This window comes from Vibrio bathopelagicus (genome assembly GCF_014879975.1).
Lineage (GTDB): Bacteria > Pseudomonadota > Gammaproteobacteria > Enterobacterales > Vibrionaceae > Vibrio > Vibrio bathopelagicus.
Genome location: NZ_CP062501.1, coordinates 57,672 through 173,014, shown reverse-complemented (window position 1 = coordinate 173,014; position 115,343 = coordinate 57,672). Strand labels below are relative to the sequence as shown.

104 protein-coding genes (2 of these 104 cut by a window edge) are annotated in these 115,343 nt (G+C 44.8%); 61 read left to right on the top strand and 43 right to left on the bottom strand.

What is annotated here, in order from left to right:
* The 3 genes from IHV80_RS17235 to IHV80_RS17225 all read left to right on the top strand — a co-directional run.
* Nucleotides 1–317, top strand: the final stretch of a protein-coding gene (locus IHV80_RS17235) for a PEGA domain-containing protein (protein ID WP_102434498.1). 787 nt of this gene lie to the left of the window's left edge; 317 of the gene's 1,104 nt are visible here — the last part of the coding sequence; its start codon lies off the left edge, out of view; the stop codon is at nt 315–317.
* Between the two features lie 216 nt (nt 318–533).
* Entirely contained in the window at nt 534–2,363 is a 1,830-nt protein-coding gene (locus IHV80_RS17230; protein WP_192891591.1) for a formylglycine-generating enzyme family protein, read from the top strand.
* Between the two features lie 376 nt (nt 2,364–2,739).
* Complete coding sequence (locus IHV80_RS17225; RefSeq protein ID WP_404818364.1) at nt 2,740–3,522, top strand: helix-turn-helix transcriptional regulator; 783 nt, start codon at nt 2,740–2,742, stop codon at nt 3,520–3,522.
* A gap of 152 nt (nt 3,523–3,674) precedes the next feature.
* Here IHV80_RS17225 and pdxH read toward each other — a convergent pair whose 3' ends face one another.
* Entirely contained in the window at nt 3,675–4,310 is a 636-nt protein-coding gene (gene pdxH, locus IHV80_RS17220; RefSeq protein WP_004732548.1) for a pyridoxamine 5'-phosphate oxidase, read from the bottom strand.
* Between the two features lie 166 nt (nt 4,311–4,476).
* On the opposite strand from pdxH, the gene IHV80_RS17215 reads away from it, so the two are divergent.
* The 6 genes from IHV80_RS17215 (at nt 4,477) to IHV80_RS17190 (ending at nt 14,019) form a co-directional block, all read left to right on the top strand.
* On the top strand, nt 4,477–6,378 hold the full coding sequence (locus IHV80_RS17215; RefSeq protein WP_192891589.1) for a sensor histidine kinase: 1,902 nt from the start codon (nt 4,477–4,479) through the stop codon (nt 6,376–6,378).
* A 65-nt stretch (nt 6,379–6,443) separates the two neighbouring features.
* The gene (locus IHV80_RS17210) at nt 6,444–7,739 is read left to right on the top strand and encodes a sigma-54-dependent transcriptional regulator (protein WP_192892160.1); all 1,296 of its coding nucleotides are present in this window, start codon (nt 6,444–6,446) and stop codon (nt 7,737–7,739) included.
* Nucleotides 7,740–7,851: 112 nt separating this feature from the next.
* On the top strand, nt 7,852–9,243 hold the full coding sequence (locus IHV80_RS17205; RefSeq protein ID WP_192891588.1) for an HlyD family type I secretion periplasmic adaptor subunit: 1,392 nt from the start codon (nt 7,852–7,854) through the stop codon (nt 9,241–9,243).
* A gap of 59 nt (nt 9,244–9,302) precedes the next feature.
* Nucleotides 9,303–9,971, top strand: coding sequence for a transglutaminase-like cysteine peptidase (locus tag IHV80_RS17200; RefSeq protein WP_192891587.1), 669 nt, complete (start codon nt 9,303–9,305; stop codon nt 9,969–9,971).
* A 5-nt stretch (nt 9,972–9,976) separates the two neighbouring features.
* Nucleotides 9,977–11,887: a bifunctional diguanylate cyclase/phosphodiesterase gene (locus IHV80_RS17195; protein WP_192891586.1), complete on the top strand. Its 1,911-nt coding sequence runs from the start codon at nt 9,977–9,979 to the stop codon at nt 11,885–11,887.
* A 17-nt stretch (nt 11,888–11,904) separates the two neighbouring features.
* A complete protein-coding gene (locus IHV80_RS17190; protein WP_192891585.1) occupies nt 11,905–14,019 on the top strand; it encodes a type I secretion system permease/ATPase in 2,115 nt (704 codons plus the stop codon).
* A gap of 190 nt (nt 14,020–14,209) precedes the next feature.
* Here the strand turns inward: IHV80_RS17190 and IHV80_RS17185 are convergent, their stop codons facing one another.
* From IHV80_RS17185 to IHV80_RS17170, 4 genes are all read right to left on the bottom strand, one after another.
* Entirely contained in the window at nt 14,210–15,880 is a 1,671-nt protein-coding gene (locus IHV80_RS17185; RefSeq protein WP_192891584.1) for a DUF342 domain-containing protein, read from the bottom strand.
* Between the two features lie 614 nt (nt 15,881–16,494).
* Nucleotides 16,495–18,705 (bottom strand): GNAT family N-acetyltransferase, encoded by a 2,211-nt coding sequence (locus IHV80_RS17180; protein WP_192891583.1) that lies wholly within the window; start codon nt 18,703–18,705, stop codon nt 16,495–16,497.
* A 92-nt stretch (nt 18,706–18,797) separates the two neighbouring features.
* A complete protein-coding gene (locus IHV80_RS17175) occupies nt 18,798–19,772 on the bottom strand; it encodes a ParB/RepB/Spo0J family partition protein (protein ID WP_192891582.1) in 975 nt (324 codons plus the stop codon).
* A gap of 5 nt (nt 19,773–19,777) precedes the next feature.
* Nucleotides 19,778–20,995, bottom strand: a complete 1,218-nt coding sequence (locus tag IHV80_RS17170) for a ParA family protein (RefSeq protein WP_004732566.1) — start codon at nt 20,993–20,995, stop codon at nt 19,778–19,780.
* A 1,249-nt stretch (nt 20,996–22,244) separates the two neighbouring features.
* On the opposite strand from IHV80_RS17170, the gene IHV80_RS17165 reads away from it, so the two are divergent.
* A complete protein-coding gene (locus IHV80_RS17165; protein WP_192891581.1) occupies nt 22,245–24,224 on the top strand; it encodes a replication initiator protein RctB domain-containing protein in 1,980 nt (659 codons plus the stop codon).
* A gap of 418 nt (nt 24,225–24,642) precedes the next feature.
* On the top strand, nt 24,643–26,199 hold the full coding sequence (locus IHV80_RS17160; RefSeq protein ID WP_192891580.1) for an alpha/beta fold hydrolase: 1,557 nt from the start codon (nt 24,643–24,645) through the stop codon (nt 26,197–26,199).
* A 69-nt stretch (nt 26,200–26,268) separates the two neighbouring features.
* On the opposite strand, the gene IHV80_RS17155 is transcribed toward IHV80_RS17160, so the two are convergent.
* Genes IHV80_RS17155 through IHV80_RS17145 form a run of 3 tightly spaced genes read right to left on the bottom strand, consistent with a single transcriptional unit; the run spans nt 26,269 to nt 28,507 of the window.
* Complete coding sequence (locus tag IHV80_RS17155) at nt 26,269–26,745, bottom strand: transcriptional regulator (protein ID WP_192891579.1); 477 nt, start codon at nt 26,743–26,745, stop codon at nt 26,269–26,271.
* A complete protein-coding gene (locus IHV80_RS17150; protein WP_192891578.1) occupies nt 26,742–27,674 on the bottom strand; it encodes an ATP-binding cassette domain-containing protein in 933 nt (310 codons plus the stop codon). Before IHV80_RS17150 ends, IHV80_RS17155 begins: the two co-directional genes overlap by 4 nt.
* Nucleotides 27,675–27,682: 8 nt before the next feature.
* Nucleotides 27,683–28,507, bottom strand: coding sequence for an ABC transporter ATP-binding protein (locus IHV80_RS17145; protein ID WP_192891577.1), 825 nt, complete (start codon nt 28,505–28,507; stop codon nt 27,683–27,685).
* 362 nt (nt 28,508–28,869) lie between these two features.
* Between IHV80_RS17145 and IHV80_RS17140 the strand changes: the two genes are divergently transcribed.
* Together IHV80_RS17140 and IHV80_RS17135 are read left to right on the top strand one after the other, a co-directional pair.
* The gene (locus IHV80_RS17140; protein WP_017111270.1) at nt 28,870–29,064 is read left to right on the top strand and encodes a hypothetical protein; all 195 of its coding nucleotides are present in this window, start codon (nt 28,870–28,872) and stop codon (nt 29,062–29,064) included.
* A gap of 188 nt (nt 29,065–29,252) precedes the next feature.
* Complete coding sequence (locus IHV80_RS17135; RefSeq protein WP_192891576.1) at nt 29,253–29,789, top strand: NADAR family protein; 537 nt, start codon at nt 29,253–29,255, stop codon at nt 29,787–29,789.
* Nucleotides 29,790–29,984: 195 nt separating this feature from the next.
* On the opposite strand, the gene IHV80_RS17130 is transcribed toward IHV80_RS17135, so the two are convergent.
* Nucleotides 29,985–30,743, bottom strand: a complete 759-nt coding sequence (locus tag IHV80_RS17130) for a substrate-binding periplasmic protein (RefSeq protein WP_192891575.1) — start codon at nt 30,741–30,743, stop codon at nt 29,985–29,987.
* Nucleotides 30,744–30,831: 88 nt separating this feature from the next.
* Between IHV80_RS17130 and IHV80_RS17125 the strand changes: the two genes are divergently transcribed.
* The gene (locus IHV80_RS17125) at nt 30,832–33,240 is read left to right on the top strand and encodes a response regulator (RefSeq protein WP_192891574.1); all 2,409 of its coding nucleotides are present in this window, start codon (nt 30,832–30,834) and stop codon (nt 33,238–33,240) included.
* Between the two features lie 102 nt (nt 33,241–33,342).
* Here IHV80_RS17125 and IHV80_RS17120 read toward each other — a convergent pair whose 3' ends face one another.
* Nucleotides 33,343–34,071, bottom strand: a complete 729-nt coding sequence (locus IHV80_RS17120) for a UTRA domain-containing protein (protein WP_192891573.1) — start codon at nt 34,069–34,071, stop codon at nt 33,343–33,345.
* A 211-nt stretch (nt 34,072–34,282) separates the two neighbouring features.
* On the opposite strand from IHV80_RS17120, the gene IHV80_RS17115 reads away from it, so the two are divergent.
* From IHV80_RS17115 to maiA, 10 genes are all read left to right on the top strand, one after another.
* Nucleotides 34,283–35,365 (top strand): ABC transporter substrate-binding protein, encoded by a 1,083-nt coding sequence (locus IHV80_RS17115; protein ID WP_192891572.1) that lies wholly within the window; start codon nt 34,283–34,285, stop codon nt 35,363–35,365.
* Between the two features lie 61 nt (nt 35,366–35,426).
* On the top strand, nt 35,427–36,305 hold the full coding sequence (locus tag IHV80_RS17110; RefSeq protein ID WP_192891571.1) for an alkaline phosphatase family protein: 879 nt from the start codon (nt 35,427–35,429) through the stop codon (nt 36,303–36,305).
* Nucleotides 36,302–37,195, top strand: a complete 894-nt coding sequence (locus IHV80_RS17105; protein WP_192891570.1) for an ABC transporter permease — start codon at nt 36,302–36,304, stop codon at nt 37,193–37,195. The genes IHV80_RS17110 and IHV80_RS17105 overlap by 4 nt, the downstream gene beginning before the upstream one ends.
* Nucleotides 37,195–37,980: an ABC transporter permease gene (locus tag IHV80_RS17100; RefSeq protein ID WP_004732591.1), complete on the top strand. Its 786-nt coding sequence runs from the start codon at nt 37,195–37,197 to the stop codon at nt 37,978–37,980. The genes IHV80_RS17105 and IHV80_RS17100 overlap by 1 nt, the downstream gene beginning before the upstream one ends.
* Entirely contained in the window at nt 37,980–38,999 is a 1,020-nt protein-coding gene (locus IHV80_RS17095) for an ABC transporter ATP-binding protein (protein WP_192891569.1), read from the top strand. The genes IHV80_RS17100 and IHV80_RS17095 overlap by 1 nt, the downstream gene beginning before the upstream one ends.
* 1 nt (nt 39,000) lies before the next feature.
* Nucleotides 39,001–39,660, top strand: a complete 660-nt coding sequence (locus tag IHV80_RS17090; RefSeq protein WP_192891568.1) for an HAD family hydrolase — start codon at nt 39,001–39,003, stop codon at nt 39,658–39,660.
* Between the two features lie 367 nt (nt 39,661–40,027).
* A complete protein-coding gene (gene hppD / locus IHV80_RS17085) occupies nt 40,028–41,101 on the top strand; it encodes a 4-hydroxyphenylpyruvate dioxygenase (RefSeq protein WP_192891567.1) in 1,074 nt (357 codons plus the stop codon).
* Nucleotides 41,094–42,224, top strand: coding sequence for a homogentisate 1,2-dioxygenase (locus tag IHV80_RS17080; RefSeq protein WP_192891566.1), 1,131 nt, complete (start codon nt 41,094–41,096; stop codon nt 42,222–42,224). The genes hppD and IHV80_RS17080 overlap by 8 nt, the downstream gene beginning before the upstream one ends.
* A gap of 9 nt (nt 42,225–42,233) precedes the next feature.
* On the top strand, nt 42,234–43,271 hold the full coding sequence (locus IHV80_RS17075) for a fumarylacetoacetate hydrolase family protein (protein WP_192891565.1): 1,038 nt from the start codon (nt 42,234–42,236) through the stop codon (nt 43,269–43,271).
* A gap of 54 nt (nt 43,272–43,325) precedes the next feature.
* Complete coding sequence (maiA, locus tag IHV80_RS17070) at nt 43,326–44,015, top strand: maleylacetoacetate isomerase (protein ID WP_192891564.1); 690 nt, start codon at nt 43,326–43,328, stop codon at nt 44,013–44,015.
* Between the two features lie 315 nt (nt 44,016–44,330).
* Here maiA and IHV80_RS17065 read toward each other — a convergent pair whose 3' ends face one another.
* Together IHV80_RS17065 and IHV80_RS17060 are read right to left on the bottom strand one after the other, a co-directional pair.
* The gene (locus IHV80_RS17065) at nt 44,331–45,260 is read right to left on the bottom strand and encodes a carbamate kinase (RefSeq protein WP_192891563.1); all 930 of its coding nucleotides are present in this window, start codon (nt 45,258–45,260) and stop codon (nt 44,331–44,333) included.
* 606 nt (nt 45,261–45,866) lie between these two features.
* A complete protein-coding gene (locus tag IHV80_RS17060; protein ID WP_192891562.1) occupies nt 45,867–47,867 on the bottom strand; it encodes an acetoacetate--CoA ligase in 2,001 nt (666 codons plus the stop codon).
* A 199-nt stretch (nt 47,868–48,066) separates the two neighbouring features.
* Here IHV80_RS17060 and phhA point away from each other — a divergent pair, with 199 nt between their 5' ends.
* From phhA to IHV80_RS17040, 4 genes are all read left to right on the top strand, one after another.
* Nucleotides 48,067–48,861 (top strand): phenylalanine 4-monooxygenase, encoded by a 795-nt coding sequence (phhA, locus tag IHV80_RS17055; protein WP_102482044.1) that lies wholly within the window; start codon nt 48,067–48,069, stop codon nt 48,859–48,861.
* On the top strand, nt 48,851–49,189 hold the full coding sequence (locus IHV80_RS17050; protein WP_192891561.1) for a 4a-hydroxytetrahydrobiopterin dehydratase: 339 nt from the start codon (nt 48,851–48,853) through the stop codon (nt 49,187–49,189). The genes phhA and IHV80_RS17050 overlap by 11 nt, the downstream gene beginning before the upstream one ends.
* Nucleotides 49,190–49,437: 248 nt before the next feature.
* On the top strand, nt 49,438–49,647 hold the full coding sequence (locus IHV80_RS17045) for a DUF3283 family protein (RefSeq protein ID WP_004732615.1): 210 nt from the start codon (nt 49,438–49,440) through the stop codon (nt 49,645–49,647).
* Nucleotides 49,648–49,743: 96 nt separating this feature from the next.
* Nucleotides 49,744–50,460: a YebC/PmpR family DNA-binding transcriptional regulator gene (locus IHV80_RS17040; RefSeq protein ID WP_004732617.1), complete on the top strand. Its 717-nt coding sequence runs from the start codon at nt 49,744–49,746 to the stop codon at nt 50,458–50,460.
* 126 nt (nt 50,461–50,586) lie between these two features.
* On the opposite strand, the gene IHV80_RS17035 is transcribed toward IHV80_RS17040, so the two are convergent.
* A complete protein-coding gene (locus IHV80_RS17035; RefSeq protein WP_192891560.1) occupies nt 50,587–50,844 on the bottom strand; it encodes a DUF2798 domain-containing protein in 258 nt (85 codons plus the stop codon).
* A gap of 83 nt (nt 50,845–50,927) precedes the next feature.
* On the opposite strand from IHV80_RS17035, the gene IHV80_RS17030 reads away from it, so the two are divergent.
* The 5 genes from IHV80_RS17030 (at nt 50,928) to sodC (ending at nt 55,688) form a co-directional block, all read left to right on the top strand.
* Entirely contained in the window at nt 50,928–51,830 is a 903-nt protein-coding gene (locus IHV80_RS17030; RefSeq protein WP_192891559.1) for a LysR family transcriptional regulator, read from the top strand.
* 12 nt (nt 51,831–51,842) lie between these two features.
* Nucleotides 51,843–52,718 (top strand): NAD(P)-dependent oxidoreductase, encoded by an 876-nt coding sequence (locus IHV80_RS17025; protein ID WP_192891558.1) that lies wholly within the window; start codon nt 51,843–51,845, stop codon nt 52,716–52,718.
* A 321-nt stretch (nt 52,719–53,039) separates the two neighbouring features.
* Nucleotides 53,040–54,560, top strand: a complete 1,521-nt coding sequence (locus IHV80_RS17020; RefSeq protein ID WP_192891557.1) for a catalase — start codon at nt 53,040–53,042, stop codon at nt 54,558–54,560.
* Between the two features lie 113 nt (nt 54,561–54,673).
* Nucleotides 54,674–55,135 (top strand): ankyrin repeat domain-containing protein, encoded by a 462-nt coding sequence (locus IHV80_RS17015; protein ID WP_192891556.1) that lies wholly within the window; start codon nt 54,674–54,676, stop codon nt 55,133–55,135.
* 40 nt (nt 55,136–55,175) lie between these two features.
* Nucleotides 55,176–55,688, top strand: a complete 513-nt coding sequence (sodC, locus tag IHV80_RS17010) for a superoxide dismutase family protein (RefSeq protein WP_192891555.1) — start codon at nt 55,176–55,178, stop codon at nt 55,686–55,688.
* Here the strand turns inward: sodC and IHV80_RS17005 are convergent.
* Nucleotides 55,681–55,884 carry a hypothetical protein gene (locus IHV80_RS17005; protein ID WP_192891554.1) on the bottom strand — a complete coding sequence of 68 codons (204 nt, stop codon included), beginning with the start codon at nt 55,882–55,884 and terminating at the stop codon, nt 55,681–55,683. The genes sodC and IHV80_RS17005 overlap by 8 nt on opposite strands.
* Before the next feature lie 135 nt (nt 55,885–56,019).
* Between IHV80_RS17005 and IHV80_RS17000 the strand changes: the two genes are divergently transcribed.
* The 13 genes from IHV80_RS17000 (at nt 56,020) to rlmJ (ending at nt 71,972) form a co-directional block, all read left to right on the top strand.
* Nucleotides 56,020–57,183, top strand: a complete 1,164-nt coding sequence (locus tag IHV80_RS17000) for a hypothetical protein (protein ID WP_192891553.1) — start codon at nt 56,020–56,022, stop codon at nt 57,181–57,183.
* 310 nt (nt 57,184–57,493) lie between these two features.
* Entirely contained in the window at nt 57,494–58,168 is a 675-nt protein-coding gene (locus IHV80_RS16995) for a hypothetical protein (RefSeq protein WP_192891552.1), read from the top strand.
* 45 nt (nt 58,169–58,213) lie between these two features.
* A complete protein-coding gene (locus IHV80_RS16990) occupies nt 58,214–58,912 on the top strand; it encodes an ABC transporter ATP-binding protein (protein WP_192891551.1) in 699 nt (232 codons plus the stop codon).
* Nucleotides 58,900–60,189 carry an ABC transporter permease gene (locus IHV80_RS16985; RefSeq protein WP_192891550.1) on the top strand — a complete coding sequence of 430 codons (1,290 nt, stop codon included), beginning with the start codon at nt 58,900–58,902 and terminating at the stop codon, nt 60,187–60,189. The genes IHV80_RS16990 and IHV80_RS16985 overlap by 13 nt, the downstream gene beginning before the upstream one ends.
* Nucleotides 60,182–60,958, top strand: coding sequence for an outer membrane lipoprotein-sorting protein (locus IHV80_RS16980; protein ID WP_192891549.1), 777 nt, complete (start codon nt 60,182–60,184; stop codon nt 60,956–60,958). Before IHV80_RS16985 ends, IHV80_RS16980 begins: the two co-directional genes overlap by 8 nt.
* A gap of 9 nt (nt 60,959–60,967) precedes the next feature.
* Entirely contained in the window at nt 60,968–62,260 is a 1,293-nt protein-coding gene (locus IHV80_RS16975; protein ID WP_192891548.1) for a hypothetical protein, read from the top strand.
* Nucleotides 62,260–63,294 (top strand): sensor histidine kinase, encoded by a 1,035-nt coding sequence (locus IHV80_RS16970; protein WP_192891547.1) that lies wholly within the window; start codon nt 62,260–62,262, stop codon nt 63,292–63,294. Before IHV80_RS16975 ends, IHV80_RS16970 begins: the two co-directional genes overlap by 1 nt.
* A gap of 71 nt (nt 63,295–63,365) precedes the next feature.
* A complete protein-coding gene (locus tag IHV80_RS16965; protein ID WP_192891546.1) occupies nt 63,366–64,196 on the top strand; it encodes a LytR/AlgR family response regulator transcription factor in 831 nt (276 codons plus the stop codon).
* Between the two features lie 191 nt (nt 64,197–64,387).
* Nucleotides 64,388–67,156 carry a M16 family metallopeptidase gene (locus IHV80_RS16960; protein WP_192891545.1) on the top strand — a complete coding sequence of 923 codons (2,769 nt, stop codon included), beginning with the start codon at nt 64,388–64,390 and terminating at the stop codon, nt 67,154–67,156.
* Nucleotides 67,157–67,409: 253 nt separating this feature from the next.
* A complete protein-coding gene (locus IHV80_RS16955; protein WP_192892159.1) occupies nt 67,410–67,874 on the top strand; it encodes a hypothetical protein in 465 nt (154 codons plus the stop codon).
* Between the two features lie 271 nt (nt 67,875–68,145).
* Nucleotides 68,146–69,945 (top strand): protein translocase subunit SecD, encoded by a 1,800-nt coding sequence (secD, locus tag IHV80_RS16950; RefSeq protein WP_192891544.1) that lies wholly within the window; start codon nt 68,146–68,148, stop codon nt 69,943–69,945.
* 2 nt (nt 69,946–69,947) lie between these two features.
* Nucleotides 69,948–70,901, top strand: coding sequence for a protein translocase subunit SecF (gene secF / locus IHV80_RS16945; RefSeq protein ID WP_192891543.1), 954 nt, complete (start codon nt 69,948–69,950; stop codon nt 70,899–70,901).
* A gap of 204 nt (nt 70,902–71,105) precedes the next feature.
* Nucleotides 71,106–71,972, top strand: a complete 867-nt coding sequence (rlmJ, locus tag IHV80_RS16940; protein ID WP_086714622.1) for a 23S rRNA (adenine(2030)-N(6))-methyltransferase RlmJ — start codon at nt 71,106–71,108, stop codon at nt 71,970–71,972.
* A 270-nt stretch (nt 71,973–72,242) separates the two neighbouring features.
* On the opposite strand, the gene IHV80_RS16935 is transcribed toward rlmJ, so the two are convergent.
* From IHV80_RS16935 to IHV80_RS16920, 4 genes are all read right to left on the bottom strand, one after another.
* Entirely contained in the window at nt 72,243–73,064 is an 822-nt protein-coding gene (locus tag IHV80_RS16935; protein ID WP_192891542.1) for an HNH endonuclease, read from the bottom strand.
* A gap of 209 nt (nt 73,065–73,273) precedes the next feature.
* Nucleotides 73,274–74,362: an alkene reductase gene (locus IHV80_RS16930; RefSeq protein WP_192891541.1), complete on the bottom strand. Its 1,089-nt coding sequence runs from the start codon at nt 74,360–74,362 to the stop codon at nt 73,274–73,276.
* A gap of 59 nt (nt 74,363–74,421) precedes the next feature.
* Nucleotides 74,422–75,645, bottom strand: a complete 1,224-nt coding sequence (locus tag IHV80_RS16925) for an MFS transporter (protein ID WP_192891540.1) — start codon at nt 75,643–75,645, stop codon at nt 74,422–74,424.
* 84 nt (nt 75,646–75,729) lie between these two features.
* A complete protein-coding gene (locus IHV80_RS16920; RefSeq protein WP_192891539.1) occupies nt 75,730–76,413 on the bottom strand; it encodes an SDR family oxidoreductase in 684 nt (227 codons plus the stop codon).
* Between the two features lie 125 nt (nt 76,414–76,538).
* On the opposite strand from IHV80_RS16920, the gene IHV80_RS16915 reads away from it, so the two are divergent.
* From IHV80_RS16915 to IHV80_RS16905, 3 genes are all read left to right on the top strand, one after another.
* Nucleotides 76,539–77,462 carry a LysR family transcriptional regulator gene (locus IHV80_RS16915; protein ID WP_192891538.1) on the top strand — a complete coding sequence of 308 codons (924 nt, stop codon included), beginning with the start codon at nt 76,539–76,541 and terminating at the stop codon, nt 77,460–77,462.
* A 292-nt stretch (nt 77,463–77,754) separates the two neighbouring features.
* Nucleotides 77,755–78,429, top strand: coding sequence for a response regulator transcription factor (locus tag IHV80_RS16910; RefSeq protein WP_192891537.1), 675 nt, complete (start codon nt 77,755–77,757; stop codon nt 78,427–78,429).
* Nucleotides 78,413–79,705 carry a sensor histidine kinase gene (locus IHV80_RS16905; RefSeq protein WP_192891536.1) on the top strand — a complete coding sequence of 431 codons (1,293 nt, stop codon included), beginning with the start codon at nt 78,413–78,415 and terminating at the stop codon, nt 79,703–79,705. The genes IHV80_RS16910 and IHV80_RS16905 overlap by 17 nt, the downstream gene beginning before the upstream one ends.
* Nucleotides 79,706–79,878: 173 nt before the next feature.
* Here the strand turns inward: IHV80_RS16905 and nagE are convergent, their stop codons facing one another.
* Nucleotides 79,879–81,357 carry an N-acetylglucosamine-specific PTS transporter subunit IIBC gene (gene nagE / locus IHV80_RS16900; protein WP_192891535.1) on the bottom strand — a complete coding sequence of 493 codons (1,479 nt, stop codon included), beginning with the start codon at nt 81,355–81,357 and terminating at the stop codon, nt 79,879–79,881.
* Nucleotides 81,358–81,648: 291 nt separating this feature from the next.
* Between nagE and IHV80_RS16895 the strand changes: the two genes are divergently transcribed.
* The 4 genes from IHV80_RS16895 to IHV80_RS16880 all read left to right on the top strand — a co-directional run bounded on the left by IHV80_RS16895 (nt 81,649) and on the right by IHV80_RS16880 (nt 84,402).
* The gene (locus tag IHV80_RS16895) at nt 81,649–82,041 is read left to right on the top strand and encodes a GFA family protein (protein ID WP_192891534.1); all 393 of its coding nucleotides are present in this window, start codon (nt 81,649–81,651) and stop codon (nt 82,039–82,041) included.
* A gap of 28 nt (nt 82,042–82,069) precedes the next feature.
* Entirely contained in the window at nt 82,070–82,531 is a 462-nt protein-coding gene (locus IHV80_RS16890) for an OsmC family protein (RefSeq protein ID WP_192891533.1), read from the top strand.
* Between the two features lie 127 nt (nt 82,532–82,658).
* A complete protein-coding gene (locus IHV80_RS16885) occupies nt 82,659–83,891 on the top strand; it encodes a MalY/PatB family protein (protein ID WP_192891532.1) in 1,233 nt (410 codons plus the stop codon).
* Nucleotides 83,892–84,057: 166 nt separating this feature from the next.
* On the top strand, nt 84,058–84,402 hold the full coding sequence (locus IHV80_RS16880; protein WP_192891531.1) for a ribosome recycling factor family protein: 345 nt from the start codon (nt 84,058–84,060) through the stop codon (nt 84,400–84,402).
* Between the two features lie 230 nt (nt 84,403–84,632).
* Here IHV80_RS16880 and IHV80_RS16875 read toward each other — a convergent pair whose 3' ends face one another.
* The 16 genes from IHV80_RS16875 to IHV80_RS16800 form a co-directional block, all read right to left on the bottom strand.
* Nucleotides 84,633–84,872, bottom strand: a complete 240-nt coding sequence (locus IHV80_RS16875; protein WP_017106751.1) for an RNA recognition motif domain-containing protein — start codon at nt 84,870–84,872, stop codon at nt 84,633–84,635.
* Nucleotides 84,873–84,984: 112 nt separating this feature from the next.
* Nucleotides 84,985–85,659: an SDR family NAD(P)-dependent oxidoreductase gene (locus tag IHV80_RS16870; protein ID WP_192891530.1), complete on the bottom strand. Its 675-nt coding sequence runs from the start codon at nt 85,657–85,659 to the stop codon at nt 84,985–84,987.
* Nucleotides 85,660–85,913: 254 nt separating this feature from the next.
* Nucleotides 85,914–86,177: a hypothetical protein gene (locus IHV80_RS16865; protein ID WP_004732701.1), complete on the bottom strand. Its 264-nt coding sequence runs from the start codon at nt 86,175–86,177 to the stop codon at nt 85,914–85,916.
* A 279-nt stretch (nt 86,178–86,456) separates the two neighbouring features.
* On the bottom strand, nt 86,457–86,999 hold the full coding sequence (locus IHV80_RS16860; RefSeq protein WP_192891529.1) for a DUF3833 domain-containing protein: 543 nt from the start codon (nt 86,997–86,999) through the stop codon (nt 86,457–86,459).
* A complete protein-coding gene (locus IHV80_RS16855) occupies nt 86,996–87,571 on the bottom strand; it encodes a chalcone isomerase family protein (RefSeq protein WP_192891528.1) in 576 nt (191 codons plus the stop codon). The genes IHV80_RS16860 and IHV80_RS16855 overlap by 4 nt, the downstream gene beginning before the upstream one ends.
* Before the next feature lie 3 nt (nt 87,572–87,574).
* Entirely contained in the window at nt 87,575–88,099 is a 525-nt protein-coding gene (locus IHV80_RS16850; protein WP_192891527.1) for a DUF2878 domain-containing protein, read from the bottom strand.
* Complete coding sequence (locus IHV80_RS16845; RefSeq protein ID WP_192891526.1) at nt 88,077–89,354, bottom strand: SAM-dependent methyltransferase; 1,278 nt, start codon at nt 89,352–89,354, stop codon at nt 88,077–88,079. The genes IHV80_RS16850 and IHV80_RS16845 overlap by 23 nt, the downstream gene beginning before the upstream one ends.
* Before the next feature lie 118 nt (nt 89,355–89,472).
* Nucleotides 89,473–90,279: a DUF1365 domain-containing protein gene (locus IHV80_RS16840; protein ID WP_192891525.1), complete on the bottom strand. Its 807-nt coding sequence runs from the start codon at nt 90,277–90,279 to the stop codon at nt 89,473–89,475.
* Nucleotides 90,276–91,547, bottom strand: coding sequence for an NAD(P)/FAD-dependent oxidoreductase (locus tag IHV80_RS16835; RefSeq protein ID WP_192891524.1), 1,272 nt, complete (start codon nt 91,545–91,547; stop codon nt 90,276–90,278). Before IHV80_RS16835 ends, IHV80_RS16840 begins: the two co-directional genes overlap by 4 nt.
* Before the next feature lie 2 nt (nt 91,548–91,549).
* On the bottom strand, nt 91,550–92,281 hold the full coding sequence (locus IHV80_RS16830) for an SDR family NAD(P)-dependent oxidoreductase (RefSeq protein WP_192891523.1): 732 nt from the start codon (nt 92,279–92,281) through the stop codon (nt 91,550–91,552).
* Complete coding sequence (locus tag IHV80_RS16825; protein ID WP_192891522.1) at nt 92,281–92,712, bottom strand: nuclear transport factor 2 family protein; 432 nt, start codon at nt 92,710–92,712, stop codon at nt 92,281–92,283. The genes IHV80_RS16830 and IHV80_RS16825 overlap by 1 nt, the downstream gene beginning before the upstream one ends.
* Nucleotides 92,713–92,726: 14 nt before the next feature.
* Nucleotides 92,727–94,172 (bottom strand): deoxyribodipyrimidine photo-lyase, encoded by a 1,446-nt coding sequence (gene phrB, locus IHV80_RS16820; RefSeq protein ID WP_192891521.1) that lies wholly within the window; start codon nt 94,170–94,172, stop codon nt 92,727–92,729.
* On the bottom strand, nt 94,169–95,116 hold the full coding sequence (locus tag IHV80_RS16815; RefSeq protein ID WP_192891520.1) for a YbgA family protein: 948 nt from the start codon (nt 95,114–95,116) through the stop codon (nt 94,169–94,171). The genes phrB and IHV80_RS16815 overlap by 4 nt, the downstream gene beginning before the upstream one ends.
* A gap of 144 nt (nt 95,117–95,260) precedes the next feature.
* A complete protein-coding gene (locus tag IHV80_RS16810; RefSeq protein WP_192891519.1) occupies nt 95,261–95,950 on the bottom strand; it encodes a ChrR family anti-sigma-E factor in 690 nt (229 codons plus the stop codon).
* Complete coding sequence (locus IHV80_RS16805; protein WP_192891518.1) at nt 95,943–96,590, bottom strand: sigma-70 family RNA polymerase sigma factor; 648 nt, start codon at nt 96,588–96,590, stop codon at nt 95,943–95,945. The genes IHV80_RS16810 and IHV80_RS16805 overlap by 8 nt, the downstream gene beginning before the upstream one ends.
* A 110-nt stretch (nt 96,591–96,700) precedes the next feature.
* Nucleotides 96,701–97,315, bottom strand: coding sequence for an LON peptidase substrate-binding domain-containing protein (locus IHV80_RS16800; protein WP_192891517.1), 615 nt, complete (start codon nt 97,313–97,315; stop codon nt 96,701–96,703).
* A 252-nt stretch (nt 97,316–97,567) separates the two neighbouring features.
* On the opposite strand from IHV80_RS16800, the gene IHV80_RS16795 reads away from it, so the two are divergent.
* Nucleotides 97,568–97,954: a tautomerase family protein gene (locus tag IHV80_RS16795; protein WP_192891516.1), complete on the top strand. Its 387-nt coding sequence runs from the start codon at nt 97,568–97,570 to the stop codon at nt 97,952–97,954.
* 114 nt (nt 97,955–98,068) lie between these two features.
* Here the strand turns inward: IHV80_RS16795 and IHV80_RS16790 are convergent, their stop codons facing one another.
* Nucleotides 98,069–98,866 (bottom strand): DUF4344 domain-containing metallopeptidase, encoded by a 798-nt coding sequence (locus IHV80_RS16790; RefSeq protein WP_192891515.1) that lies wholly within the window; start codon nt 98,864–98,866, stop codon nt 98,069–98,071.
* A gap of 327 nt (nt 98,867–99,193) precedes the next feature.
* Here IHV80_RS16790 and IHV80_RS16785 point away from each other — a divergent pair, with 327 nt between their 5' ends.
* On the top strand, nt 99,194–99,550 hold the full coding sequence (locus tag IHV80_RS16785; protein ID WP_010432454.1) for a YibL family ribosome-associated protein: 357 nt from the start codon (nt 99,194–99,196) through the stop codon (nt 99,548–99,550).
* Between the two features lie 316 nt (nt 99,551–99,866).
* Complete coding sequence (gene gltS / locus IHV80_RS16780) at nt 99,867–101,093, top strand: sodium/glutamate symporter (protein ID WP_192891514.1); 1,227 nt, start codon at nt 99,867–99,869, stop codon at nt 101,091–101,093.
* 171 nt (nt 101,094–101,264) lie between these two features.
* Here the strand turns inward: gltS and norW are convergent, their stop codons facing one another.
* The 4 genes from norW to IHV80_RS16760 form a co-directional block, all read right to left on the bottom strand.
* Nucleotides 101,265–102,434 (bottom strand): NADH:flavorubredoxin reductase NorW, encoded by a 1,170-nt coding sequence (gene norW / locus IHV80_RS16775; RefSeq protein WP_192891513.1) that lies wholly within the window; start codon nt 102,432–102,434, stop codon nt 101,265–101,267.
* 1 nt (nt 102,435) lies between these two features.
* The gene (norV, locus tag IHV80_RS16770; protein ID WP_192891512.1) at nt 102,436–103,941 is read right to left on the bottom strand and encodes an anaerobic nitric oxide reductase flavorubredoxin; all 1,506 of its coding nucleotides are present in this window, start codon (nt 103,939–103,941) and stop codon (nt 102,436–102,438) included.
* A gap of 294 nt (nt 103,942–104,235) precedes the next feature.
* Nucleotides 104,236–104,892, bottom strand: coding sequence for an NAD(P)H-dependent oxidoreductase (locus IHV80_RS16765; RefSeq protein WP_192891511.1), 657 nt, complete (start codon nt 104,890–104,892; stop codon nt 104,236–104,238).
* 324 nt (nt 104,893–105,216) lie between these two features.
* Nucleotides 105,217–106,083: a glycerol kinase gene (locus IHV80_RS16760; protein WP_192891510.1), complete on the bottom strand. Its 867-nt coding sequence runs from the start codon at nt 106,081–106,083 to the stop codon at nt 105,217–105,219.
* Nucleotides 106,084–106,659: 576 nt separating this feature from the next.
* Here IHV80_RS16760 and IHV80_RS16755 point away from each other — a divergent pair.
* From IHV80_RS16755 to IHV80_RS16745, 3 genes are all read left to right on the top strand, one after another.
* Nucleotides 106,660–108,552, top strand: a complete 1,893-nt coding sequence (locus IHV80_RS16755; protein WP_192891509.1) for a PTS mannitol transporter subunit IICBA — start codon at nt 106,660–106,662, stop codon at nt 108,550–108,552.
* Nucleotides 108,553–108,733: 181 nt separating this feature from the next.
* Complete coding sequence (locus tag IHV80_RS16750; protein WP_192891508.1) at nt 108,734–109,882, top strand: mannitol-1-phosphate 5-dehydrogenase; 1,149 nt, start codon at nt 108,734–108,736, stop codon at nt 109,880–109,882.
* Between the two features lie 50 nt (nt 109,883–109,932).
* Nucleotides 109,933–110,469 carry an MltR family transcriptional regulator gene (locus tag IHV80_RS16745; protein ID WP_192891507.1) on the top strand — a complete coding sequence of 179 codons (537 nt, stop codon included), beginning with the start codon at nt 109,933–109,935 and terminating at the stop codon, nt 110,467–110,469.
* A gap of 297 nt (nt 110,470–110,766) precedes the next feature.
* Here the strand turns inward: IHV80_RS16745 and nagB are convergent, their stop codons facing one another.
* Together nagB and IHV80_RS16735 are read right to left on the bottom strand one after the other, a co-directional pair.
* Entirely contained in the window at nt 110,767–111,567 is an 801-nt protein-coding gene (gene nagB / locus IHV80_RS16740; RefSeq protein ID WP_017111336.1) for a glucosamine-6-phosphate deaminase, read from the bottom strand.
* 603 nt (nt 111,568–112,170) lie between these two features.
* On the bottom strand, nt 112,171–112,524 hold the full coding sequence (locus IHV80_RS16735; RefSeq protein ID WP_192891506.1) for a DUF413 domain-containing protein: 354 nt from the start codon (nt 112,522–112,524) through the stop codon (nt 112,171–112,173).
* Nucleotides 112,525–112,678: 154 nt separating this feature from the next.
* Between IHV80_RS16735 and IHV80_RS16730 the strand changes: the two genes are divergently transcribed.
* Nucleotides 112,679–113,569, top strand: coding sequence for a LysR family transcriptional regulator (locus IHV80_RS16730; protein WP_192891505.1), 891 nt, complete (start codon nt 112,679–112,681; stop codon nt 113,567–113,569).
* A 218-nt stretch (nt 113,570–113,787) separates the two neighbouring features.
* Here IHV80_RS16730 and IHV80_RS16725 read toward each other — a convergent pair whose 3' ends face one another.
* The gene (locus IHV80_RS16725; RefSeq protein WP_065111752.1) at nt 113,788–113,991 is read right to left on the bottom strand and encodes a hypothetical protein; all 204 of its coding nucleotides are present in this window, start codon (nt 113,989–113,991) and stop codon (nt 113,788–113,790) included.
* Between the two features lie 234 nt (nt 113,992–114,225).
* Between IHV80_RS16725 and IHV80_RS16720 the strand changes: the two genes are divergently transcribed.
* A protein-coding gene (locus IHV80_RS16720; protein WP_192891504.1) for an AlkA N-terminal domain-containing protein crosses the window boundary here: on the top strand, nt 114,226–115,343 show its 5' portion. The gene runs 349 nt beyond the window's last position; only the first 1,118 of its 1,467 coding nucleotides appear in the window; its start codon is at nt 114,226–114,228; its stop codon lies beyond the right edge, outside the window.

Sequence of the window (115,343 nt, the reverse complement as noted above, 5' to 3'; positions counted from 1 at the left end):
AAGCGAAACCAGAAGCCATTGCCGCTTGTAACCTATTGAATGTGTCTACGCGCTACTGTCTAACAGGCAGCCAAGCCGCTGTCGTTAAGAAAAATGACAAGCAGTGGGCTAACGTGACGGTACGTTCTGATCAGTACAATGATTCAGTCACCATTAACGGCATCAAGTATGGCAGCACACCAATTGAGGTTGCACTACCAAGCGGACGTCACCAAGTAACCATTTCAAAACAGGGTTACGAATCTTACAACCGCTCTGTAACCATCAATGGCAGCGATACCATCTGGGTTAAGCTTCTTCCTAGTAAGCAAAGCTAAGTCGGGTATTAAATCTGCTATAAACAGCTAAGCCCGTTGAGATTGAAATAGCCGTGCCTGTTTCACAAAGCTGAATGAATACTCGCCATTTTGTTGATAGTTATAAACTGTATGATCGTTATAAACTGATGGTCGTTATAAACAATAGCTTCAGACGAAATGGCGTTTTCGTTTAGAATATTTGACTAACCTAAATTACGATTGAAGTAGCCCATCATGCGCCAAGGTTTTCCAGCTCTACTATTTGCACTTGCTCCCTGCTTAATGACACCCGCTGTTTTCGCTGAAGCAACACCACCAGCGATCACGTCATCTGTCACCGACATTGAAAGCGCGCTTTTCGAAAAGCATGCCGACTTAACGGCTATCGAGAAAAAGCTCGCAGACAAACAAAATCAAGTCGATAACCATGCACAGCAATCTGCGCGTGTAGCAAAGCTGACCGCTAAAGCAGAACAAGACCTAGCAAAAGCGAAAGTGAACCTAGAGCAAGATTATGCTCGTATGATTGATGAACCTGACTTTGATATTTCACTTGCTCAAAACGCTTTCCAAGGGGCTTGGAAAACCGTAAAAGAGAACAAGCTTGCGATGTCTGACTCTGAACAGAAACAGCAAGGCTTGGTGATGGAACTCGAGGCTATTCAAGCAGAGAAAGCGGCAGCAGAAGCTTCAATCGCACACCTCAATCAAGACAAGCTAAGAGCAAGAGCCGAGCGACTAAGAAACGAGCTCACTCAGACGGAAGAACAGACGGTCAGCTTTACCAATCGTTGTAGCAGCGACATGACACTAGCGCAGTGTTCAGACCAAACCGTGACCTTGGCACTTCAAAAAGCCGTAAAACAATTCCAACATAGCCTCGTAGACAACGCGACTGAATCAAAAGCCGTGAAAGAGCACCTAGCGTCAGCTTCGTTGAATATTCACGTCCTGCAACACAAAGTGAAATCCTCTGGCTTCTCTGAAGATAACCGTTACCGAGCAGTAATTGCAGCGAACCTAGAAACTCGCCCAGACAAAAATACACCTTGTCGCCTGTTGGGTATTCAGTCATCAAACTGTTTCACACAAAGCGAGCAACAAGCCAACGACCAGCAAAAAGAAGTCGCTTGGGTTAACTTGGTGGTTCGTTCAAACCAATACAACGACAAGGTTTCTATCAACGGCGTGAAATATGGCAGCACACCCGTTGAGGTAATGTTACCTACTGGTCAGCACATGATCACCATCGAGAAAGAAGGCTACCTTTCTTTCCATCAAGAATTGAAAATCGCTCGCGACCACAACCTCAGAGCGGTGTTGCGAGCGAAACAAAACTCATTGAATGTTGGCACCAAGTTCGCTGATCCAATAAAAGCCAACGCTCAAAGCCCAGAAATGATTGTGGTAGGTTCAGGTCGTTACTTGTTAGGTGAAAACAACGCACAACAAGTCACCATTAAGAAGCCTTTCGCTCTTGCAGCGACACCAATACGAGTACGAGATTTTAAAGCGTTTGCAGAAAGCACAGGCTACGAGACAGACGCAGAGTTAATGAATACCTGCGACACCTTTACAAATGCAGAAATAACCTCAGTATCGGACAAGCATTGGCAAAACCCAGGCTTTAAACAACAAGACGACTCTCCCGTTGTTTGTGTTAGCCAGAATGATGCCAAAGCTTATACGCGTTGGTTGTCTAAAAACACCGGCTTCACTTATCGTCTACCAACACCACAAGAGTGGGAAGCGGCGGCAAGAGCAGGCCAAGATACTAACTTCTGGTGGGGCAACGAATTCAAGTCTGGCAAAGCGAATACAGGCTGGGCTGGCACACCTTGGTCAAACGTCAGCACTTCACCAGTTAAGTCGTTCTTACCAACGCCAACGGGCTTCTACGATATGGTTGGCAACGTATGGGAATGGACAGTCTCTCAGAAAGGTTTAGCAAAAGGCGGAGCGTGGAGCTTCTCACCTGAAGAAGCTAAGGTCTTTAATGAACTGTATGTCGCGCCTTCAACCGCAGCCAATTACCTAGGATTCCGAGTAGTACGAGAGCTATAAGCGCTCGATTACTTGCTCAAGATTTTGAAATATTTACTCTAGGTTCTCAATTCTCACATTGAGCGGCGTTTATAGGGGAATTCCCCCCTTATGCATAAGCACTCCTAGGAGTAGATTCATCGATAGAGTAGTAAGTCACTCTGGGTATCTAACTGATGCCTCAGGTTAATTTGCACGACCCTCGCGAATTGATCTGAAAATCTTCTACATGTCGACAAGGCATATCTTGTCTTTAGCCAGCCCTTCTTCAGGCTGGCTTTTTTTTGCCTATTTATCCCCCTTTCCGTTCAGCTATCCCCCTCAAGGCAGACACTTAATCAACGATCCGTTTAATGGCTGTTCAGCCTCTTCGACGTGCTCGTCATTCAGCCCCGAATTGGCATTGCAGCTCAATAAGAAACTGATATCATCATTGTGTCGCAGCTTACGAGATAAAACTTTGCCAGAACCTCTCAACTCCATACATCGCTCTTTATTTGAACAACTTCCAGGCTGCTGGGGCTGTAAAGATACTGAGTCCGTTTTCGTATACGCGAATCTCGCTTACAACCAATTGATTGGGTTGATGCCGGGAGAAAGTTGTACTGGCTTAACCGATTTCGATATGCCGAGCCAAACAACCGAATGTGCGCAGGATTTTAGAGCTCAAGATAAACATGTGATGGACACGCGCTGCACGCTCAAGATCCTCGATATTCATCCTTATCCAGACGGGCGTTGGCACGCACATATCTTTACCAAGACCCCTTGGCTTGATGACAATGACAATGTCCAAGGCACTATCTTCTATGGTCAAGAGCTCACTGATACCGCCATTTTAGAGGTTGGCCATTGGGTGTGTCAGGCGACGTGTGAGAAAGGAAATCAGGCATCGATAGCAGGCTCAAAACCGCGAGTGTCTAAGCTGCAAAAGAAGCTGACTGCACGAGAATCAGAAGTGTTGTTCTTATTGCTGTTCGGTAAGAAACCCCAATACATCGCACTGACGTTAAATATCTCAATCAAGACCGTCGAAGGCCATGTCGCGAGATTGAAGCAGAAGTTCGATGCTCGCAGTAAAAGCCAATTGATTGAATTTGCATTGGATTCAGGGCTAGGTTCGGTGATTCCAGAGACTCTGCTCAAAAAACAGATCTCAGTTGTTCTACACAGTGATTAGCCATTAGTAGATGGTTCATGGTTCATTAACTAAATGGCCGATTCGTTATTGGCAAGACCAAAATACAGACAAAAAAATACCGTTGATTTAATGAGTCTAAGCTCCAAATCAACGGTATTTTTATATCTGTTAGCCGATTAATGTTAAGAAGACTAAGGCGCTAGGCGATCGATATCCCAGCTATTGTCCTGGCGTGAAAACAAAAAGCGGTCATGCAGACGGTGTTCACCACCTTGCCAGAACTCAATGCTATCAACACGTACTCGGAAGCCACCCCAGAAAGAAGGCACAGGGATCTCTCCCTTCGCGAACTTCTGTTTAAGCTCTAAATACTTACCTTCCAAGATCCCACGCGCAGAAATACGGCTACTTTGCTTACTCGCGATGGCAGCCAACTGACTCTCTTTCGGGCGAGATGAGAAGTACTTCATGTTTTCCATTGCTGTCAGCTTTTCAGCGGTGCCAGTAATATGAACTTGTCGCTCAAGTGGGTGCCAAGGGAAATGCAGGCTGATCTTACTGTTGTGCTCAAGTTGGTGCGCTTTACGGCTACCCAAGTTGGTGTAAAAAACGAAACCGTCTTTATCAACATTCTTCAACAAAACAATTCGTTGGAATGGCTGACCATTTTCATCAACCGTGGCAACGGTCATGGCAGTAGGGTCAGTCATCTTAGCTTCGATGGCTTGTTCTAACCATAGATTGAATTGCTCAATAGGGTCTGCGGCTAAGTCTTTACGTCTCAGTCCACCCTTAGCGTATTCACGACGAATATCTGTCAGTTCCATTTCGTTGCTCCTTTTAATTTTTTGTGATTCTGCGCTGTAATCCTTTGAAACACAAGTCTAAGCCGTGGTTTTGTCTTACAGAAAGCGTTCGGTGTTAACAAGATCTCGGTACTCAAACCATCATATTGATAGTCTATATATAAACGGATCATAAGCTGAGATACCAGTGACTAAAAAACGGCCTAACCTTCTAACACCCTTTGTTTTATTCTCATTGTTGTTAGGCATAGCAGGGCTGAGTGCAACCCACTTTGTGGCCGTGCAGTATCAAGAAAAAATCGTCGCGCAGCAGCTTAATGAAGCAGCCAACAAAGCCAATCTACAAATCGATTCTGAACTCGAAAAATTCAAACAAATTCCTGACTTACTCAGCCACGATCCACGCTTGCTCTCATATTTTAATGATAAAGCTCTATCAAACAAAATCACGACTATGGAACTCAATAGGTTGCTGTTTGATTGGTCGAATCAGAGCCAAGCTGACACCATCTACATTCATGATCAAAGTGGCACAGTCGTCGCCTCGAGTAACTACCAAAAACCGCGTACCTTTGTAGGTGAAAATTTCTCATTTCGTCCCTACTTTGCGTCTGCTATTAAAGGCGATAAAACCCATTATGTCGCCCTTGGTGCGCGTTCAAATGTCAGGGGGTACTTTTTATCGTCACCGCTGTATCTCTCCGACAACATAGTTGGGGTCATTACCGTTAAAGTCAGTTTAGAAAACCTTGAAAATATCCTCACCAGCGATGACTTTGAGATCGTGGTACTCGATTCAAACCAAGTGGTCTTTCTTTCTAGCCAACACGGCTGGCTTTACCAGTCACTGCTGCCTTTAACTCAAGCACAACAACAAGAAATTGCGCGCAACCGCCAATACGGTCAAAGCCAAATATCGATCATTGACGCCTTTCAAGCTTCATCAGTGACTAACAGTAACCGCAGCAACCCGTCGACAAACAATCAAACACAACTGGCAACGAATCAGCTCAACAGGTTAGGCAGCTTTAAGCTTTACCCTGCCTCAACCAGCAATAATCAATACCAAGTGGTTGCCTTAAAAGAAACCAAGGCCGAGTTACGTAAAGTCTTGCAGATAGACGCCACCTTTCTGGTTATCTACAGCTTAGTCGTGCTCATTGCTTGGTCTTGGCGTCAAACTTATCTCGCGAAGGTCGCCTTAACACAATTGAACCAAAACTTAGAGCAAACCGTTGATAAGCGAACTCACTATTTAAAGCAGTCTAACGACCAACTTCAACAGACGATCTACCAATATCAAGAATCTCAGCTGAAGCTTAAGCAGACAGAGCAAGAGCTGACGCAAACTGCCAAGCTAGCCGTGCTTGGGGAGTTATCAGCCAGCATCAACCACGAAATCAATCAACCGCTTGCGGCGCTGAGAACCTACAGTGAAAACAGCCTTAAACTGCTTGAGATGGAACGTTCAGACCTGGTTAAAAGCAACCTTGAGAAAATGATTGGTCTCAACAGCACCATTACCGACATCATCTCGCGGCTCAGAGTCTTTACTCGCAAGGTCACCAAACAAGAACATCACGTCGCCAACCTGCACCAAGCAGTCAATAACTCGACCAGTATTCTGAGCGCAGTCATGATCAAGCAAGGCATCACGCTCCGATTAAGTACCATACCGGATGATCTCAATATCGCGATTCACCCAACCGAGCTCGAACAAGTGTTAGTGAATCTGATTCACAACGCCACTCAAGCGCTTCAACAGCAGGCACTTCAGCAACAAGATCTGCAACAGCAAACGATAGAGCAGCAATCTTTAGATCACCAAGCGAGCCCGCAGATTGGAATCGAATGGCAATTGCAAAACGATACCTGCAAAATTACGGTTTGGGATAACGGGATAGGAATGGCTGACGACAAGCTGAATCAACTGTTCGACCCATTTTTCACCACCAAACCCGAAGGCTTAGGATTAGGGCTGTCGATATCAAAACGCATTATCGAAGCGTATAACGGCACCATTACTGCGAGTCAGCACCAACCATCGGGAATGATGTTCACGCTCGATATTCCGCTTTATCAGAATTAGGGCTAATCCCCTGTTATGAAAATTTTATTTAACTGTAAATGCTAAGGACACCGCTTTTGCAATCTATGCCCAAACTCTATTTTGTTGACGATGAGCCAGCAATTCGAGACTCAGTAGAACAAGCCATGCTTATTGAAGGCATCGATATTGTCTGCTTTCCCAATGCCATTGAGGCACTGAAGAAGATCAACGTTGCTCAAGCCGGAATTGTGATCACCGATATTCACATGCCAGTGATGGATGGTATTCAACTTACGCAACAGTTGCTCAGCCATAATCCCCATTTTCAAGTGATTGTGCTCACCGGACATGGTGATGTGCAGACCGCCGTATCAGCGATGAAATCTGGCGCTTACGACTTCTTAGAGAAGCCATTTGTTGTCGATGCTTTACTCACAGCAGTAAAAAAAGCAGCTGACAAACTGGCCCTAGTTGAAGAGAACAACCTGCTGAGAAAAGAACTGGCGATGCAAAATCAAGTGGGGCCAAAACTGATCGGGCAATCTCCTTCGATGCAAACCCTACGTCGGGAATTAATCACCTTAGATACCAAAGCCAACCCGCTATTGTTGTTTGTTGGGGATTTAGGAACAGGAAAAAGAATCACAGCCCAGTACACGCACGATTTACACAGCCATCAAACTGCTGAGCTTTGTCCTGTCGCAGCATTCAATTTGCCACGCAATGACCAAGCTACGTTTGATCAGTTTGTTCTGCAATTATTCCTAAAACATCAGGGCGGAACACTTTATATCCATGAAACAGAAGCATTAACGTCAGAACAATGGTTATGGTTAGCGGCTCTAAAACCCACTTTACTTCGTGAAAACTCATGCAAGACCAATGCAACTTGTATCATTATCGCAACTACAGTAGTTCCTACTACAATTACAGGTGAACTGCGCCGATTTAATTTACTACCCTTGGCGCAAAGAACGGAAGATATTGGCTCTTTGTTCAAGCATTTTGCTCGTGGTGCAGCCAGTCGATATCAGTTACCGCCGCCCGTTATCACAGAAAAAGAGATTCAGCGGTTGATCGCAACCCATTGGAGCGAAAACATTCGACAGCTGCGCCAACATGCTGAGCTCAGAGTGCTGACTCAAGTAAAGCAACCATCTCTCGACAGTGACGATAATGAGCAAAACGACAAAAACCAGCGTGATATGAGCCTTGAAGAGCAGCAACAATCATTAAGCCAACGTACTGATAGCTTTGAACAAATAATCTTAATCGAGGCGTTACATCGCCATCAAGGGCGATTGAAAGAGGTGCAACAAGAGCTCCAAGTCTCTCGAAAGACGTTGTATGACAAGCTGAGGAAACACCAACTCGATAAGACAGATTTCAAAAACCGATAACTCTTAAAAATTATATAAATTCAAAGATTTAAACGAACAAATTCTTAACATTTCTTAGAACTAAGAATACACTCAATAGGCTTGCACCTTTATTCAGCACACAAGGACTGTTATGAGTCAGAAAAATTTCAGCAAATTGAACGATACCGAACTTGAGTACGTCGATGATAAAACAGCGGCACTGCTACTCAATACGCCAACCAGCGCGCGTATAATGTTGTGGGTAATCATTCTGTTTTTTGTTGCTGCTATTGCATGGGCGAATTGGGCTGAAATAGACAAAGTCACCGTAGGCCAAGGCAAGGTCATCCCTTCCTCTCAAATCCAAGTGGTTCAAAACCTTGAGGGTGGCTTAGTCAAAGAGATATTGGTTAGAGAAGGCCAACGAGTTCAAAAAGGTCAGCAACTACTGTTGATCGATGACACTCGTTTTCGTTCCGACTTCCGAGAACGCGAACAGCAAGTTGCCAACTTAACCGCCAACGTATTGATGCTTTCAGCCTCATTAACCAGTGTTGTTATCGACGAAGAGTTCTCTGTAGCAGAGTGGAAAAAAAGTGTCTTACTCGACTACGGTAAACTGGCCTTCCCTCCAAAATTCTACGAGCTTCAACCAAAATTGGTGAATCGCCAGAAAGCAGAATATCGTCAAGATCTGAATAACCTTAAAAACCAACTTTCTGTTTTTGATCAACAGGTTGAACAGAAACAACAAGACCTAATTGAGATTAAAGCGCGTGTTCGTAACCTAAAACAGAGCTACCAATTTGCACGCCAAGAACTGGACATTACCAAACCGCTTGCGGACGAAGGCGTGGTACCAAGAATTGAATTACTTAAGCTGCAAAGACAAGTTAACGACACTCGCCGAGAAATGACCTCAAGTGAGCTCAAAGTTCCTCTTCTACGTTCTGCCATTAAAGAATCCATGCTCAGCCGTATTGATGCCGCGTTGAACTTCCGCTCAGAGCAACAAGAAAAGCTCAACCAAGCACAAGACAAACTTTCTGCATTAACAGAATCCGCAGTCGGCCTTGAAGACCGAGTAAACCGTACTGTGGTGGTTTCTCCAGTAACCGGCACCGTTAAAACACTTGGTATAAATACCGTCGGTGGTGTTATCCAACCGGGTATGGACATCGTTGAGATTGTACCGACAGAAGACTCTCTATTGGTTGAAGCGAAAATCGCCCCGCAAGATATCGCTTTCCTACGTCCAGAATTGACTGCCATCGTTAAATTTAGTGCCTATGACTTCACTAAATACGGCGGTCTAGAAGGCGTGTTAGAGCACATCAGTGCCGATACCACTCAAGATGAAGAAGGCAACAGCTTCTACATCGTGCGTGTTCGCACCGAAAAGCACAATTTTGGACAAAACGAAGAGTTGCCGATCATTCCAGGTATGACGGCTTCAGTGGATATCATCACAGGTAAGAGAACCGTTCTTGAGTACATGTTGAAACCAATACTTAGCGCTCAGAACAATGCGCTGAAAGAGTAAGGACGCTTGATGCTTAACACTGCGATTCAATGCGCAATCCAACCCCAAGAGCGAAGGCTATGAAATCTCGGCTCTCGCTTTTGCTGTTGGTCCTCACCTCTTTTACTTCTTCGGCACTCAATAAGAGTGACCAACGTTGGATTGATGCTGTATCCGAAACCTATGGAGAGAGAGCCGCTAAGCGAGTCACCACATGGCGCTCAAATATTGCGACCTATGGTGGATTGAGTGAAAGGGAAAAACTCGAATCCATTAATCAATTCTTCAACCAAATGTACTTTGTCGATGACAGCATACTTTGGGGAAAGAACGATTACTGGGCAACACCACTGGAGTTCTTAGGCAGTAACGCGGGTGACTGTGAAGATTTCACCATCGCGAAGTACTTCTCTTTACTCGAACTGGGCGTGCCAGACAAAAAATTAAGATTGGTGTATGTAAAAGCACTCGAGTTAAACCAATTCCATATGGTGTTAGCGTACTACTCGAAACCAAGTGCAGAACCACTAATTTTGGACAACTTAAACCCTGAGATAAAACGCGGTTCCAAGCGCGGCGATCTGCGACCAATTTACAGTTTCAATGGTAAAAACCTTTGGTTAATCAAGTCGGCAGCAGGCAGCGGTAAGCTAGCAGGGAAATCTTCAAGATTGAGCTTATGGAACGACTTACGTTCTCGTGAGCGCTCTCTAAAATTAAACAAACCCATTATCAATTACGATGAGTAGGTACAATGACTTTATATAAACAGCTTGTGGTCGGGATGGTTGCGGTGTTCATACTGCTGATGACGTCAGTTTTTATGATCGAATTCAATACCACCCGTGGATACTTAGAGGAGCAGCAACGCTCTGAGGTAAGTAATACCATTAATACTGTTGGACTGGCTCTCGCCCCTTACCTAGAAGAAAAGGACAAGGTGGCAGTAGAGTCTGTTATCAACGCCCTGTTTGATGGCAGTTCTTACTCCGTCGTTCGATTGATTTTTCTAGACACCGGAGACGATATTCTTCGCTCTTACCCTGTGAAGTCCACGGGAGTGCCGGAATGGTTTACGAGTTTAAATCTATTTGAACCTGTTCATGACCGCCGCGTAATCACCAGTGGCTGGATGCAACTGGCAGAAGTTGAGATCGTGAGTCACCCAGGTCCTGCTTATGACCAACTATGGCAAGCATTTACCCGCTTACTGACCATCTTTGGATCGATCTTCTTATTGGGTTTGATCTCTATCTCATGGATCCTTAAACGTGCACTGCGTCCTCTCTCATTGATCATTACCAAAATGGATCAGATCGCCAAGAATCAGTTTGGTGAACCACTGGTTCGTCCGAAAACAAAAGATTTGATCTTAGTGGTTGATGGTATTAACCACATGTCTACTCAAGTTGAATTGGCGTTTAAAAACCAAGCCAAAGAAGCTCAGAAGCTACGTGAACGCGCTTATATTGATCCGGTATCACAATTGGGTAACCGTGCTTACTACATGTCTCAGTTAACTCAGTGGTTAGAAGAGTCAAGTTTAGGTGGTTTAGCGGTACTAAAAGCCGAATTTATTAGTGAAGAGTACGATGAAAAAGGCTACCAAGAAGGCGATGCCTTAGTTCACCAACTGGCTGAACAGTTACAGGCGTCAATTTCATCACCAGATATCACCATTGCTCGTATTTCGAGTGACGAGTTTGGCTTCATTATGCCAAACATTGATGAGAGCGAACTTAAACTCGTCGCAAGCAGCATTGTAAACTGCATCCAAAACCTAGGTTCAGATCCAACCGGTATGGCGAATCCACACATTGCGCTTGGTGTCACATACAGCAACAAACGTAAAACCAGTACTGAAATCATGTCGCTGGTGGATAACGCTCTCTCAAGTGCCAAAGCGAACCGTGAACTTAATTATGGCTACGTAACAGCCGACGATCATGGCGCTGTGATGGGTAAACAACAATGGCGTATGTTGGTTGAAGAAGCGATCATCAACGACCTAATCACGTTCCGTCTTCAGGCTGCAAACAATGCCTTTGGCAAAACGTATCACCAAGAGGTGTTCTCTGCGATTGAGAAAGACGGTGTTCGTTACGGTGCTAACCAATACCTGTACGCATTAGAGCAGCTTGAAATGAGCCATATTCTCGACCAATACGTTATCGAGAAGATGATTGAAAAACTAAATGCAAAAGAAGTAACGAGCCCTGTTGCTATCAATATCTCACCAAGCAGTATTTCTCAGCCAAGTTTCATCCGTTGGATTGGTAAAACCCTTGAGCAAAATACCTCAATCGCTCACCTACTCCACTTTGAGATTCCAGAAAACTGTTTTATCAATGTTCCGCACTACACCGCGCTGCTGTGTAACACCATTCGCAACGCTGACGCAGTGTTCGGTGTCGACAACTACGGACGTAACTTCCAATCATTGGATTACATCAACGAATACCGCCCGAGCTATGTGAAGCTGGATTATCTGTTTACTCATAACCTTGATGATGAAAAACAAAAATTCACATTAACGTCAATCTCAAGAACGGCTCATAACCTTGGCGTGACTACCATTGCGTCACGAATTGAAACTCAGACTCAGCTTGATATTTTGTCTGATAACTACGTAGAAGTGTTCCAAGGCTTCATTGTTGATAAATAGTTGTAAGGTTATATCGCATGCAAGATCCACTATTGAACTCACTGATCTACGTTAGCCGATATTACGGGTTAGCTAACTCGCCCGAAGCGTTGATCAATGGGCTGCCACTATCCGATGGAAAGCTGACCCCTTTCCTATTCCCTCGCTCTGCTGAGCGTGCGGGATTAGTGGCGAAAGAAAACCGTTCCGACTTAGAAAGCATCCCTCATCTTATTTTACCTGCTGTTTTACTTCTCAAGCAGGGCGAGGCATGTGTTCTTAATAGTATCGATTTAGAAAAACAAGAAGCAGAGATCATCACCGCGGAAAGCGGAATGGTACCGATCGTCATTCCAGTCGATGAACTGAAAGAACAGTTTATTGGCCGCTATTTCTTGGTCAAAAAACAGTTTCGTTACGATGAACGCTCACCTGAGATTCTAAAAACACGTCAAGGTCACTGGTTCTGGAGCACGATTTGGGAATCGAAGAACATCTATCGAGACGTGCTGATCGCATCCATCTTGATCAATATCTTCGCCATCGCGGCACCGATGTTTACTCGATTGGTGTACGACAAAGTAGTACCCAACCTCGCGTTTGAAACCTTATGGGTGTTGGCGAGCGGGATCTTCGTTGTCTTCCTTTTCGATCTGCTTTTGAAATTGATGAGAAGCTACTTTATTGATGTCGCGGGTAAAAAGTCGGACATTCTGATTTCATCCAAACTTTTCAGCAAAGTACTCGGGATTCGTATGGAAGCAAAACCAGCATCAGTAGGTGCTTTTGCGAAAAACCTCCAAGAATTCGAATCGATTCGTGAGTTCTTTACCTCTGCGACGATTGGCTCGTTAATCGATTTACCATTTGCCCTAATGTTCCTGGCTCTAATTTGGTTAATGGCAGGGAATCTGGTGTTTGTTCCTGTGGTCGGTGTTGTCGTTCTGATCATCTATGCATTGTTAATCCAAGGCCCGCTACGTCGAACCATTGAAGAAGGTTCACGCCTCGCTTCTCAGAAATACGCGAACTTAATTGAGAGTCTGGCAGGTTTAGAAACCGTTAAACTTTTCAGCGCTCAAAGCCAATTCCAATTTCGTTGGGAAGAAGCGGTAGCGCATATGGCGAATTGGAACATCAAAAGTCGTCGCATTACTGACAGCATCCAAAACACCGCAGGTTTTGTTCAGCAAAGTACCAACGTCGGTATGATCATTTTTGGCGTGTATTTGATTGCTGAGGGCGAACTTACGATGGGTGGCTTGATTGCTGCAACCATGTTGAGTGGTCGTGCGATTGGACCTCTTGTTCAACTGTCATTGCTTTCGACGCGTTACAATCAGGCAAAATCTTCGATGACCTTAATCGAACAAGTGATGTCGATGCCTGACGAGCAGGAAGAAGGAAAGCGTTATATCCACCGCCCGATCATCCAAGGTCGCATTGCACTGGATAAAGTAACCTTCCATTACCCTGATTCTCCGGTCGCATCAGTCAGAGATTTGAGCCTAACAATTACACCAGGTGAAAAAGTGGCGATTATCGGCCGTATTGGTTCAGGTAAAACGACATTAGAACGCTTGATAATGGGCCTCTACAAGCCCACAGAAGGTCATGTACGTATTGATGACACCGACATGGAGCAACTTCACCATGTCGACGTACGACGCAATATAGGCTGTGTACCGCAAGACAGTAACTTGTTCTACGGTTCAGTGAGAGACAACATCACATTAGGTCGTCCATTGGTCGATGACCGCGATGTTATGGATGCCGCTAACCGCGCAGGCGTTACTGCTTTCACTCAGCAAGATCCAGCGGGCTTAGAGCGCCAAGTCGGTGAAGGGGGTGGTTTACTATCGGGTGGTCAACGTCAGGCGATCGCGATTGCTAGAGCCTTCCTAGGTCGTCCACCAGTGCTATTGATGGATGAACCAACCAGTGCCATGGATAACCGTTCTGAAATGCACATCAAGCATCAGCTTAGCCAACTGTTGCCTAGCGAGACGCTAATTCTGATCACGCACAAGACTTCGATGCTAGACATTGTTGATCGAGTGATTGTGATGGAGAAAGGCAGCATTATTGCCGACGGTCCAAAAGCACAGGTTCTGTCTGATCTTAAGCAAGGTCGAGTAAGAGCAGCAAGCTAGTACAATCCCTTGAAGCTAAGTCGTTAAATCAAAACCGTCAGACCAGAACAGCTAGAACTATAAAAACCGAAAGGGGAGCATCAGCTCCCCTTTTTTATCTTCAAATATTGGTATCTATGCCGTGACATCGCTGGCCTTCAATAAGCTATTGTAATAAGCGACCGGCAGTAAACCGACTTCAACAGGCAGCCTACAAAGCGATATCTTCTTGTTCCATCTTGAACGAACATTGAATCTCATATTGATTGAACGAGAAAACACTGCCGCCATGAGTACGCTTGGTCGTCACTGTCTCATCACCAAACTGAATCGTGACTCGGGTATAAACCTTTTCATGGGCCTCTACCGTGCACTCAGCAAGGTGCGTTTCAAATTCGTTCTCTAACATGTCCAATTGCGATTTGGTGTTCTCGATTGCTAGATTGTTCTTTTCTCTTTGTTGTTCAATCAACAAGGCTTGTTCTTCACTTCTTTGAGCCTTGGGCTGCTTTTTAAATTCTAATTCCTGACGAATGACATCCATCGTCTTTTCTTGAGTTTGTTTATACGTTTCTTTCAGTTCAGCAATCTTTTGTCGGTAACCATCGTAACGCGCAAAACCGTGAACCTTAGTAGCAGTATCTCCTTCAACACCCAAGAAAACACATTCCACTTTGCCACCCACCTTAGCTTCACCGCCACTGAGCGTGCCATGTTTCTTCATTGTGTCCATCACGATAAGGTCATGCCCACAACGAATCTCGTTCCCCATGCTGTGCACACCAAGACGAAGATCGGTTCCCGTTTGTAACTCTGCATTTTGTGCATAGCTCGCAGTAATAGAGCCTTTAGTGAATACCTTGCAACTCTTGGGTTCGCCCTCTTTCGTGGTGTGACCAATAATCCCCTTCGAGACTTTGATATCCCCTTGCGCTTGAACCTCGGCCGACTCAATAAAACCGCCAACCGTAATGCATCCTGTCGCCTTAACAATCATCCCCGGTTCAATGTTTCCAGAGACGAACACATTACCTTTAAATTTAACGTGGCCAGTAGACACATCAACGTTGCTCACACACAAGGCATCATCCACTTCGATACTGCGTTCTTTAATGATCGGTAAGCCGGGGCATGAAGCGAGAAGTAAATTAGGGTCGTCAGGAGAAATGTAGGTGCCCTTGCCAGGCTTGATTAAACTGTCTTGTCCAGGAAGTGGTGGGATGATCCGACCTTGCACGGTAAAACCGGCAATGCCTTTAGTCGCGGGAGTACGCTTCATCAAGTGATCATTTTGACCAACGGTAATAGTTTCACCCAAATCTCGCATATCAATCTTGCCTGCGTCTTTGCTGCGAGGCTTCAATACTTGGCGAGTAATATCTTCAACCAAGGCGGCAAACTTCGCGTCCTTTCCCTTTACGGGCTGTGTACCTTGCGCGACGGGCTGAGTAAACTTTTCACCGGGCTTGAGCTTGCCACTCATCATCAGTACTTTTCTGAGCGCTAACTTATTAATGCCTTTGGTAATGTGGGCTTGAGCCAAACAGTGAATGATGTCGCTACCACGCAGCGGATGTCCATTGTACGGGCCAGTAACAACTAGACTCGCAAGCATCTCATCATCAGACAGTTCGACCGCGACACTCGCATTGCGAACTTCAGCAATCAAGACTCCCTCATAAGCTTCACCCTTACCTTCTTTAGCCAGAGTGACAAAGCGCAGCACCTCTTCTTCAAAAAGAAAATAGTTAGATGCATTTAAAGCTTCCAAGGCTGGTGGCAATGTCTTGTTATCAAAGCTTGCGTCGACCACAAATCCAGATGGCAAACGCGCGACCACCTGCAGCTTATCTTCTGACAATGTAACAATGTTATCCCACATTCGAATCGAGTATCCCTAATGACTCAGTTGTTATTCAGTCTATATAATTCGTTCTGAGCTTAGAATCACCACATTAGAATAATCAGCGTCACATCACTTACTTTCGATTATGCAAACATGACTCAGAAATAAGACACATGCATTTTATGAGCGGGCTCACCTTTACAATCATAATCAGCGATTTTTTGGAGAAATTTTGGAATAGAACTCTAGAAGCGGACAATCGGAAACAGAGCATTACCGCCGTTTAATTTCCCCGTTATGGAAGACTGAGATGAATACACCAGACAATAACTCGACAGAGTGATGATGAAAGTCTTTAATGAAACGCAAATCAGTTGATTGGCATTGAATTCAGTAGGGCTAATTTAAATTCGGTTGGTCTTAATCGAGTAGACCAGCGTTCAAGCCAACTAGCTAAAAACCCTTAGATTAGAGTTTCCAGTTTTGGGATTTGTGGGGCGCTACAAATATTGAGGGAAAACTAAAAAGTTTAAGGATAGTTTGAGAAGAGTGTAACCGAAGAAGAAGACAATCAATAAACATACTTCAGTTTACAGTGTAAATCGACATTTCGGATTTACACTGTAAATTAAACTAGAAACTATCTCTTTCTATTTACACTGTAAATTGGACAGCAAGAACGAGATATCTTGTCGAAGTTGAACTTCTGCTTGCTTACGCCCGACAAGGTTGAACTGTTCAACACAAGTCCCCCACCCTTTTTGCTGCACCACTTTAGCAATCAACAAATCAGATATCGCCGAACAACCAGCATCACGATGTTGTCGTTCAGAACTAACTGACGGCCCAGTAGATGAAGACTCACTCGACAGTTGAATATGGCTCGCTAGAATTAATTTCAACGTAATAAAACCGATACTGTCATAACTGTTTCCGCCCTCTACATAATTACTTAGCAAGTTGATTTCCAAATCACTGACTGACTCAAACTTGGTTGTCTGCCTGTTTGATAATAGACCGTTGGTCAGAAATGAGTTGCTTGGTAACAAGGCACGAACCATATCAACCTCAAGAGAAGTTAAAGAACCAGAAACGAGAAAGCCGAAGCTTTGCTCAAACTGATACTGCACCTGAGCAATCCAATTGTTAGCTCTAACGCCAAGTGGCTTCACCATCAACAACGAATGACAACCACTCGCTTGATCTCTTTGATGCCCAATATGCACGGGAGCAAATTGGTTACGTCGCCAGAAAGAAACCAACTCGCTGGTAGCACCAAAACTCGTTGCCAGATAATCCATATCGGAGACTTGCTTCGATAACTGGTCAAGCATCCAACTTCCTAAGCCTAAACCTTGATGCTCAATTGAAACCGCAATTCTCATCACGCGCATACAACGGTTTGTTGCCGCTTCAATAGAGCCGAGTTGATTCGCTAACAACACTGGAGCAAGATGTCCTTGGGGTCTGCGCATTCCTATTTGAATCTGAGCAATTAAATCTTTATCTAAACCGCCCTCCTCCGTCACCAGCATGCAGCCCAAACAGACACCTTGATGCCAAGCTGCGTACAAATGAATTGCTGAGTTGTTGAGGAACTGCATTAAATCATTGGGCGATGTCTGGTAATGAGCATCAACTAAGAGAGAGAAACATTGCTGAAGCTTTTCAGGGTTCTCTAGACACTCTGTTTTAGATAGCTCGACCAGGTTAAGTTGGCTGATCATCTCGTCAGAAAAATCACCATCCTCATCAACAACAGAACCACTCGATAAAACCTCACCACTCAGAAGGAAGCAATCAAACAACCAACGCTCTAGAGGGTCGTGGTTATTCCAACGGATTGGTTGCTCAAGCTTATAGCCTTTCCATCCAGAGCGATGCTCAGAAAGCCAAGCCTCAAATTTAATTCCAAACCCTCGCCCACTTCCCTCGTATCCGTGAACGGTGGTTGAAAAAACCATACGGTGATAACTGCCGACCATTGATTTAAGCATCGGGATTGGAATGGCAGCTGCTTCATCAACCAATAATAAATCGCAATCAGGCTTAGATTGAAGCAATTCATCCGGTGCGACAAATCTAAGGCTGCCTCCTTGATGGCGGATGTGAGTTGCATTGATAACTTCACAAGGGTCGAGTTGTTGGCTTGCGTGAGCAAATACCGGCTCAACCGCTTTAACAGAAGGTGCGGTGACAATGATATTAAGCCCGTGACGCTCAACCAAAAGCTCCGCTGCCGCGATACCTAATGTCGAACTCTTGCCGCGACCTCTGTCTGCAGTGAGAATTAAGGGACGCTTTCGATGTCCAGAGACGACTCTCTTAACTAACTCTACAGCCGTCTTTTGTTGCTCAAATCTATCGAACGAATTTGGTTGGGTTAATTCTTCAGGCAACGGATTACGAGTATAGAGTTGCGTTAGCTGTTCATCGTCTTGTGAAACAGAAAACAGTTTGGCGAAGTTGGATGCTAACCAACGTTGTCCAAAAGTAGAATTCAAACCCTCTTCAGATTCATCTGATTTGGGCGGGATAACCAACAACAAGCCGCCACCAACTAACGCACCCAGTGCAGCACTAAAACTGTTGGCATCAAACTGCTCTCTAAAATCACAAACAAGAAGTTGGCATTCTCGACCGAGAAGTTGTTGCCCCTTTTTAACCGGAATGTGCGCCACTGAATTAAATGGCGAACCACCAATCTGGAAAGTTGTTTGTGCTGAAGAGGCATCAAGAAAGCGTTGAATCGTAGCGTCTTGCCAATCACTATCACCAGAAAATACAACACCATAACGGTGATGATTATGCTCGGCGGTTTGGGAAAGAGTCTGTAGAAAGGTATTAGTTGGGTTCGTCATAATTAGCGTCCAGATTCATCTAAACACAGTTTATCACAGCCAAATAAAAAGCCGCATAAAGCGGCTTTAGAGTCATTCGATAGTTTGTTAGCTTAATCGAGTTTTGATTGAACGAAGTTTAAGATTTCTTGCATCGTCGCATCATCCACTTTTTTAAGATTCAAAGCTAAGTTTGAACCTTTACGGCTATAAGAAGCACGACCTTTGATAAGCTCAACTTTTGGAGATACTTTCTTCGCTGGCGCAGGAGCCAGTTCAAGAATCCAACCTTCCAATGTTTCGGTCACGTCTTTCGTTAAACGCGTAACACCTTGCGCTTCGCTACGCTGCCATACAAAACCTTCAGAAGCATCACACTTGGTCAGTAATGTTTGTTGCTGCTCACCCGTTAAACCGCCAAATTGTTTGTGCAGTTTAACAATCGTCGGACGACCAAGGTCGCTCACATTTGGGTAAGCTTGAAGTAATTCAAGTGGTAAAGCCGCCGCTTTTAATGCACCACTCACCAAAGCTTCACTGCACTGGAACATTTTCGCGAGTGCTTTTTGGTCTTCAGCTTCGCCTTTATCCAGTTTCGCTTGCATCTCTTTACCCTTCTCGTAAAGAGAAAGCGGCTTATGAGCGTTAGCAACGTCAGATAAGAACTTAGCATGTTCGCCGTTAATGTTTTCCGCTACGTAAATTAGGAACTCTTTGTCCGCTAAAATACATGACATGCGACGACGGCTACCATCAAGAACTTCAATCTTGCCGTCTTTATTCTTGCGACCAACCGCTGGATATTGCTGACCGCGTTCCTTTAACGTAGTCAGAACATCAGAAAGAGCATGTTCGTTTAAGAAAGATTGCTCACGAGCATTCTCTTCAAAAACAACCGTTCGAGTCGCAACATCAGCCGCAGGAATTCGAACCAATTCAAATGAAACCAGCTCTTCGCCCGCAACAGAAAGTTCAATCACTTGAGCCTGTTCTTTTGCTGCTGTTTGCGCTTCTTGTGGCGTTGCTACGCGGCGTTTGTTTGCTTTACCAAATAGCTTTGCATTTAAGTCAGATGTTTTAATTGCCATTTTTGTTATCCCTGATTAAGTGAAGGCCAGTTGCTATGTAATACTCGCTCTAATTCTAGAGCACTTTTTTGTACCGCGTCTTGAGCAACTGCTAGGGTTTTCTTCCCCCCCTCAAAGTCGCTAACCGTCAGGTCGAAAACCGTGCTGTAAGTATCTGCACAAGTTTCAAAGGCACGGCTTCTTGGAATGGTTGCCATCATGACTTGGTCATTCAACAGGTAATTCATCTCAGTTAACACTGATACCTGCTTCTTGTTATCGTCTTCAAACATCGTTGGCATCAGGCGAACAAACTCAAGCCCTTTCCAGTCATCTGGGAACATCTCATACACGGTTGGTAAGTGTTGGAAGAAGTTAACCGTTGAAGCCCAGTCCAAACGCTTTGCAGCACATGGGATAAGAAGTGCATTAGACGCGTACATCGCGTTCCACACTAGCGGGTCAACGTGCGGACCGGTATCGATCATAATCACATCAAAATCATCAGCGATTTTGTCGATAAGCTTCTCTTTAAGAAGACGAACGATATCAAGTGACTGATCTTGAGACAGGCTTTGCCACGCTTCAGCGTTAAACATCGCGTCTTCAGGGAACGCCGAAATCGTCTTGAGATTAGGATATTGTGTTGGTAATAGTACATTCTTGCGAAGGAATTCAAGATCAACATCTTGGCCTTCTGGTACGTTGTCCAACATGATATCGACTGCAGAATAGATGCTGTCGTGCTCTGCACCACTGATTTGTGGGTTTAAGAACAGACGCAAAGAACCTTGTGGATCCAAGTCAATCAAGCAGATACGGTAGCGCTTATCTAAATTCAGAGACAAACAAGCCGCTAGATGAACCGCTGTCATTGATTTACCCGTACCACCCTTTTGGTTCTGTACGTTGATAACCCATGGTTTATTGTCGACATGCTGCTTACGTTGGTGGAACTTTGGCACTTCAGCCGCATCCATCAGCATGTGAGCTTCGGTCAATGAAATCGAGTAATGATTGGCGTTGTTCTTTGTAAATTGATGACCATCTGCTTCAAGCTTGTTGATCGCCTCATCCAATTTTCGACGAGTTAAGCCTGAACGTGTCTCCATCATAGCTTTAGACATTGGAGGGAAATGCTCATCACTTCGCTCTTCCAGAATAATCTCAATTCGGTCAGCCTGAACTTGTTGAGTTTGTTCGGCCAGCTGATAGAGCTTATCAATCGTTTGTTCTCTTTTCATTGCCAGTTTCCGTAATGATTAACTAAGTACAAATTGTACAGCGATTAACAACAAACACAACAAAAACATGAACATACATTTATGAGTAAAATCACATAAAATAGACTGTATTTTTACAGTTTGATGAAATAACGGCCAAGACAAACACAAAAGTGACCTTTTTTATCATGTATAACAGTGCTATTTCTGCCTTACATTTAAAATGTTACAGCATCACTTATTTACAATGTAAATAGAATTTCAAAGAAAAAACTTCGGAACGATTGAAATACAAGCATAGATTACGGTTCGTGTGATTTGCATTCGAAATTGACAGATTTTCAACCGACAAAGAGTAAAACCTAGAAAATCGCTTGTTCAATAAAAAACAAAGCGAAGATGAAACGTCACTAAACAACAGAGAATTGAGCCTCAACCGGAAGAATGATCATGGGACACATAGCTCGTCAGAAAATTGATAAGTCCATATTATGAAGCATGATCAAGGTGTCAACTCATCAATATTGATCCACATGAATGCCCGTTCGAAATGATCAACTTCCGGAAAAATGATCAAGTAAATATCGTTCCGGAAGCATATAAATTTGGAGCTAACTTACGGACAAATGCTTTTACAATGGGGATTCAAGCTCTATAAGGCCTGATTGATTGAAAATTCAATCGACACGGAATGGAAATGCAGAAACATGACAATTTCATGATCATGCTTCCTGATTTATTGTGTTGCGAGTTAAAAGTGCCCAACCATTGGCTGTGTAACCAATCTCGACTAAATTTTGAACATAAAAGGGGAGGAACGATATAAAAGCCCCATTACTTGATCATTGTTCCGATAGAATACCTAACGAAAATATCCACATTGATGATTTAGAACTCGTCGATCAATTCTGGACTGTGGATAAGCTGTATAAGTATAATGATCATGCTTTCGAACCAATAATGATCATGCTTACAATGACTTAATGATCATCGTTCTGATGTTCTGTGATCATGCTTTCTTATCTTTTATGATCATCGTTTCGCTATCTTTATGATCATGCTTTCCAAACGGATTTTTTTTAATACTTTAAATTCAGTGAGTTAAAAGCAAATGATCGCCCGGATCATTAGATCACTTAATCATTTAAGATCATATTAATCAGAAAGATCAGTTATTTAAAAGCCAATAAATTCTCTTTATTTATGATCATTCTTTCTTTATCATTCAGGAACTATAGTGAAATTACGGTTAGTGTGATACGGATCAAAAATGAAACCAGAAGAGAAATTGTTAATTAAGGCACGAAGCCACAAAGATGGTCATTTATTTGAGGTATCTGAAACAGCCGTTGAATGGATAGAACAATATCAACACTTCAAAGGGGTCACGAAAAGCATCGTTGAACTTCTCAACCTAATTTCACTTCGCGGATTTAGCAGCAAAGATGGATACGTTTCAACTACTGAAATTATCGAATCAACCGATGGACAAGTTACACGTGCTGCCTTGCAACAAAGACTCAGAGCTGCTGTAAGTATCGGACTTTTCAAGCAAATCCCAGTTCGCTTTGAAGAAGGCCTTGCGGGTAAAACCATGCTACATCGCTTTGTTAATCCCAATCAGTTGATATCAGTGCTAGGTGCCACCAGCTTAGTGACTGAAAGTGTGAAACAAAACGAAAAGCAAAAGCGTTCTAAAGCCCTCGCTCAAACCAAAGTAAACAAACGTTTATTGAATGAACACGGTCTTAATACTCCACCGACGATGAAAGATGAAGCGGATCAATTCATTGTCTCACCAACCAATTGGGCTGGGATTATCGATCAAGCGTTGGCGCCTCCTAGAACACGTAAGAGCTACCAGAAATCGATGGTTTCGATCTCGGGAACTCGAGCGGTGATCGAAACACGATCTTCAAAAAACATTATGACCGTTGATGATCTGATGACGTTATTCGCGTTATTCACGTTGACAGTTCAATACCACGATCATCATCAAGACGATTACCATCTAGATGCGAAGCACACACCAAACAAAACACCGCTCTACATCACGGATATTCTTTCCTTACGTGGCAAGAAAGACAGCGGCCCGGCTCGTGACTCTATCCGAGACAGCATTGACCGCATTGAGTTTACTGATTTTCAGTTGCATGAGCTTACTGGCCGTTGGCTTAGTGAGAACATGCCAGAAGGCTTTAAGAGCGACCGTTTCCGATTCTTAGCTAGAACCATCACTGCATCGGAAGAAGCGCCTACAGAGGGCTCTGACGGCGAAATTCGCATTAAACCGAACCTATACATCTTGGTATGGGAGCCATCGTTCTATGAAGAGCTGCTCACGCGCGATTATTTCTTCCTGTTCCCACCAGAGATCCTGAAGCAGCATACCTTGGTCTTCCAAATGTATTCTTACTTCAGAAGCCGTATGGCGCGTCGTCACTCTGATTGCATGCTATTGAGCGAATTGAATCAAAAATTGGCGCGTAACATTGATTGGCGTCGTTTTTCGATGGATCTGATCCGCGAACTGAGAAAACTGGGTGAGGTAGGGGAGCAAGAAGATACCTTCCTCGTCAACCTGTGGGGTTACCACCTGACGATCACTGCGTTGATCGAAAAAGGCAAGACCACCGATTATCAGGTCGATATCAAATGTAACGTTGAAGAAGTGCTGCGTTACTCAAGAGCGCGCACCACCAACGCTGGTAAGCGAAATATGGCGCCAACATTGCCGAACCCACTGCGCAATGAAATGGTGTCCAAGCAAAAGCTGGAAGAGTTATCTGAAATCATTGATGGCGAATTTGAACCTATTCAGCGCAAAGCCCCTTCACCAAGAGGCAAGCTAGGGCGCAGAGTAAAACAACGTAAGCACTCTGTTGAGATCAATGCTGACGAAATCATGATAACCCTATCTAAATATACCTCTTCAGAGGCTTTAGAACGCAGTATAACGGCTTTATCAGCAATGACCGGGCACTCGCATGCCTCAATCAAGGAAGAGTGCTCAGAGCTCATTGAGAAGCTTGACTGGTTAAGAGTTGGAGAGGATGTGATTCCTTACGAAACATTGAGTAAGCTGATCGAACTCTACAATGACCGTGATAGTACCAGTAATCGACACCTTTCAATTGAGCGTCTTATTTCTGGCTTGGCCGTGCGTCGCAAGGTATGCAAGCAAGTTCATGAAGGCCACTTGGATGAGAATGTGTTCTTAGCGCTCGATGAAATGGCGATTGGCCACTAACCTTGAGTCCTATAGTCGTCGCTGAATGGATGATCTGAACATCATTAGGTGCTGATAATAACCGCACCTAATGCTGACAATGTGATGACAATATAGAGCACCTAGTTGATTATTATTTATCCCGAATAGACAACCTTTGTCCTTTCTTATGATTAATAGATTGGCTCATATTTTGTTACATCATACTGAATAGATTTTCGCGAGTTCCCAAGGGACTCGCTTTTTTTTTGCCTGAAATCCATCGAATAACATACTCACCCCGTAACGATGATCAAGGCATCGCCCCTTGATCGTCGTTCCGTATTTATTGCTTCTTAAAATATAAAAGGTGCAATTATCAAGTCCATTCTTTTCATGTTTAATTGTAAAAATCAATAATACTCTCCCCTAATTATATTTTTGTAGGGATGTTTAGTAGATGAATAGGAAATTAGCAGTATTAGTGATTGCAACAGCTATTGCTGGATGTGGAGGAGGGGATGAAGGCAGTACTCCATCAGTAACCGGTACTAGCCTAGTAAACTTATCAACGCTATCAAATGTGTCGGTTCAACTGCAGACGGTGCAATGTAATCAACTACAATTGGTTGGCAAGAACTATGTTAAGCCCAAGACGGTTGATAGTTGTTGGCTTCTAGAGGTGCCGGAAGACTACATGCAGCCAGAGGGGAAAAAAATTAAAGTTGCGGTTGCTAAAACTCTTTCGCTGGGACCAAAAAAAGGCGCCTTCTTACACCTTAATGGTGGGCCAGGCGGTATGTCTATTGATTGGGCTCAAGAAATTGAAAATGATCTTTCCGTTTTATCGGCTAATCATGACATCTATTTTGTTGATCAACGTGGTACCGGGTATTCTACTCCCTCTTTGAGCTGTGAATTTGAAGACTCTGGTACTGCTCAGCAGATTAAAGGTTGCAAGGATAAATATGTCAACGACGGCGTGGATTTTAACCAATATGCTAATATAAACAATGCATTAGACTTACTGTTGCTAGAGAAGAAACTCTCTGAAGTTAAAGAAATAGACGGTGGGTGGAAGCTTTATGGTGTGTCATATGGAACCCGTCTAGCTATGACAATGGCTCGTGAAGAGCAAAAACAGATTAAAGCAGGGTATCAGGCATCCAATACAATTCAAATGATGGTACTAGACGGCGTATTCCCCATCGAAATGAATGGCATTAAGGATATGCCTTGGTCAAACTATGAAGCGCTAGATAGGGTCCTAGAAGTGTGCGCGCGTAGTACTGGGTACTGCGATGAAACGAAATTTAAATCTGACTTAAATACAAAATTTGCTCAGATTGATGAGAAGTACCATGATTTTTTTGTTAGCTACTTGACCACAAGAAGCATGCGTCGCGATGACAGTATACCCGCAGCTGGTAAATTCAACCCAGTTGAATTGGTAAAATTAACTAAAGAAGAAATAGAAACAGGGTTAGACGCATTGATTGCTCTTAAGGCCAATGCTTATGACCCCTCTAATCCAAGCCAATTTGCAGCCATGGGGTTAGCAAATATTTGTGCAGAGGAGCCAGTTAAACAGAAGTACTACACAAGCTATCATGAGAGTCGTGCAAAGTGGGGAACGGATGTACAAAATGTAGTAGATAATAGTACTCATTTTGGGTTGACTCTTGAAGCGTGCCAAGCTTTGGATATTGAGCCAGTATCTAGCAGCTCTTATGCTTCTATGGAGAAGGTTGATTATCCCGTACTCGTTCTCAACGGTGCGAATGACGGTATTACTCCACCTAGATTAGCTGATGTTTCTGCTAAGAAATTCTCGAATATGCTTAGCTTGACCTACGATCAAGGTTCTCATGGTATTTTGACGGATGCCCAAGATTGGGTTCCTTGCCTGAAAAATTTGATTCTTAGCTCGATCAATGAGCCCGAGAATATGCTCACCTTAGATACTACATGCCTAAATACTTCTGACTTTAAGTATGTGGCGGATATTGATATCTGATACAAAGCTTAAGTTTGTGCCCTCATATTTCAAACTGGTTTGAGGGCGTATTGGGTGCTTGGGTAGATCTTAATGTGAAGCAATCCAAGCTCCTTGATCATTGTTCCGAGGTTCATTCCAAGCATGCGCAGCCATAAACTGGACATGGGCATTAATTAGTTGATGGGACTGCTCTTGCCAACCGCTATGACTTTGCTGGTTGCAAAACTCCAGGCTTAGTACCGCAAGGTGCTGCATTCGTTTCATACACCAATCTTTAAGTTCCATTTCGCTGGCTGGATTAGACACCACTTGTTGCAGCTTACCGTAGGCAAGCTGTAAGAATTGGTATGCCTTATTTGGTGAATCGTAGCGTGAATGGTCGAAGATTCGCAGGCACCCGTCTAACCAACATGCGATGCCTTTGCTTTGCTCATCCGTGATCAATGGCCCCCAGAGTGCATCTGGAGGCGTTAAGATCAAAGGTTCTAACCGGTCCACTTGATCATGCTTTCGGTCTTTGTACCAATCTCCGATCCGCTCTAACCAAGTGTCTAGTTCATTCATGCAACATTATCCCACTGTTTTACAAAGTGATTATCAGAAACTTGTTTGATTTCATGCTGTATTTCACTGCTCTGCTCTCGTATTCGATCAGCGTTCACTGAATAGTTTGGTTCATTTTTGACAAGTTCGCCAAATGGCAGATCAGGATCCGGTACCGCTGAGATCAACAGTTTCGTATATGGGTGTTGCGGATTGGTTAAGATCGACTGGGTTGATCCCCATTCGACGATCTGGCCTTTGTACATAACAGCCGTCTCTTCGGCGATGTAATGAGCAGTCGCAAGATCATGAGTAATATACAAAAATCCGATGCCAAGTTCTTTCTTCATTCTCTGCATAAGATTAAGCACCCCAAGCCTTATCGATACATCCAACATTGAGGTCGGTTCGTCAGCTAAGATGACTTCTGCGCCAACGGCGAGTGCTCTTGCTAGGTTAACGCGCTGTCTTTGGCCACCACTGAGCTCGTGAGGGTATTTAGAGAGTGTATCTAGGGGTAACTCCACCAGCGCTAATAATTCTTTTAGACGAGCGACTAGCGCCTCTTTATTGGCGACTTGCTTATGGATTTTTAGCGGGCGCGTTAAGTGGTGCTCAATGGTGTGAGTTGGATTAAGTGAGCCAAATGGGTCTTGAAATATCATTTGTACGCGGCTGCGGTAATCCAAGATATCTTTACGGCTGTTGAGCGTCGAGATGTCTTTGCCGTTGAACAGAATCTCCCCTTCGGTAGCAGGGTAGACCTTGGTCATCAATCGAGCACAAGTGCTTTTGCCGCAGCCTGACTCCCCAACCAGAGCCAACGTTTTTCCGGCATAGATATCGAAACTCACGCCATGTAGTGCTCTAAATATGTCTTCTTTACCAAAGCCGCCACCCACGGCGAACTCTTTGACCAGGTTTTTTACTTGGATAATTGGTTGTGTCATGGAGCCTCCTAGCACGCGGTCGCGTGAGCTTGTTGGTGAATATTAGGGAAAGAACTCCAAAGTTTTTGGGTGTAGGAGTGCTGAGGGTTGTTACGGATCTCATGGGCTTGATTAACTTCAACTATTTGGCCGTGACGCATGATGGCAATGCGATCACACAATTGGCTCATTAGGGCGAGGTCGTGGGTGATGAACAATATTGAGAAACCAAACTCTTCTCTGAGCTGGTGTATTTGCTGCAGAATCTCGCGTTGTACAACCACATCCAGCGCCGTTGTCGGCTCGTCCATGATGATCAACTTGGGATTGAGGGCAAGTGCGATGGCTATCACTAAGCGTTGACGCATCCCACCACTGAATTGATGTGGATATTCGGTGAGACGGTTACGAGGGATGTTTACAAGGTCGAGGAGCTTCTCTGCGCGGTCTTTAGCTTGTTCGTCTGTCATCCCTTTGTGATGACGCAAAACATCAGCGAATTGCTCTTGAATAGGAAGGACGGGATTGAGTGAGTTCATCGCACTTTGGAAAACCATGGCGATTTCGCTCCAACGCAAAGTGTTCAAGTGGTCGTCAGACAAACTGAGCAGATCTTGCCCGTTGAATATAATCTTTCCACCCGAGATGAAAGCGGGCGGCTTGTGTAAACGGTTAATGGCAAACGCGATGGTACTTTTTCCGCACCCAGATTCGCCGGCCAAACCGAAAATCTCCCCTTGATTGATGTTAAAGCTTACCGATTTGACGGCATTAAAATCGCCGTTATCGGTAATGTAATCGACACATAAATTCTTCACTTCGAGAAGTGGTGTCTCTGAATGGTCACTAGACATATTAAATACTCAGTTATGATATTGATAACCATTATCATTAGCATGAAGTAAATTAAGTAAAAGCAGTGAGCACAAAAAGAATGAAGTGCCTCGAAATTAATCTAGGGTTATTTCATGAGATTTCAGTGGAAAAGCAAGATTGAGAATGGAGAAAATGAGAGTTAGATCAAACCACATTTCTAGTGGGGAATCTTGTAAATGTAATTGCAGAAATTGGCTTTGGCAAAGTTTAAATGAGGCATTTATTAATTAGCTTTGTGAAGCGTCGGAATCATCACATTTCAGTACAGAATATCTTAACAAGTGATTTAGCTTTTGCTACAGATTAGCTGTCCATTACATGGTGCTTTTCGGAGGAAAACATGTCCATTAATTCTATCAACCATGACGAAATGACAAATATTGCAAACAAGTGGGATGCTGAAGAAGAAGTATCTTTCAAACCAGAAAAGAAAATGAAATCTGCTGAAGCTCGTCGTCGTATCGAGACTCTAAGAGAAATTAGAGAAAGCGGTTTTAGTCTGGAAGAAGCGAGAGATCTCGGCTTGATTCACTAAAATTTCCAACTGTATTTCAAGGGTGGTTACTTACCACCCTTTGATTTATATAGATTTTATTTCGTTAACTGCAATTTAAAAAAACACATACCGTTCTTTTCTTAGTCAATAAAATTTCACTTAACTCCTCAACTCACTTCCCTTTCCTGCTAAAAATGCGCTGATGGCTTACTCTTGAACTAAGTTGTTTGACAGCAATATGCAACGCCACTAATTTTAAAGTTAAAGCAAAAATATGCGATGTCGTTGGTAAGGAGAAGACTATGTCTAATTCTGTGGCTCAAGCCAAAGAAGTGTTGTTTTATGAACCTGAAGATCCAAACGGATACCTTTCAAATTTTGCGGCTTGCCCCATTAAGGTCGATGACCAAGTGTGGGCTACCAGTGAACATTATTATCAAGCGATGAAGTTCGCCTCTCAAGAACTGCGCAATACTATTTTGGAGGCCTGTTCGCCTGCTGAAGCATTTTCGTTGAGTCGTCGTTATGAAGACCAAGTACGTGAAGATTGGTATGACATCCGCGTGGAAGTGATGCGATTCATTGTGACCGAGAAATTTAAACAGAATCCGCAATTTGCCTTCTTTCTCACCAACACCGGAGATTGCGTTATCAAAGAACATTCTCACAAAGATCACTTTTGGGGAGATGGCGGTGATGGGACAGGGGAGAATCGACTGGGTGAGATTCTGATGACGGTGCGACAACAGCTTCGTACTCAGTAGCTGCATTTGATCGCTTCGCACTGATTTATTCGCGTTCGGCTATCTGCATTTAAAAGCCGCATTTAAAAGGCCGCCCTGCCATTTAGTATTAAGCTAAGCAGGGCGGCCTTTGAGGTTTTAGAGAGTTAGGTATCAACAGCTAAAGAGCGTTACCAAGCTATTTAATACCAAACCAAGCTCTACATTACGTTGGTGCTATAAGTAACTCTGTACGATGTCGTCGAGCTGCCCATCGTCTTTCATTTGGTCTAAGCGTTGGTCGATGAAGGTTTGCAGTTTAGGCTCCATCTCAGGGTCAAACGCCAAATGAATAGGGTAGTTATTGATGACTGAACCAAACTCTTGCATCTGGTAGTCATCAATACTCAACTTCTGCTCATTTAGGTTGTATTTGATTCGGGATTCCATTTCCACAAACACGGTGTCGCCGGGCGTACGGTTCAGGACTCGAAACGCAGCCGTGTAATCTTTCACTCGAATCTCGTTAAGCTTGCCTTGTTGGATGTATGGCTCTAGGTTCGGATACTCAAACCCCACCAGCAATACCACGGCTTTTCCGTCTAGATCGTCGATTGTATTGAACTCAAACGGCTTTTTACCGCTGCTGAGTAATACGTGTTTTACATTGTAAATCGGATCTTTAGACAGGTTAACCGACTGGATATTCCCCCAACTTGGGCTGCCGTAAGTTACCCAGTTTGGGTTTTCTCGAGCATCGAGCTTGTCGATCATTCGGTTAAAAGGGTAGGTGTGGTAGTTGATCTCATACTGGCTGTCATCGAATACGGCTTCCACAATATCTGAAACCATGCCTCTGTGAGATGACCCGTCAGTTTCGATCTGAAAAGGTTGCGCTTGGCTCGCAATAATGTAGTAGTGAAGAGGTTCGCTTGCAAAAGCATAACTGCTTGAAAACAAACTGACTATGGATGCAAAGATAAGATGTTTTTTCATAACCTTCCCTAGTTATTTGATGAATGACTACTATTATACTAGTTGAGTAATGGTAGTTTGCTAGGATAACAATAATGGTAATTTGTGTATGGTGACAAAAGGAAAACGCTACATTGGACTCTCCCGACAGTTGATTGGGACGATAATAGCGATCAGTACCTTATTCACAGTTATAGTGACAGGTCTCGGGTTGTATGTAGAGTACCAAAGTCGAGTTTCTTTTATCAGTTCTCAGATCGAACAGGTCAAGGCTGGCTACCTTTCTGGTTTAACGGCCAGTTTGTGGGTTGAAGATAGAGAGCAATTGTTTGTGCAAGCCGAAGGTATCTCCCGCCTTCCCTCGGTCAGTTACCTTCTCATTGAAAGCCCCGATGAAAAAATTCTAGAGTTAGGTCAAAAAACCGAAGGCCAGTCTTATTCTCAGTCTTGGGAAATGGTGCACCAGATGGGCAGCACAGATTTCCAATTGGCGACACTTACAGTGCAATCAGACTTGAGCATGATCCTCAATGACTTTGAAGAACGAGTGCTACTGTTACTCGCCTTCGAAGCCGTGAAAATATTTTTACTCTCTCTGGTGTGTCTAACTATCGTCTATCGTTTAGTCGTTAAACGTTTGATGATTATGTCTTCTCAAATTAACCAGCAACAAGTGGAAGACAACAAGCCACGTTTTCTCACGCCAACTGAATGCACCTATCAAGATGAGATTTCGACGCTAGAGTCGAGCTATAACCAGTCTATTGAACGTATTCGCCAACAATACCAAGAATTGGAAAAAGCCAAAGACACCGCAGAGGTTGCCAACCGCAACAAGAGTGAATTCCTTGCCAACATGAGTCACGAGATCCGGACTCCAATGAATGGCATCATCGGGTTATCGTCTCTACTTTCTGAAATGGACATGCCGAAAGAGCAAAAAGAGTATGTCGACATGCTAAATACCTCTTCGCTTACGCTGCTTGATCTGATCAATGACATTCTCGATTACTCGAAGATTGAAGCGGGCAGGCTTGAGCTTCAGCAAGAACCAATGAAAATGATGGGCATTGCAGCCGATGTTGAGTCGACCTTCAGAGTGAAAGCCGAACAAAAAGGGCTCAGGTTCCAACTGGCCATTGATCCTAAGATTCCAACCATGGTCATCGGTGATGGCACCCAGTTAAGACAGGTTCTGAATAACCTAGTGGGCAACGCCATCAAGTTCACTGAGCATGGCCATGTCACCCTTTCACTTCGCTTGGAAGAAATCACCGAGCCTGAGCAAAAGCTGAGAGTCAGATTCGAGGTGAAAGATAGCGGCATCGGCATTGCGGAAGACAAACAACAATCGGTGTTTGATAAGTTCCAACAAGCCGACGGCAGCACAACTCGTATCTATGGCGGTACAGGGCTTGGTTTAACGATATGCGATAAAATCGTTACCCTAATGGGCAGCAAGCTTGAGCTCACCAGTGTGCAAGGGCAGGGGAGTTCATTCTATTTCACCGCTGACTTTGATCCGTGCTTGGAAGTGGAAGAGAGCCGTATCGACTTCAACAAGATCTCAGTGCTGTTGGTTGATGATAGCCAACTCAACATGCGGATTACTTCGACGCAACTGCAGTCCTTTGGAGTGACATCGGAATGTTGTGAGACCGGCGCTAGAGCATTAGAGTTGGTGGCTGACTCCATTGCTCAATCGACGCCTTATGATTTAGTGCTGATAGACAAAGTGATGCCATCGATCGATGGTTTCCAATTAGCTAGAAGCTTGATTGAACGCTTTGAGAAAGATTGCCCTAAGTTGGTGATGATTTCTGCAGACCCAAGAAAGCAGGATGAAATCCGAGCCAAGCAAGTTGGCTTTGTCGCCTACATTGCTCGTCCATATCAAGATAATCAGCTTAAATGGACCATCAGTGAGGTGTTAGCGAGAGCGGCGGATACTTCGACCTTCACCTACTCAAATCGAGGCGAGGTTGCGTTCAAAGACAATGAGCCTGCACCAGTAACCAAACCTGCAGCTGTTGCTAAACCAGCAGAACCTGAGAAAACTGCTTTAAAAGAAGAACCAAAACCTGCGGTAGTCACCGCCTCTTTTAGCGGCAAAGTGTTGGTGGTTGAAGATTCAAGAGTGAATCAACAAGTAGCTAAGATGATGCTTAAGAAGCTTGGTCTTGAGGTTGATATCGCCGACAACGGAGAAATTGGCGTTGAGAAGTTTAAGGCCAATGACTATGTGATGATCTTTATGGATTGCCAGATGCCTGTTCTCGACGGTTTCGAAGCCACTAAACAGATTAGAGCGTTAGAAGAGGGCTCTTCAAAACATATTCCTATTGTCGCGCTAACGGCCAACGTTGTGCAGAGAGACAAGCATTTGTGTTTTGATGTGGGTATGGATGAGTTTTTACCAAAGCCGGTTAATCAAGGAAAGCTGAGAGAGATAGTTGAGAGTTTTTTATCTAAAGAAACCGACTCGGCCAAAGAAGAAGATGAGCAAAAGATTGTTTAGCTAGTGCCTCATCAAACGTAATTGTTAAAACAAAACTCCGACTGAATCAGTCGGAGTTTTTGTATGTGCTGACTTTCTATTTTCTAAATAGCCTCTTATGTACTAGCCAATACTATCAATATGAATAACCACAGAATCTGGTCGCCAGTATTCCAGTTCGCAATCCATCAACTCGCCATCTTGTTTGTAGTTCACTCGGCAAATTTTCAAAACGGGCTGGCCTTCTGCCAAGTTCAGCGCCTTGGCGACATGCGCAGGGGCGGAGGTGGGAATCACATCAAAACGCGAACGTTTGGTCTCGTAGCCGTATTTTTCACGGTAGATTCCCGTCAGCGACATGGTGAGGTTTTCTGACAACACCTTTTCAAACAGGGGCGCTTTCAAGACGTTTTCAACGAACAGTACCGCTCTGCCATCAATAAAGCGTAATCGCTCAATCACGTGTATCGGGGTTATTTGTTCGATCTCCAGTGCTTTGGCGTAATCGCCTGCGGCCATCTCTGTGCGGGTGCTGAGCAGTCTGGTTTCTGCTATGCGATGTTGTTCGCGGATCATTTGATGAAAGTGAGAACGTGACAATGGGTTATAACGAATACGTTCGGGTGACACATACCAACCTCGACGCTCTTCTCTATATATCAAACCTTCGGTTTCTAATGATACCAACGCATCTTTGAGCGTGATTCGTGTGGTTGAAAACAGCTCGCTGAGCTCTCTTTCGGATGGCAACTTTTGCCCCTCGGTAAAGATGCCAGATTGAAGCTGTTCTCTAATGCTCGCCTTAATTCTGCCTAGCTGTGTCCCTGATTGCCTTGTAGCCAATGTTCTCATTACTGATCTAGTCCATAAGTTCGTGTGCTTAATAAGGTAAACCACGGAGTTAACAGGAATGTGACAGTAAACAAAGGCTTGCTGTCATATAGGTGAAATATAACTGCCACGGAAATGCATCTGAACTGTCAAATAAGTTGCGCGAAAGCGTCATATTCTGGCGATAGCATACAAAACGAACTTACTGACCTAGTCCAGAGGGATAGAGACAATGAAAACTTTGCTTAGCCGTTCAACTGTATCGCCAGCCAAACTGATTGGCGCAACGTTAATAACGGCAACACTTTCAATGCCAGCGATGGCGAAGGATGCTGATCTTGAGTCACTGATTGAAGCCGCTCAAAAAGAGGGGGCGGTTTACAGTGTGGGCATGCCAGACAGTTGGGCAAACTGGAAAGGCACATGGACTGATCTGAAAGCAAACTATGGTTTGAAGCATCAGGATACTGACATGAGCTCGGCACAAGAGATCTCGAAATTTGAAGCAGAGAAAAGAAACGCAACTGCAGATATCGGTGATGTTGGTTTCGCATTTGCACGTGTCGCAGTGAAAAAAGACGTGACACAGCCATATAAACCAAGCACTTGGAATGATATTCCGGACTGGGCGAAAGACAAAGATGGTCACTGGGCTCTGGCTTACACAGGCACTATCTCGTTCATCTCAAACAACAACCTTGTTAAAGACGCACCAAAATCTTGGAGTGACTTACTAGAAGGCGACTACAAAGTAACAGTCGGTGATGTAGGCGTAGCAGCACAAGCAAACAACGCAATTCTAGCGGCTGCATTTGCTAACGGTGGTGACGAGTCGAATCTAAAACCAGCGATTAAATTCTTTGGTGAACTAGCGAAGCAAGGCCGTTTGTCTTACACAGATCCAAGTATCGCGAACCTTGAGAAAGGCGAAGTGGAAGTGGCAATCATGTGGGATTTCAACGCACTGAACTACCGCGACAAGATCGACCGCGAGCGCTTTACCGTTAGTATTCCACAAGACGGTTCAGTGATCTCTGGTTACACCACCATCATCAACAAATACGCGAAAAACCCGAACGCGGCGAAGTTGGCTCGTGAATACATCTTCAGCGACCAAGGCCAAATCAACCTAGCAGAAGGTTACGCACGTCCAATCCGTAGCAGCGTTACGCTACCTCAATCAGTACAAGATAAGCTGCTCTCGAACGAGCAATACAGCAACGTTCACCCAGTGACTGATTTCTCAGCATGGGAAAAATCAGCACGTCGCCTGCCACGCCAATGGCAAGAAAGCGTATTGATTCATCAGCAATAACCTCGCTTAACACGCCACCTTTAATAGGTGGCTTATAGAAACAAGCAATAGAGAATAGACCATGAGCAATAAGGTTATCCTTGTTGTTCTAGATGGACTGAACTATCAGGTAGCCCGTGATTGCATGGGCTACCTGAACGGTCTTCTAGAGCAGAATGATTCGCAAAGCAACCAAGGCGATTTGCATAATAAACAGAGCACTTCGCAGAGCGCGCAAAAAAACAAGCTGCGCGCCACACTTTACCCAATGCAGTGTGAACTGCCGTCCATGTCACGCCCACTGTATGAGTGCATCTTAACCGGTGTTCGCCCTGTTGAGAGCGGTATTGTTAACAACCAAATCGTGCGTTTATCGAATCACGAGTCGATCTTTAGCCTGGCCAAGTCGCAGAACAAGGTGACGGCTGCCGCGGCGTATCATTGGGTGAGTGAGCTCTATAACCGTGCGCCATTTGATGCGGTACGTGACCGTTTTACTAACGATGAAACCATGAACATCCAACACGGTTGTTTCTACCACTGGGACCACTACCCAGATGAAGCCTTGTTCTTGGATGCCGAGCACTTGCGTGTGACTCATCAGCCTGATTTTTTGCTGATTCACCCAATGAACATTGACGACATGGGACACAAGCATGGGTTGGACTCTCGCCAATACCGCAACAGTGCACGTGGCGCAGATATCTACCTGTCGAACTACCTTGAGAGATGGGTAGATGATGGCTATCAGGTGATTATCACCAGTGACCACGGCATGAATAATGACTTGTCTCACGGTGGCATTTTGCCTGAAGAGCGAGAAGTGCCTTTCTTTGTGATTGGCGATAAGTTCACACACCAAGAATGTTCAGTGAAACAGACCGACATCTGCGGCAGCGTCTGTCAGTTACTTAACCTTGAACACGATAAATCTTACACTCAGGAATTGTTGGCCCTATGAGCAGTTCTGTAATCACGCAGAGCGATGGCTCTGCGCTTAAACCTCAAACCAAATCTTGGTTCAAACGCTTCAAGCCTGCTTTGTGGCTTGCGCCTTTCGCCCTATTTTTCTATCTGTTCCAACTTGCACCTATGGTTTGGGTGCTGATCAACAGCTTCTTTTACGACGATGAGCTCTCTCTCGAAAACTATTCTGAAATATTCGATTCTGCTTTCATGATGCAGGCCTTTGGCAACAGTTTATGGTTGTCGATTTGGTCGAGCATTGTTGGCCTAGCGATTGCGACTCTGTTGGTCTCTTCATTGCGCCGTGTTGATTCTAAAATCCGCGATGCAGTGATTGCGTTTACTAATATGAGCAGCAACTTCTCTGGTGTGCCTCTGTCGTTCGCCTTCATCATCATCTTGGGTACCAACGGCGCGATCACCTTATTGCTCAAGCAGTACGGATTGCTGGGGGACTTCGACTTGTACGGCAAGTGGGGCTTGCTGGCGATTTACATCTACTTCCAGATCCCATTAGCGGTGCTGTTGCTGTATCCAGCGTTCGATGCATTGAATGACGACTGGCAAGCTGCTTCGGCATTGCTTGGTGCGAGAACTTGGCAATACTGGACCAAAATAGCGTTGCCTGTGTTATCTCCGGCCTTGTTCGGCACCTTCATCATCTTGATTGCTAATGCAATTGGCGCGTATGCGAGCGTGTATGCGTTGACTTCGGGTAACTACAACGTGATTACGATTCGAATCGCGAGCTTGGTATCGGGCGACTTGTTCCTTGAACCAAACTTAGCCGCAGCAATTTCTGTGATTCTGATGGCGATGCTGGCCTTCATCACCGTGATTAACCAATGGCTGATCAGCAAAAGCTATGCAGGGAAGAGAAAGTAATGAACACCGTAAATACTCGCTTTCATAAAACGGTTGTCTATTCGATTGTCGGCATCATGATGATCCCGATCTTAGCGACCTTTATCTACTCGATCTCTTCTCGATGGGGGGCAACGATCCTGCCTGATGGTTTTACTCTGGATTGGTACATCAACCTGTTGACCGATCCTCGCTTCTTGCAAGCCTTCGGTCGTTCACTGTTCATTTGTGTGGCGGCGCTATCATTGAGTGTGGTGTTGGTTCTGCCTGCGATTTTCGTGGTGTTTTATTATTTCCCGAAACTCGACAAGGTGATGAATATTCTGATCTTATTGCCGTTTGCTGTGCCACCTGTGGTGTCGTCGGTTGGCTTGCTTCAGTTGTATGCAGACAGCGAAATCTCACTGATAGGCACACCATGGATTCTGATTGGTACTTACTTCACCATCGCGCTGCCGTTCATGTATCGCGCGATTGCCAACAGCTTTGAAGCGATCAATCTGCACGACTTGATGGACGCTGCCCACCTGCTCGGCGCAAGCACTACTAAGGCGTTTTTATTGATTATTCTGCCAAACCTCAAGAAAGGCTTAATGGCGTCGTTGTTCTTGTCGTTCTCGTTCCTATTGGGCGAGTTCGTATTTGCCAACATCTTGGTTGGTACACGCTACGAGACACTGCAAATCTACCTATACAACATGCGCCAAACCAGCGGTCACTTCACGTCAGCTCTTGTGATGACGTACTTCCTGTTTATTTTCTTACTGACTTGGTTGGCAAGTCGTTTCAGCCAAGGAACCAAATAATGAGCTATGTAAATGCGAAAAACCTTACCAAGCGTTTTGGTGACAACACAGTGTTTGAAGACATTGAATTCTCCATCGAGAAGGGTGAATTCATCACGCTGCTTGGTCCGAGTGGCTGTGGTAAATCAACTCTGTTACGCAGCTTGGCAGGCTTGAATCCGGTCGATGGTGGCGAGATTTGGGTTAATGGTGAAGAGATAACTCACCAAGTGCCGCAAGAGCGTGGCATCGGCATGGTGTTTCAATCTTATGCGCTGTTCCCGAACATGACGGTTGAAGGCAACATTGCGTTTGGCCTGAAGATGAAAAAGCTTGCTGCTGACGAGATTAATCGCGAAGTGGCGAAAGTGATTGGGCTGGTGGACTTGACTGGTAAAGAGAAATTCTATCCGCATCAGCTATCAGGTGGTCAGCGTCAGCGTGTGGCTTTGGCAAGAGCCTTGGTGGTGAAGCCGCGTATTTTGTTGCTTGATGAACCGCTGTCAGCACTGGATGCGAAGATCCGTAAGCATCTACGCCAACAGATCCGAGATATCCAAAAAGAGATGAACCTGACCACGATCTTTGTGACCCACGATCAAGAAGAGGCGATGATCATGTCTGACCGTATCTTCTTGATGAATAAAGGCGAAATTGTGCAAGCTGGTACACCTGAAGAGATCTACACTCAACCTGCCAATGAATTTGTGGCTGGGTTCATGGGCCACTACAATCTGGTGCAAGCGAACAAAGCCAAGCAGCTGTTCAATATTGAAACCGAGTGGAAAGTGGCGATTCGACCTGAATCTATCTACGTTAAAGAGCAAGGTAGACAATATGGCGAACATATCTCTGCGCCGAAAACGGGCACGATTCGCAACCACCAGCTGCTGGGTAACGTGATTCGCTACCAAGTGGACGTTGATGAATGTGAATTAACCGTCGATCTACTTAACCGTTCCTCTGAACGACTGTTGGCAAACGGCAGCCAACTTGAACTCCTGTTTAACCTTAATGAAATTCAACCTGTGAGAGCCTAAGATGTTCAAACCTTTGTATGTATTTGATATGGACGAAACGCTGATCAATGCCGATGCAGCGATGCTCTGGAATGAGTTTTTGGTTGAAAAAGGCATTGCCACAGCGCCCAACTTTATCGAAGAAGATCAGCGCTTAATGGGTCTGTATTCGGAAGGTAAGCTGAACATGGAAGATTACCTCACGTTTGCTATGCAGCCACTGGCTGATATGCTAACAGAGCAAGTTACCGCTTTGGTAGAAGAGTGTGTTGAACAGTATATTTTGCCTAAACAGTTCAAGCAGTCGAAACCTTTGATTGAGCTGCTTGAGAATGATGATATAGATATGTTGATCATCTCAGCTAGCGTCACTTTTTTAGTAGAAGCGGTCGGTCGCAAGATTGGCATTGAGAACGCACTCGGTATCGACTTGGTCGAAAACCAAGGCCGTTTCACGTCTCAAATATCAGGTGTGCCAAGCTACCGTGAAGGCAAAGTGACGCGTTTAAAAGAGTGGTTAGACAATCAAGAAACCAACTACTCAGACATTCACTTTTATACGGATTCAATCAACGACTTACCTTTGTGTGAACACGCTGATTTTACCTATCTGGTGAATCCATGCCCGCGTTTGAAAGCGTTAGCCGATCAACCGAACTGGTCGATTCTCAACTGGGATTAAAGCGGCGCCCTGATTGGAATAACTTTACTTCAAAACTCATCAAGCCGCTGACTACAGCGGCTTTTTTGCGTCATCAGTCTAATGTTCGATTTATCACCTTAGCTGACAAAAGCACCTCTGTAACAATTCAATAACATCCATTCCTCAGCTGTAAATCAAACCACCACCTTTCAATCCCTTGATAGCACTCACTTTCTTGCCTTAATTATCCTCGTGTAACAATTTTTTTACAAATTGACGGGTTTTTACTGTGATTGTCCATTTTATTTCATGCATTCCATTATCTTCGCTTGTGGGCCAAATTTAATTAAGGATAAAAAACACACAACCACGTAATACAAAACCAATAGGTACAAGGAGAAAGTTCATGGTGGAGTCATACAACCCGCTTGGTACGGATGGATTCGAGTTTGTTGAATACACGGCCGTTGACCACAAGGGAATTGAGCAACTTAAAGCGCTGTTTGTGTCACTTGGTTTTGCTGAGATCGCCAAGCACCGTTCAAAAGAGGCTTGGCTGTATCGACAAGGTGACATTAACTTTATCGTCAATGAACAACCACACAGCCAAGCGGAAGCGTTCGCTAAAGTGCATGGTCCATCGGTGTGTGGCATGGCTTTTCGTGTCAACGAAGCAACCGTTGCTATGGAGCAAGCGTTCAAGGGCGGTGGTGAAGAGTACAAGACAGAAATCGGGCCGATGGAGCTGAGTATTCCTGCTATTTACGGTATCGGTGAAAGCCTGCTCTATTTTGTGGATCGCTATGGCAAGCAGAGCATCTACGACGTCGATTTCCGATTCTACGATGATGCAGAGGAGCGCATGGCTGAAGCCAATGTTGGTTTGTATGAAATTGACCATCTGACGCACAACGTTAAGCAAGGCAACATGGATGTGTGGTCTGGGTTCTATGAGCGTCTTGGTAACTTCCGTGAGATTCGATACTTCGATATTGAAGGTAAGCTGACAGGCCTTGTGAGCCGTGCAATGACCTCCCCATGTGGCAAAATTCGAATTCCTATCAATGAGTCTTCAGATGACAAATCACAAATTGAAGAGTTCATCCGCGAATACAACGGTGAAGGCATTCAACACATCGCGCTTGCAACGGATGACATCTACAAAACCGTCAAAACCCTGCGTGATCGCGGCATGGACTTTATGCCAACTCCTGATACTTATTACGAGAAAGTTGACGATCGTGTGAAAGGTCACGGAGAAGACACTGATCTGCTGCGCGAGCTACGCGTTCTGATTGATGGTGCGCCGACCAAAGACGGCATCTTGCTGCAAATTTTCACGCAGACCGTAATCGGGCCTGTGTTCTTTGAAATCATTCAGCGTAAAGGTAACGAAGGCTTTGGCGAAGGTAACTTCAAGGCGTTGTTCGAATCGATTGAAGAAGACCAGATTCGTCGAGGAGTATTAGACGATGCATAAATGGATCTCGTTTCCTCATCGGGAGGGTGTGTGCTCTAAACAAGCGCATGCCGATTTCCCCAAAGAGGCAATTTATGAGCGCGAAGCGGGTCGGAGTGGTTTCTTCGGCCCTGCGGCTCACTTTCATCATCAACACGCCCCAACGGGTTGGTCTGAGTGGGAGGGCGACTTACGCCCTCGTGCTTTTGATTTTACGCTGGTGGACAAAGCCAGCCAGATAACCCCTTGGGCTGTGCCTCATCTTTTGCACAACGCGGACTGCAAAATTCGTGTGTGGCGTATGGATGAGAAGATGGATTTCTTGGTACGTAATTCCGATGGCGATGAGCTGCTGTTCATTCACCAAGGCAGGGCTGATCTCTATTGCGACTATGGTCATTTCGAAGTGAGTGAAGGGGATTACGTGATGATCCCGCGCTCAACCAATTGGCGCTTGGAGCCAAGCGAACCAATGTTCATCCTGATGATTGAGAACACCGACGCGGCTTATTCCTTACCAGAGAAAGGTATGGTCGGCAATCACGCGGTGTTTGATCCGGCGGTTCTTGAAATCCCATCGATCAACGATCAATTTCGTGCTCAATATTCAGAAGATCAAACTCAAGTTCAGGTGAAACGCCACGACAAAGTCAGCGTGATCACCTATCCGTTCAATCCATTGGATGCGATTGGTTGGCATGGCGACTTAGCGGTAGTGAAAGTGAACTGGCGCGATATTAGGCCGCTGATGTCGCATCGCTACCACTTGCCACCTTCTGCGCACACTACCTTTGTTGGCGCAGGCTTTGTGGTATGCACCTTTGTACCACGCCCGATTGAGAGCGACCCAGGTGCATTGAAAGTGCCGTTCTATCACAACAATGATGACTACGACGAAGTGCTGTTCTATCACGCTGGTGACTTCTTTAGCCGCGACAATATTGAAGCGGGCATGGTGACTTTCCACCCTGCGGGCTTCACTCATGGACCTCACCCGAAAGCCTTTAAGGCTGGGCAAGCGCATAAGAAAAAGTTTACCGATGAAGTCGCCGTGATGATCGATACTCGCCACGCGCTGCAGTTTTCTGACGAACTCGATAGCGTTGAGAACAAAGAATATGTCTACAGTTGGCAAGAGAAGTAAGGGACAAGGATGAAATTAGCAACCAAGAAAAATGGTACTCGTGACGGTCTATTGATGGTCGTGAGTAAAGATCTCAAACAGTGTGTACCTGTCACTGAAATCTTCCACGCGATGCATCTGGCACCTACCATGCAGGTAGCCTTGGATAACTGGGACAGTGTTGCACCTCAGTTAGAGGAGCTATACACCTCGCTCAATACCGGCCATGTGACGGGCAGTGAAGTGTTTGCACCTCAATATTGTGAATCGCCTCTGCCACGCGCTTATCAATGGGCGGATGGAAGCGCCTATGTAAACCACGTTGAACTGGTGCGTAAGGCTCGTGGAGCTGAAATGCCAGAAAGCTTCTGGGTTGATCCTCTCATGTATCAAGGCGGCTCAGATGCCTTTATCGGCCCTCGTGACAATATCGAATTTGCTAGTGACGAATGGGGTATCGATTTCGAGGGCGAAGTCGCCGTTGTCACCGGAGATGTGCCAATGGGAGCCAGCGCCAAGCAAGCGCATGATTCGATTCGTCTGCTGATGTTGGTGAATGATGTGTCGCTGCGTGGTTTGATTCCAGCTGAGCTCGCGAAAGGCTTTGGCTTCTTCCAATCTAAGCCCTCTTCGGCGTTCTCTCCGGTTGCCGTCACGCCCGATGAGCTAGGTGAACAGTGGAAAGGCAACAAGGTGCACCTGCCACTGACTTCAACCTACAACGATACGCCTTTTGGCTGCCCGAATGCCGGTGTGGACATGACCTTCAATTTCGCGGAGCTGATTGTCCATGCTGCGAAGACTCGTCCACTGTCGGCTGGTGCGATCATTGGCTCGGGCACGGTATCGAACAAGCAAGGCACTGACCACGGCACCTCAATTGCGGAAGGTGGTGTAGGCTACTCGTGCATTGCTGAAGTACGCATGATAGAGACGATTCGTGATGGTAAGCCGTCGACTCAATTCATGTCGTTTGGCGATTCGATTCGTCTAGAGATGTTCGATGTCGATGGTGACTCGATCTTTGGCGCTATTGACCAAAAAGTCAGTCAATATCGACCACGCTAGTGATAGCGACAAGAGTAAAGCGACAGAGAGGAATAATATGGACAAGGGCTCTTTATGAACAAGAAGATCACACTCTATGGTTATTGGCGCTCTTCGGCAGCCTATCGAGTCCGTATTGGCTTGAACCTAAAGCAACTTAGCTATGAGTCTAATTCGGTGCATTTGATACGTAATGGCGGCGAGCAGCATGATCCACAATATCGCGAGCTCAATGCCAGTGAATTAGTGCCTGTGCTGGTGGATGGCGATGTTCAACTCAATCAGTCGCTGACGATCTTGCAATACTTGGACGAGACTTATTTGTGTGAGAGCAGCCCAGACATCTTGTTGATCCCTGAGCAATCACCACTGCGCTATCAAGCGTTGGCGATGGCTCAGGATATTGCGATGGAGATTCACCCTCTTAACAATCTGCGTGTGCTGCAGTATTTGGAGAGAGAATTGTCGTGCGAACAAGAGGCGAAAATGGATTGGCTTCATCATTGGATGAGCCAAGGTTTCCATGCTTTAGAAGAGAAGCTAGCGAAGCACAGAAAAGCGCACGGCGACTCGGTGTATAGCCTCACAGATTCGCCATGTATCGTAGATATTTGCTTAGTGCCGCAAGTCTACAATGCGTTGCGCTTTGATGTTGATATGTCACCTTATCCGTTGATTAACTCGATTGTCGAAGCGTGCAATCAGTTACCCGCTTTTATTGATGCGATGCCAGAAAATCAAGCGGATGCGAATGAGCCCATGTAGATTCACTGATGTCAACGCAAATACTCGTCCCTTGCGTTACCAAAACCGTTTCTTGAAAGAAGCGGTTTCCAAAATTAAACATTAGCAACTAGTGAATAAATATAGGTATGGAAAGTTATTCTTTTAGTACTCATAACTGCCAAATATGTAGCACAAAATTCGTTTTTATAATGTTAATTAAATATATGAAATGCAGTAAGTGTATGAATATTTATCCCGTTTAGCACTAATATGGACCTAATAAAAAAGCCTCGTTATTAAATAATAGGCTTTAACCAAAGGTTTTATATTTGAGGTAATTCTCATTCAAGAATATTAATAATAAACAATACCTTCGCCTTTCGTAATCAGAGTACCAGCTTCATTGGTAATTATTTTATCTAAATCAAATAATGAACCAATCGCCGCATTACCTAATCCAGCTTCAACGAATTTACAAACGGCATCAATTTTTGGCCCCATAGAACCAGCAGGGAATGAAAATTCTGCTAAACCAGCAGGTGTTGCTTGCTTCATTTCTGCTTGGTCTTCTTTACCATAGTTACGGAAAATCGAACCATCGGTTAAGATAATAAATAAGTCGGCATGGATTTTTTCAGCCAGTAATTCAGCCGTAAGATCTTTGTCAATTACGCACTCTACGCCAGTGCTCTTACCCTGTTCAATACTCACGGGAACACCGCCGCCGCCACAAGCTATAACGAGGTTTTCTGTATCTAGAAGTGTTTCAATTTGCTGAATTTCAACAATGTTTTTTGGCATAGGAGAAGGCACAACGCGACGGTAGTACTCGCCATCAGCTTTAAACTGCATTGTGCTTTGAGCCATTAACTCTTTAGCTCGTTGTTCTGTATATACAGGGCCAACAAATTTAGTCGGATTGGAAAACGCAGGGTCTTTTTTGCTTACTTCAGTTTGTGTGACTAGCGTCGCTACGTCTAATTCAGGGTCAATGTTTCTTAGCTCTTGCTGTAACATGTAGCCCACCATGCCACAGGTTTGAGAGCCGAGTACATCCATTGGGTACGGGGTCGTCTGTGGCGAATATTCGCTATAAGCTGCGTTTTGTTCCATCAATAAGCCTACTTGCGGGCCATTACCATGAACGATAACAATCTCATGCTCGCGTGCGATTGCGGCAATACTCGCCGCTGATTTTATTATATTTTCACGTTGATTCTCAGCCGTTAATGCTTGGCCTCTTGCTAAAAGAGCGTTACCGCCTAAAGCTAATACTATGCGCATGATAATGTCTCCGATCATTTAATAATGATTTTATTTTACGTAGGGGTTAACCGCTTGTTATTTCTAATTGAATTCAAGATTATTAATAACAATGACTAGGTTTTTAATTACTCTTAGGTAATTAACATGCCGAGATAGTATGGGAAAATAACTGTTCTAAATGTGATAGCTATCAAATTATCATTTCACTAGAAATGGGCCTGTGTAAACGGAAATTATTATAATTCGATTAAATATCCATAAGCTTGAATACAACCCAGTGGTGGACTCTTTTTTTGTATAAATGATTCGTCTTTAGTGAATATTATCTCAGGCTATAAAATGATTAATTTTCTATTTTTGTTTTAAATATGATGAGCAGATCGCATTAAGATCTTTAGAAAAGGCAGGGGGCCATACTGAGGCGAGGATTCACGAGCTTAAATAGTCGTTTAGATTCGGTTTTTATCGGCCAATCAAGGGCTGCTTAAAGTGTTCAGTATTTAATACTTCTCCCGTTGATTGCTTAACTCAGTCATCGGTTTTCAATCGGCTGCCTTTACTACAGATGTTATCTGACAGCCAAGAGAAAATTGGAGATAGTTAGCCGCTTTCTAAGGCTCAACGTTAGAGCGAAACAACGCGTTTTATCTCTTCTAAGATTTCGGCGTTAGCGATTGCTCCGAGGTTTTCTACATCCTTGCCATTTACTATCTGTTTCACCGCTAATTCCACCAGTTTTCCTGAGCGTGTTTTTGGCACATCGCTGATAGTAAAAATTTGGCTCGGCACATGCCTTGGTGAGCAAGATGACTTGAGTTTGTTCTTAATTGTTGTCACCAACTGGTCATCTAACGCTATGCCTTGCTGCAACTGAACAAACAGCCATATCTGCTCATTGCGGTCGACATCTTTACCAACGGCGATGGAATCGATGATGCCCTCAATGGTGTTCACTTGTTGGTAGATCTCGGCAGTACCAATTCGTACGCCACCGGGGTTAAGTGTGGTGTCGCCTCGTCCATAGAATAGATAGCCGCCATGAACGCTCTGCGCGACTTCGTCACCGTGATGCCACACATTATCGAACTTATCCCAATAGGTGCTGTGGTAGCGCTCTCCGGTGTCATTCCAGAAGCCAACAGGGAAGTTGGGTAGGGAATTTGTACACACCAGTTCGCCACGTTCATGATTAACCTTGTGACCAGACGAATTGAACACCTTGATGTCAACTCCGAGCCCGGCCTGTTGGCACTCACCGCGATACACCGGCGAGATTGGGTTACCCAACACAAAGCATCCACAAATATCCGTGCCGCCAGAAATGGACGCTAAATGCAGGTCTTGTTTGATGTGTTTGTAAACGTAATCAAACTGCTCAGGGTAAAGCACTGAACCCGTTGAGCACAGGGTTCTTAAGTGAGGAAGAGAATGGCTTTCGATTGGCGAGAGCTCTGCCTTTTCAATTGCTTCTAGATACTTGGCTGAGGTGCCAAACAGAGATACATCGGCGCGCTGTGCCAAGTCCCACAATACATTGGGTTGCGGGTAAACTGGGCTACCATCAAAGATCACCAAACAAGCTCCGCTTGCGAGCGCAGATACGTGCCAGTTCCACATCATCCAACCACAAGTGGTGTAGTAGAACACGCGATCTCTCGGTTTAATATCGCAATGAAGCTGATGCTCTTTTAGGTGGTTGATGGTAGTGCCACCTACAGAATGGACAATACACTTTGGCTTGCCTGTGGTGCCGGAAGAGTAGAGCATAAACAATGGTTCATTGAAGCCGACACGCACAAATTGCACAGGTTTCGGCTGATAGTGATTAATGATGCTGTGCCAGCTTCGGGTCGACACATCATTTTCAAAGTCATTCTTCTCTAAATCACCTCTTGGTTTTAAATAACCGATCTGACACACCTGTTTTAGCGCGTTTAAGTGCTCGATGATTTCACTATTCTTGTCCGTCATATCGAACGTTTTGCCATTGAAGGTATAGCCATCACAGGTGAACAACACCTTGGGTTTCACTTGGCCAAACCGCTCAATCACGCTCTCTACACCGAAATCAGGCGAGGTTGACGTCCATATCGCGCCTAAGCTGGTGGTTGCCAGCATCGCTATAACGGTTTGCGGTAGATAAGGCGTATAAGCAGCAACCACATCACCTTGTTGAACTCCGCTATCAACAAGCCATTGTTGAGCGCTAGAGACAGCTTCACACAAGGTTTTCCATGTATAACTTTGTTGCTCGCCACGCTCATTCTCAAACCAAATCGCACGCTCATCAGGCATGGTTTGCGCCAAACGCAGTAAGTTCTCGGCGTAGTTTACTTGCGCATTCGGAAACCAAACCGCATCACGATTCGATTTAGGCTGCTGCCAGCGGCTTTCACCTTGCGTTTTGATGTCACTCCCTTGCGAGCCGACCATTCCACAAAACTGCCATACGTTTTGCCAAAACGACTCTGGATGTTCTACAGACCATTGATGGAGATCCGTGTAGTTTTGTAATTCCCGCCCGAGTACGCCCTGCTGATCAAGGCTATTCATGAATTGGGTTAAGTTGGCGTCTGCGTTGCGTTGCTCGCTAGGCTGCCAAACTGGCTTATTGTTTTCGCGCATTCCTTTACCTTTAACAAAAAGTTAACGTTTTCAGTCTGGTATTTAGGTTTTACAAAGTCAAAAGATCAGCAAAATAAGGGAGCGGCTGAACTGTGTAAATAAAATGTTACACGATCGCTTATTTCGAAAAATCGCGCAAATTGGCGGATATAGGGAGTGGAGATAGGCTTAAAGGGAGACATTCGAAAGGAGGTGTGTAATGACTCAATATCATTCTAAGCCCGTGAGCCAAGAGGGATGGGTTGAGTGGAGCCTCGAAGAAGACGCCATTTGGCACGACTTAGTGAAAAGGCAATTGGACGTAATTAATGACCGCGCATGCGATGCTTATTTGCACGGTTTGACCCTGCTGGATCTGCCATTAGACAGAGTTCCCCAGCTTCCAGAGATAAACAAAGTGCTAATGGAAACAACAGGTTGGCAGGTACAGCCTGTGCCTGCATTGATCGATTTCGATCGTTTCTTTGATTTGCTCGCCAACAAGAAATTCCCAGTTGCGACATTTTTGAGAACGCGAGACGAGTTCGATTATTTACAAGAACCTGATTTCTTTCATGAAATTTTCGGCCATTGTGCCATGCTCACCAATGCCGATTTTGCGACATTCACTGAGCACTACGGAAAACTAGGCCAAGCAGCCACACCTAAACAGCGCGCGTATCTTGCCCGTTTGTATTGGTTTACGGTTGAGTTCGGTTTAGTAAAAGAAGGTCATAGACTGAAAATCTATGGCGGTGGCATTCTTTCGTCTCCGGCGGAAACCATGTATGCGTTGGAAGGGGATTTGGCCGTTCGTGAGCGGTTCGATCTGCAAACGGTTTTAAGAACCCCTTATCGCATCGACATCATACAACCGAAATATTACGTGATTGATGAGCTGTCTGAGCTCTTCAAAATCAGTCAGGAAAACCTATTGCAGCAAGCTGATCTCGCGATAGACGAGGGATTACTACCACCACTTTTTGAACCTAAGGAACCAACACATGTTGAATGAACAAAAATGCGAAGCCTGCAGTATCGACGCAATTGCCCTAAGTAAAGATGAGCAACAGTCTTTACTAATGGAATTGTCGGATTGGCAGATCATGGAAAGAGACGGCATCCCGCAGCTTGAGAAGGTGTTCAAGTTTAAGAACTACAAACAAGCATGGGCATTCAGCAACAAAGTGTCAGAGTTGGCAGAAGAAGAATTCCATCACCCTTCGATCTTATTGGAGTGGGGTAAAGTCACCGTCACTTGGTGGAGCCACTCAATCAAAGGCCTCCACAAGAATGACTTCATCTGCGCCTCACGCTGCGATGTGTTGGCGGTGAGTGAATAGTATTTTGGATTAGGGGTTATCCTTGCCACCTTAGTGATGTGATTACCTCATTATTCGGCTCATTAGGTGAGCCGAATACTAGATACTTTCTCATCAAGGTGCACAACTTCTCTCAAAGTTGCTTGACCTGCATCAGCGACTTGCTGCTTTCTCGTCCGACAGCCCTCACTATTGCTCATAGTATTGGTTTTATGAGGCTGCTCTATGATATATTTCTCGGCCAAGCGTATTACAGACGAAGGCTAATAATGTCTATCAACCTTTCACTCCTTCCACCCAGTGAGAAAAATAAAATCGAACTGGATAAGCAAGCATCGTTTCTTGTATGGAAACTGAAGCAAGCGAAATGTGGCCCTGAAGCCATTGTTGAAGAAGCAATGAAGCTAGGTGATCCAGAAGAAAAGGCTTGGTTTGATCAGTCTGTTGAAAAATACAAACGGGTAATGGGTGTCGCATAAACGCAGATAAACCTTACCCAGCAAAGCTGTAGAATTGAAATGACACAGTAATTTGCTAGAATTTGCACCGTTAATTGAATCAGAGAGAAGATCCCGATGGGAAGAAGTTTTGAAGTGCGCAAGGCCTCAATGGCGAAAACTGCAGGCGCAAAAATTAAAGTTTATTCTAAATACGGTAAAGAGATTTACGTACTGGCTAAGAACGGCAGCTCTGACCCAGACATGAACTTACCTCTTAAGCACCTGATTGCTAAAGCGAAGAAAGACCAAGTACCAGCTCACGTTATCGACAAAGCGATCGATAAAGCGAACGGCGGCGGCGGTGAAGACTTCCAACCAGCTCGTTACGAAGGTTTTGGCCCTGGTGGCACAAGCGTAATCGTTGACTGTCTAACTGACAACGGCAACCGTACTTTCCAAGACGTTCGCCAATGTTTCGTTAAAACTGGCGCGAAAATCGGTGTTGAAGGTACTGTTTCTCACATGTTCGCTCACCAAGCTGTATTCCAGTTTGCAGGCGAAGATGACGAGATCATCCTAGAAACGTTAATGATGGAAGACGTAGACGTGACTGACGTTGAGCTAGAAGACGGTGTTATCACTGTATTCGCTCCAACGACTGAGTTCTTCAAAACGAAGACTGCACTACACACTGCGTTCCCTGAGCTAACTCTAGACGTAGAGGAAATCACGTTCGTTCCTCAAACAACTACGCCAGTAGCTGAAGAAGATTCTGAGAAGTTCCAAAAATTCTTAGACATGCTTGACGACTGTGATGATGTTCAGCAGGTTTACCACAACGCTGAGCTGTAATCTTTACAGTAACAACAGTTATTAAAAAACCGAGCCTAGTGCTCGGTTTTTTTATGTCGGTAACAATGATTAAATACCTTGATCATTGTTCCGGTGGTTCTATTAATAACCTTTGAATTCATGCTCTTAATCTTCGCATAAGTTAGCTTTAGTTATCGTTTTTGATCTCGGGCGACATAGCCACTCGGCGACTTTTCTGACTTGTGGTAATAGGGTTAGGCTCAGTGTGAGTGCACACGGCCAAGCAATCAAAAAGCTGTTTAACCAAATTGGTGGCCATGCTTGGCTGAAACCCACCTTATACCCCGATATGATCCCCGACATCATGATAGCCATGACCAGTGAAGACAATATCGCTGTAACCCAATGAAGTTTGTTGTTCATCCGTTCTCCTTAGTGATTTTATTATTGGAATACATTAAGGTTACTCTTATCCATAAATGAGAAAAATAGGCACATATAGAAGTATGAATTCCATATTTGGAAACATTGATGATCTATTCCTGTTTTGCACTGTAGTGGAAGAGGGCTCTTTGTTATCGGCCTCGAAACGGTTACAACTGCCTGTGTCGACCATGTCGCGTCGGTTAACCGCGTTGGAAGAGCGCCTGAGCATCCGCCTTTTAGAAAAGAAAGGACGAGAGCTGGTGGCCACCAAAGACGGTGAGGCGGCCTTTGCGGCGCTAAGTAGTGGCATGGAATCCCTGCATCAAGGTTTTAGCAGCTTGCTTGAAGAGCGCGATGCGATTCAAGGTAAGATAAAGCTCGCGGTGCCTCATAACTTCTATAGTGGTTTTCTTCGCCCGACTGTCGAGCAGTTTCTTGCTGAGTACCCAAAAGTGCAGCTCAATCTCATCCTGAGTCAGCAGCAAGTCGTTCCTGAAACGGATCGTGACTTGTTGATCTCGTTTAAAATTTCCGACATGGACGGCATGATTGCGCGGCCATTGTTTAAGGCCAAGCACGGGTTTTTCGCAAGCCCAGAATATTTAGATTCGCGTGATGAGATTAAAAATCCAGACGATCTCGAGCATCAAGAGTGGATTAGTGTCGATGATGTGTTTGATATGCCGCTCTACAAATCTGACCGCTTAGAGCAGATGATCACGATAAAACCCAAGTTCATCGTTAACGATATTCATGCAGTGGCAGCCGCGGCGCAAAAAGGCTTGGGGCTTGCTTCACTGCCTTTTCGTCATGTATCCCCGGAAATGAATCTGATTCAAGTACTTCCTGAGTATCATCGGGGTGATCGCCAAGCGTATTTAGTGTACAAAGAAAGAAAATATCAGCCAAAGGCTTTGACCCTGCTTATTGATGCATTGATTGAGAGTGTTCGATCTTTTCATAGCGATGACTTGGTCAAATAAAAGGAGTAAGAAATGAAAGTAAGTTTTATCGGGCTAGGCGTAATGGGTTTCCCAATGGCAGGCCACCTAGTCAAAGCCGGTTTTGAAGTGACGGTATTTAACCGCACTCACAGCAAAGCATTAGACTGGGCTGATAAACACCAAGGTAAAGCTGCTGAGAGCGTGGCTGAATGTGTCGCAGAAGCTGACGTAGTATTGGTTTGTGTGGGCAACGATGACGACGTGCGCAGCATGACGACCAGCGAAACAGGCGCTCTGGCCGCAATGAAGCCAAACGCGATTCTTGTTGATCACACCACAACCTCGGCAATTCTGTCTGAAGAGCTTGAAGTTGCAGCGAAGCAAGCGGGTGTTCGCTTTATGGATGCACCAGTATCTGGTGGCCAAGCGGGCGCAGAAAACGGCGTGTTAACCATCATGTGTGGTGGCGAACCAGAGCTGTTTGACGACCTTCAACCTGTATTCGAAGCTTACGGAAAGTCGTCGGTTCTGATGGGTAAAGTAGGCCAAGGTCAACGTGCGAAAATGGTTAATCAGATCTGCATTGCAGGTGTATTGAATGGCCTTTCCGAAGGCTTGGTGCTTGCAGAGAAATCAGGTTTGGATATACAAACTCTGGTTGATTGCCTTAAAAATGGCGCTGCTGGCTCATGGCAGATGGAAAACCGTGCTACCACAATGGCGCAAGATAAATTTGATTTCGGCTTTGCAATTGATTGGATGATCAAAGACTTAGGCTTCTGCTTAGATGAAGCTGAGCGTCAAGGCATCCAACTTCCATTGACGGAAAAGACCAACAACGCATACAAGGCACTGTCTGCTGAAGGACAAGGCCGCATGGATACATCAGTATTGATGAAAGCGGTAGTTGAAGAGACTAAAAAATAGAAGAGACGAAGAAGTAGAAAGATCGAAGTAATAGAAGCTTCGTTTAGATAACTAAAAATAGCCGCTTATTAGCGGCTATTTTTGTTTTGGTTGTATAGAAGTACAGATGAAGCAGGGTTTTGAACATCAAAATTGGACTGTGTTTTACCTCACCCCAATCACACTTAACCGTTCCATCGTTTTCACCTATTGAATCTATCGTTATTTCCCATTAAACAAATGTAAACATTGAAGTTATATTCTTGGTGGGCAGAAAAGAGCTTTTGAATATCCATTAACCACTCGACTGGTTTAATGGTTAGCACGCATTGGAGAGCAACCATGCAGATGTCAAAAAGCTTTTTATTAATTACAGTTGGCTTAGCCAGCATATCTCTACAGGCTCAAACCCTGACAAGAGACAACGGTGCACCTGTAGGTGATAACCAAAACTCCATAACAGCAGGTGAGAATGGCAGTGTATTACTGCAAGATGTACACCTGATCCAAAAATTGCAGCGTTTTGCCAGAGAACGTATTCCTGAGCGTGTTGTTCATGCTCGTGGGACGGGCGCACATGGTGAATTCGTCGCTTCTGGTAATTTTAGTGATTTAACGGTTTCCGACCCTTTTACTAATAAAGGTAAGGTGACTCCTGTTTTCGTTCGTTTTTCGACCGTTATTCACTCTAAAGGATCGCCAGAAACACTTCGCGACCCACGTGGTTTCGCCACTAAATTTTATACTGAACAGGGTAACTGGGACCTGGTTGGGAATAATCTGCCTGTGTTCTTTATTCGTGATTCGATTAAGTTTCCGGATATGGTGCACTCCCTTAAACCGTCTCCAGTAACTAATGTTCAGGATCCAAACCGATTCTTCGACTTTTTCAGCAGTGAGCCGGGTGCGACCAACATGTTGACTTGGGTGTACAGCAATTTAGGTACGCCAGCGAGTTACCGCACTATGGATGGATTTGGGGTTCATGCCTATAAGTGGATCAATAAGCAAGGCGATGTGAACTATGTGAAGTTCCAATGGAAGAGCCAGCAAGGCATTAAAAGCCTTCGCCCTGATCAAGTCACTGAGATGCAAGGTAAAGATTTCAACCATCTGACCAATGACCTTTATGCTGAAATTGGCCGACGTAATTACCCTAAGTGGGATCTTTACGTGAAGGTATTGTCTCCGGAGGCGTTGAGCAAGCTTGATTACAACGGGCTTGATGCAACTAAGGTATGGCTGAATGTGCCGGATAAAAAAGTAGGCACAATGACGTTGAACCGTTTACCTGAAAATTTCTTTTTAGACACGGAACAGTCGGCATTTTCGCCTTCTAACTTGATTCCAGGCATTGAGCCGTCGGAAGACCGTTTGCTACAAGGTCGTTTGTTTGCTTACTCAGATACGCAGCTTTACCGCTTGGGTGCGAACCTGTTCCAACTGCCAGTAAACCGCCCGCTAGCGCCAGTGAGCAACCATAACCAAAATGGTTTGAGTAATAATGCATCGCTAAGCCATGGTGATGTTAACTATGAGCCAAGCCGAAAGCTAGAGTTGGCAGAAGATGCTCAATTCAAAGCCGTAGAAACCAAGCTTGTTGGTACGGTGCAACAAAAAGCGATCAGTAATCCACGAAACTTCTATCAAGCGGGTGTGCAGTACCGCAGCATGAATGAACAAGACAAACGTGATTTGATTGCTAACCTCGCTGGTGACTTGAATAAAGTGACGGACAAAGACATCAAAACGACGATGGTGAGCTACTTCTATCGTGCAGACAAACAATATGGAACGCGTTTGGCTAAAGCAACTGGCACCAGTATGTCACGAGTGGAAAAACTCTCACAAGCGAACAATTAAGCAACAACGTAAGACGTAAAGTTTTGGCCTGCGGGAGATTTATCTGCTCTTTTCTGCCCGAAAATCAGGGCTCCTGTAGGCCATTCTCTAATCTTGTTAGTTAGGGGGAATAAATGAAAATCGTATTTTTACTCAGCTCCGTTATTTTCTCTTTGATCTCCTCGCTCAGCTTATTGGCTGCTGACGACAAACTGGAAGAGGAATACCAATCTCTGGTTGGGTTGTTCTTTGATGCCGCTCGTATTGGTAACAATGAAGTGGTCGATGCATTTGTTTCTCAAGGCTTCCCCGTTGATCAACGCAATAACCAAAGTTATACCGCACTCATGGTGGCCGCTTATCAAGGAAACAGAGAAACCGTGGGGCTTTTACTCGATTCGGGTGCCAATGCATGCCTGCAAGACAAACGTGGAAACACCGCTTTGATGGGGGCATTGATTAAACGCGAAATTAGTATTGCGAAAGACTTGTACCAAGCAGAGTGTTCCCCAGAGTTGCGTAATAAAGCAGGACTTAATTTGAAAGAATTTGCCGAAATCTATGGTCAATCCAATGTGCTGAAATCCCTTCAGTAATAAACGAATTGTGCAAATAACAATAAAAGGACGTAACAAAATGAATAAAACAACATGGCTTGCTGCACTTGCTCTTATTTCTTCTCCGGTTTTTGCTGAAGTAGTGAATGTTGAAATGATCGATCTTGGCTCGGGTCAGTCAACCGGAACTGTAATGATAAGCTCAAGTGAATACGGAGCTGTCTTTACGCCTGAATTGAAAGGTTTACCTGCTGGTACACATGGCTTCCATGTACACGTGAATGGTTCATGCGACAGCATCACCAAAGATGGAAAAATCATTCTCGGTGGAGCTGCAGGCGGACATTATGACCCGGAAAATACGGGCAAGCATGGTTTCCCTTGGACTGATGATAATCATCTTGGTGATTTACCGTCGCTTTACGTTAATGCTCATGGCGTAGCTGACCAGCCAGTAATGGCGCCAAGAGTTACATTAGATGACGTGAAAGGCAGAGCGTTGATGATCCACGCTGGCGGTGACAACCATTCGGACCACCCAGCTAAACTTGGCGGTGGTGGTGCACGCATTGTATGTGGCGTGATTAAGTAATTCCCTTTTTAAAAGTCGTTAAAAGCGCTCCAACTACGCTGGAGCGTTTTTTATAGGTAGGGATGAAACCTGTTCGTTGACGCGGAATGGGTATAAATGGATTAGGCTTCAGTTTGGGCGAAGCAGAAGAGACTAAAAAGTCATCTAATCTTGATTTACTTGTTTCATTGTAAAAATGAGGAACTAACTCACGCACACTCATCCTTCATGACGAGCTTTTTGTTAGTAAAAACATCCATTTTAGTGGTTGTTTTATCACCACTCTTTATTTGGTTGATAAATTTATCGTATTGTTACAATTGCTTACATTTTGATGGTTAGAGGCAATTTAATGCGATATCAATCTTCACCGAGTACCCACACAGAACAAACACAACAATCACCCCAAGAGCGAGCTAATCAACAGCGTTTGGCTCGAAAGGAGGAGCTTACAGTTACTCAAGCCGATAATCAGCGTTGGGCTGAAAATCGAGAAAGAGTCATGGCTGAACGCAATGACGAAAACGCCGACATAACATTAACTCCATTAAAAGAAGACAAGAAAAAGCGTGGATTCAGTTCCTTGTTGTGCGCGAAACCGACCTTTTCTAAACTTCCAACCAAGACCATTGCTTATTGTTGGGTAAACACTAAAGCCGAAAGTGGCGAAGACAATATTATTCCCAGTGTTGAAAAGGAACATGGTCTGTTAAATGTGATTAGTAATGCAAAAATCACCCCGAAGGTAAAACATATCATTTATGTCGATAGACGTACTGAAGGGCGAACATGTTACGACTCACGCGTCGAGATTCCTGAGAATGTTAAGTTCGTTTCCGTTGATGAGTTGCTAACTAAGAAAAATATGTCAACGCCAGAAATTGCTCAGAAGATGACTGAGTTGTATGAGGCGAGTATCAATCACGGTAGTCCAGCTTTTGCAAAGAACATGGTCTCTTTACTGGCTTTAAATAAAGGGGATTACTTCTTCGACATAGGTGTCGGCATAAAGCCCGATGGCAACTTAGCTAAGCACCTCAATGGCGAGAGCAAATATCAGGGAGGTTCAGTAGGAAACGGCAGTTATTTGATGGGGGGACACGAGAAAGAAAGCATTGAGATGATTGTCGAGTTCCTTTATGGGTTGTATACCTGTGAAAGGGCACCGACAGTACATCCCAAGAAAGCAGCGGAGATCTTAAACAACCTTGATGAATCGTTATTGGGAACAGATGTTGTGAACGAGGTTGTAAGCAACGCGAAACTGAACGAGAAAATTACACCTGCTGAATTCGTTACGTATTCTCGAATGATGGAGAAAAAGTTTGCTGATCGCGGCGTTAAGACCACGATGAGTGAATATGCCCGTCATACTGACGCCGTCTTTGGAAATACCATTGCAACAATTACTAATGGTACGAAAACGAAATTTGTGGACGGAAAAGACTTCGTTAACAATCATAAGATGAGCCATCTTCATAAAGTCAAAGTAGAAGAACATCATGTTCCAGTTTGATAAAGAGAACAAAGAAGAGCTATAAAAAGTTAGCGAATATCTCAGATAAATTGAAATAGAAAAGGGGCTCATTGGAGTCTCTTTTTTAATGGCGCATATGTTCCTCTTGTGCTGCAACCTATTGTATTTTTAACCATAATAACAGCCTCAGGTTGGGATGAAGGAAAGTCCGCTACTTTGCTTTGCGTTCCCCACTCACGCCCTAACTCAGCCATTCACTCCTTATTATTACCATTCGTCGCATTGATAAAACGGCGTGACAGTTTGTGGTTAACCTTTCAACGTCAACATTTGAAAGGGATTACACATCATGACTGCTTTAAACACTTCCAACTCACTTACTGCTCTGTTTCGTCGTTCACTTTTAATTGGGTTTACTTCGCTGGCTCCAACGTTGGCGCTAGCTAACCCAAGTTCAGACGTGCTAGATATCTACAACCAAGCGGCGCAAGGCAATGAAGACTTGGTTGAGGTGGCGTATGAACGCCTCAATGACACGCTGCAGCAAGACGGCGCTACGCCGCTAACCTTGGTGTACCTAGGAAGCACTGAAACCCTGATGGGGCGTGACGCGTTCTTACCTTGGAACAAGATGAAGTATGTGGAGAAGGGCTTATCGACCATTGATAAATCACTAGTGCTGCTTAAAGACGAAGATCAACCGATTCATGAGCAACCTCGTGTTCAAGGATTACCAGATTCTTACCTGACTCGCGCAATGGCCGCGGTTACTTACACCTCTCTGCCAGACATGTTTAACCATTTTGATCGTGGTTATGACCTGTTCCTCTCGCTACTGGCTGAAGATGTTTTCCAGCAACAGCATTTCGCTGCGACATCTTGGATTTACCGTTATGCAATTACGGCATCGATTCGTGCTGAAGACTTCGAGCAAGCACAGGTGTGGCTTAAAAAAATGGAAAGTACTGATGCCGGAAACATCGAGACCATGACGGCCAAAGCCCTCCTTGCGAAAGCAAAGTAACAGCAGCAAACGCTAAAGAATGATGGGTAATCAGAGGGCAATGAAATGATTGAATTTAAAGGTATCGGCAAAGCGTATGTTACGGGTGGTCAAAGCGTAGACGCACTCAAGGGAGTCGATGGTCAGATCAAACGCGGTGAAATGGTGGCGCTATGTGGCCCGTCTGGGTCTGGAAAAAGCACACTTTTGAATATCCTTGGTTTGTTGGATATGGACTATCGAGGCGAGATTCATATTGATGGCAAAGCGTATCCAACAGAGCAGATTGCTGCTGCGCGCTTTCGTCGTCAGTCGTTGGGTTTTGTGTTTCAGCGCTTCAATCTGGTTCCTGTGATGACAGCGCTTGAGAACGTCGCTTACCCATTAATGCTGAATCAATGCTCTAAGCAAGAACAGCAGACCAGAGCGCAAGACATGTTAGAGCGTGTTGGGCTAGGGGATTACGTTCATCACCGTCCAGACAACCTTTCAGGCGGTCAGCAGCAACGTGTCGCGATAGCCAGAGCACTGATCCACAACCCAAGCCTAGTGATTGCCGATGAGCCGACTGCCAGCTTAGACAGCCATACCGCCAACCTGGTGATCGACATTATGAAAGAGCTCGGACACGAAATGGGCACCACCTTTATTGTCGCAACGCACGACCCAAGAATGGCGCAGCGTTGTGACCGAGTGATTGAACTTATCGACGGCCAACTGGCACCACAAGCCACAGCAATGGAGGCCATCTCATGGGCAAGTTAACACAAAGAATGAGCACTTTTTTGTTTCCTACCTCGGTGCGTTTGGCGTGGCTTAATTTATTGAGAAACGGTCGACGCAGTTTGTTGTCGGTATTGATTATCGCGATAGCAGTGTTTGCGCTGACGTCGGCAGGAGGCTATGGGCTTTACACCTATGAATCTCTGCGCGAATCAACCGCGCGCGATACTGGTCATCTTACTTTGAGCACGCCGGGTTATTTTGAACAAGACGAAGATATGCCGTTGAGTAATGGTCTGGATAACGTTCAAGCGCTAACCAAGAGCATCATTGGCGATAGTGACGTACGAGGTGTGCAGCCACGAGTCTATTTCAGCGGTTTGGTTTCTAACGGTAGCAAGTCGACCATTTTTATGGGCACGGGTGTGAATGAGCGCGAGTTTGATATGAAAGGGCCTTTCTTAGATGTGCGCAGTGGGCAAACACTCTCGGATGTGAAATCGCCAAGGTACGACAGCCAAGAACCCCAAGTTATGCTCGGAACCGACCTTGCTCGTAACCTCAAGGTTGCTGTTGGTGATTGGGTGACGCTGCTCGCTACCACCAGTGACGGCGCATTGAATGCTTTTGATTTTAAGGTGCAAGGCATTTACTCGACTGGCGTGCCTGAGTTGGATAAGCGTCAGTTGTACGTACACATCACGACAGCTCAAGAGCTTTTAGCTTCAGACAAAGTTAGCACCTTGTCGGTATTCCTTTTTGAAACCAACAAGACATCGACGGTTCAACAACGCATTCGAATGGCTTTGGACAAGCAAGATGCTCAACAAGGTTCTGAAATAGAGATCACCCCATGGCAAGATCGCGCGTTTTTCTACACCAAGGTTAAAGATCTTTACGACCGGATCTTCGGCATTATGGGCGCGGTGATGGCATTGGTAGTGTTCGTGTCGCTGTTTAACACCATGACCATGTCGGTGACTGAGCGCACTCGTGAAATAGGCACTTTATCGGCTCTTGGTAGTTACCCTTCTGAAATCGTCGCAGGCTTCTTAAAAGAGGCGGGCTTACTGGCTGTGATTGGTAGTGCGATAGGCGCGCTAGTGAGTGGCTTAGTGTCGGTATTATTGCTGGTGGTTGATGTGCAAATGCCACCACCTCCCGGCAGAACAGAAGGTTACCCACTCAACATTTATTTCTCATTGGAATTGGTTGGTTACGCCACCTTAGGTGTGCTGACGATCTGTTTACTGGCCGCTTATTTCTCTGCTCGCAAAGGCGTAAATAAGCCAATCACGGAGGCGCTAGTTTATGTATAAATTTACTCGTTCACTCACTATTTTAGGTTCTGTGTTGGCTCTAGCACCGTCGTCAAGCTGGGCTGTCGATTCACAACAAGTTACCGAGATGATCGCCAAGGCAGACAGCTACCGCTTGAACAGCGAACAAGCGTCGAAAGTGGTTTCTCTGGTCGCGCTATATCAAGACGAGCAACTAGACAAAACCCGTGAATACAACGTCTACACAAGACCAAACAGAGAGTCGTTGGTTGTGTTCAAGTCGGCGGTCGAGGCGGGTCAAAAGATGCTGATGATAGAGGACAACTATTGGTTACTGATGCCGAAATCTCGCCGTCCAATTCGTATTACTCCGATGCAAAAGCTGTTGGGTGAAGCTTCGGTAGGGGACATCTCGACTCTGACGTGGAGCGAAGATTACCAAGGCGAATGGGTTTCCGAACAACAGGTTGAGATGCCGAGTGGTGAGCAGCTTGATACCCATCACTTAAAGCTAATGGCGAAAACTAAGGGCGCGAGTTATCAATCGATTGATCTGTGGCTAACAGCAGATCGTGCATTCCCAGTTAAAGCGGATTTGTATCTGCGTTCAGGAAAGTTAGCTAAGAAAGCGTGGTTTACTGAAGGCGTGCGTGATGGCTTGCCAAGTGTGGTGTCGATGACCTTACTCGATAAGATTCAACCAAGTAAGAAAACCGTGATTGAGTACCGCGAGGTAAGCGAACAAGCCTTGGTAGATAAATACTACAACCCCGCTTATTTATCGCGTAACAGTGTTTCTGGGCTTTAGGTGGCTGGAATGAAAGTTCTCAATCGCAAGTTTCACATCAAGTATTCAGCCGTTACTTTGCTTGCTTTGTCTTGTGTGAGCAATACGGTTCAGGCAGATGAATTGAGCTTGGCGTGGGATTGGCAACTGAGTGCCGAAGCCGTTGAATCGCGAGAGTCGCCATTCAGCCCTTTAGCGTCTGATAACCGTCAGTCACTCAATGGCTTGTTGGATCTAGAGGTTGGATATGATAATTGGCTTGGCCTGTTTGCCGTGAAAGCCAATGACATTTTGAGTAATACTCCTCAAGACCAAGACGCGAGCTTTGAATCGGAATTCATTGTGCGCGAGTTGTTTTGGCAAGGTGGTGTTGAGGTGTCGAATTCAGTAATCGGAGATCACTACCTCGATGTGACACTCGGCAAGGTTCGCCTAGATTGGGGCATAGGCTATGGCTATCGACCTTTAGACATCATCAAGCCTTACCGACAAAACCCAGTGGGCATTGTCGCAGAAGAGGGCGCAGGTGTGGCTTCAGCGTCACTGTTCGATATGACGGGCGAATGGACACTGCTTTACAGCGATTCATCATGGACTTCCCAAGATGTGAATCAGTTCGAAAAGCAGAATCAGCAACAAGGGTTTGGCTTACGTCGTTACAACTTAGTAGGCGATCACGAATATCAATGGGTCGCTTATTACGACGATGTACGCCACGGTTTACTAGGAGCGAGCTTGGTGTCGGTATTAAACCTCGCGTGGGAGTTTCACGGTTCGATGGTTTATCAGCGACAAAGTTTGGGTTACAGCCAGCCCAACTCACTGCTCCAACCGGTTTATCTTGAACAGCAGGGCGAGGCATATCAAGCGTTAGCAGGATTAACATGGGCCAATGACACGGGCCACAATGTGGTATTGGAATACTGGTTTGATAGCCGTGCTTGGAGTGATTCTGAGTGGCAAAGCGCGTTGCAGAATGCTGAGTCTTTGTCGAATAATCCGATGACAGCATCACTGGCAGGTTCTTACGCTCAAGGCTATCAGCACGCTAACTTGGTTCAACACAACATCATGTTTCATTGGTCTTTGGATTCGACACATGGCTGGCTTGAAGATATCACGCCAACATTTGATGTCATGCTGTCTCCACAAGACGGTGGCTTTATTGCTACGCAGTGGCTTAATTATCAGGCTTTCGATAATGGTGATTCATCGTTGGATTTGGAACTTGCTGCACGCTTTCTAGGCGGTAAAAGTGATTCTGCTTACGCCAACTTACCCGATAGTCATATGATTCTTTTAAATATCAAAGGACGATTTTAATGAGCACTTCTTCAAACAGTCAGTTTTCATGGATTAAAAGCTTCTCGCTGACCACTTTGTTTTGTTTAGTTATAGCCATTACAACCCAGACTATTTGGGGTGGCGACCTTGTGGCGAATCTCGCGATCAGTTTTGGTTTTGGTTATAGCGCGGTGGGTTCTTCTTTCATCTTGGTTAAGTTGTTCAAGAGAACATCCAGAACGCTTGAAGTAGGCATCTCAATGGTAATCGCGATGACCTTTGGCACCTTGAACGCGCACTATTGGTTGAACGGATATTTCGGGGCAAATATTTCTGACCTTAAATCTGTGGTGTTGTTGGGTGTGATCTTCTGTTCGGTTTGCTATTACTATTTCTATACCCGAGAGCAGCAATTACGTGCCGATAACGAATTGGAAGTGGCCAAGCGTCGTCAGGCTGATCAAGAAAAGGTGGTGGTATTAAGCCAGCTTAAACAGTTGCAAAGCCAAATTGAGCCGCACTTCTTGTTCAACACACTTGCGACCATCAATGTATTGATTGAGAGTGACAGCGCCAAAGCTAAGTTGATGCTTGAAAAATTGACTGATTTGTTGCGTGTTACTTTGAAAAATAGCCGTACCGAGCAGTCGACCATCGCGCAAGAGGTCGACTTGCTAGACGCTTATTTGAACATTCAGAAAATACGATTAGATGATCGTTTGACGTTCTCGATTGAAACGCACGGCATCAGCGACCAGCAAGTGATTCCGCCATTCTTGATTCAACCTCTGGTCGAAAACGCGCTAACACACGGAATCGAACCCAAAGCCGCTGGTGGTGAAGTAAATATCCGAATTGTTCAACAAGACGATCAGATGAAAATTGAAGTATCAGACAGTGGCGTAGGGCTGAAAACACAGTCTAGTGCTGCTGGCCATGGTGTTGGGCTGAGCAACATTCGCCAGCGAATCGATACCCTTTATGGTGACAAGGCGAGCCTGACGATCACAGAGCAAGCTGAGGGCGGGGTTGTGTCGATCATCTTGTTGCCGATGACTGTCTCAGCATCCTAGAACTAAGACCAGCAAGCACAGAGCTGTGACTAAAAATAGACGATTTACAGTGTGAATTTAAAGGAAGAATAATGATCAACTCAGGACTAAAGCCCAGCGTGACGGCAATTATCGCAGACGATGAAGCGCTGTTAAGGCACCACCTAGATAAGAGCCTTGCTGAGGTTTGGCCTGAGCTAGAGATTGTCAGCAAGGCAAAAAATGGGACAGAGGCAATGCAGAGCATTCAGCAGCTTAAGCCTGATGTTGCCTTTCTCGACATTCGTATGCCAGAACTTGATGGTATTTCGTTGGCTAAACAGTTGAACAAACTAGCTTCGCCACCACTTGTCGTATTCATCACGGCTTACGACGAATACGCGGTTAAAGCTTTTGAGCACAATGCGATGGATTACCTACTCAAGCCAATCAATGAAGAGCGCCTGCTTGCTACCTGTCAAAAGATTCAAGCACGCTTATCAAGTAATCAAATACAGTCCGGTCACATGCCAGAACAACCCGACATCGCTGCACTCATGAGTCAACTTCAGCAACTGTCACAATCGGCGTCACAGCAAAACAAGCAACAGTATCTCACGTGGCTCAAAGCCAGCGTTGGCGAAGACATTCACCTGATTGCCGTCGATGATGTGGTGTATTTCAAAGCCGAAGACAAGTACGTATCTATATTTAAAAAGGGTCAAGCCGGTTCATTAGAGGAGTTTATTCTTCGTGTATCTCTAAAAGAGTTACTCGCTCAACTTAATCCGGATGAATTTTGGCAGATCCACCGTTCAGTGGTGGTGAAAGTGTCGGCTATTGATAAGGTGAAGAAAGGGCTCTCAGGTCAGATGTCGGCGTATGTATCCGGGGAGAAGCTACCGATTAGCCGCGCTTCGCAAGCGTTGTTTAAGGGGATGTAGAGAACTAGCTTAAAGGGATGTAATAGGTTCTTATTAAAACGCTAATTCAAATGAATACAGTGATCTTACATATCACTTGGTAATTTATAAAATAAAGATCCAGATCACAAAGGTACTCATCCGGTTCAATATTAAATAATAATCGTTAACTCAATCTGTATATTGTCGATGAATGACATTAAGAGGTTGTTATGAAAACATATTATTTAGCGACGGCTCTATGCCTAACTTTGGTTGGCTGTAGCTCGACATTAAAAACTACCGAAACACCAATCCAGCCGGATCCGGCATGGACTTCAGGCCAGCTAGAAAACGGTCTTACCTATCATGTTTATCCAGATCACGAAGAGTCTGTCTCTGTACGTTTAGTCGTTCACGCGGGTTCGATTCAAGAGACTGATCAGCAAGAAGGCTACGCGCACTTCTTGGAACACATGGCGTTCAATGGCAGTAAGAACTTCTCTGAAAATGATGTGATTCGTCTATTCGAAGATGCAGGCGCTAGCTTTGGTGCAGATATTAATGCCTACACCTCTTATGAAGAGACGGTCTACCAGTTAGATTTGCCAGATAACATCCAATTGCAGTCTGCTCTAACGTGGATGCGTGACATTGGTGATGGTCTGGATCTATCAAGTTCAGAAGTTGAAAAAGAGAAAGGCGTGGTTCTTGGAGAGTTTCGTATGGCTCGCCTCGATGATAAGTCATTTGGAGAGATATTTTATGATCACTTCATTGAAGGAGGTCCGTACGAATCTCAAGATGCATTAGGGACTAAATCGTCGATTGTTAATGCGACTCCTCAAGGTATCACTAACTTTTATCAGACTTGGTACCAACCTCAAATAGTCGAGCTGGTCGTTTCTGGTGATGTGGACATCAAAACCGTGATTCCACTCATTGAAGAGAAGTTTTCGAGCTGGGAGCGTGGCGACACACCGAGACCAGAGAAACAGAAAACGACTTCGTTTAATGAAGATGATTATGTTGAATACGCAGGAAGAGAAGCACCGAGCATCACTCTGACGTTTAATCGCGGTTTATATCGAATCGAAAATCATGACCAACAGCATCAACGTTGGTTAGATGAAACCTCGCAACAACTCATTCGCCAGCGACTCGAAGCAGTATTCAATGATGCAGCGTTGCCGACTCAATGGATAGCGTCTGATAACTATCAGATGGGCTCTCTGAACTATTCGTCAATAAGTGTTGGTTTCCCGGCTGGCGGCCGTGAAGTCATCCAACAAGAGCTGCTTTCTACCTTGGCATCACTGCGTGATTTTGGCGTTTCGGAAACGGATATCGTCGGCGAGCAGCACTACTACCAAGACTTGCTGGATAACATCGAGCATGACTGGGATAAAATGGACAGCGTTGAACACGCGAATTATAAAGCAAGTTCGTTGGTGACTGATCGAATCGTCCAATCACAGAAAGACTATCAAGTCAGTTTGGAAGCTTTCATTGCTAACTTAAGCCTGGAAGCGATCAACGACAACATCACAAATCTGCTCTCTGATGATTACTTTCTTGTAATTGGGGTGGACGATTCTGAAGACAGAGCTGCTGTCATTAACTCACTCGATAGTTTAAAAGCCACGTACGGTGAGACTGGAATACAGTCACTCACGATTGCAACAGCCAGTGCCTTTGCTGTACCGAGCTCGACGGGCGAGGTTGTACTTGCTGAACAAATGTCCATCGATCCATACATCCAAAAGTGGACGTTAAGCAATGGTGTCGACATGTGGTACTTGCGTGATTATGTTGCAGGTGACGATGTTGGCGTGATGTACATGAGCCTCGGTGGAAAAGCTGCGTTGGATCCGAGCTTATACCCCGCCGTTGAGGTTGCGTTACCGACTTTCGCTCGAAGTGGCGTCGGTGAGTTTACGGGTTCTGAACTTCTAGCGTATTTTGACCGTGAAGATATTCGAGCTGACAGTTTCATTGGGAATACTCGTCATGGTATTGAATTTAATATCAAAAAAGATGGGCTTAAAGATACGTTTGCTGCGCTTTATACTTTCATCACTGCGCCTAAAATTGTTCCCGAGCAGTTAGAGGCAGTGAAGCAGGAGTTTGTACAGGGTCAAGAATCTTTCTTGAGCAGCCCTGTTGGACAGTTTGAGCGTGCAATAAACCAGAATATCTACCGTCAGGAGAGTCGTCACCACTTTGTAGATAAAGAGCGTGTTGAAGCGGTTTCTGTGGAAGATATCAGTAATCTTCATCAGCAGCTGTTTGGTCAAATGAGACATAACCAGCTAGTGATCGTGGGTGATATCGACCCAAGCGTATTGAAGCCTTTGGTTCAGCAATATTTGGCTTCGATTCCATTGGAAAAAGCAGTTGTGCCTGACTTTAAGGTGGCTTTCAAACAGCCATCAGAATCACGCATTGATTTGGCCATCAACAATGTTGATAGCGCAGAGTACGTCTTACGAGTCATCTCAGAGCCCGAAACCGAAGAAGGCTTTACGGCAAAAGAGATCTTCATGGAAGGGTTACTGGAACGACTGCTGGCGACTCGTTTAGATACTTATATTCGCGAAGAGTTGAGCTTGGATTACTCGCCTTATACGTATTCAGTATCTGCAGATAGTGAGCTGAGTGGTGAGTGGGTTATCGGTGCGATGGTAGCACCGGAGAACGTTGATAAAGTGGAAGTGGCGATCGATAAGGTGATTTCAGACCTCCTACAAGGTGTTTCTGAAGAGGAAATGCGAGCGGTTGTGAAACAGTTTGAAGCTGACTTCACGCCTCTCGAGATGAGCTCTATCGACCAAGCGTGGTATGTGTCTCGTTATCTGCTCCATGGTTACGATATCGAAGCTTTGTCTCAAGTTGAGCGAGTGGCGAGATCAATCTCTGCAGAAGAGATGAATGAGTTAGTACAACGCATCTTTGGTGAAAATAGCCGTAAGGTTAAGAACATCATGCGACCTGAAGTTTAATCGCTTTGATACTGTGTAATAGCTATAAAACGTCATAACGATAAGCGTTGGACGCATACGTAATTGAAAGCCAAGCTTTGTTGCTTGGCTTTTTCTTTTCTTTAGAACGACGACGCTTAATCGGTTGCATCGAATCATTTTCTAAAAAAATGTTTTAAATCAAGACAGCGTTTCATTTGTATTGTAGATTGACGATCTACGAGAATGTTGTTTGGATATTAGATTGCTTAAACTGGGTACCCGATTAGTCTTAATGTTGTTTTTACTGAGCTTTGGCTTAGTGAATTCTAACGGCTATTCGTTTCCTTCTAAGCCATTTCAAATATACTCGGCTCAAGAGCAATCTTCACAGAATGACCTGTGTAAACAAGCCGCTACGGATAATCCGTCGAGCTACTTAGAGTGCGATAAGGCTCAGTTTGGCACAGTGCCTTCTGGTGACAGTTCTAACTATCACGACACTGAGTCTAGCCTTCAAGCAGCAAACTTCAGACGTATGCTCAGCAATGAACAAGAAAGCGTGGCCGATCTTGAGCCTGCTTATCATCTACTGATCGACTTCTCTCCCCCTTCATTACTGGCCTCTCTGCTTTTCAATACACCGTTGTTGGATTCCAAGCAGCACTGGACCAGTATTGTGAGTTCTCCGTCCTCCCGGCTTTCTGGGTGGAAAGAGGGCAACATTCAATACTCGCATTTTCGAGATCTTCTTAGCTAATCGTTTGACCCTAAATTGGTCGCATCGATGGTCACTTGTGCCCGTTGAGCTCGCCAATTAACAAATATAGCGACACACAATTATTAGCCCCACTATGACTCAATCAGTTTGTTCTGGTTGCGATTAGCCATCGCTCGTGTTCGCAAAACATTAGTTATACCAATCGTAGTAAATAACCGGTCACCCTAGCTGGTTAAAGTGCTCGATCACTGCTTTTTTTCGGTGCTATTTTTGAGCACGTATTTACGGTGATTGGTAAAAAGAAGAGATCTTGACTGTGAAAAAACGCATTCCAAGAAAACAAATTAACCACTACTCAAAGTGGAAATACGTGGTGCTTATCGCCACCATCATCATCATGATTCTGAGTGCTTTGCCTTCTTGGTTTGGCGAGGACGCCTCGGTTCAAATCAGTAACCGCTCTGAGCAGACCATCGACGCCACTCAAGTGACGCAATACCTTGCTAGCGAGGGCATTCAAGCCAAATCAGCCTTTCAAAAAGACAAACGTTTAGTGGTGATCTTAGAAGATGCTGAGCAACAAGCGAAAGCCAAAGAAGTGCTTAACGAGCGCTTCCTCGACAACGCGACCGTTGCTCTTGCTATGGAGCCAGCAGCACCAAAATGGCTGACTGATATGGGCTTCGCGCCGATTCAGTTAGGCCTTGATTTACGTGGTGGTGTGCAGTTCTTACTCGAAGTCGACATGGAGCCGGTTTACCACGCACAAGCTCAATCTGTGGTCGACGAGATTACTAGCGAAGTGCGTTATGCCCGTGGTGAAGTGGTGAACAACCAAGTTAAGTTTAACTTCCGCACAGACGCTGATTTCGAAAAAGCCCAAAAGCTGATTCGTGAAGAGTTCCCACAATGGCTACGTGACCGTTCAGATAAATCACTGACGTTAACTCAGTCTGAAGAAGAACAAAGAACGCTACGTAACCTAACGGTTCAACAAAACCTGCAAATCATGCGTAGCCGTATTGAAGAACTCGGCATCACTGAAGCATCGATTCAACGTCAAGGTGAAAGCCGAATCCGTATCGAATTGCCGGGAGTACAAGACCCTGCAGCGGCGAAAGACGTGATTGGTGCAACGGCATCATTGGCGTTCTACTCTGTTTACGATAATGCGACTCGCAATACTCAAACTCTGAAAGATTCAGACGGCAACCGTGTGGTTGTAGACCGCAAAGCAGTACTGAGTGGAGAGCATATTATCGATGCTCGCAGTGGCATTGGTGAGATGGGCAGCGCAGAAGTAAACATTACCCTAGATTCTTCTGGTGGTAAGAAAATGTCTGAGTTCTCTCGTCATAACATCGGTAAGCCAATGGCAACCGTGTACAGCGAATATAGCCGTGACAGAGCAGGCAACAGCAAGCAAACCAGCGAAGTCATCAGTGTGGCGAACATCCAGTCTCAACTGGGTAGCCGTTTCAGAATTACAGGTGCAGGCAGCATGGCGGAAGCACAAGAGCTTGCTCTACTGCTGCGTGCAGGTTCATTAACAGCGCCTGTTACTATCATTGAAGAGCGTACCATTGGCCCGTCTCTGGGTGCTGAGAACGTAACTAATGGCTTTGCTGCGTTGGCGCTGGGCCTCGGTCTTACTCTCACGTTTATGGCGCTATGGTATCGCCGCCTTGGTTGGGTCGCGAACGGTGCGTTGATCGTTAACATGACCACATTGTTTGGTTTGATTGCGCTGCTACCGGGTGCGGTATTAACTCTGCCAGGTATTGCTGGCTTGGTACTGACTGTCGGTATGGCGGTGGATACCAACGTGCTTATCTTCGAGCGTATTCGAGACAAGATGAAAGAAGGACGAAGTTTTGCTAGCTCTATCGATCGTGGTTTCGATAGCGCCTTCTCGTCAATTTTCGATGCTAACGTCACCACCATGATCGTTGCTGTGGCTCTGTACACCATTGGTAATGGGCCGATTCAGGGCTTCGCTCTGACACTGGGCTTAGGTCTTCTAACCAGTATGTTTACGGGCATTTTTGCTTCACGAGCAATCATCAATTTGGTTTGGGGGCGTGACCAACGCCACGATGTAAGGATTTAAGCATGAGTATTTCAAATATGACTAATTCAAACAGCAATATTTCAGACCGCTATATTTCAGATAAAAACATGACTCGTCTTCGTAAGGTGATGTCTGTGATTTCCATTGTGCTGTTCATGAGCTCTGTGATGCTGGTGGCAGTGAAAGGGTTCAACTGGGGGTTAGACTTTACAGGCGGTGTGGTTGCCGAGGTTCAATTCTCTGATCAAGTCACTAAAGATGTATTAAAAACAAAACTTGATGCCGCTTTCCAACAAGACGTGCAAGTGGTTGGTATGGCAGAACAAGACCGCTGGACACTGCGTTACAGCCAATTGACGGATGCACCTCAGCCTAACCTAGTGGATGTTTTGTCATCGGTGAGCGACCAAGTACAAGTGCTTAACAGCAGCGTGGTTGGCCCTCAAGTGGGTCAAGACATGGTTGACCAAGGTGGCTTGGCGGTATTGGTGTGTTTCTTAATGATCATGCTGTATCTGAGTGTTCGATTTGAATGGCGCTTGGCACTAGGTGCGCTTGCCGCGATAATCTATGACGTAACGCTTATCTTGGGGCTGTTCGCTTTTACTCAGTTTGAGTTCAACCTGACCGTATTGGCAGCGGTGTTGGCGATTTTGGGTTATTCATTGAATGACTCTATCATCATTGCCGACCGTGTACGTGAAATGCTGCGTGGTAATCCAAACGGTGATACAGATAACCTGCTTAACGAATCAGTTAAAGCGACGTTCTCACGCACCATGGTGACTTCAGGTACAACGCTAATCACTGTATCAGCGCTTTGGCTACTTGGTGGCGCGGCACTGCAAGGGTTCGCTATTGCACTGGTTGTCGGTATTGTCAGCGGTACGTGGTCTTCAGTTTCTGTCGGCATCACACTGCCTAAGTTACTTGGCCTACAGCCTTGTCACTACCAAGTTAAGCCAGTAGTCGAAGTTGAGGGCGAATACCCTTAGGTTTATCTTATTCGATAGCACCAAAACTCAGTGATTGAGCTCAATAACGCCCTTCGTTTGTAATAAAACGAGGGGCTTTGTTTTTATATAAGAGTCAATAAGTTAGAGAAAAGAGAGTCTATTTCAAAAAACGATGGATTGAATAGGCAACAGCGTGTGATATGAAGTATGTTTATATGACGTTAGTAGAAATGAGGCAAGGGAATGGAATATCGACATCAATGTCATGTAGGCGATCATGGGGATGCACTCAAGCATCCAGTATTGAGTGCACTTGTTAAATCATTAATGCAGCAACACTCACGCCTCAATGTTATCGACACACACTCAGGCACAGGATGTTACGACCTGACCACTGCACCAAGTAATCACGCGGGCGAGTTTGCCGAAGGGGTTGGGTACTTATGGCGAAATAAGGCTTACTTGCCAGAGTCATTTTCTTCTTTTATGTCGGTGCTGGAATACTACAACCCTAATCAACTTATCACGCTGTATCCTGGCTCGGCTGCCATTACCTATCAACAAGGCCGCAGCCAAGATAGCTTCTATTTTTCAGATATTCAGCAAGATGAAGCCGATTTATTGCAAGCCAATATTGAGAAGTTGCAACGCGATCTTGATGTCTCAAGCAAGCTCACTATTACTGCGGGTGACGGGCTTAAAGCGCTACCAGATGATGTGGCAAAACACGATAATCATCATCTGATTGTTATCGACCCACCCTATGAAACCGATGCTGAATATCTCGCAGTGATTGATGCTTTGGTTAAGGCGTATCAGCAGTCGGAGAAAGTGTCTGCTCTGATTTGGTACCCGCTCTACACGGATGATAAGAGCTCGCTTATTCTCAATCATTGCGTGACAGCAGTGAAAGATGGCTTGCTACCAAGCCCAATTAAGTCGGAGCTTCGACTTCGCGATCCTAAAGGGGATGACCGCTTAATCGGCAGCGGTTTGTTGTTATTCAACCCACCACAAGGCATTGCAGGAACGGTCGCGGATACGCTCGATTACTTACACCGTCAACTCGCAACTAATGGTGAAGGTTATTGGCAAATGAGAAGTCTATAGATCTGATTTATATGGGGATTATGGCGATTTTCTAGACAGTACTCACTAAACCACTGTTATTTATGTGGTTTAAATTGACAAAACGTTAACTTTTATCGATTGATTAATTGCAGTGAATCATTTAAAAATAGAATATCAATGCGCACAAGTGCATACTGGCTCATAAGTTAAATAATTAGTCCCAAATTAATATCAGATTGTGGTTTACCCCCTAAACTGCATAAGGCTCGCACTAGTCACGCGAGCCTTTCTTTTGCCTGTAGGAAATGTTTATAGCAGGTTCTCTTCAATCTTTAGCGCTTTCTCGATGAGTTGTGAGTTGAAATCGACGGAATTCACAGAGTAGTGCGCTTTACGATGGCAAGTCGGACAGAGTGCGATTACATTTTCAGGACAATCAGCCCCACCATCAGCTAACCGTGTAAGGTGATGAACTTCGAGGTAGGGACCTGACTTAGCCTCAAAAGGCGAGGGTACTCCACAACCTTCACAAATCCCATTTGCTCGTTTCTTTGCGTAGAGCTTAATTGCTTCACTGCGGTACTTCACATGCGTAAGTTGTTCTTTTGTATCTGCTTGGTGTGGCGTTGAAGCTAAAGCAATGTCTCGTAATTGCTTCAGAGACTTACTTTTAGTCGGCTTAGTAAGATATGAAGCTTTTGGAGTTTGAATGATGTTTCCGATACTTTGCGGGACGATATCTAGATGGAAAACTATTGCATCACGGAGTTGGTCATTCTTGTCTGGGCGTTGCTCGATGTGATGACAGATGTAGTTGCATACACCGACGAATCTTACAAAACCAGTTGAGACAGATTCAAATAAGAGTATCTCTTTGAGGTTTTTTTTGTGTTCAAAGATGGCCAAGTTTCCTTTAACCATTTTCATATCACCTTCTTGTCCTTCTCCTGTATATCGGAAAGTGCCGTCTGCACTAAAACCATCAGCGTAGCCAAATTCTTCTCCTGCATCGCTAGTGAAGATAAATACATATGGGTGAGCAGTCGGCGTAGCAATACCACCATATTGCTGACCTTTGTAATGACCGTGTATATCTGCGCGTCGATTGTAAACCTGTCCTACGTTGAACAATGGAGAGTCCTCATTTATCCGTTTAAATCGGAACTGTTATTGATGTTTTTGTAATTTATTTTTCATGTAAAGTTCAAATATAACAGTGGTTTAAATGAAAATGTGCAAGTGGATTTTTGAGTGTGAAAAGGTATCGGTTCGATCACGTTTCTAGACATTAAAGCCTGCAGAACTCATGCAGGCTTTAATGTTTGTTTAGTGCTTGGTAACTACAACGCTGGATAATCGATATAACCTTTTTCGTTGCCGCCGAATAGGGTCGCGCCATCGAGTTCTGATAGTTCGCTGCCGTTTTGTAGGCGTGATACGAGATCTGGATTGGCCACAAATGGGCGACCAAATGCGACGAGATCGGCGTAGCCTTTGCTTAGCACTTCTTCGGCACGTTCTGGTGTGTAGCTACCTGCGACGATGATGGTGTTAGAGAATAACTCTCTTAGTTCGATGCGGAAGCTTTCTGGGATAACAGGTGCGTCATCCCAATCGGCTTCTGATAGGTGCAGATAAGCAACGTCTCGCTCTTGCAGTGCTTTTGAAGCTTCTAAAATTGTTGGCACGATATCTGGGCAGTTCATGTCTTTGAAGGTGATGAATGGAGCCAGACGCACGCCCACCTTATCTGCACCAATTGCATCAATGACTGCATCTACCACTTCAATCAGAAAGCGAAGTCGATTCTCACGACTGCCACCGTAGTTATCGGTGCGTTTGTTTGAGTTGGTTCTTAAGAATTGATCGATAAGGTAGCCATTGCCGCCGTGGATCTCGACACCATTAAACCCTGCTTTGATAGCTTTCTTCGCTGAGTCCGCAAAATCTTGAACCACACGATCGATGTCAGCTTGAGTCATTTCTCTTGGCTGAATGCAGTCCACCATATTGCCGTTTCCGTTCTCGTCAGAAATCCAAACCTGAGTTTCTATTGGTGCCAAAGCTGACGGTGCAATCGGCAGTTCGCCCTTTTGAAAGGTAGGGTGAGACACTCGACCTACGTGCCACAGTTGGCAGAATATCGCGGCGCCTTGTTCTTTAGCGGCTGTTGTTACCCCTTTCCAACCTTCGATTTGTGCATCGGTATAAACGCCGGGTGTGAATGAGTAGCCTTGAGAGTCGTCTGATATCTGCGTTGCTTCGGTGATGATTAGCCCTGCACTGGCGCGTTGCTGGTAGTAGGTCGCCATCATATCGTTTGGCACATTGCCAGGTTGGCTAGTACGAGCGCGTGTCATAGGAGCCATCACGACACGGTTTTGCAGTTCTAGGCCTTTGAGTTCTAATGTTTCGAATAATTTGTTCATGGTATCTACCTTGTCTTAATGTAGTGGTTTTTAGTTTTGTATTCGGGCTATAAGTCGCGTTACTTGCTTTCCGCTGGGCTGAAGATCGAGTTGCTCTGTGGTTTTTCAGCTTTGTTGGCTTTCGCAATAAGCAGCAAGCCAATAACAGGGACAACAACGGCTGCGAATGGAATCATCCCTGCGCCTAGTTGGCTGTCGAGTACCATGCCGCCAAGGAATCCACCGAAGGCATTGGCTAAGTTAAACGCTGAAATATTGGCTGTTGCTGCGAGTTCTTGCCCTTCGCCACCGTGATTCATCACTCGAAGCTGCATGGCAGGTACGTTCGCAAATGATGCAATACCAAAGACAAATGCAGCTGCAACGAAGAGGATTTTGTTGTCTATTACAAGGCCAACCACAACTAATGAAGCGATCATCGCGACAGCCCAAAACATTGAAGCTTTGCCTAGGTTTTTATCTGAAGAGCGTCCGCCCAAAGTGTTACCGATGATTAAGCCCACACCCACAATCACTAAGATCCAAGTCACTGATTCTTGACTGTAACCTGTGATGTGCATGGCGATTGGCGCAAGGTAGCCGTAAAGCGTCATGAAGCCAGACCAAGCAAAAGCGGTGATCGCTAAGCTAATCAGTAGCATTGGATTTTTGAATGCTAGAAGCTGAGTTTTGATGTCTTTCGCTTCACTGTGACCCGTAGATTTAATTGATGTCAGGATAGAAATCATTGCGATGGTGCCAAGCGCTGCCACGGTAAAGAAGGTGGTGTGCCAACCGAATTGCAAGCTAACCCAAGTACCCGCGGGAACGCCAAGAACGTTAGCGAGTGTTAAGCCTGCGAACATCTGACCAACGGCACGACCTGCCATTTTTTCAGACACTAAGTTGGTTGCAACAACCGCACCGATACCATAGAAAGGACCTTGGACTAAGCCTGCAATAACACGACTTGCCAGTAGTAATGGGTAGCTTGGCGCTAAGGCCGACAACACGTTACCGATGATGAACAATGCCATTAAGCCAATCAGCACCATCTTCTTGTTAAAGCGAGCAAGGTAGATGGTTAAGATCGGCCCACCGATAACGATAGCCAACGCGTAGGCACTGATTAGGTATCCGGCTTGACCTTCGGTGATCGAAAGGGAGGTCGCAATTTGCGGAAGGATGCCTGCGATAACAAATTCAGCGGTGCCAATGGCAAAAGCTGCGAGTGTCAGTATCCAAACTTGGAATGGAATCTTTTCTTGATGGATAGTTTCTTGGTGGACGGTTTCTTGTTTCATAATGAGCTACCTATGTTAATTCTTGTTTGTTAGGGCGTTTCGATATACGCCCTAACGATTGTTCTTTGTGTCTCTGCGGGGTTTCTAACCGAGTAGAGCACCGCCATCGATGTCGATAATTGACCCAGTTACGTATGAGTTATTAATCGCAAACAGGTAACCCATAGCGATCTCTGAAGGCTCGCCCACTTTGCCTGCAGGTAGGTTGTTTTTGGCGTTGTCGTACATGGTTGTGCGAGCTGACTCGTCCATGTTTTTGTATGCCTCTGTCATGGTTAAGCCGGGGCTGACAGCATTAACTCGAATCGGTGATAGCTCTTTCGCAAGCACTTTAGTCACGCTTTCTAGCGCGGCGTTGATGGCGGTTTTAACGTAAGTGCCTGCAACGACTTTGCGTGACAACATGCCCGTGGTGAGCGTGATAGAACCGTTTGGTGTCATGTAGCGTGCGGCATGTTTGGCGACGTTTAGGCTGCCCCAAAACTTGGTATCAAATGCTGTTTTTGCATCTTCGATAGCAACGTCTGTCACTTTTCCTGCCGGAGCGTATGAGCCTGCAGTCATGATTAAATGATCAAAAGCACCAATCGATTCGAAGTAATCACAGAGCGACTTCTCGTTAGTGATATCGACACCGGTATGTCGACTGGCGATGTGTACCGTGTTGCTCTCGTTTCTTAGTTGCATCGCCAATGCCTTACCGATACCAGACGTGCCACCAATGATGACGAAAGTGTTCTTTTCTTGGTTTGTTAGTTCGTTGTTCATGTGCTGAATTCCTGCGTGTTCTGCTGATGGTTGTCATTATATTTATTCGACTAATTTTGATAATTGGCTAAAATATGAATTCATTATTCGGTTTAAATGAACAATAGAGTGAGAGCACGAATAGCATGGATAAGTTTTCAGACATGGCGATGTTCGTCAGTATCGTCAAGCATCACGGCTTAGCGGCGGCAGGGCGAGAGTTGGGGCTTTCTCCCGCGACCATGACAGCAAGACTTCAGGCGCTTGAAGAACGATATGGTGTGAAGTTGTTGAATCGAAGTACTCGACATGTGTCTTTGACTGACTCAGGCGAGCTGTATCACAAGGCGTGTCTGGAGATATTGGATAACGTCAGCGAAGCTGAAAACCTGATTCAAAATGGTGTCAAAGAGGTCAAAGGCTCATTAAAAATCGCTGCACCGAAGGACATCGGCAAGCAATACATCCTGCCAATCTTGTCTGAGTTTTGTCAGCAGTACCCAGACGTTATCCCTTACCTGTATTTGAACGATAATCTCTCGAATATTGCAGAATCCGGTATGGATATCGTGGTCCGTTATGGCGAGTTGGTCGACAGTAGTTTGATATCCAGACGCTTATCACCAAGCCGCCGCGTGTTGTGTGCCTCGCCTGAATACCTCGCCAAACACGGGACGCCGTTGACGCCACAAGACTTGGTTGAGCATGATTGTTTGGCAATGCTGCGCAGCAATGAAGAACTCAAGACATGGCACTTCCAAGATCATGACATGAAGAAGTCTATCACCGTTGTGCCAAAGCGATTTTCAGATGACGGTGAAGTGATTCGCTACTGGGCTCTGAAAGGCGAGGGTATTGCGCTTAAATCGGTGTTGGATGTGCAGGACGACATCAATAACCAACGCCTTGTGACTCTGCTTAATGGCTACATGAAGAACTTCAATACTTCTATGAGTGTGTCGAGTGCTGATTTGAATGTGGTGTACATCAGCAAGAAGTACCAGCCGAAGCGTATTCGCTTGTTCTTAGATTTTCTGTTTGAGCGGTTTGATACGATGACGGAGAGGTAAGTTGGTTTGAGCAATGTGTTCGGTATTGAGCGTAGATAAGCCTCTACTCCCATGTTGAGGAGCTTTTGATCTGCCAGAGATTAATTATTGTTAATAAAACGAAAATGAAATATCAATGCCAATACACACATACTAAAGCTGAAGCTCTATCGTGAGCACCTAACATTACTACCGAATTGCGATTTACCCCCTAAATCGCATCTGGCTCGCATTAGTCATGCGAGCCTTTCTTTTTTCTGACGATCAGATTTTCGTTTACGGTAAAATTTAGCGTCGATAAAGAGGGATATCAGTGAAAATACTTATCATCGAAGATGACATCACCACGAGAGAATTTGTTGCTAAAGGTCTTGAAGAGCATGGCTATGCGGTTGATCAAGCCGAAGATGGCAAAAAGGGCTTAATGATGGCTTTGAGCTCAGAGTATCAACTGGTGATTCTGGATCGTATGTTGCCGTATCTAGACGGCATGAAAGTTCTATCTGCTATTAAAGCGACAGAAGAGCATTTACCCGTGCTGATACTCAGCGCCATGGACAGCGTAGAAGACCGTGTGAATGGTTTACAGGCTGGTAGCGATGACTACTTGATTAAACCTTTCGCACTTGCCGAGCTTATCGCCCGCGTCGACATTATTATTAATCGCACTCAAAGGCAGCCTTCTAACGATAATACCTTGGCTTATGATTGCTTAGAAATTGATTTACGAGCGCATCGAGTAACATGCAAAAACCAAGAGCTTTTGCTGCAACCTAAAGAGTTTAAACTGATTCAATATTTTGTTGAGCATAGCGAGCAAGTGGTATCGAGAATGCGCTTGTTTGAGGCTATTTGGAGTTATCACTTTGATCCTAAGACCAATGTGATTGACGTTCATGTCGCTAATCTTAGGCGCAAATTAGAAGACGCCGGTTGTCCTGATTTACTTCACACCGTGAGAGGGGCAGGTTATGTCCTTCGTCGATGATTACTCCCTTACTCGCTCTTCCGTATTTAAAACTCTAGTTGGATTGTTTGTTCTGGTTACAGTGATTAACGTTGTTGTGATCAGACAGGTTTATAAGAACTCGGATGCTTTCCACCGCGAGCAATTGGTCAAGCAGTTGCAAGATGAGTCTTCGGAATTTAGCTATGTCGCCCAACAGAGCAAAGCTGACGTTGAAAAACTGCTCGCGGCTAAGCGAACCTCTAATACGCAATTTTATTACCACCTGACAGAGCGCGCTGCTCCTTCTACTGCAACATCTACTTATCCAGTAGCAAAATATGCATTGTCAGAGACCACCGATATTCTTGTTGGTGACTCGCATCGTCTTGTCATTGGTATCGACCCCAAAGTGGTTGAAGAGTATCGAAATACCCTTATTCCCATTGTTTTTTCGGGCATCGTCTTGCCTATCGCGGTGATGTTGATTGCGGCGCTGTTTTTTACAGTGCTGATATCAAAACGCTTGGAGCGGGTAAACCAAGCGATGAATCGTGTTCTATGTGGCGAAAGAGAGGTCAAAATAGCGGTCTCTAAGCAAGATGACGAATTCGATATTCTCGCCATCCACCTTAATTTCATGATTGAGCAGATGGCTAAAAATGAAGAGTCATTGAAGTCGCTGACTGTTGGGATGGCTCATGACATGCGCACTCCCATGGCTCGTTTGAAGTTGCGATTAGAGGAAGTCTTATCTGATTCCAACTTAACGGCCGAACATCAGGAGCAGTTTTCCGCTTGTCATGATGAACTTGAACTCATTTTGTCGCTATTTAATAGCATGCTTGAGATCGCCAAGTTAAATAGCGGACAGATGGCGATAGCGACCGAGCGGGTGGATCTTGGAAAAATCGCCCAAGATGCGATTGAATTTGTCAGCCCATTGGCAGAAATGAAGCAACAAAAACTGACTTTTAGGCAAGACCAAGCGTGTGAAGTTGTGGGAGATAAAAGTTTGCTGTTCAGGGCGGTATTCAACTTAGTTGAAAATGCGGTGAAGTACACCCCTGATAAGGGGGAAATTGACGTGGTGATTGATCTGTTTGGCGTGTCGGTATCAGACAATGGAATTGGTATTTCTGACAGCGATAAAGTGAATGTATGCCGTCCTATGTATCGTGCAGATAAGAGTCGGACCGAGTTTGGTAATGGGTTGGGATTATCCTTAGTGGATGCTGTAGTGAAGCGCCACCATGCGCACCTTATCATGAGAGACAATAACCCTGGGTTACGAACTCGCCTTTACTTTTCCCGTTAAGCCAAACTTGGCTTTCACTGTCTAGTTATAGAATTAAATCGCCCTAGTTGCGGTTCCGCAGAATGATGAAAATCAACGAACCCTTTATCGAAAAAGGCCAAAGCATCGTGCTTTGGCCTTCCTATTTTCTGCTTTCCAAAACTTACCATTAACTGGATAGTTTATGGCAGAGTTTAGCTTGGTAGAGCTATCTCATTTAAGTCTTGGTTCGCAGGAATTTGCTTCATTGCGTGAGCAACTTCTTCGGCTTCTGTGCCAATAATCACTTGAAGGTTGTTCGCTCCAATTTTCACGATGCCCATAGCGCCGATGGCTTTGAGTGCTGCTTCATCGACAATGCTTACGTCCTCAAGTGATAGGCGCAGTCGAGTGATGCATGAATCGATGCTGGTTAGGTTGGCGTGTCCACCGAGTGCCTTAAGATACAGAGCTGCTTTTTCGTTAGAGGTTACGTTGCTTACTTCAGCAACTTCTGCGTCTTCACGCCCCGGTGTTTTCAAGTCAAACTTTAGAATCGCAAAACGGAAAACTGAGTAGTAAATCGCTGAGAAGCACAGGCCTTGTAGTACTAGCATGTATGGTTTCATGGCGAGTGGAAGGTTGTACGACAATACAAAATCAATTAAACCGCCACTGAAGGTAAAGCCGGCAATCCACTGCATACTTGCTGCGATGTAAAGTGAAAGTGCAGCCAAGAGCGCGTGGATAACGTAAAGCACGGGAGCCACAAACATGAAGGCAAATTCAATCGGTTCAGTTACACCGGTTAAAATAGCAGTCAGTGCCGATGCACCCAAGATTCCGCCTACTTTCTTTTTGTTTTCTGGTTTCGCACAGTGGTACATAGCCAGACAAGCGGCTGGTAAGCCATAACCCATAATAGGGAAGAAGCCACCTTGGTAGATGCCCGTTACACCGAGTTCACCCGTACCCGACCAGAATTTAGAAATATCGTTGATGCCAACTAGGTCGAAAATGAACACTTGGTTTAAAGCGTGATGAAGACCAACAGGAATCAGCAATCGGTTAAAGAAGCCGTATAGACCAGCGCCGGCTGCCCCCATTTCAGAGATAGCGATACCAAAGTCGACAAGTGCGCCATAAACGGCTGGCCACACGTACACCATGACTAAGCTGATTGAGATAGCGGCAAGAGACGTGACAATTGGAACAAAGCGCTTTCCGCCAAAGAAGCCAAGCACTGCAGGCAGCTTGATTGTGTGGAATCGGTTATATAATGCAGCAGCCACCAAGCCCATGATAATACCTGTGAATGCACTTACCGAGGCTTCTGAAGCAATGATCTCCGAGCTTGTCATTTGCTCGACAGGGACCCCAGTAATCTGTGAAATTACCGCGACATTGCCCACAATCATTTCGATAATCAGTAGTCCGAGAAGCCCAGAAAGCGCCGCTGCACCGTTGTTATCTTTCGCTAAACCATAAGCCACACCCACTGCAAATAACCAAGCTTGGTTATCCATGATGCCTTTGCCTCCATACACCAGTATGGTGGCAAGTGCGCTATTGGCTCCCCAACCTGTTGGGTCTATTGCATACCCTAGCCCTAGCATCAAACCGCCTGCAGGGAGAACGGCAATCGGCACCATGAGTGCTTTACCTATTTTTTGTAAATATCCCAGTATGTTCACTTTAAATCCTCTTCCGATTTTAATTAATGGAACGAGCTTACTGACATAAGGATTAAGGGCGGGTTGTGCTTAGATTAAGGATTATTAATGTACGGGTATGGTGGCACTTAGGCATTGGATTTCATTGATATTAGGTGCTTTCTTTGGCTCTCGTTCTTTTCCCGATCGAGTAAATGTTGTTAGCTTATTGATGCATTTCAAGCAATTGTTCATTCTAAAAGCTAGGTTACGGACACGTTCCTTGAACCTCGCTATGCTAGTTCTAAAACAAGGACGTGATTGGAGAGAACAATGAAAGTAGTCGGTAACACGGTTATCCAACCTTTGCACAAGGCAACTTGTCACTGCGGTGCGGTGGAACTAGAGCTCAGTTTACCTAACGGAATAGAAAAACCGCGCCGTTGCGATTGCTCCATTTGTCGTCGTAAAGGCGCGATAGTCGGCTCTGTTGCGCTTGATGGGATCAAGATCGTGAAAGGTGAAGAGCATCTCAAGCTTTATCAATTCAACACCAATACTGCGAAGCATTACTTCTGTTCGAACTGCGGTATTTATACACATCATCAGCGCCGTTCAAGTCCAAATGAATATGGATTTAACATTGGTTGTTTGGAAGGGGTAAACCCTTTTTATATTGGCGGTGTGGTCACCAACGACGGTGTTAATCACCCTGCTGACCGTTAATTTATTGAGCATTAAAAAGGAAATGTTTATGTCTGAATATGGTGCGGTCATTCGCTGGCAGAAAGCGGAAGATGAAGCCTTTAGCGATAATCAATACAGCCGCGGCCACACATGGGAATTCGATGGTGGTGTTACTGTACCTGCTTCGTCTTCTCCTCATGTTGTGCCACTACCGCTGTCGGTGGCTGAGAATGTTGATCCAGAAGAAGCCTTTATTGCGGCACTTTCTAGCTGCCATATGCTGACTTTTTTGGGCATTGCGGCTAAGCAGAAGTACGTGATCGACTCTTATGTGGATGATGCGATTGGTGTGCTTGAGGAAGATGAGTCAGGCCGTTCATCCGTAACTACAGTGACACTGCGCCCTAAGATTGTGTTTATTGGTAGCAAGGTTCCAACCAGTGCTCAACTCGACAAGCTTCATCACTTAGCGCACAAGAATTGCTTTATCGCTAATTCGGTCAAGACGGAGATAAAGGTAGAGATATGAGACTAATTTGTATTGTTCAGATTATTTTCTAAAAGCTTCGTCTTTTTGATTTCTCTATCGTCTAAAGGGTATTCATGCAGTCTAGTTGATTGCAAAAAAGACCGAACAACCTATTGAGGGCTCCTCCATGACAGCGTTTAAGAGTACATCTAACTACGGTGAAAATGCGTTTATAAAAAGCAAACCGCAGATGCTCCAGAACATTTATAACACCACCGATGTATTCCCATACTGGGTTGCCGATATGGATTTTCAGGTCGCGGAACCGATCACTCAAGAGTTGAATCGTTTGGTTGAGCGAGGTGTGTACTCTTATGAGTTTCATGAGCAAGCGGTGTTTGAAGCGCTGTCGCAATGGTATTCAAAGCGTCATGGTTTAAACCTTTCTGCGGACAAGTTTGTTCAGGTGCTGGGTGTGCTTTCTGGTATCGCGTTGTTACTGCGTCAGTTTACTAATGAAGGTGATGGTGTGCTTATCCATACGCCGGCGTATCACCAGTTTTCTAACTTAGTGAATAAAGCAAATCGTCAGGTCGTGAAGAGCCCCCTTATTAATGATGAGCAAGGTTACCGTATTGATTTCGACGGTATGGAACAACAGATCATCGAACAAAAAGTGAAGACGATGATTTTCTGTAACCCGCACAACCCAACAGGTCGCGTGTGGACACATCAAGAAATTGAGCAGGTTATCGAGATCGCTAAGCGCCATGATGTGCTAATCATCAGTGATGAGATCCACTCAGACATTATCTTTGAAGGTCACGCTTTCACGAGTTTGGCCAGCTTTGATTACGACAAGGTCATCACCTTGATTGGTTCTCCGGCAAAAACCTTCGGTATGCACAGCATCTCAAACGGCTATGTGTACACCAACAACAGTGATCTATTTGAAACGTTCAAAGCCAACGTGGCGGCGATGTATCTTGACCATGGTAATGCTTTAACGACGTTTGCGACGATTGCCGCCTTTGAAAAGGGGGAAGAGTGGCTAGACGGCATGTTGGTGTATCTGCAAGATACGGTTCAGTGGATCACTCAATTTGCCGAGCAACGTATCCCTCAATTGAAAGTGATCCAACCGCAAGGCACTTACCAAGTATGGTTTGATTTTTCGGAGTTAGGCATATCGGAAGAAGCGCTAAAGAACGTGGTGTTTGAGCAGGCTAAAATGGGGTTAACGCCGGGCGGTTGGTTTGGCGCTGAGAGTTATCATTTTATGCGAATGAACATCGCCACTTCGCGAGACAATATAGAGCAGTCATTTACTGCTTTAGCGGACGCAATTGATGGCTTTGAGCGAAGAAACCAAGTTAGTTCAACTTGTTGTGATAGCAGCGCGTCAAAAAGCGGCTGCTGATATCGAACGTTAGGCTCTACAGAACAAAAAACCGCGAGGCTGCTTAGTGCATCACTGGCGGTTTTTTTGTGTCTGTGTAATCCTACTCATGGATTTATTGAGCTGTGATTGAAGTGCTGAGTACCTAGCGCTTCAATGATTGATAGAGATTGGTTGGCAGAGAGTTATGTTTAGCGTCCCACTGAATAGTTTTGTACATCGTGTGAGTGATAAAAGCCAAGTGATGGCGAATGCGACTGAGTGTGGATGCCAGTTGAAGCGTGTTCGTCGTTCACGTAACTGGTTGTTGGTGGCTCAAGATCATCAACTCATTGAATTTAAAACCATGCTAACCGATGAAAAAGACGATTGGATAGCAACCGCAATAGACAAAGTACTGCCTAAGCCAGTGGTGTGTTTGACATCGCTGTTAGCCGCTACGCCCTCGATGACGGTCGCGCAGTTAGTGATGGAATCAGGATGTTCAATGGCAGAAGCAAGGCGCGCTATTGATGAGCATGAAGGGTTGTAAGCGCAAACTATAAGTGAATAGGTTAGTTGTGAAAAGAAAATCGCGAGCAGCAAAAAGCCCGTAACGATATTATGCTTTTTCAGCGGAATATCGTTACGGGCTTTATTATCTGAGCTTACGGTGAAGCTAGATAAAGAGACCAGTTATTTGACGATTGCTATTAACTACCAATCTGCTGTTAACAATCAATCTTAAGCTAACAACCAGCCTTTGCTAAGTGCTTGCTCTAATTAAGAGTTAGCTACTTTTACACGAATCGTGTTGCTGCCAAGCTTTGACATGTTCAGCTTGTTTAGTGCCGCTTTAGCTTCTTCGTGCTCTGGCATTTCAACAAAAGCAAAGCCTTTAGATTCGCCAGTTTCTTGGTCTAAAACTAGGCTGCACTCTTTTACTGAGCCGAACTCAGAAAATAGAACACGGATGTCTTGCTCAGCAGTAGAGCGCGATAGGTTACGAACTAGAAGTTTCATAATAAACCTTGAATATGAATTTACGCCGAGCATTGTCGCACACTTTCATGCTCACCCTCACAAATAATTAGCTGAATAGTTCTGTTTACCTGTTCGCAGCTCTCTTTAACCGTTAACCGCGGTTTATCGTGATATCTGACACATATCCATGCTCAGTGCTGGTTAACGCTTGTTGCAGCATCTGAGCCGCCTCTGGAGCTGTCATAAAGCTTGAGGTATCCATGTCTTTGCCGCTTGTATTCCAAAACTCGGTCGCCATTCCTCCGGGATAAACCGCCACGATTTTCATCGGGTGACCTTTGAGCTCCAACCTTACCGATTCGATAAATCCTTTTACCGCCCATTTTGCTGCGCAGTAGGTGGACTCTTCCGCTTTAGCACCTTGGGCTGCAGTCGACATCACGACTGCTATGGTGACCGGTTGATCTTTGTAACGCTGAACAAGCTCACGAATCAGAAATATCGAGGACTCGATATTGTTTTTTAGCATGTCGCTGATCGCCGCTGGGTCTTGCTGTTCTATCTTACCGAAGTATCCACTGCCTGCACTGTGAATCACCAGCTTGGGTGTTTCTGGCAACGCATCAAGCATTTCGCTCACTGAGCGCGGGTCACATAGGTCACAGGCTTGGCTCACGGTATTCGCTGGCAGGCCTTTCGCCAATTCAGCTAAACGCTGTGAGTTACGGCCAGTGATCATTAAACGTTGACGATTGTTCGGTGTGTTCGCATATTGCTTGGCTAAAGCTGCGCCTAAACCGCTGCTTGATCCGGTAATTAAAATCATACTGTCTTAAATTTGTAGAGTGGATCCGAGATAGTAAGGGGCTAGGCTGAGTTTTTCTGAGATCTATGGTCAAAGTTGATGGATAACTTGAGAGATAAATTGAACGATGATTAGAGTGTCGTGAAACGGGGGAGGAGAATGGTGAAGCTGGGGGGAACAAAGGAGCGGCACGGTAGACTAAAAGTAACAGCGACCAAAAATAATGAGTTAAAAAGTAAAAACGCCGGCATAGAGCCAGCGCTTTTGAAGTCAGATTACTCTTCGTCGAACTGTTTAGTTGTGAACGAGTCTTCGATTCTGTTGAGCTCTTCTTGATCTTTCACTCGCTGCTCTTCTTGGCGAATTACTTTCGCTTCATTGAAGCGTTTCTTTTCCGACTTAGTCAGGAATTTTACAGCTTTCTTGTTGGTCAGTGCGTAAGCAACTACGTCTTCGCCCTTTTCTCTGCGGTCGTTTACACGTTGTGAGAAACGTTCATTGTCGCGAGCTTTACGCTCCGCTGAGGTTAACTTGCTCATGCTTTAAAGCCTTTTCAATTATTCATGGTAGGGAATCTACACTTAGCGAAACAAATAGGGACTGTTGAGTATGAGTCTAGCCCATTTGTATGCTGGTGGCGCATCTTAGCACAGAGGGGTGAGCTTGCAGATACGCTATTCGAGGGATTAAACAAAACAGCCCACAATTTTACGTTGTGGGCTGTTTTGTTGCGAACTGCGTTTGTTTTGTGAACTTAGAGCCGGTTGCAGGATGAAAAGAAGCGCTAATAAGACAAGGTCAAACTAAGACTCTCTCAATCAGATTTTCTCGATGTATAAGATGACTTCACCGACTTTAAAACCGAACTTCGACATCTCGGTTTTGTTGAACAAGCGTTTTTCGTCCATCAAGAACATCCAGTCGTCTAACACCACTTCATAGGTGCTGCCATCTACTTCAACTTCTAGGTCGTATTTCCAATACAGAGCCGAACCTTGAGTTTCACCATAAGCCGTTCCAATCACATCATTAGCGGTGCCTGAATAGGTGTTGTCACCGGTTTTTATCAGGTTCCAAACGCGAGTTGAGCGCTCACCGTCTGCAAACGTAAACCACTCTTTTATCTCTCCGTTGTCACCATCCCAAGACGCGATAAGTTTGGCATCAAAGCGGCGCAGTAGGTTTCCTGAACGGTCGAGCACCATGCCGTAAGCCATTAGCTCACCATCAAAGAAGGTTTCGAGCTTGAGTTCTGGCGTAGTGTCTACGTGGTTCTCTAAATTTGCAGAGCCACAACCGACTAACCAAGTGAGAGAAAGTATCGACAGAACGAACTTTAACAGTGTTGTTTTTGGATTCATTTGTTCAAACCTAAAAGTTGTTTGCGTAGGCCCGGTTCGGAGGTGTTTTCAGACAGCCAGATAGCAAGGAAGGCATCGCCGAATTGTTTGTCTTGGATGACACCAATAGGTTGCTCATCAAAGTAAAAACGGCTGACATTATCTTCAGCGACACGGATGGTGAGCGTGCTTCCTACTTCTACATTTGGCCACATTGAGTAGAGCGGCTCTAACCAACGTTTAATATTGCTATTAGGGTAGCCAAGCTTATTCCATTGATCTTCAGTAGCTTCGACCAAATCTTTACTCTCTATCGCTCGGTAGTACTCTATTTTCAAAGCACGTTCTGAAGTAGAGGGTGCGGTATAGAACTCGGCAGAGTAGAGAGTCCAAAACAGGTAACTCATTTCACCCTGACCACGCTTGTGTAAATCATCGACAGCTGAAGCTCTGGTGTTTCCGGAAAATAACAGAGCAGCAAACACTAACGAGAGAGTGACAAAGCCTAAAAGTGTGTTTTTTGCTTGCTGGTGAGCGCTAACAATACCGCTCTCAGGTTTGAACGTTTGTGTCGGATTGCGTGAATAAGCCATAAGTCACCTCGTTGTCCTTGCCATTTCAGGTTGTACTAAGTTGGAGTAGGCGGCCACCAGTAAGGGCAACAAGATCCCCCAACTCATTGCAAGGGCAGCAACTACCGATGCATCTGGCCAAGTAGTAAGAAGGGCACCTGCTTTGATGCCTCCCCAATAACTACTAGTACCTGCTACGAACCCTATGGCAAACAAGATCACTTTCGAGCATTTTAAAAGCCAATTCAGGCTGTGATTGAAACTGATTAAGAACATGATCCACAGGCAAATGAGCCACACTGGAAACCAAGATTGATTAGCAATTGCAGAGTCGACGGCAAAAATACCGAAGTGGAGCATGAGGCTATCAAGCAATAGCCCCAATGGTAATAAGACGAGTATTTTCAAGTCGCTACTGCGAGTTGGAGATAGAAGGAAGTGAACCACCACGATCAATGGCGTTACGAACGGGGCTTGCGCGGTAAAGAAGGCGCTGCAAACCCAGGTCGCTTGAAACAGAACGAGATTAATAATCCAAAACCGTTTCATCTTTTGCTCCAAAGTAACGAGGTTTTCTTGCGACTAAATGGTGAGTACTGATCACTCGCTCTTTGAATGCACCTTCACAGTAGCAGAAGTAGAAGGTCCAAAGGCGTTTGAACTCTTCTGAATAACCCAGTGATTCCAAATCTTCCCAGCTGTTTTCAAAGGCAACGTTCCAGTCGTTGAGTGTGCGAGCATAGTGCAGGCCAATATCATCAATTTCTTGAACCACAAGGTCTGTGCTGGTCGCAAGATGTTGGGTCATCACTGACACTGAAGGTAAACAGCCCCCCGGGAAGATGTACTTCTGGATAAAGTCGATACCTTTGCGGTACTTCTCATAACGGCTGTCAGCAATGGTGATCGCTTGAATCAGCATCTTGCCTGAAGGTTTGAGTAGCGAAGAGCACTTCTCAAAGAAGGTTTGCAGATATTCGTGTCCAACTGCTTCGATCATCTCGATAGACACCAACTTGTCGTATTGGCCTGACAGGTTTCGGTAATCTTGTTTAAGCAAAGTGATCTTGTCGGTTAAGCCGAGCGCTTTAACACGCTGTTCTGCCAGCTCGTGCTGGGCATCTGAAATGGTCGTGGTGGTGACGTGGCAGCCATAATGTTGGGCCATAAATATCGCTAAACCGCCCCAGCCAGTGCCGATTTCAACCACGCTGTCCGATTCTGAAAGCTCTAAGCGTTCACAGATGGTTTTCATTTTGTTCTGTTGTGCTTTCGACAGGGTTAACGCATCTTCGCTGTAGATCGCAGATGAGTACTGCATTGAGCAATCAAGAAAGCGTTCATACAACTCGTTACCGATGTCGTAGTGGGCAAGAATGTTTCTTTTAGAGCCTTGTTCGGTGTTGGAATTCTTACGACGAAGAAGTAGATTTTTGAATTTAGAAATCCATTGTGTTTTGTCGTCCAATTCATCCAGTTGAGCTTGGTTACGCGCCATGATTTGGATAACACGAGTCAGGTTTGGACTAGTCCATTTACCATCAATGTAAGCTTCGGATGCCCCAATACTGCCGTTGATAACAACATCTCTAAAAAAGGTCGCATCATGAATCACGATTCGACCTTTCAAGTCTGCTTCTCGATCACCAAATACTGAATGTTGGTCTCGCTCGATAATTTCCAACGTCGCAAATTGCAGGCGCTCTAGGACCTTAAAGATTAAAGCTCGATATTTACAGTTGCTTGAAACAGCAACGGCTTTAGCTTGTTGTTCAATGTTGTTTTGTTTGGCAAGCTGTTCCATGTAAACCTCGCTGGTAACTCATTCTAATATTTTGTGCCAATTAAGTTGGGTTCTGCTCCTGGGTTGGAGTGAATCCAAGCTTCAATTGAGTTCTCTTCATTAATTGTTGTGAAGGCGCTTAAGGTGTTGAATCTGGGTGCGCCACAAACGGTACTTTTTTCAGGAATAATTTGAGAGCCTGATAATAAATCCCCATCACGACTTTTATCGTCATCGCCGGAATCTTACATACCGTTTGTCTAATATTTTTCTTTGTTACTGACTGCTTTGTCAAAGCCAATGTCGCATCGAAAAGCTTGTCGTCTCGGCGGCTTTCGATGTGGACTAACGTGCGTTTCGCTGGCGGCTTAATTTTCCAAAAGTAGGTCATGTTTAAGTCCATAAACGGCGAAACGTGAAACGCTTTCTTTACCTTCAGTTCTTGGTGCATGTCGATGAGGTAGTAGTGTCTTTCTCGCCAAGGCGTATTACTCACTTCAGCCAACATGTATTTGCAATCGCCTGTTTCGTCATAACAGAAGAAACAGTTTATCGGGCTGAAATAAATACCTAAACAACGGCACTGTGCCAGCATCGTCACACGGTTTGAATCAGACCAAACACCACCAAGCTGTTGCACTTTGGAAGCTATACGTTGCTTAAGTGACTTTGGTTCATTAATACTGGGGTTTTCTTTTTTTTCAGTAAGATAATCCGACTCTACAAAGCGAATCGGGTTGTACCATCGAGTTCCGAATAGCGCACTACGCGATGTGGTTTGGGGCAGTTCATCAAGATCCAGCCCCATCATGTAAAGCTGATAACTAAACTCATGGGTGATGTCGCCAAAACGGCGATGTCTGACGTTACCCCAATAGATACCGCTGAGTTCTTCACTCTTTTCGGATGCGATCCCCATTTCGGATGTCAGAGTTTGGCTGTTCACAGTTCTGAACTCGTACTCAAATCTAAACCGAAGCGTTTGGTCACATCGAGTGCACTGTGGACGCCGTCTTCATGGAATCCGTTGTACCAGTAAGCGCCTGCAAAGTGAGTCTTATTTTGGCCGCAGATTTTTTCACGTTGTTGCTGTGCGTTCACCGTGTTCGAATTCAGAACAGGGTGGTGATACACAAAGCTTCGAATGATTTTTTCCGGATCGATGGCGTCGTTCTGATTCAAGGTGACGCAGAAGGTGTCTTGGCTTTCGATGCCTTGCAGAATGTTCATGTTGTACGTCACACAAGCTGGTCGTTGGCTGTTGCCGTCGAGCATGTAGTTCCAGCTCGCCCAAGCCAGCTTTCTATCTGGGAGCAATCGAGTATCGGTATGAAGAACCACTTCATTGCGGCTATAAGGTATTTCGCCCAGTACCTGTTTCTCCTCTGCTGTTGCATCGCCTAGCAGATGTAACGCTTGGTCTGAATGACAGGCAAATATCACCTCGTCGAAACCCTGTGTGCCGCCATCTTCAAATTCAATCGTGACCCCTGATTCTTGGCGAGTGACTTGTTGAATCGATGTGTTGAGTGCAACAGACTTACTTAAGCGTGAAAGGATGATTTCAATGTAAGAACGAGAGCCTTTAGGAATTACATACCACTGCGGGCGGTTGGCAATGTCTAGCAGGCCGTGGTTGTAGAAAAACTGAATAAAGAATTTAAGCTCAAACTCTTCCATCTCTTCTAAGCTTGTCGACCAAATAGCGGCCCCCATCGGCAGAATGTAGTGCTGGCTGAAAAAATCGGAAAACTGGTTGTCACGCAAGAAACTTCCAAGGGTAACGTCTGGAGTGAACACATTGCTTTCGAATTGCGCCTTACACAACTTGTTGAACTTCAGAATGTCAGACACCAAAGACCAGAACTGCGGCTTGAAGATGTTACTCCTCTGCGCGAATAACGAATTAATGCTGTGGCCGTTGTATTCAAACTTGGTGGTGGTGTTGTGGACGCTAAAGCTCATCTCGGTGGGTTGTCTTTCAACACCCAGTTGTTCGAGCAGCTGATTGAAGTTTGGGTAGGTTCGATCGTTGAATACGATGAAACCTGTATCTATCGAAAAAGCCGAGCCCTGATGTTCAATATCAACGGTCGCGGTGTGTCCCCCAACATAATCATTCTTTTCGAATACCGTTACGTCGTGGTGCTTATCTAATATGTGCGCGCAAGTGAGTCCAGAGATACCTGAACCAATAATGGCGATTTTCTTCATTGTTATACCATCCTTGAAGCGAGTTTTTGCCAAACTGGAGTTGGAAGCATTCTTAATAGCTTCATCAACATGATGAATCGTCTTGGGAAATCGATCTCACTCTTTCCTTGAGCAATACCGTTTACGATTCGCTGAATTGCGGCCTCACTACTAATAATCATAGGCATAGCGAACGTGTTTCTCTCGGTTAAAGGAGTTTCAACAAAGCCAGGGTGCACAATGGAGACATGAATATTGTGCTTGGCAAGGTCAACCGAAAGCGTTCTTCCTAAGTAAGTGAGACCTGCCTTTGAAGCGCCATAAGCTTCGGCTCTAGGCAAAGGCAAAAAGCTGGCGCTGGAGCTTACTAAAACCAAGCGTCCGCCGGGCTTGATGTTTTTTAGCCAAGCTTTAAGGGCGTAACCAATTGAAATTAGATTGATGTTGATGACGCGCTCGAACAACTCTGCATCGAAATTGACAGGATCATCGATGTATTCACAGTCACCCGCGTTCAAGATCAGCAGGTCGAGTGGATTATTTTGGTCAAGTTCGGGGAAATTGTGGTAATCGGTTAAGTCAAAACAGAGTGGCTCGATTGACGAGTGCGATAAGTCCGTCTCATGAGAATCGACTAAAGCTTTCAGTTTGTCTTGATTGCGGCCGCAAGCAATCACCTGATGCCCTTGTTGAGTATAATCTATAGCGAGTGATTGGCCGATACCTGAGGTCGCGCCTGTGATCATAATACGCATTATCGGCTCGCTCTTTTTTTGATGGATTTGATCGCGCAACCTAATACTGGAATGTGCTCGTACAACATCGAACCCACATCCAGATAATCGCGATGATAAACCACTTGGTTGTCCAACATTTTAATATGACTGTGCCCTTGAACTTCAATCGGCTTTTGTCCGTTGAGTTGTTTGTGAGCGAATTGCATTGTCCAATAAACGGATGCTTCATCTTTCACTTCAAAGGTGTGTTCGATGTGGAAGTAACAACTAGTGACTTGTGTATAGAGGTTCTCGAAGTAATGCGTTAACGCGACAATCCCACTGACATGATGCAGTGGGTCTTGGAATTCGATGTCCGGGTGATAAACCGTTTTTAATACGTCGCAGTTGTCGGTTCCGAGTTCTCGGTACATGTTGAGAAAGTTATCAAGCCATAGTGAGTTGTCCATAATAATCACTCTAATTATTTGAAAAAGGCTAAGGCTCTCAATCGTGCTTCTTTATGTTCAACGATGGGTTGCCAGTATTCACTGTCTATTCCATTTTTAGCGATAAAATCATGTGGGAAGTGCACATGTTTATCTGGGATATTTTGCAGCTCTGGAATGTACTTACGAATGAAAATTCCTTTTGGATCAAACTTTTCACTCTGGGTAATTGGATTGAAAATTCGGAAATAAGGTTGAGCGTCGCAGCCGGTACTTGAAGCCCACTGCCAACCACCATTATTCGCGCTGAAATCACCATCGATAAGGTGTGACATAAAGAATCGTTCGCCCCAGCGCCAGTCAATCAGCAGGTGTTTGGTCAGGAAGCTCGCAACCACCATCCTTAGCCGATTGTGCATCCAACCTGTCTCAACCAATTGACGCATAGCTGCATCAACTAATGGGTAGCCTGTTTTTCCTTCGCACCACGCCTTGAAGCTAGGGTTGTCGTAATACCAATCTAAGCCGTTGTATTTCTGTTGAAAGTTCGCACCTTTAACCAGTTTAGGATGATGGAACATCAAATGCTTATAAAAATCTCGCCAAATCAATTCATTAAGCCAAGAAAAGGCTGGCAACTGAGTATCAAATAACAAGTCAGGCTGTTGCTGAATCAATTGAATCGCTAACCAACGAGGGCTGACTGCACCAATAGCCAAGTATGGCGAAAGACCAGAAGTCCCCTTCACCGAGGGAATATCCCTAAGGCGAGAATAATCGTTAACTTTATTGGCTAAGAAATTGGGAATCACGCTCTCAAGGACGTCTTGGCTTAGTGGCCAACGCTCTGAATCGGTACGCGGAAAGTCGAAATCGTACTCGCCAGAAAAACCACTTAACGATTGTTTCAGTTGTGATGAATTCTGTAGCGAATCCGTTTCAGATGAACCTGTTTGCGCTGATCCTGTTGAATGCACTGGAGCGTGGCTGCAAATGATGCCTTTCGCTTGTACTTCTTTTAACCATGCGTTTTTGAAAGGTGTGAAAACCTTGAACATCTCGCCTTGTTTATTCAGCACGCTACCCAATGGAAGAATCGTATCGCAGTCGGTTATTTTTAGCTTTATACCAGTAGCGATTAAGCGTTTGTCTCTTAACTGCTCATCCACTTCTGGCTCTGAATTGGCATACACACATGTCGCATCGACCTGTTTGCACAAGTTGATGAGCTGAGTGGCTTGATCGTTAAAGTCTGTGGCTTTGAGGTGCAGCAGAGTGATACCGAATTCAGCGAGTTGTGATTCGAACTGTTTCAGGTGGCGATAAATGAAGTCCGCTTTTATCGGTGCAAGGTGATGTTGTTGCCATTGCTGCGGGGTTGAAATAAAAACGGCGATAGAGACGCCGTTTTCAACTGCAGAGACGAGAGCTGGGTTATCGTGAATCCTCAGGTCTCGTCTTATCCATAGAATGTCGCTCAATATCCGTATCTCAGCTTAAGTTCTTGTGGGTGCGGGTTTAGGTAAACCTGTGATTCTAGGTACTCGTTTGGATATTCCATCAGATAGTGGTTGATCAGCGTTAGTGGAACTAACAGAGGAACTAGCCCTTCTCTAAATGATGAAATCTGATTGGTGAGCTCTTGTTTGTGAGCGCTACTCAGCTGTTTCTTAAAGTAACCTTGCAAGTGATGCAGAGTATTGGCATGACTGCCACGATTTGCATGGTGCATTAGCGCCGTCATCAGACCTTCGATGTACTTTTCAGCCAGCTCATCGATCTCTAAATCGCTACTCGCTAAAAGTTTGCCCAGGCTCTTGTAACCTTCAATGTGGTGGCACATCACTAAATACTTGTGAGCGCTGTGGAATTGAATCAATTTGTGTTTGGTTACGCCTTCATCAACAAGGTCGAGCCACTTTTGGTAAGTGAAAACTCGAGTCATAAAGTTTTCACGTAGAATTGGATCGTTGAGGCGACCATTCTCCTCCATAGGAAGTAGGGGATTGCCTTGCATTACTTGTTGAGTGAACAAGCCAACGCCTGTCGATTCAGAACCACGCCCGTGGTGGTGATAAACCTTTACTCGCTCCATGCCACAGGTTGGGCTCTTTTGACACACGATGAACCCTGCGATGTGTTGGTTGTTCTTTGAATAGTTTTGCCCAAACTCGATCAGTTCATCGGTAACATCGCCAGAACCATCAGGTCGAGAAACATGAATGATGTCGTCTAACATTCTGGTTTGACGGATCGTAGGACGCGGCGTTGGAAGTCCAACCCCCATCTCTGGACAAACTGGCTCAAGTTCTACGTAGTCTGCAAGATCGTCTGTGCAAAAACGAGAACGCTTATGGCCAGTATCGAACCGAACTTTATGACCGGCGACACATGCACTAATGCCTATTTTTATTTTTTTATCCATTGGTCAATTCCTTACGCTCATTGCTCATTGCTATTCTTATATTGTGTGTTTTATTGCTTATTAAACATTACTTTAGTTCGGTTTTTACTTTTCTTACTAGCCAACTCTATGAGCCTTGTGACGTACCCGAGAAATCTTTTCTAACTAATAAATGTATTTACCCAGTGGGTTGAACAGTTGGCTAACCCCTTTGGTGAAATACAAGGCATCACTTGAAACGGTTAAGCACACACAACCTTCTTTAGTCGCAGGCTGATGGGTGTGTTCTCCATCTAACCAGATGAAGTCACCTTTGTTGTAAACGCCCATTTCATCTTCGAAGCTGCCTTCTAGAAGAAGCGTAATCTCGAAGCCTTTATGAGTATGACAAGGCACCTGCCCGTCTTTGTCTATATGCAGCAAGCTGGTGTGGTGTGATTCATCATCGAAATCGAGTCTTGCGCGAGAAATCTTGCCCAAGTTCATCCAATCTTTTCTTACCACTGAGTGGAGCGCGCGAGGAATCGTGAAAGTCGTGTTAGACACGGTTTCTTGTTGTGCTTCAATAACGACTTCGACAGCCTGTGATAAATCTGCCGTGATCTGATTAATCACGTCAAAATCAAACTCTCCGTCGTCAGCTAGGAATGCGTCCATTTCGCTGTCAGACAGTTTTAGCCCTGCTGTGTCGCTTGCAAAGGCTGAGTCAGCAGCTTGTGCTGTCAGCATGCTCACTTGTTTTTGACAGTGTTCGCAAAGCTCAACATGGCTAGAAACAATCAAAGAAACCGAATCCGCTAGATTCCCATCGACAAAATCTTTCAAGATTGCTGCATTTGGGTGATGTTTAATCATGGTCTTGTTCCCCCATGTGAACTTTTAATTTGGCGAGTGCGAGTCTTAGACGTGATTTAACAGTTCCAAGCGGGACATCGAGTTGTTGGGCGAGCTGTTCTTGCGATAACTCTTGGAAATAGACACCTTTCACAATGGTTTTCTGAGCGAGAGGCAACTTCTCTATTTGAGTCATGACGTGACGGCTCATTAGATGATCGCCGAACGGAAGCTGCTCACTTTGTGATTCGGCTACCATGGCGTCAATCGGCCAAATGTCGTCAGCGATGGTTTGCTCTGCTTTGGCTTTCACCTTTCTCAGCATGTCGAAAGCAGCGTTTCGCATTACGGTGTATATCCAAGTCGTCGCTGCGCCTTTCTCTTCATTGTAGAGATGCGCTTTCTTCCAAACGTTGGTCATCGTGTCTTGGATTAGCTCGTTGGCAGCGGCTTCACTGCCCAACTTACTGATGCCAAAACGCTTGATTTTGGGAGCAAAGAATTTAAATAGATAAGTAAATGCCTGCTTATCTCTGTCTGAACCAACCAAAATTAGCCAGCTTGAGAGCTCTGTAGGAACCTTACTTTCGGTAGGTAGTTTATTGTCGGGGATAATGACATGCTCCTTGCCGTTCCCGGTTCTTCTGCTTTCCATTTGCATAGTAATTAACCATCATGCGAATTTGATAGACACTACGTGGAGAGTGAAGGTGGGGATCACTTTATTTTAAATTAATTTCTACTATACAAAATTATAGTGAATAAAAGTGCTTATTGCCCTGTAATGATTTGATTCAAAAAGGGAACTAAAGACGGAAAACTAGCGGGTTCTGTGAATTTGGTTTTCTTTTCCAATGGGATAGGCATCATTTCGAGTAGTCGAGCACAGATCCATTGTGGGCTTTCGAAGTCAGGAGCGGGGTAGAGTGCCCTGATCGAATCGTGCTCTCTAAACAACTCGACAAGAAACGCAGTAACTACGTTTGGCACCGTATAGCTGTATTGTGGCCAGTGAGGTAACAAACTGAATTTGCTTTTAATCAGGTCATCATCGTCTCGAAACGACTCATGAAGTTGCACTAATTTTTCACCTTCGACATCAATTTCCAAAATCAGGTCATCCGACATATTGAAATCAACGATGGACACCTTTGTCCCCCATGAGCTGAGGTGTTCAGAATTGTCTTGAGTAGCAATGATGAAACCATCGCCTTTCGCCGCGTGAGCAACCATCGCGAGATACTTTGGTTCAAAAATACGCAGTCTCTGCCGGCCTCCGGGCAAAAGAAAGATGGGGAGAGGGAACACAGCAAGCTCTAGAGAAGACTCTACGGGTTTGTCTGGTTTGGCTTCTGTCCGCGTGATCTTCCCAGTTGAATTCGGCACATAGCACTCCTTAGTTTAAATGTGATTTGAGAAGATATACGTGGTGATGATGGTGTTCGATCAATTCGCTTCGACTTATGTTTGCAAAGGGATAGGTATTTTGTTGCACCTGTTCATAAATTCATTGTTTTTAACTTTTCTCATACGAATCATTAGGTACTATATGTACAAATAGTAAGCGAACAGATGGTCGCCAAACGATGCTTCCATCTGACGTTCTTCTATACCTAACATCGCATCAAAGGAATGGTCATGATCGTTATTTATGGTATCAAAGAGTGCTTAAATCCGATTAAGTTACAGCTTTCTAATGTCTTACAACAATGTTTGAACAGTGAGATGGGCTTACCGGATGATAAGCGAGCACATCGATTTGTCCCTTTGGAAAGAGATGACTTCTTTTATCCCGAAGGGCGAACAGAAGCCTATACCGTCATTGAAATCAATATGATGGAAGGTCGAGCGGTAAACACTAAGAAGCGTCTAATTAAAAAGATATTTTCTGAGATAGAAAAGCAATTAGGCATCTCTCCTATTGATATCGAAATCACCATTAAGGAACAACCTTCTCACTGTTGGGGATTTCGAGGTCTGACGGGCGATGAAGCCCAAGATTTGAAGTATAAAGTGAAGGTCTAGGGCTCGACCTCTCAACTATTAGCACGTGAGACACAAGACTTAAGCCCGTCTTTCTAGTCGCGGCTTTGGAATGTGATGCCAAAGCCGCTTGTTTCTAGTTATCGATACTCCCCTTTAAGTATCATCACTTTCTTTTAAATACTGATGCCAATTTTCAGTCATCACATCAAAGTGCTCGACGCAGAACTCTTTCCTATCTTTCAAATAGTCATTTTCCACTTCATCGAGCAAGTTCTTATAAGCATCGGGATCGCTGCCATACACCAAACATAAAGTGGAGAAGTAACGTTGTAGGTCGAAACTGTGTTCATCGATGTATTCCCCTAAGTCATAATATTCTGGGCGATCTTCTGACTCGAAAGCGAACATGTCTGCTGCGCTGATTGCTGCATCACCACCATGTTCGACATAATTCAGTAATAACACCGTCGCTAGGTTATCAACGGCATCTTCTTCTTTACCCAATATGGCAATGTTCTGGTCTTCGATATAAGCATGCCCGGCTTCGTGCAGCAGGGTATGAAGCAAGGTATCGATAGCGCCGGTTTGCGCGGATTTTCCATACTCTTTTTCGTATTGGTTCTTTTCAAAGTAATTGAATGATTCAGAGTAAAAGCTATATGGGATCAGCACTTGATGCGTTTGTGGATCGTAGAGCGGACCTTCGTCTCCGCCGTATTGAATGGTTAATGGCTTTTCAAACATCAAGAGTTGGTTTGATAGGTCAACGACAGTGTCATTGATGCCACTGTTTTGGATCTCTCGCTTGATCTGCTCTTCTTCGGTATTTTGTGGTGTAGAGAACTCAACGATTAGGTTACTTTGGTTTTCTTGTTCACTAGATGCATAAGTTGCGGCAAACATTGAGCTAAGGGCTAGGCTGTAGGTCAGTGTTCGTTTCAATAATGTCATCGGCTATCCTTGTGATTATGCTACGAATTAGAGTCGGCACTAGGGTGAGTACACCAAGTAATGTATCCCAAGTTATTTACCACGCTAGAGTACAAGTTTAGACGGAATTTTGAAGTGTCGAGAACACTAACTTTTGAAGTTGGCGCTATCCTATCAATGAATGACCAGCTTTGAGGCTAGGTAATTATCAATTGGCGAGCTGAATGAACGGTGTTGATGTGATTCGTTTCTATTGGTAATTAACAGATAAATTTCGGTTCAAGTAAACCCTTGTGCTATACTCCGCGCCCCAATCCGAATTGGCTTGCTTAATCTTAGGAAATTATTATGAGTGTTAAAAACGAACTTCAACAAATTAACAACCGTCTAGACAAGTGTCGCAACAAGTTAGCGGCTGCTAAAACTCGTAATGATCGTCCTGTTGTTCGTCAATTTGAAGATGAGATTAAGAAGCTAACTAAGAAGATTGCCCAGCTTAAACACAAAGAAAGCTTTGATGTGAATCAAGAGCGTAAATCGCTGATTGATATGCCATTTAGCCGCGAAATCACAAAAGCTGAGCAAGCGGATATGGGTAAACTGAAAAAGTCTGTAAAAGGATTAGTGATTGTTCACCCAATGACGAAGATTGGTAAAGAGCTTCGCATTGAGGTTATGACTGGTTACGCACCGAAAAAATTCTAATTACCAGCGATGGTGATAAAAGAGGAGCTAGCAATAGCTCCTTTTTGCTTTTTTAGGTATTAAAAAAGCAGAGTAAGCGGCAAGAATACTTACGCCGTTTTCAACTTTTGGGAGGTGATTGTTGTCACAAATCCTTTTTTCTCCTATAAAAGTTAACGTGCTACTAACATAGCACCAAGTGATCGCAGTAATGTGTTCGCTTTTCGAATCTACAATTTCTCTCCAGTTTGTATAAATATAGGTAGAGCAGCACAAATAATCACAGATAAAACTAGACTCATTAGGGAAGATGAGAACGTAAAAAAATAGAGGTTATATGAATCAATTAATTTCAATTGGACCACTAGAATCCTTCCTAATCGCGATTAGTGTTTTGTTTCTAGGTCATTTCGTCAATGCAAAGCTTCCGGTTCTCAAAAAGTACAATATACCAGAGCCCATCGTCGGCGGCTTGATCGTCGCTTTTGCTATTACAGCCTTGCACTTTAACGGCCTTGATCTTGAGTTTTCCTTGCCCTTGCAGAACACCTTCATGTTGATGTTCTTTGCAACGGTTGGCCTTGCGGCTAACTACACGCAGCTGATTAAAGGTGGTGCCAAGGTGTTCCTATTTTTAGGGGTAGCTTCGGTTTACATCATTATCCAAAACGGTGTAGGTGTAACACTCGCAACAGCCCTTGGCCTTGAGCCTCTAATGGGGTTGATTGCAGGTTCTATCACGCTATCCGGTGGTCACGGTACTGGTGCGGCTTGGTCGCAAACTTTTGCAGACACGTTTGGCATTGCTAATACCCTAGAAATCGCGATGGCTTCTGCCACGTTCGGTTTGATTATTGGCGGTATCATCGGTAGCCCTGTGGCACAAAAGCTGATTGATAAGAATAAGCTCGAATCTGAATACGGTACTGGCACGCAAACGCACGAACGTTTTCCTGAACTTGTTACTTATAACGAGTACGAAGAAGATAAAGTGACGGCGAAGAAGGTGATTGAAGTCTTGTTCATTCTTCTTATCTGTATCACGGGTGCGAGATACTTAGAGCAATGGGTCGCGACTTTTGAAATTTCTTGGTTAATGATTCCTGACTTCGTTTACGCGCTGTTTATTGGCGTGTTCATCACCAACGTTTTTGAAGTGACTAAGCTGCATAAAACCGATAGCGAAACGGTCGATATTCTCGGTACTGTGTCGTTATCACTGTTCTTGGCAATGGCGCTAATGAGCCTGAAACTTTGGAATATCTTTGACCTTGCGATTCCGTTCTTGGTTATCCTTGGTGTTCAGGCGGTGGTGTTAGGTATTTTCTCTTACTTTGTGACTTTCAAAGTAATGGGTTCTAACTACGATGCAGCAGTAATGGCTGGCGGTCACTGTGGTTTCGGCTTAGGTGCAACACCAACAGCGGTAATGAACATGGGATCTTTGGTGAACCGATACGGTCCATCGCCACAAGCCTTCATGGTTGTACCAATCGTCGGTGCTTTCTTTATCGATATTGTTAACCTGATTATCCTACAAGGGTATATCTCGTTTATCGGTTAATGTGAACGCCACGTTTTGCTTACAAGAAAGCCAGTCTATTGACTGGCTTTTTTGTTGCTTATATTAGAGTTGTTCTAATTGAAAGCATCAAATTTTCCCGAATTTGATGTGCATTTTCGTGTTGAATACAGTCGACCTATATAATGAGTCGACTGCTTTTCACCTTTGTACTTATGATGGTGAACTTATCTGCAACTCCTTCAGTAGAGGAAATGCGGCTTTGATGTGCTCTCCCGTGACAATGAAACCAACCATTTGATTCTCTTCATTGAAGCCCTTTGCGATAATGCCCTTGGGATCGAATCGTGTTTCCCAGCTCTGAGCGGTTTGGATATCACGCCCTGCAAGTTGAATTGGGTAACTCGGTGTTTTCACCTTAGTGATGATATGAGGCAAGCTGAGTTTTGCTTCTCTCAATAATGGCTCCCCTTCTCCCGTTGTGAGTTGCTTAGCCAACACGTTTGCAGACAAGATTGCTGGCTGCAAATAGGCCATTACGCGACCCTCTATTTCAGCGCAGTCACCAATCGCATACACATTCTCAGCACTGGTTCTCATGGTTTCATCGACCACAATCCCTCTGCTTACGTTGATGCCAGCTTGTGTCGCTAACAGCGTGTTTGGTCTTAGCCCTGCTGCTGCAATCACGATATCAGTTCGTATCAAACGAGAAGAGGTGGTTTGCAGTCTGACGCCATCAGGCAGATAAGTCGCTCTACACACTGCAGAATCGGTTTCAACGGTGACTCCTGCTTTTGTAAGCTCTCTTTCCAGTTCGAGAGAAACGAAAGGCGGCACAAGACTGTTTAGCAAGTAACTCGCAGGCTCGATGATGGTGACATTTTTGCCTGCGGTTTGAAGGTCGAAGGCGAGTTCGACCCCGATCAAGCCTCCACCAATCACAGTGACTCGTTGGGCATCGTCAACTTGAGCCTTGTGTTTCTCGAACTCCTCCAAACTATTAAGAGTAATGGTCGCGTTACGTTTTAACCCTTCCGCTGGTGGAATAAAGGGAGTCGCGCCCGTCGCTAATACCAACTTTGAATAGTGGATAGATTGCCCATCAACATAAACACACTGCTGCTCAGTATCTATCTCGCTAACTAGAGCTTTGGTTTTGATGACCACGTTGTACTGCTCTGCCAACTGTTGAGCATTATGTTGCGTTAGATCTTCTGGTGCTTGCGCCTGACTGAACACGTGCGAAAGGTTCGGCTTACTGTACTCAACTCCAGCATCGGCGGTGATCATGGTAATTGCGATATCTTGGTCAATTTTACGTACCATCTTGATGGTTTGTAGGGCAGCGAAACCGCCACCCACAATGACAATGTTCGACATGCTACTTCTCCACAAACACTTCTTTGCCTAAATGGCATTCAGGGCAAAGGAAATCATCAGGTACTTGCGCCCAAGGAGTTCCTGGTTCGACGCCTTGGTAAGGTTCACCCAATTGTGGGTCGTACACCCATTCGCATACTGTACAACGCCAGCAAGTGCAGTCTGCCGTGTGTACTGAGTTATCTTGAGCTACTTCTGTTTCCTGCTCTGTCGTGTCTTTGAGAGCGGCAGTGTTTTCTGCAGGGGCAGGTGTGGTTTCAAGCGGTTGTACATTGCGTGATACTTGTTTCGGTGCGCTCACTTCATCTGCTTCTGTACGCCACACCTCAGCAAGCGTCATGCCGTAATCGATACATTGGCGAAGGGCATCTGTGTCTGGTTTCCAGTGGATGTGTTGTGGTGCGCTGACTTCGAAATTGGCTTCACGTAGGCGAGCATCGATGCGTTTAACTGCACCACCGGTCCAACCTGAAGAACCGAATGCAGCGGCTCTTTTTTCTGCGAAACGTAGGCCGTGTATCTCTTCAAGTAGCGCAGCGATCTGCGGCATCATCACATTGTTCATGGTCGATGAACCAACAAGTACGCCCTTTGAGCGGAAGATGTTGGCAAGGATGTCATTCTTGTCGTGCTTAGAGATATTGAAGACCTTGATTGCCGTTTCTGGGCTGCCTTTACGGATCCCTTTAGCGATAGCATCGGCCATCATGCGAGTGTTGTTCGACATGGTGTCGTAGACAATGGTGATACGATCTTCTTTGTAGGCTTTCGACCACTCGTAGTATTGCTCAACGATCTGAGTCGCGTTGTCACGCCAAATACAACCGTGAGAAGTCGCAATCACATCGATCGGCACACCTAAACTTAACACTTCTTCTATCTTCGCTTTTACTAGAGGCGCAAACGGCGTCAGGATGTTAGAGAAATAACGCAGACATTGATCATGAAGTTCTACTTGGTCTAGCTGGTCGTTGAATAGGTTTTCGTCACAGTAGTGTTGGCCGAATGCATCATTACTGAACAGGATTTCATCGCCAGTTAAGTAGGTCGCCATTGAGTCTGGCCAGTGCAACATCTTCATCTCAACAAAGATAAGTTGCTTGCCGTTACCGACATCGAGCGTGTCGCCGGTTTTTACGGTTCTGAAGTTCCAGTCAGGCTGATGGTGATGGCCAACAATCGAGTTAACACCAGCTTCTGTGCAGTAAACAGGTGTGTTTGGAATTTTAGCTAGTAGTGCGGAAAGGGCACCTGAGTGGTCTTCCTCTGCATGCTGGCAAATGATGTAATCGATGTCATTTATATCGATTTCCATCTCAAGGTTTGCAAGGAATTGTTCAGTAAAGCGATGATCGACAGTATCGACAAGCACTGTCTTCTCTTCACGGATCAGGTACGAGTTATAGCTGGTACCTTTGTTCATGTGGTATTCCTTACCATGGAAGTGTTCTGTTTCCCAATCGTGGACGCCGACCCAGTGAACATTTGATTTAACGTGAATAGTCATAATGATAATACCTTATTTAAATATCTAAGGCTCCCATTGCACTAGTTGTGCCATGTTTTTAAGTGTTTGTTTTATTGTTGTTTGTTTGGTTTTTGAACACCGCGATGTGTCTTTATGACATTGTCGTATTTGTAATCAAAATAAATCCAATGTGTCTTTATGACTAAGTGGTTGGTAGTTGCTTGGATGAATAACAGATACAAAAAAGGCCAGACGAGAGTCTGGCCAAATAAAGCAGTGCGATTTGTTTGTTTTAGCTATTACAGCGTTGTGCCGATTACAGCGTAGTAACTGTTATAACGTAGTAACGACTTCATCAAGCGCTAGACGCGCTTTTGGTTTGCCGTGGTTGTAGTCTTCGCCGTCTTTGTGGTAGCCGATAGCCAGTGCTACATCAACAACGTGACCTTCTAGTTCGTCAGCAAATTCTTCGCCGATCAGAGCTGCGTCTACGCCTTCCATAGGTGTTGAAGCGATGCCAAGACGAGCTAATGTGTGCAGTGTGTTACCCAGTGCAATGTACACTTGAGACTTAGTCCAGTTACCGTTGAAACCGGCTTCGTCTGTGTTCATTTCTGCGAATGCGTAAGCACCTAAGAATTGCTCGTACATTTCAGCAGGTAGGTGACCAGAGCTTACTTCCGTATCTGCACGCTTCGCGAATTTCTCTTTAGTGTATTTAGGATCATGAGCAAACAGGATCGTGTGTGACGCTTCTTTCGCATGTGGTTGGTTAAACTGGAACATGTTCTCGAAAGTATTGTGGAAACGTTGTTTTGCTGCGTCGCTCTCAATGATGATGAATTTCCAAGGCTGAGAGTTGATAGAAGAAGCTGATAAACGAAGTGCTTCTTTGATTACTTCCATGTCTTCCGCAGAGATGCGTTTTTCGGCATCGTATTTTTTAGCTGTGTAACGAGTGTTTAGATCAGTAATGATTGGATGAGTCATGTTGAATCCTAATATCTATCAATAATAAATGTTGTAGGGTTTTATGTTCGGTAACGTCAACAATAAACGGATAACGCATTTAGGCAGTATCTCTATCGAAATCGTTGCTCGAACCGTCAATTTCTAAAAGACTTAACGCTTAAATGGCTATCGAACATGTCCCCATAAATCGAGTATCTGCGGTAGCTCAAGTCGATGGGTGTAAGATAATAGAAGAATGGCTGGGGAAAAATAGCGAACACATCAAATCACTATGGTTAATAATGTCCACAATGATTCAATAAATGTGAACTTAATTGGTTTGGAGTGCCGTGATTCAGTGGGTTAGTACGCTTTTATTCCATATTGGCGTAATAATGGGGGGAGCACGCTATCTAGATTAGGGATATCCTCAGGAGTGATTTCGATTAAGCTAAAGCCGTGCTCTTGGTATATTTTTCTTGTCTCTATACGCTTGTCTTCGGTTATTGGCGCAGAATCGGTTCCCCAAAACTGGATATACACCTTACCACTTGGTAGATAAAAATCGCAGATCACTTCTTTTGAGATCGGCAGCGGACGCTCGTACGCATGAACCACTCCTGCCATATAAAGCCAGTTATCGATGATCAGCTCTCCCTTTGAACGAACATAATGTCCATCTAAGCTTCGGTGCTTCGCTTCGAATTTCTGACGAAAACTGGAAAATGACACATCAGTAGAGTGGCTTTCAGCATCGTGCCCTAGGAATTCAACAACGGACTGCTTTAAACGTTTATTACGTACCAATGAGTCGTGCCATACGACGAATAAGTTTTGTGTGGCTTTATCTTCTCTTTGTTCACCACCGGCTTTTAAGCCTGTAGAGGTGACATGCCAGCCGTCGTCTTCTTTTGTTATCCAGCCAAGCTCATTGAGCAATAAGTTGATTTTCTTTGCGCTGAGTTGAAAGGCATTGCCGAGCTGAGTTGCGGTTAGTGTTTTTCCAGAGAAGGAGTCTAAGTCGATGAGCAGTTTTTCTGGCCATACGATAAATACACCAAACTTTTTGTGTTCTACATATTCCCCACCAAAGCTTTCCCCTCGCTCGGTCAGCACCCAGCGGTCTTCTGAACGTACGATATAGCCAGCCGTTTTTAGGTCACTAAATAGAGTTTTAGCTTCTATGCCTTTTTGTTTAGCGAGTGCCGATGTGGAGATCTTGTCTGACATAGTCTTCTCTTAAGTCGTCATTTGACTACTGGATAATGTGGGGTCGGAATTACACAGGAACTGATTACTAGAATAACACATCTACTTTACGCAATTCCGCTTCCTCATTGTTCATGTATTTTGAGTTTTTGGGGGAAGGGTTCTCTAAAAAAGCATCAAGAAAGACCTTTATTATATTCTGTAATTAAATTACATAATGATAGATTTAATTCATCTGAGTGCATAGAAAACACACTAGGAATGGTGTTCCTTCATACATGGTTTATAGTTTTTAAGATGCACCTTTTATTAAATGCGATCTTGATCTCTAATTATTTTTTACTGCTGGGTTTGTAAGTGTGATCTACATCTCGTGTGAATTAGAATTATTCTCATCAATTTCACTTTGTAATTTAGATTCATGACATTTTTGTGATCTAAAGCGTTGCTGTTAACCCCAAAATGTTTTTTATGCGTGATGTTTGTCACGAAAGTTGGGCTAGGGTGCATTTTGGAAATGTTGTGATACATTTTAATCAACTTTTGAGCACACACTTTCGGTCATTTGACCAACCAATACACTACGGGGTTCTACCTATGTTATCACCAGAAGCGAAGATCAAGGTTCAAAACTTTGGTCGTTTCTTATCCAATATGGTAATGCCAAACATCGGCGCATTTATTGCGTGGGGTTTCATTACTGCACTATTTATCCCAACAGGTTGGTGGCCTAACGAAACGTTAGCATCAATGGTTGGTCCTATGATTACATACCTACTGCCACTATTGATTGGTTACACCGGTGGTAAAATGGTTGGTGGTGACCGCGGTGCGGTAGTCGGCGCTATCACAACAATGGGTGTTATCGTTGGTACTGATATCCCAATGTTCATGGGTGCAATGATTGTAGGTCCACTGGGTGGTATCGCAATTAAGAAATTCGATGAAGCTGTTCACGGTAAAGTGAAGAGTGGTTTCGAAATGCTAGTGAACAACTTCTCGGCTGGTATCATCGGCATGATCTGCGCGATCATTGCGTTCATCGTGATTGGTCCTGCAGTTAAAGTTCTATCTTCTGGCTTGGCGGCTGGCGTTAACGTGATGGTTGAAGCGGGTGCATTACCTCTTGCTTCTATCTTTGTTGAACCTGCGAAAATCCTATTCCTAAACAACGCAATCAACCACGGTATCTTCTCTCCACTAGGTATCCAGCAATCTGAAGAGATTGGTCGCTCAATCTTCTTCCTAATCGAAGCTAACCCAGGTCCGGGTCTTGGTCTTCTACTTGCTTACATGGTGTTTGGTAAAGGTAGCGCGAAGCAGTCTGCTGCAGGTGCATCTATCATCCACTTCCTAGGTGGTATCCACGAAATTTACTTCCCTTACGTTCTAATGAACCCACGTCTAATCCTTGCTGTAATCGCAGGTGGTATGGCGGGTGTATTCACTAACGTAGTGTTCGATTCTGGCCTTATCTCTCCAGCATCACCAGGTTCTATCTTCGCTATCTTGTTGATGACACCTAAAGGGTCTTACATCGGTGTTGTACTTTCTGTAATCGCTGCAACGGCTGTGTCTTTCATCGTAGCTTCAATCCTACTTAAGACTTCAGCTCAAGGTGACGACGAAGATTCACTAGAAAAAGCCTCAGCTCAAATGAAAGACATGAAAGCGTCTTCTAAAGGTGCAGCATCAGGAGCTGATGTAAACCTAGCGGATGTTAAAGCTGTTTATGTAGCGTGTGATGCGGGTATGGGGTCAAGTGCAATGGGTGCCGGTCTACTTCGTAAAAAGGTAGCAGCAGCAGGCCTAGACATCGAGGTAACGAACTACGCAATCAACAACCTACCAGCTGATTCGCAGATTGTTATTACGCATAAAGACTTAACAGACCGTGCACGTAACACCATTCCAGGTGCAATGCACATGTCTCTAAGTAACTTCTTAGACGGGGCTGTATACGACAACCTAGTAGCAGAGCTGGTTGAAGCACAAAGTGGTGAGGCGAAGGTAGAAGTTCCAGCTCCTGCAGAAGCGCCTGCTCAAGAAAGCAACAAGCTTGCCCTAACTAATGACAGCATCTTCCTTGGCCTTAAAGCGACTCAAAAAGAAGACGCAATCAAATTTGCTGGTGACCAATTAGTAAAACTTGGCAACGTATCACCGGAATACGTAGACGGCATGTTTGCTCGTGAAGAGCTTGTGTCTACTTACCTAGGTGAGTCTATCGCTGTACCACACGGCACAATCGAAGCGAAACAATATGTACAAAAAACCGGCATCGTTTTCTGTCAGTACCCTGAAGGTATTCAGTGGGGCGAAGACGAAGATGATATCGCGAAGATGGTTATCGGTATTGCCGCACAAGGCGATGAGCACAACATGGTGCTGATGGCTATTACCAATTCACTCGATGATGAAGAAGCTGTGGAATGCCTACAGAACACAACAAACCCTGCTGATGTTCTACGTATTCTCAACGGAAACTAAAAAGCTCTAGTCAAGCTCCTGAGTGAAGGAGGCCGGTATCCCCCTACTGGCCTCATTTTCGGTCTTAATCTCTTTAAGAAGATTCAGTCTGAATAGCTTACTGCTTAATGCCTAGGGCACATCGTCAGGCATGTTGTTGAGTGGTTAGCTATCTAGATTTAATATTTATAAGGTCAAAATTATGAAAGCGTTACATTTTGGTGCAGGTAATATCGGTCGTGGCTTCATTGGTAAACTTCTTTCTGACGCTGGTATGAAGGTTACGTTTGCTGACGTAAATGAAACGGTTGTAAATGCGTTAATTGAACGCAAAGAATACCCAGTTAAGATTGTTGGTGAAGAGTGTGTTGTTGAAGTTGTTAAGAACGTGACAGCAGTAAACTCAGCGACAAGCGCCGTGGTAGATTGCATTGCTGAGTCTGATATTGTGACCACAGCGGTAGGCCCGACTGTTCTTAAAATTATCTCTAAGTCGATTGCTCAAGGCATTGAAAAGCGTGCTGCAGCAAACAATACCGCACCAATGAACATCATCGCGGCAGAGAACATGGTTCGCGGTACTAGCCAATTAAAAGCAGCAGTGTTAGAGCACCTTTCTGATGAAATGAAAGCCTTCATTGAAGAGCACATTGGCTTTGTTGATTCAGCGGTCGACCGTATTGTTCCACCGGCAGAAGCGGGCGAAACAGACCCTCTAGCTGTAACCGTTGAAACGTTCAGCGAGTGGATCGTAGATCAAACACAATTTAAGGGTGAGATTCCAAACATCCCAGGTATGGAATGCACTGACAACCTAATGGCTTTCGTTGAGCGTAAACTGTTTACGCTAAATACGGGTCACTTGGTAACCGCATACCTTGGTGTGCTTGCTGGTCACGAAACCATTAAAGACTCGATCGAAGATGACGTAATCCGAGCTGAAGTAACAGCAACGATGGAAGAAAGCGGTGCGGTTTTGATTAAGCGTTACGGTTTTGATCCAGAAGCTCACGCGGCTTACATCCAAAAGATTCTTGGTCGTTTTGCTAACCCGTTCCTACGTGATGAAGTAGACCGTGTTGGTCGTCAGCCAATTCGTAAACTGAGCCCGCAAGACCGCCTAGTTAAGCCTCTGAACGGTACATTAGAGTATGGCCTACCGAATGTTCACCTAGTAAAAGCAATTGCAGCAGCGTTCCATTATAAGAATGAAGACGACCCACAAGCGGTTGAACTTCAAGCAATGTTCGCAGAAAAAGGGTTTGCTGAGACATTAGCGCATTATTCTGAGCTGAATAGTGACTCAGAAGTTGTTAAACTAGCGGAAGAAGCTTATCTAGCATTAAAATGATAAACCATCAAAGTGCCACACCAGTGGCACTTTCTTATTGTCGAGCCGTTATGCCAATACAAACTAGCCACGAAACTGAATTACTCGAAGCCCTATCTGAAGCTGAGAGCGCTAGCGCCTGTCTAATGGCGGCTTATGATGCATTGGATGACACGGTAGATGCCGTATTAAAAAACATTTTCAAGAAAGACGACACGGCAATTAAATTTGTTGTTGAACCACTTCTCAACAGTGGCGGGCCGTTAGGCGAGATTATGATCCGCGCTAAGCTGCTATTAGGGCTTGGTGTGATCAGTAAAGAGCTCTACGATGATTTAGAGATTTTCGTTACCTTGAAAGAGTGGGCGAAAATACAGGGTGAAGACACCAGCTTCACAGAAGTCGACGTTATATTTGAGCTCAACAAGGTGAAGGCGATTCAACGCATAATGCCAATCGAATATGACTCGGAGATGGTGGAGACCATGTCTGGTCCAATGCTTGAAATGTTCTTGGGGCGACATAATCAAAAAGTGAAGTCGACGATCGTTTTGGCTATCACTGACATTATCACTACCTTGTGCCGAGATAACGCGCTGAGTTCTTAGTTTTCCATTCTTCGTTCACTATGTCGAGCCTTCACATACGTATCTTGCATTTGCTCGTTTGTTTCATTCCAAAACTTAAATTGATGGCGGTTTCTCTAGCTTGAGAAATCGCTTTTTTGTATTCACTCCAGCCCTCCTATTTCTTCCGAGCTAAGCATGACATGAATTGACGATTCTTATGTCGATTGCTATCTGCACCTTTTGTTTTAATCGTTGGGTAGTTTTGTACCTTGACCGCGAATTTCAGGTACAAAAAAAGCCACATTATGTGGCTTTTTGTTTCAACAAAACCTGAGATTATAGGTCTTGGATGTTCTCTGCTTCTAGCTCTTGGAAGTAGCGTAGAGTCTTAACTTTTAGCTCTTGTTGAGCTGGCTCATCAGCAACGATGATAGCTTTACGGTGCATCTGTAGAGCAGTAACAGTCCACATATGGTTTACAGAACCTTCGATAGCCATTTGAAGCGCTTGAGCTTTGTTGTGGCCTAGAGAAAGGATCATTACTTCTTCAGAATCTAGAAGAGTAGCAACACCGATAGTTAGTGCGTATTTAGGAACTTGGTTGATGTCGCCATCGAAGAAACGAGAGTTCGCGATACGAGTGTCTTCAGTCAACGTTTTGATACGAGTGCGTGAAGATAGAGAAGAACCTGGCTCATTGAATGCGATGTGACCGTCGATGCCTACGCCGCCCATGAACAGGTTGATTTTGCCGTATGAACGGATTTTCTCTTCGTATGCTGCACAGTGAGCATCGATGTCTTCAGCTTTGCCGTCTAGCAGGTTGATGTTTTCTGCTTGAATATCAACGTGGTTGAAGAAGTTCTCGTGCATGAATGTGCGGTAAGACTCTGGGTGGTTCGGGTCGATACCAACGTACTCATCCATGTTGAATGTTACAACGTGCTTGAAGCTTACTTCGCCCGCTTTGTAAAGTTCAATTAGCTCAGCATAAGTAGTTAGAGGTGTGCTACCAGTAGGAAGACCTAGAACAAATGGACGCTCAGCAGTTGGAGCGAATTTTTTGATAGAATCTGCGATGTGACGAGCAGCCCATTTACCTACTTTTGCTTTGTTGCTTAAAGGAATAAGTCTCATTGATTTTGCCCCTAGAAATTAAATTTTATAGTGTTCTGAAACATTAATTCGCATTATAAAATAAGTTATCCACTTCCGCTATTGTTTTAGGTCAAGTTTTTACTTTTTTAATGATATCTGTGACTAGAACTCTCAAGATTGCACATTTTTTGTATGGATATTTGGTGTCGTTAAACAAGATTAATACGTTTGTCATATACCCTAAGGTCAATCTAATACAGTCGCTGAAAACATCAATCCAACCCGCAAGATGACGTTAGCTTATACGTGTCGAGAACAGGAGTTATAACGAGATGTTTATCGAAAGGGCGTTATGCTTAGGTGGTTCTGGTTCGACTATGTCTTTAGAGTTAGATAAATATAGCTGAAGGGAAAGACGATTGAAGTGGCTTAAGCTTTTTAATGATAGGTGAAACGGTGTCAGCGAGTCGATGCAGAGCAAGGCAGTCGCGTTTTAGAGATGACCGTATATTCTATCGTTATGAATTTTATATATATATTGGTAAATAAGTGTACTTTAGCTAGACTTATAACTGGCGAAGTAAAGTATGTTTGAAGCAAAAAAAAGCCCAAAGCGATGATGTATCACTTTGAGCGATTTTACTAATCTTCTAACACTAACTCACTTTCGTATTCTTCCCTTGGCACTTCACCGCGTTTGCAGCCGTTTAGGGTATGAAAGCGACGGCGTCCACGAGCTAGTTGAATGTACTTCAACCAAACACGGTCTAACTTGGACTTTGCCTTATGAGGATGAGACAACACTTTGATGAAGTGTCTTTCTTCTGCATTGATTGGTGTTAGTTCACCAGTCTCAAGTGCAAGCATAGTGTCACCAAACAAGGTTAGGATTTCCTCTTCTGACAGAGTAAAATCACCTGACTTAGCGAACCCTCGTGGGAATTTAATGGTGTCATAAAAACGTTTTTTTCCGTGTCGGAATTCGGTCTCAGACATATCAGCCTCAGTAATGTGGTTAGATAGAAATTAGTGTTTATTGCTCACGCGAAAATATTGTTAAAAGGCTAAAATAGGAAACAAAACGTTTTTGCCTTTACGATAAACAATCCTAGATCGGCTAGTTAGCAGATTTATTACAGAGATGTATTTGATGGATGTGAAAGTATTTAGAACCTTTCTTGAGGTTGCAAGGGTGCGCCATTTTGGGCGTGCAGCTGAAAACTTGTATTTAACGCAAGCGGCGGTGAGTGCGCGGATCAAACAGCTTGAAGGCTATTTTGATACTCAGCTCTTCATTCGTGACCGTAATAACATCAAGCTCACCTCTTCCGGTGAACGTTTGATTGGTTATGCGGAAGTGATGGTGTCTACCTTACAACAGGCTAAATTTGAGCTGTCGTTAGAGAGTGGCAAAGCCTTGCAGTTAACATTGGGTGGCACACCGAATATTTGGGATGCGTATTTGCAAAACTGTTTAAGCGTAGTGACCGATTCTTTCGGCGGCTACGGCTTCATGGCTGAGGTGATGGGGCGCGAGCAACTTAACCGTAATTTGCTAGAACGAACCTTAGATATGGCTTTCGCTTTTGATCAGATCAAAGCGGAAGAGTTGAACTGTAAAAAAGTCGCTGACTTGGTTTTGGTGTTGGTATCAACGCAACAAGATGATCTGGAATCTGTATTCCAACATAAATATGTTTATGTCGACTGGGGAACGCGTTTTGGTTCTGAACATGCAGAGCGTCACCCAAAAGTGCCTGCGCCGTATCTACGCACCTCAACAGCTCGTATTGCTTTAGACTTTATCTTAGAGAAAGGGGGCAGTGCCTATTTACCTGTTTCTATGGTTGAGCCTTTTATCGACTCTGGTCAGCTGCATAAGGTGAAAGGGGTTGAAGATTGGTATCGTCCTATCTACCTAAGCTATCGTAAAAGCAGCACATCTGTTGACGCTATCATGCAGGTTGAGACGTTGGTTAACGAGATTGACCCATCGACGGCTTACACGTTGCAACAAGCCGCTGAGCAAGGCCCTGAGTAGCGGTATTCGTTGTCAGTATGTTGATGAAATAAAAAGTTGATTCGATAAAAATGGCTCCCAAGGGAGCCATTTTTGTTTTTAAACCAGTTTAAGCCTGGTATCCGTAAGCTATTTCAAGGCGCTTAGTTTTTGAGGAGCTAAGTTTTCAAAAGCGCCAAATTTTCAAAAGCACTAAATTTCAGAGCTCCATGTTTTCAGAGCGTTATGTTTTGAAAGAGCTATAGGTTCATTAAGTTCTCAATGGACTCTTCAAGAGAGTGAGATAGATATGAATGGATCTGATGTCCATCGGTTGCGTCTATTTCAATCTTAGAAATCCCGTTGCTCGCTTTATCTTCAAGAAAGCTGAGAGACTGTTCGACTGATTGACTGGTGAGAACTTGTTGATTTGATAAAACAATACGACACGTGTGTAAAACCATAGCCTTTTTCCTTATTATTCAATAGGTCTCTGCATCTTGGCGTGCTAAGTACCTATCGTTGACGTTGTGAGAAGAATACCTTCTCTAGGTTAAATCTAGTCGAATTGAATAAAATTAAAACCTTTTTTGTGATTTATCTGACCTTCGCTTCCGAAAATGGCTAGCGACAATGGAAGTTCACGGTAAACTTTTAGTTATCAGAGTGAAGCTTATGAGCGAAGGGAAGAGCACAGCATGTCGAAAAATATTCATCACAACAGCTCATTAACGAGTGAACAGTGCCATTTAGCTCGTTATGCGCGAGATGCTCGTTTTGATGGGATGTTTTTTACTGCGGTGAAAACTACGGGCATTTTTTGTCGACCTATTTGCCCGGCAAGCCCGCCCAAAGAAGAAAATGTCGAATACTTTTCTCATCAAGCTCAGGCTTTGAAAGCGGGATACCGTCCTTGCTTACGTTGTCGCCCAGACAGCGCGCCTTTCTCTCCAGCATGGAAAGGGGTTGAAACCACCTTTCTGCGAGCTATGCATTTAATCGATAATGGCGCACTGAATTCAGGATCGATTGTCGATCTTGCTACTCGATTAGGTATTTCAGATCGTTATCTACGAACCCTATTCGACAATTACATCGGGGTGTCACCTAAGCAATATAGCCTTTATAGCCAATTGATGTTTGCCAAGCAGTTACTCCACACCAGCAGCATGAGCATTACAGATGTGGGCTTTGCGAGTGGCTTTAATAGCACGCGCCGCTTCAATGATGCTTTCCTAAAAGAATTGCAGCTGTCGCCAAGCCAAATCCGAAGAGCCAAGCCAAATAAAAACCTAAGTAATCATATCCAGTTAAGTTTTCACGGCCCGCTGGACTGGAGTCATTTGTTGGGTTTCTATCGCCGACGAATGATTGAAGGCTTAGAAGAGGTGGGTGAAGACTATTACCAGCGGACGGTGAACGTGAATGGTTCAAAGGGCTGGTTCAAGGCGACTTTAGCCAAAGAGAACTGCCTAGATATTGAGTTTGAGTTGGATGATATGAGCCAATTAAGAAGCTTGATCGCCAATATTCGACGCATGTTCGACCTCGATGTCGACATCAGCAAGGTTGAAGCTTTCTTTACTACTATCGACCCTAATTTAGTCGCTAAGAGTGGCATCCGCATTCCAGGTGTATGGAGTGCTTGGGAAGCTGGAGTCAGAGCGGTTCTGGGCCAACAAGTCTCGGTAACGGCGGCGATTGGCCAGCTTAATTTGTTGGTGCGTGAGCTTTCTGGTTCACATCAGGCTTCTGCTTTACATCACTCTTCTGATTTACAAGAGCCGGCTAATTCACAAGAGTGCTCTGACTTACA

Bases quoted from the DNA above. Each gene is read 5' to 3' on its own strand.
- IHV80_RS17205 (WP_192891588.1), top strand. From the start codon at position 7,852: ATGAGTCAGAAAAATTTCAGCAAATTGAACGATACCGAACTTGAGTAC.
- IHV80_RS17110 (WP_192891571.1), top strand. From the start codon at position 35,427: ATGAGCAATAAGGTTATCCTTGTTGTTCTAGATGGACTGAACTATCAG.
- IHV80_RS17150 (WP_192891578.1), bottom strand. From the start codon at position 27,674: ATGACACAACCAATTATCCAAGTAAAAAACCTGGTCAAAGAGTTCGCC.
- pdxH (WP_004732548.1), bottom strand. From the start codon at position 4,310: ATGGAACTGACAGATATTCGTCGTGAATACGCTAAGGGTGGACTGAGA.
- IHV80_RS17170 (WP_004732566.1), bottom strand. From the start codon at position 20,995: ATGAAAAGAGAACAAACGATTGATAAGCTCTATCAGCTGGCCGAACAA.
- IHV80_RS16815 (WP_192891520.1), bottom strand. From the start codon at position 95,116: ATGGATAAAAAAATAAAAATAGGCATTAGTGCATGTGTCGCCGGTCAT.
- IHV80_RS17125 (WP_192891574.1), top strand. From the start codon at position 30,832: ATGGTGACAAAAGGAAAACGCTACATTGGACTCTCCCGACAGTTGATT.
- IHV80_RS17165 (WP_192891581.1), top strand. From the start codon at position 22,245: ATGAAACCAGAAGAGAAATTGTTAATTAAGGCACGAAGCCACAAAGAT.
- IHV80_RS17060 (WP_192891562.1), bottom strand. From the start codon at position 47,867: ATGCGCGAAAACAATAAGCCAGTTTGGCAGCCTAGCGAGCAACGCAAC.
- IHV80_RS17190 (WP_192891585.1), top strand. From the start codon at position 11,905: ATGCAAGATCCACTATTGAACTCACTGATCTACGTTAGCCGATATTAC.
- IHV80_RS16855 (WP_192891528.1), bottom strand. From the start codon at position 87,571: ATGGCTTATTCACGCAATCCGACACAAACGTTCAAACCTGAGAGCGGT.
- IHV80_RS16865 (WP_004732701.1), bottom strand. From the start codon at position 86,177: ATGAGCAAGTTAACCTCAGCGGAGCGTAAAGCTCGCGACAATGAACGT.
- IHV80_RS16735 (WP_192891506.1), bottom strand. From the start codon at position 112,524: ATGTCTGAGACCGAATTCCGACACGGAAAAAAACGTTTTTATGACACC.
- IHV80_RS16785 (WP_010432454.1), top strand. From the start codon at position 99,194: ATGAGTGTTAAAAACGAACTTCAACAAATTAACAACCGTCTAGACAAG.
- IHV80_RS17020 (WP_192891557.1), top strand. From the start codon at position 53,040: ATGCAGATGTCAAAAAGCTTTTTATTAATTACAGTTGGCTTAGCCAGC.
- IHV80_RS17095 (WP_192891569.1), top strand. From the start codon at position 37,980: ATGAGCTATGTAAATGCGAAAAACCTTACCAAGCGTTTTGGTGACAAC.
- secF (WP_192891543.1), top strand. From the start codon at position 69,948: ATGAGTATTTCAAATATGACTAATTCAAACAGCAATATTTCAGACCGC.
- IHV80_RS16725 (WP_065111752.1), bottom strand. From the start codon at position 113,991: ATGGTTTTACACACGTGTCGTATTGTTTTATCAAATCAACAAGTTCTC.
- IHV80_RS17100 (WP_004732591.1), top strand. From the start codon at position 37,195: ATGAACACCGTAAATACTCGCTTTCATAAAACGGTTGTCTATTCGATT.
- IHV80_RS17230 (WP_192891591.1), top strand. From the start codon at position 534: ATGCGCCAAGGTTTTCCAGCTCTACTATTTGCACTTGCTCCCTGCTTA.
- IHV80_RS16760 (WP_192891510.1), bottom strand. From the start codon at position 106,083: ATGTCAGACAAGATCTCCACATCGGCACTCGCTAAACAAAAAGGCATA.
- IHV80_RS17075 (WP_192891565.1), top strand. From the start codon at position 42,234: ATGAAATTAGCAACCAAGAAAAATGGTACTCGTGACGGTCTATTGATG.
- gltS (WP_192891514.1), top strand. From the start codon at position 99,867: ATGAATCAATTAATTTCAATTGGACCACTAGAATCCTTCCTAATCGCG.
- IHV80_RS16750 (WP_192891508.1), top strand. From the start codon at position 108,734: ATGAAAGCGTTACATTTTGGTGCAGGTAATATCGGTCGTGGCTTCATT.
- IHV80_RS17140 (WP_017111270.1), top strand. From the start codon at position 28,870: ATGTCCATTAATTCTATCAACCATGACGAAATGACAAATATTGCAAAC.
- IHV80_RS17130 (WP_192891575.1), bottom strand. From the start codon at position 30,743: ATGAAAAAACATCTTATCTTTGCATCCATAGTCAGTTTGTTTTCAAGC.
- phhA (WP_102482044.1), top strand. From the start codon at position 48,067: ATGACTCAATATCATTCTAAGCCCGTGAGCCAAGAGGGATGGGTTGAG.
- IHV80_RS17155 (WP_192891579.1), bottom strand. From the start codon at position 26,745: ATGAATGAACTAGACACTTGGTTAGAGCGGATCGGAGATTGGTACAAA.
- IHV80_RS16905 (WP_192891536.1), top strand. From the start codon at position 78,413: ATGTCCTTCGTCGATGATTACTCCCTTACTCGCTCTTCCGTATTTAAA.
- IHV80_RS16790 (WP_192891515.1), bottom strand. From the start codon at position 98,866: ATGACATTATTGAAACGAACACTGACCTACAGCCTAGCCCTTAGCTCA.
- IHV80_RS16835 (WP_192891524.1), bottom strand. From the start codon at position 91,547: ATGAAGAAAATCGCCATTATTGGTTCAGGTATCTCTGGACTCACTTGC.
- IHV80_RS16955 (WP_192892159.1), top strand. From the start codon at position 67,410: ATGTTGTTTTTACTGAGCTTTGGCTTAGTGAATTCTAACGGCTATTCG.
- norW (WP_192891513.1), bottom strand. From the start codon at position 102,434: ATGTCGAACATTGTCATTGTGGGTGGCGGTTTCGCTGCCCTACAAACC.
- IHV80_RS16810 (WP_192891519.1), bottom strand. From the start codon at position 95,950: ATGATTAAACATCACCCAAATGCAGCAATCTTGAAAGATTTTGTCGAT.
- IHV80_RS17180 (WP_192891583.1), bottom strand. From the start codon at position 18,705: ATGACGAACCCAACTAATACCTTTCTACAGACTCTTTCCCAAACCGCC.
- IHV80_RS16830 (WP_192891523.1), bottom strand. From the start codon at position 92,281: ATGCGTATTATGATCACAGGCGCGACCTCAGGTATCGGCCAATCACTC.
- IHV80_RS17200 (WP_192891587.1), top strand. From the start codon at position 9,303: ATGAAATCTCGGCTCTCGCTTTTGCTGTTGGTCCTCACCTCTTTTACT.
- IHV80_RS16990 (WP_192891551.1), top strand. From the start codon at position 58,214: ATGATTGAATTTAAAGGTATCGGCAAAGCGTATGTTACGGGTGGTCAA.
- IHV80_RS16755 (WP_192891509.1), top strand. From the start codon at position 106,660: ATGTTATCACCAGAAGCGAAGATCAAGGTTCAAAACTTTGGTCGTTTC.
- IHV80_RS16980 (WP_192891549.1), top strand. From the start codon at position 60,182: ATGTATAAATTTACTCGTTCACTCACTATTTTAGGTTCTGTGTTGGCT.
- IHV80_RS16845 (WP_192891526.1), bottom strand. From the start codon at position 89,354: ATGGAACAGCTTGCCAAACAAAACAACATTGAACAACAAGCTAAAGCC.
- IHV80_RS16850 (WP_192891527.1), bottom strand. From the start codon at position 88,099: ATGAAACGGTTTTGGATTATTAATCTCGTTCTGTTTCAAGCGACCTGG.
- IHV80_RS16880 (WP_192891531.1), top strand. From the start codon at position 84,058: ATGTTTAGCGTCCCACTGAATAGTTTTGTACATCGTGTGAGTGATAAA.
- IHV80_RS16860 (WP_192891529.1), bottom strand. From the start codon at position 86,999: ATGAATCCAAAAACAACACTGTTAAAGTTCGTTCTGTCGATACTTTCT.
- rlmJ (WP_086714622.1), top strand. From the start codon at position 71,106: ATGGAATATCGACATCAATGTCATGTAGGCGATCATGGGGATGCACTC.
- IHV80_RS17015 (WP_192891556.1), top strand. From the start codon at position 54,674: ATGAAAATCGTATTTTTACTCAGCTCCGTTATTTTCTCTTTGATCTCC.
- nagB (WP_017111336.1), bottom strand. From the start codon at position 111,567: ATGAGACTTATTCCTTTAAGCAACAAAGCAAAAGTAGGTAAATGGGCT.
- IHV80_RS16890 (WP_192891533.1), top strand. From the start codon at position 82,070: ATGTCTGAATATGGTGCGGTCATTCGCTGGCAGAAAGCGGAAGATGAA.
- IHV80_RS16795 (WP_192891516.1), top strand. From the start codon at position 97,568: ATGATCGTTATTTATGGTATCAAAGAGTGCTTAAATCCGATTAAGTTA.
- IHV80_RS16730 (WP_192891505.1), top strand. From the start codon at position 112,679: ATGGATGTGAAAGTATTTAGAACCTTTCTTGAGGTTGCAAGGGTGCGC.
- IHV80_RS16985 (WP_192891550.1), top strand. From the start codon at position 58,900: ATGGGCAAGTTAACACAAAGAATGAGCACTTTTTTGTTTCCTACCTCG.
- IHV80_RS16930 (WP_192891541.1), bottom strand. From the start codon at position 74,362: ATGAACAAATTATTCGAAACATTAGAACTCAAAGGCCTAGAACTGCAA.
- IHV80_RS17090 (WP_192891568.1), top strand. From the start codon at position 39,001: ATGTTCAAACCTTTGTATGTATTTGATATGGACGAAACGCTGATCAAT.
- IHV80_RS16925 (WP_192891540.1), bottom strand. From the start codon at position 75,645: ATGAAACAAGAAACCGTCCACCAAGAAACTATCCATCAAGAAAAGATT.
- IHV80_RS17195 (WP_192891586.1), top strand. From the start codon at position 9,977: ATGACTTTATATAAACAGCTTGTGGTCGGGATGGTTGCGGTGTTCATA.
- IHV80_RS17040 (WP_004732617.1), top strand. From the start codon at position 49,744: ATGGGAAGAAGTTTTGAAGTGCGCAAGGCCTCAATGGCGAAAACTGCA.
- IHV80_RS16745 (WP_192891507.1), top strand. From the start codon at position 109,933: ATGCCAATACAAACTAGCCACGAAACTGAATTACTCGAAGCCCTATCT.
- maiA (WP_192891564.1), top strand. From the start codon at position 43,326: ATGAACAAGAAGATCACACTCTATGGTTATTGGCGCTCTTCGGCAGCC.
- IHV80_RS17160 (WP_192891580.1), top strand. From the start codon at position 24,643: ATGAATAGGAAATTAGCAGTATTAGTGATTGCAACAGCTATTGCTGGA.
- IHV80_RS17065 (WP_192891563.1), bottom strand. From the start codon at position 45,260: ATGCGCATAGTATTAGCTTTAGGCGGTAACGCTCTTTTAGCAAGAGGC.
- IHV80_RS17145 (WP_192891577.1), bottom strand. From the start codon at position 28,507: ATGTCTAGTGACCATTCAGAGACACCACTTCTCGAAGTGAAGAATTTA.
- IHV80_RS16885 (WP_192891532.1), top strand. From the start codon at position 82,659: ATGACAGCGTTTAAGAGTACATCTAACTACGGTGAAAATGCGTTTATA.
- IHV80_RS17120 (WP_192891573.1), bottom strand. From the start codon at position 34,071: ATGAGAACATTGGCTACAAGGCAATCAGGGACACAGCTAGGCAGAATT.
- IHV80_RS16765 (WP_192891511.1), bottom strand. From the start codon at position 104,892: ATGACTCATCCAATCATTACTGATCTAAACACTCGTTACACAGCTAAA.
- sodC (WP_192891555.1), top strand. From the start codon at position 55,176: ATGAATAAAACAACATGGCTTGCTGCACTTGCTCTTATTTCTTCTCCG.
- IHV80_RS17115 (WP_192891572.1), top strand. From the start codon at position 34,283: ATGAAAACTTTGCTTAGCCGTTCAACTGTATCGCCAGCCAAACTGATT.
- IHV80_RS16920 (WP_192891539.1), bottom strand. From the start codon at position 76,413: ATGAACAACGAACTAACAAACCAAGAAAAGAACACTTTCGTCATCATT.
- IHV80_RS16965 (WP_192891546.1), top strand. From the start codon at position 63,366: ATGATCAACTCAGGACTAAAGCCCAGCGTGACGGCAATTATCGCAGAC.
- IHV80_RS17175 (WP_192891582.1), bottom strand. From the start codon at position 19,772: ATGGCAATTAAAACATCTGACTTAAATGCAAAGCTATTTGGTAAAGCA.
- IHV80_RS17035 (WP_192891560.1), bottom strand. From the start codon at position 50,844: ATGAACAACAAACTTCATTGGGTTACAGCGATATTGTCTTCACTGGTC.
- IHV80_RS17050 (WP_192891561.1), top strand. From the start codon at position 48,851: ATGTTGAATGAACAAAAATGCGAAGCCTGCAGTATCGACGCAATTGCC.
- IHV80_RS16915 (WP_192891538.1), top strand. From the start codon at position 76,539: ATGGATAAGTTTTCAGACATGGCGATGTTCGTCAGTATCGTCAAGCAT.
- norV (WP_192891512.1), bottom strand. From the start codon at position 103,941: ATGACTATTCACGTTAAATCAAATGTTCACTGGGTCGGCGTCCACGAT.
- IHV80_RS17185 (WP_192891584.1), bottom strand. From the start codon at position 15,880: ATGTGGGATAACATTGTTACATTGTCAGAAGATAAGCTGCAGGTGGTC.
- IHV80_RS17080 (WP_192891566.1), top strand. From the start codon at position 41,094: ATGCATAAATGGATCTCGTTTCCTCATCGGGAGGGTGTGTGCTCTAAA.
- IHV80_RS16970 (WP_192891547.1), top strand. From the start codon at position 62,260: ATGAGCACTTCTTCAAACAGTCAGTTTTCATGGATTAAAAGCTTCTCG.
- IHV80_RS17025 (WP_192891558.1), top strand. From the start codon at position 51,843: ATGAAAGTAAGTTTTATCGGGCTAGGCGTAATGGGTTTCCCAATGGCA.
- IHV80_RS16960 (WP_192891545.1), top strand. From the start codon at position 64,388: ATGAAAACATATTATTTAGCGACGGCTCTATGCCTAACTTTGGTTGGC.
- IHV80_RS16870 (WP_192891530.1), bottom strand. From the start codon at position 85,659: ATGATTTTAATTACCGGATCAAGCAGCGGTTTAGGCGCAGCTTTAGCC.
- IHV80_RS16975 (WP_192891548.1), top strand. From the start codon at position 60,968: ATGAAAGTTCTCAATCGCAAGTTTCACATCAAGTATTCAGCCGTTACT.
- IHV80_RS16995 (WP_192891552.1), top strand. From the start codon at position 57,494: ATGACTGCTTTAAACACTTCCAACTCACTTACTGCTCTGTTTCGTCGT.
- hppD (WP_192891567.1), top strand. From the start codon at position 40,028: ATGGTGGAGTCATACAACCCGCTTGGTACGGATGGATTCGAGTTTGTT.
- IHV80_RS17000 (WP_192891553.1), top strand. From the start codon at position 56,020: ATGCGATATCAATCTTCACCGAGTACCCACACAGAACAAACACAACAA.
- IHV80_RS16875 (WP_017106751.1), bottom strand. From the start codon at position 84,872: ATGAAACTTCTAGTTCGTAACCTATCGCGCTCTACTGCTGAGCAAGAC.
- IHV80_RS16895 (WP_192891534.1), top strand. From the start codon at position 81,649: ATGAAAGTAGTCGGTAACACGGTTATCCAACCTTTGCACAAGGCAACT.
- IHV80_RS17045 (WP_004732615.1), top strand. From the start codon at position 49,438: ATGTCTATCAACCTTTCACTCCTTCCACCCAGTGAGAAAAATAAAATC.
- IHV80_RS17210 (WP_192892160.1), top strand. From the start codon at position 6,444: ATGCCCAAACTCTATTTTGTTGACGATGAGCCAGCAATTCGAGACTCA.
- IHV80_RS17030 (WP_192891559.1), top strand. From the start codon at position 50,928: ATGAATTCCATATTTGGAAACATTGATGATCTATTCCTGTTTTGCACT.
- IHV80_RS17105 (WP_192891570.1), top strand. From the start codon at position 36,302: ATGAGCAGTTCTGTAATCACGCAGAGCGATGGCTCTGCGCTTAAACCT.
- IHV80_RS16805 (WP_192891518.1), bottom strand. From the start codon at position 96,590: ATGCAAATGGAAAGCAGAAGAACCGGGAACGGCAAGGAGCATGTCATT.
- IHV80_RS16825 (WP_192891522.1), bottom strand. From the start codon at position 92,712: ATGGACAACTCACTATGGCTTGATAACTTTCTCAACATGTACCGAGAA.